This is a genomic window from Pseudomonas pohangensis, from assembly GCF_900105995.1.
Taxonomy (GTDB): domain Bacteria; phylum Pseudomonadota; class Gammaproteobacteria; order Pseudomonadales; family Pseudomonadaceae; genus Aquipseudomonas; species Aquipseudomonas pohangensis.
On record NZ_LT629785.1, the window covers coordinates 1,477,272 to 1,592,614 of the forward strand.

The following is a 115,343-nucleotide window of genomic DNA, read 5'->3' on the forward strand; positions in this document are numbered from 1 at the left end:
CTTGCTGCTGATCGCCGGACTGGTCTGGGGGCTGGCCTTCGCGCCGCCGGACTACCAGCAGGGCAACAGTTTTCGCATCATCTATATCCACGTGCCGGCAGCCATTCTGGCGCAGTCCTGCTATCTGATGCTGGCGGTTGCCGGCGCAGTCGGCTTGATCTGGAAGATGAAGCTGGCCGATGTGGCTCTGCAGCAGGCCGCGCCGATCGGCGCCTGGATGACCGTAATTGCCCTGGTGACCGGCTCCCTGTGGGGCAAGCCGACCTGGGGTACCTACTGGATCTGGGATGCGCGCCTGACCTCGATGCTGATTCTGCTGTTTCTCTACTTCGGGGTGATCGCCCTGGGCCAGGCCATCAGCAACCGTGACAGCGCAGCCAAGGCCTGCGCAGTGCTGGCGCTGGTCGGTGCGGTAAATATCCCGATCATCAAGTATTCGGTGGATTGGTGGAACACCCTGCACCAGCCGGCCACCTTCAAGATTACCGGCAAGGCCAGCATGGCCATGGAAATGTGGTTGCCGCTGCTGATCATGATCATCGGTTTCTACTGCTTTTTTGCTGCCGTACTGCTGCTGCGCATGCGTCTGGAAGTGCTGCGACGCGAATCGCGGGCCAGTTGGGTCAAGGCTGAAATCAAGCGACTGCTGGAGAGTAAACAGTGAGTTTTTCAACCTTCAGCGAGTTTCTTGCCATGGGTCATCATGGCCCCTATGTCTGGTCTGCCTACGGCATCAGCCTGCTGGTGCTGGCGCTCAATCTGTGGCTGCCGGTACTGGCCAGGCGCAATTACCTGCAAGACGAGGCGCGTCGTCTGCGTCGTGAGGAGCAAAAGTGAACCCGGTTCGTAAAAAGCGTTTGTACATTGTTCTGGCGATTGTCGCCGGAGTTGGCATAGCCGTGGCACTGGCGCTGTCTGCCCTGCGCGAGAACATCAACCTGTTTTACACGCCCACGCAGATTGCCAATGGTGAAGCCCCGCTGGATACGCGAATTCGCGCCGGTGGCATGGTCGCCGAGGGCTCGCTCAAGCGCACCGGGGATTCCCTGGATGTCGAGTTCGTGGTCACCGACTTCGTCAAAAACGTGACCATTCGTTATCGCGGCATCCTGCCCGATCTGTTCCGCGAGGGGCAGGGCATCGTTGCGTTGGGCAAGCTGAATAACGCTGGCGAACTGATCGCCGATGAAGTGCTGGCCAAGCATGACGAGAACTACATGCCGCCCGAAGTGACCAAGGCACTCAAGGACAGCGGCAATCTGCCGTCTGATCAATCCAAACCGGTGTCGGGAGAGTAACCATGCAGGCAGCCTTGCTGATTCCCGAACTGGGTCATCTGGCGATGATTCTGGCGCTGTGTCTGGCGCTGGTGCAGTCGACTTTGCCGATGGTCGGTGCCTGGCGTGGTGACCGTCTGTGGATGAGCCTGGCGGTGCCGGCGGCGCGTGGCCAGTTCTGCATGCTGTTGTTTGCTTTCGCCTGCCTGACCTGGGCGTTCCTCAACGATGATTTCTCGGTGGCCTATGTCGCCGGCAACTCCAACAGCGCCTTGCCCTGGTATTACAAATTCAGTGCCGTGTGGGGCGCCCATGAAGGTTCATTGTTGCTCTGGGCCCTGATTCTCGGCGGCTGGACCATGGCCGTGTCGATTTTTTCGCGGCAACTACCGGAAGTCATGCTGGCCCGGGTGCTGGCGGTGATGGGCATTATCAGCGTCGGCTTTCTGCTGTTCCTGATCGTTACCTCGAATCCGTTCGAGCGTCTGCTGCCGAATGCGCCCAGCGATGGCCGGGATCTCAATCCGCTGCTGCAGGACTTCGGCCTGATCGTGCACCCGCCGATGCTCTATATGGGCTATGTTGGTTTTTCGGTGGCCTTTGCCTTCGCCATTGCGGCACTGCTCGGCGGGCGGCTGGATGCGGCCTGGGCGCGCTGGTCGCGGCCGTGGACAATCATTGCCTGGGCCTTTCTCGGTATCGGCATCACCCTGGGTTCCTGGTGGGCTTACTACGAACTCGGCTGGGGCGGCTGGTGGTTCTGGGATCCGGTGGAAAATGCCTCCTTCATGCCCTGGCTGGTCGGTACGGCGCTGATCCACTCGCTGGCGGTGACGGAAAAGCGCGGCGTATTCAAAAGCTGGACGGTATTGCTGGCGATTGCCGCGTTCTCGTTGAGCCTGCTGGGTACCTTTCTGGTGCGCTCCGGCGTGTTGACCTCGGTGCATGCGTTTGCCGCCGACCCCGAGCGCGGCGTGTTTATCCTGATCTTCCTGCTGATGGTGGTAGGCAGTTCGCTGACCCTGTTTGCCGTGCGTGCACCGGTGGTGAAAAGCACCGTCGGCTTTACCCTGTGGTCACGCGAGACGCTGTTGCTGGCGAATAATCTGGTGCTGGTAGTGGCGGCCTCGATGATCTTGCTCGGCACGCTGTATCCGCTGGTGCTGGACGCCGTTAGCGGGGCCAAGATGTCGGTCGGGCCGCCGTACTTCAATGCGCTGTTCGTACCGCTGATGGCATTGCTGATGCTGGTGATGGCGATCGGCATGCTGGTGCGCTGGAAAGCCACGCCGCTTGACTGGCTGCTGGGTATGCTCAAGCCGGTGCTGATTGCCAGCATGCTGCTGGCCGGTGTGGCCTGGCTGCTGATGGGCGACTTCAACTGGGCGGTGCTGGCGGTATTCTTCCTCGCTGCCTGGGTGCTGCTGGCCGGTGTCCGCGACCTGCTCGACAAGACCCGGCACAAGGGCCTGCTGCGCGGCAGTCTGGGTCTGGGCCGCAGCTACTGGGCCATGCAACTGGCACATCTGGGGTTTGCCGTGTGTGCCATCGGCGTGGTGCTGGTGAGCAACTACAGTTCCGAGCGCGACTTGCGTCTGGCGCCGGGTGAAGCGCTGGAACTGGGTGGTTACAGCTTCATCTTCGAAGGTGCGAAACACCACGAAGGCCCCAATTACACCTCCGACAAAGCCACTATCCGGGTGTTGCAGGATGGTCAGCAGGTAGCGCTGCTGCATCCGGAAAAACGCCTGTACACCGTGCAGAACATGCCGATGACCGAGGCAGGGATTGATGCAGGCTTCACCCGTGATCTGTATGTGGCACTGGGCGAGCCGCTGGAAGACGGTGCCTGGGCCGTGCGCGTGCATATCAAGCCGTTCGTGCGCTGGCTGTGGCTGGGCGGTCTGATGATGGGGCTGGGTGGCGTACTGGCCGCCTCCGATCGACGTTACCGCACCAGGGTGCGCAGCTCGGTGCGTGAAGCGCTGGGCCTGACTGGAGCCAGGGCATGAAGCGCCTGTTAATGCTGTTGCCGTTGCTGGCCTTCGTCTTGCTGGCGGTTGTGTTGTATTCGGGGATCGGCAAAGACCCTTCCGAGCTGCCTTCGGCGCTGATCGGCAAACCGTTACCGGCCTTCAGCCTGCCATCGGTGGATAAGCCGCAAACTATGCTGACCCAGGCTGATTTCAAGGGTCCGGCGCTGGTGAATGTCTGGGCGACCTGGTGCATCTCCTGCAAGGTTGAGCATCCGGTACTCAATGCACTCAGCCAGCGTGGCGTAACCATCTACGGCATCAACTACAAAGACGAGCAGGTTGCCGCACAGAAGTGGCTGAAGGAATTCCACAATCCTTACCAGCTCGATGTGGATGATGCCCAGGGCTCGCTGGGGCTGGATCTGGGTGTGTATGGTGCTCCGGAAACCTTCATGATCGATGCTCAGGGTGTGATCCGCCACAAGTTCGTCGGCGTGATTGACGAGCGCGTCTGGCAGGAGCAGCTGGCACCACTGTACAACCAGCTGGTCGATGAGGGCGGACAATGAAGCGTCTGTTAAGCAGCGTTCTGCTGAGTCTGCTTCTGGTCGGTGTTGCTCATGCAGCCATTGATACCTACGAGTTCAAGGATGAAGCCGAACGCCAGCAATACCGCCAGCTGACCACCGAACTGCGCTGCCCCAAGTGCCAGAATCAGGATATTGCCGACTCCAACGCGCCGATTGCCGCGGATTTGCGCCGGGAAATTTTCCGCATGCTCGGCGAGGGCAAGGATAACCAGCAGATCGTCGATTTCATGGTGGCGCGCTACGGCGATTTTGTCCGTTACAAACCGGCATTGAATTCACGCACATGGCTGCTCTGGTTTGGTCCGGGCGTGCTGTTGCTCGGCGGTGCCCTGATTCTCGGCCTGATCGTGCTGCGCAAGCGCCGCACATCGACGGGCAGTGCCGGCAGCGGTCTGACCGCACAGGAACAGGCGCGTCTGGACGCACTGCTCAATCATGAACCACAGGACAGACAAGACTGATGCTCGATTTCTGGCTATCTGCCGGCCTGCTGCTGCTCGCCGCTCTGGCATTCATGCTGATTCCGCTGCTGCGTGGTCGACGCGCACAAGCCGTCGAGGATCGCACCGCATTGAACGTGGCCCTGTATCAGGAGCGACTGGCCGAACTGACCGCGCAACAGACTGCCGGCACCCTGAGTGCCGAACAGTTCGAAACCGGCAAGGCAGAAGCTGCCCGCGAACTGCTGGCAGATACCGAAGGCCGGGGAGCGCTGCACAGCAGCAATCTGGGCAAGGTCATTCCGCTGCTGGCTGCCCTGGCGGTGCCGGCACTGGGTTTCGGGCTCTATCTGCACTGGGGTGGCAGCCAGCAAGTGGAGCTGGCCCGGGCCTACGAAAGTACGCCGCGCACCCTTGAGGAAATGACCGAGCGCCTGGAACAAACCGTCAAGGTACAACCGGAGGCTGCCGAAGCCTGGTATTTCCTTGGCCGTGCCTATATGGCCCAGGAGCGCTATGCCGATGCGGCGGCCGCTTTCGGCAAAGCTGCCGATCTGGCCGATCGTCCGGCCGAAGTGCTCGGTCAGTTGGCGCAGGCGCAGTTCTTTGCCGGTAACCGGCAATGGACCCCGGAAATCCAGAGTCTGACCGACGAAGCCTTGCGCGCCGACCCGCAGGAAGGCACCAGCCTGGGCCTGTTGGGGATTGGCGCCTATGAAGCCGGTCGATATGCCGAAGCTATCGGCTACTGGCAGCGCCTGCTGGCGGGGCTGCCGGCCGATGATGCGGCACGGCAACCGATCGAGAGCGGTATCGAGCGGGCCAAGGCCAAGGTGCTTGAAGCCGGCGGCACGTTGCCGGCCGAGCCGGTAATGGCCAGCAATACGCCTGCCTTGAAGGTGCGCGTCGAACTGGCGCCGGCATTGCGTGACCAGGTGCAGCCTGGCGATAGCCTGTTCGTGTTTGCCAAGGCTGCCTCCGGCCCGCCCATGCCGCTGGCGGTCAAGCGCCTGACAGTGGCGGATCTGCCGGTGGAAGTAAGCCTGTCGGATGCCGATGCGATGATGCCGCAACTGAAGATATCCGGCTTTGCGCAAATCCAGCTGACAGCGCGGATTTCCCGTGCCGGTAATGCCACGGCAGGCGAGTGGATGGGCAAGGTACCGCCTGTGGCCAATGACGAAGCGGCTTTGCAGACGATTGTCATCGACAGCCCGGACGCTCACTGAGCCCTTGTCATGCTGATGCCGTGGAGTGCCGGCAGGGCGGGCTTCAGCCCGGCATTGAGCAGTTCAGAGCTGTATCGCTGGGCTTAAAGCCCACCCTGCGAGCCAAACCCGGAGCACTGGGCAGTGCCTGGTCAAACCGCCTCACTCCGGGGCGGTTATTTCAGCTTTGCTGGCATGCGGGTAGAGATTGGAACCACAACGGCAGCAGTAACTGGCTTCGGGTTGATGGCTGCTCTTGTTGCAGTTGGGGCACTCATGTTTGGTGCCATCCAGTCCTGCACCAAACTCCTGGCGCATGGCATTGGCCATTTCCGCAGTGAAAATACCCGTCGGTACGGCAATGATCGAGTAACCGGCGATCATTACCAGGCTGGCAATCGCCTGGCCAAGGGGTGTTTGCGGGGAAATGTCACCGTAACCCACCGTGGTCAGGGTGACGATGGCCCAGTAGATGCCCTTGGGTATGCTGGTGAAACCATGCTCCGGGCCTTCGACGACATACATGATGCCGCCGAAAATGATCACCAGAATCAGGATGCAGGAGAAGAACACGGTGATCTTCTTCTGGCTGCCACGCAGCGCCACCAGCAGGTAATTGGCCTGGGTCAGGTAGGGCGTCAGTTTGAGTATGCGGAATACCCGCAGGACCCGGATCACACGGACCAGAATCAGGTACTGGGCCGAGGCAAAGAACACTACGAGGATGCCCGGCAAGACGGCCAGCAGGTCGATCAGGCCATAAAAGCTGAAGGCATAACGCAAGGGTTTCGGCGAGCAATACAGGCGGGTCAGGTATTCAATGGCAAAAATGCCGGTGAACAGCCATTCGAGGTAATAAAACAGCAATTTATAGTCGTCGTGGATCTCCTGAATGCTGTCGAGCATCACCACCACCAGGCTGGCAATGATCACGATCAGCAGGCATTCATCAAAGATCCGCCCGGCACGCGTGGTGGTGCCGAAAATGACGGTATAGATTCGTTGTCGCAAGGACTGTTCGCTGTTCATGCCGGAGTTCCGCCTATTGCCTTGTGCACAACATAGCAGCCCGTCCGGCGCTCCGGTAAGCCGGCGCTCCGAGAATTTGCGGCAAGTTGCTGATCAACGGCAAAGCTGCCGGCAGAAAAGGCTGTGATAAACTCCGGCGCCGCCTCAAATCAATAAAACTAAGGGAAATCATGACGTTCAAGGCCGCGGACAGCCTGGCTGAGCAGATTGCCGGGGATATTGCCGGACGCATCATCCGTGGCCAGCTCAAGTCCGGTGAGCGGATTCGCGAACTGCATGTGGCGCAGACCCTGAATGTCAGTCGTGGCGCGGTGCGCGAGGCGTTGCTGATTCTCGAGCGGCAGCATCTGGTGGATATCCATGCCAACCGTGGGGCGCAGGTCAGCGAGCTGAGCGCAGAACATGTCAAAGGTCTGTTTGTGCTGCTGCTGGAGCTGTATGTACTGCTGGGTACGGCGGCGACTAACTGGAAAGTTGAAGCGGAGCTCGAACAATACCGCGCCATCCAGCGCGAACTGGCGGTGGCAGCCAAATTTCACGATGTCGGCAAGTTTGTCGTCCAGGGCGTCGAGCTGAGCAAGGCCGGCTACTACTTTGCCAATAACCCGTACCTGCAACAAATTCTCGACAATCTGACACCGGTGGTAAGCCGCATGCACTATCTGATACTTGATCGCCGGGCAGACGAAATGCAGTTCATCCATCAGCTGTTTCGCGGCTTGCAGGATGCACTGGAAATGCGGGACAGGAAGCGCATGCGCGATCTGCTGCAGCGTTATTGCGAACACAGTTGCCAACAGGTACTGGCGGCACTGGCCGGTCAGGGCGGAGCGGCACCATGCGCCTGAAATGTATCCGCCTGGCCGGCTTCAAGTCCTTCGTCGATCCGACCACCGTCAATTTTCCCAGCAACATGGCCGCCGTGGTCGGGCCCAACGGTTGCGGAAAATCGAACATCATCGACGCCGTACGCTGGGTAATGGGCGAGAGTTCGGCGAAGAACCTGCGCGGCGAATCGATGACCGATGTCATCTTCAACGGCTCGAACACCCGCAAGCCGGTGACTCAGGCCTCTATCGAGCTGATTTTCGATAACTCCGACTCGACGCTGATCGGTGAGTACGCAGCTTTCGCGGAAATCTCCATCCGCCGCCGGGTTACCCGTGACGGCCAGAACACCTACTTCCTCAACGGCACCAAATGCCGCCGGCGCGACATCACCGACATTTTCCTCGGCACCGGTCTGGGCCCGCGCAGCTACTCGATCATCGAACAAGGCATGATCTCCAAGCTGATCGAAGCCAAGCCGGAAGACCTGCGCAACTTCATCGAAGAGGCAGCCGGCATCTCCAAGTACAAGGAGCGCCGCCGCGAAACCGAAAACCGTATCCGCCGCACCCACGAGAATCTGGCGCGCCTGTCGGATTTGCGTGAAGAGCTGGAACGTCAGCTCGAACGTTTGCATCGGCAGGCGCAGGCGGCGGAAAAATATCAGGAATACAAGGCCGAAGAGCGTCAGCTGAAAGCCCAGCTGGCTGCCTTGCGCTGGCAGGCACTGAACCTGCAGGTGGGCCAGCGCGAGACGGTGATTGCTGAACAGGAAACCGGTTTCGAGGCGCTGGTGGCCGAGCAGCGCAATGCCGATGCCAGTATCGAACGTTTGCGTGATGGTCATCATGAGTTGTCCGAACGCTTCAATCAGGTGCAGGGGCGTTTCTACTCGGTAGGCGGCGATATCGCGCGTATCGAGCAGAGCATCCAGCATGGTCAGCAACGTCTGCGCCAGTTGCAGGATGACCTGCGGGATGCCGAGGCTTCCCGGCTGGAAACCGAATCCCATCTGGGGCACGACCGCACCTTGCTCGCCACTCTGGGCGAAGAGCTGGAAATGCTGGCGCCGGAACAGCAAAGCAGTGCTGCCGCAGCCGAAGAAACCAGCGCCGAACTGGAAGAAGCTGAAGCGGCCATGCATGGCTGGCAGGAACAATGGGATGGCTTCAACCTGCGCAGTGCCGAACCGCGTCGCCAGGCGGAAGTCCAGCAGTCGCGAATCCAGCAGCTGGAGCAAGGCATCGAGCGGCTGGCCGAGCGCCAGCGGCGCATCCTTGACGAGCGCAATCTGCTGGCGGCCGACCCCGAACAGGCGGTAATTGACGAGCTGGCCGAGCAACTGGCCATCGGCGAATTGCAGCTGGAGGAACAGCAACTGCTGGATACGCAGCAGGCCGAGAGCTTGCAGCGCTTGCGTGAAAACTTGCAGCAGGCCGGTGCGGAACAGCAACTGGCACAGGGTGAGCTGCAACGCCTGAACGGCCGGCTGGCTTCCCTCGAAGCCCTGCAGCAGGCAGCGCTGAATCCGGACAAAGGCGCCGCAGAGTGGCTGCAACAGCAGCAACTGGACAACCGCCCACGGCTCGCCGAAGGCCTGCGCGTGGATGCCGGCTGGGAGCTGGCCGTCGAGACGGTACTGGGCGCCGATCTGCAGGCGATCCTGCTGGATGACGCGCACTTCCAGAATCTCGCCGGGCTCGATCTGCATGATTTCAGCGAAGGCGATCTGCGTCTGCTGCAGAACAGCCCGGGCGGGCAGCAGCCGGCTGGCGGCAGCCTGCTCGACAAGGTCTCGGCCAGCGTGGACCTGTCGCCCTGGCTGGCGCAGGTGCGCCCGGTCGAGTCGCTGGACGAAGCTCTGGCCGGTCGTGCCGCACTGACTGCCAATCAAAGCCTGATCAGCCGTGACGGCTATTGGGTCGGGCGCAACTTTCTGCGCGTCTGCCGTGCCGGCGTAGCCGAGAGTGGCGTACTGGCGCGCGGTCAGGAACTGGAGCGCCTGCAGGCAGATGTAGAGCAGCGCAGCGCCCTGCTGGAACAGCTGGACGAGCGTCTGCAGGCTTTGCGCGGTGAGCAGCAGGAACAGGAAGCTTTGCGTGAAGCGCGACGGCGCAGCGTTCAGGAGCAGGCACGGCAGCTGGGTGAGCTGAAAGCCCAGTTATCGGCGCGGCAGGCGCGGGTCGAACAGCTCGGGCTGCGGCGTGAGGGGCTTGAGCGTGAACTGCGCGATGTCGAGCAACAGCGCGCGCAGGAGCAGGAACAACTGGGCGAGTCCCGGCTGTTGCTGCAGGATGCGCTGGAAAGCATGGCCGCCGATACCGGCCAGCGCGAGCAATTGCTGGCCCAGCGCGATGGTCTGCGCGAGCGTCTCGACCGCATGCGCCAGACGGCCCGGCAACACAAGGATCACGCCCACCAGCTGGCCGTGCGGGTCGGCTCCCTGCGCGCCCAGCACGATTCGACCCGGCAGGCGTTGCAGCGTCTGGAGATGCAGTTCGAGCGTGCCATCGAGCGCCGCGAACAGCTCAATCTCAATCTGGAGGAGGGCGAAGCACCTCTGGAGGAGTTGCGCCTGAAGCTGGAGGAAATGCTCGAGCGGCGCATGGGCGTCGAAGAAGAACTCAAACAGGCACGCCTGGCTCTGGAAGAGGCTGACCGGGAATTGCGTGACGCCGAGCGCCGGCGCAATCAGGCCGAACAGCAGTCACAGGTCCTGCGTACCCAGCTGGAACAGCAGCGCATGGAATGGCAGGCGCTGACGGTACGGCGCAAGGCGCTTACCGATCAGTTGCTGGAAGATGGCTACGACCTGCACGGCGTATTGGCGACATTGCCGGTCGAGGCCAGCGAAAAGGGCTGGGAGGAAGATCTGCTGCGTCTGGACGGGCGCATCCAGCGGCTTGGCCCGATCAATCTGGCGGCGATTGACGAATACCAGCAGCAGTCCGAGCGCAAGCGCTACCTGGATGCCCAGAATGCTGACCTGGAAGAGGCGCTGGAAACCCTGGAAAACGTTATCCGCAAGATCGACAAGGAAACCCGCAACCGCTTCAAGGAAACCTTTGACCAGATCAACAGCGGCTTGCAGGCGCTGTTCCCCAAAGTCTTTGGCGGCGGCCATGCCTATCTGCAGTTGACCGGGGAAGACCTGCTGGACACCGGTGTGGCCATCATGGCGCGCCCGCCCGGCAAGAAAAACAGCACCATTCACCTGCTCTCCGGTGGTGAGAAAGCGCTGACCGCGCTGGCGCTGGTGTTCGCCATCTTCAAACTCAACCCGGCGCCGTTCTGCATGCTCGACGAGGTCGATGCGCCGCTGGATGACGCCAACGTCGGGCGCTATGCGCGGCTGGTCAAGGAGATGTCGGAAAGCGTGCAGTTCATCTATATCACCCACAACAAGATAGCCATGGAAATGGCCGACCAGTTGATGGGCGTGACCATGCACGAGCCCGGCTGTTCGCGGCTGGTAACCGTGGATGTGGAAGAGGCGGTGGCGCTGGTAGCCAGCTGATCAGGCGGTTTTTTCCACTGCAGCAGAAGCCTGCTTTCGGGTTCCGCTCGGCGCTGGGGCATGCTAATTTACTACGCACTTTCGGCTGCATGCAGAAAATGCCGGTTATTTCAGCGAATTGGTCGTGATAACTGCACAGCAGCGAGCACATTTTGATTATTTTTTAACCTATTCGGTACAGAGGATTGCATGGATATCGGTCTGCGTGAGTGGCTGATGGTTATCGGGATTGTGGTCATTGCCGGCATTCTGTTTGATGGCTGGCGCCGCATGAGTGGCAGTAAAAGCAAACTCAAGTTCAAACTTGATCGCACTCTTGCCGATCTGCCCGATGACGAGGAAGACGCCAATCTGTTGGGCCCTGCGCGCGTACTGGATCGTGACCGCGAGCCGCAGATTGATGAAAGCAACCTGCCTTCGATGACCGCAGGAGATTCGGCAGGCAAGCGCAACGAGCCCCAACAGGGTGATCTGAATCTGGATCAACCGGTGCCTACCTTGCTCACGCCGGTGGCCGAAGAGGCTGCAGAACCCGTCGAGAAGCCCAAACCCGCCGCTGCCGAGCAGACTGAAGTACAGGAAGTGCTGGTTATCAGTGTCGTGGCGCGTGAAGCCGATGGTTTCAAGGGCCCGGCGTTGTTGCAGAACATCCTCGAAAGCGGTTTGCGCTTTGGCGACATGGATATTTTCCACCGGCACGAAAGCATGGCCGGCAACGGCGAAATACTGTTTTCCATGGCCAATGCAAAAAAGCCGGGGACCTTCGATCTGGACGACATGGACATGTTCAGTACGCCGGTGGTGAGCTTCTTCCTGCAGTTGCCCGGGCCGCGTCATCCCAAGCAGGCGTTTGACCTGATGATCGCCGCTGCACGCAAGTTGAGTACCGAGCTCAATGGCGACCTGAAAGACGACAAGCGCAGCGTGTTGACCGCACAGACAATCGAGCACTATCGCCAGCGCATTGCCGAATTCGAGCGCAAGCTGCTGAGCCAGAAGCGCTGATTGCAGCGCCGTTGTATCGGGTCCGGCTTGGCTGACCTGAAGACCCACAGAGAAAAGAGCAGCCCAGGCTGCTCTTTTCGTTTCACAGAAGAGCCCGTCATGCCTGACGTCCAGACCGCCGCCCAGCGTATCAGCCAGTTACGCAGCCAGATCGATGCGCACAATCACCGCTACTACGTGCTCGACGAGCCCAGTGTGCCGGATGCCGAATACGACCGCCTGTTTCGCGAGTTGCAGGCGCTGGAGGCGGAGCATCCGCAACTGGTTACGGCACAATCCCCGACCCAGCGCGTCGGCGGTGCGGCCCTGGCGGCTTTTGGTGAAGTGCGCCACGAAGTGCCGATGCTCAGTCTGGGCAATGCCTTTGCCGAAGACGACCTGCTGGATTTCGACCGCCGCGTGCGTGAAGGCCTCGGCGATCTGTTACCGGCTGCCGACCTGTTTGGCGGCGGAGCGCCGGTGGAGTACTGCTGCGAGCCCAAACTGGACGGTCTGGCCGTGAGCCTGTTGTACCGCGACGGTGTGCTGGTGCGTGGCGCCACCCGTGGCGATGGCAGCACCGGCGAAGATATCAGCAGCAACGTGCGCACCCTGCGCAATGTGCCGCTGCAATTGCAGGGCGAAGGCTATCCGGCGGTACTCGAGGTACGTGGAGAAGTGTTCATGTCCAAAGCCGGTTTCGAGGCGCTGAATGCCCGGCAACTGGCCAGTGGCGGCAAACCCTTTGCCAATCCGCGCAACGCCGCCGCCGGCAGCCTGCGCCAGCTGGACCCGAAGATCACTGCCAGCCGGCCGCTGGAGTTCTGCTGCTATGGTATCGGCCAGGTCGAGGGCGAGCTGGCAGCGACCCAGGTGGGCATTCTGCAACAGCTCAAAGGCTGGGGCCTGCCGATCAGTCGCGAGCTGAAAAAAGTCGAAGGTGCCGAGCAGTGTCTGGCTTATTACCGCGATATCGGCGAGCGCCGCAGCAGTCTGGCCTACGAGATCGACGGGGTGGTGTTCAAGGTCAATGACATCGGCTACCAGCGCGAACTGGGCTTTCGCGCCCGCGAACCGCGCTGGGCGATCGCTCACAAGTTTCCTGCCAGTGAGGAGCTGACCGAGCTGCTGGACGTCGAGTTCCAGGTTGGCCGCACCGGTGCAGTCACCCCGGTGGCGCGGCTCAAGCCGGTGCAGGTAGCCGGTGTCACCGTGTCCAACGCCACCTTGCACAATATGGATGAAGTGGCGCGGCTGGGCCTGATGATCGGCGATACGGTGATCATCCGCCGTGCCGGTGATGTGATCCCGCAGGTGGTGCAGGTAGTGACCGAGCGGCGCCCGGCCGATGCGCGGCCGGTGCATATCCCCGAGCAGTGTCCGGTCTGCGGCTCGGCGGTGGAGCGCACGCAACTGGTCAAGCGCAGCAAGGGCCGCGAGACCCTCAGTGAAGGCGCGGTGTATCGCTGCGTAGGCCGTCTGAGCTGCCAGGCTCAACTCAAGCAGGCGATCATTCACTTCGTCTCGCGGCGTGCGCTGGATATCGAAGGGCTGGGTGACAAGATTGTCGAGCAACTGGTGGACGTCGGTCTGGTGGCTTCACCGGCGGACCTGTTCACCCTGACTTATGAGCAGGTGGTGGCGCTGGAGGGTTTTGCCGAACTGTCCACGCGGAACCTGCTGACAGCCATCGACGCCAGCCGCAAACCGACCCTGGCGCGTTTCATCTATGCGCTGGGGATTCCCGATGTCGGTGAGGAAACCGCCAAGCTGCTGGCCCGCGCCCTCGGCTCGCTGGCGCGCATCGAACAGGCGCTGCCGGAAGTGCTGACCTGGTTGCCTGATATCGGCGCCGAAGTGGCCTACGAGATCCACAATTTCTTTGCCGACAGCCATAACCGGCAGGTGCTGCGACAACTGCTGGAGCGCGGCATCCAGTTGCAGGGCGAGGGTGAGTTGCATGCCGAGTTCAGTGCCTGCACCACGCTGGCGGCTTTTATCGACAAACTGCAGATTCCGTTTATCGCCTCCACGGGTGCCGAGAAACTGGCAGCGCAGACCGGCAGCCTGCAGGCACTGATCGAACTCAGTCAGGACTGGCTGTCGTTGAGCGCGCTCAAGGGGCTGAATGAAAAGGCCAGACAGTCCTTGCGTGACTACTTCGCCAACCCGGCCAATGTCGCCAAGGCGTGCCTGGTAGAAGCCCAGTTGCGCGACTTCGGCATGCATTGGCAGAGCCAGAAACAGGTCATCCAGGGCTTGCCGCTGGCCGGCCAGACCTGGGTACTGACCGGCACCCTGGAAGCCATGAGCCGCGATCAGGCCAAGCAGCAGCTGGAAGCGCTGGGGGCCAAGGTGGCCGGCTCGGTATCGGCCAGGACCCACTGCGTGGTGGCGGGCCCCGGAGCCGGATCCAAGCTGGACAAGGCCACCGAACTGGCGTTGCCGGTGCTGGATGAGGCCGCCTTCCTGGAGCGTCTGGCCGAGCTTCAGGCGAACGAATAGATATCCATGCCCAGCGCGCCGAGGGTAAACCCGCTGTGCTCGACGGTCACTGTGCCACCTGCGCCCATGGCGAAAAACAATGGCAGCAGGTGTTCCTCGCTGGGGTGGCTGCGCACAGCGAAGGGGGCCCGGGCACGGTAATCCAGCAGGGCGCCGGTATCGGCAGCCATCAGCCGCGCTACCATCCAGTCGCGGAACGCCTGCGCCCAGGGCGCAATCGTCTGCGGGCCAGCCTGCCAGTCCAGCAGGCCGAGGTTATGCGTGATGCTGCCGGAGCCGATCAACAGCACATCATCTGCACGCAGGCCGGCCAGCGCTTGCCCGACAGCTAGCTGAAAGGCCGCGCCACGCCGGGTCGGCAGGGAAATCTGCAGTATCGGGATATCCGCCGCCGGATACAGCAGCGACAGCGGCACCCAGGCCCCGTGATCGCGCGGGCGCTGGTTGTCCAGGTGCGCCGCCAGGCCGCTGCGCTGCAGCATCCCGACAATCGCGCCAGCCAGTGCCGGATCGCCCGCAGCCGGATATTGCAGTTGATACAACTCAGGCGGAAATCCATGAAAGTCATGCCAGGTCTCCGGCTGGCAGGCAGCGCTGACCAGCAGTTCATCAGTCTCCCAGTGCGCCGACTGCACCAGTACGGCTTGGGGGCGCGGCAAGCGTTCAGCCAGCCGCGCCAACGCCGAACCGGAAGCACCGGGTGAAAGGGCCAGCATGGGTGAACCATGGGAAATGAACAGACTGGGCAGCATGGCAAGGTCCCGTGAGCAGTGTGTTTCATATGTTCACGGTTGGCGGCAGGCATAACCAGCGCAAAGATCGGAGGTTATTGATCGGATCTGCCGAACGGTTGATGGGCAAGGCTGGAGGTTGATCTTTCAGGGCGTCGGCTATTCCGGGCTTGACATTAAAAACGATCGGTCTAATATGTCGGCCATGACCATCGCCAAGCCACCAATTCGTCGCGGCCGTCCGCCAAAAGTCCCGCGTGAGCACGCTGACACGCGCGAGGCGCTGTTGCGTTGCGGTATGGAAGTGCTGACCGAGCAGGGCTTTGCGGTCACCGGGATCGATGCCGTGCTCAAGCGGGTCAACGTGCCCAAGGGTTCGTTCTATCACTACTTCGACAACAAGGAAGCCTTCGGCCAGGCGGTGTTGCGCCGATATGCCGAATACTTCGCGCGCAAACTGGATCGCTGGTTGCTCAATGAAGCAGAGCTTCCCCTGCAGCGTCTGCACAATTTTGTCGAGGACGCCAAGGCGGGGATGACCAGGCACCAGTTCCGCCGCGGCTGTCTGGTCGGCAATCTGGGGCAGGAGGTCGTGGTCCTGCCCGACAGCTTCCGCATGGAACTGGAGCAGGTATTGCTCGACTGGCAGCAGCGCCTGGCTGTGTGTTTGCGCCAGGCGCTCGGTCAGGGGCAGATAGGCGCGGATAGTGACTGCGATGCACTCGCAGCCTATTTCTGGATTGGTTGGGAAGGTGCAGTACTGCGCGCCAGGCTGGTACAGGATGTGCGGCCACTGGATGTATTTATCAAAGGATTTCTAGCCGGGATTACCCGGTAATTTTTTTCGCCGATTAATAGACGATCGGTCTAAACAGGAGATGACTATGTTCAAGGCGATTCTTGTTGATAAAGATGCAGATGTTTACCAGGCAAACCTGACGGAACTGGATGATGCACAGCTTCCCGAAGGCGATGTCACCGTGCGCGTGGCCTACAGCACCCTGAACTACAAGGATGGCCTGGCCATCAGTGGCAGCAGCCCGGTAGTCCGTCGTTTTCCGATGGTCCCCGGCATTGACCTGGCCGGAACGGTGGAAGCCAGCAATCACCCTGCATACAAGGCCGGTGACCGCGTCCTGCTCAATGGCTGGGGCGTCGGTGAAGGGCACTGGGGTGGTCTGGCGCAGAAGGCCCGGCTCAACGGTGACTGGTTGATTCCCCTGCCTGAGGCGCTGAGCGCCCGTCAGGCAATGGCGATCGGAACCGCAGGTTACACCGCCATGCTGTGCCTGATCGCGCTGGAGCGGCACGGCCTGACGCCGGCCAGCGGCGAGGTTCTGGTAACCGGTGCCAATGGCGGGGTAGGCAGCTTTGCCATCGCCCTGCTGGCGCGCAAAGGCTACAGCGTGATCGCCGCCACCGGGCGTCCGGCGGAAGCGGATTACCTGAAACGCCTGGGTGCGACGACGATCATTGACCGTGCCGAGTTGTCCAGCCCGGGCCGTGCACTGGCCAAGGAACGCTGGGCAGCGGCAATCGACTCGGTCGGCAGCCACACCCTTGCCAATGTGTGTGCGGCTACGCGTGCCGACGGTCTGGTTGCCGCCTGCGGCCTGGCCCAGGGCATGGACTTTCCGTCGACGGTAGCGCCGTTCATCCTGCGCGGTGTCAGCCTGCTGGGTATCAACAGCGTCACCCGCCCTTATCAGGAGCGTGTCGAAGCCTGGGATCGCCTCTGCACCGGGCTGGATCTGGCCCAGCTGGATGAAATTACCCGCGAGATCGGCCTCAGTGAAGCCATCCCGGTTGCTCACCAGCTGCTTGCCGGCAAGGTGCGCGGACGCGTGGTGGTGGATGTAAACCGCTAAGCATCCGCTTAATCGGGCTGCCGGGGGCTCCACTCATCTCGAGTGCAGCCCCCGGCGTTTGTCTGTCAGGGCCGGTCCACCTCTTTCAGCTTGCCCTTGGACGCTTTGGCCAGCGCGGCAATATCTTTTGCTGCAAAGGCATCCACGCGGATCAGATCGTAGATGGCGGCCATGGCCTGGCTGGCCTCGTCGCGTTCCTCCTGGGAGATCAGTTCGCGCTTCTGTGCGCAATCGAGCACCTGCTCCCACTCATGGGCGAGTAACAGGTCGGTGTCTTCGGCACATGCGCCATCGGCCTTGTCCAGTGCGTCCTTGATGCGCTCGCGCAGCGCATGGGTGTCGCGGGCCAGTTTCCAGGCGTGCAGTACACGGCCTACCGGGTCGTCCGCTTTGTCGCTGATGAAGATGCCTGCAACCAGATGGTCGCGCGGACGGCCCTGGTTGACGATGCTCAGTGCCAGACGTTGGCCCAGTTCGTCGCCGGGGCGCTGGACGCACTGGCCAAGCGGAAACAGCAGCAGGCGCAATGGCCAGCGCATGGCAGCCAGTGGAAACTGGCTGGCGGCGCGGTAAAGGCTGTCCTGCAGGTGGAACAGACTGGTTTGCAGGCTCCATTCAACCAGATCGCGCAACTCCTCCGGGTAACCTTCATGGTGCCAGTGATTGATCACGGCCGAGGCGTAATACTGGTGGGTGAGGGCATCGGCCATGCGTCCGGAGAAGCGCTGGCGTGCCTTGAGGCTGCCGCCCAGAGTCAGCAGGCCCATGTCGGTGAGCCAGGCAAAGGCTGCCGAGAAGCGGCTCAGCTGGCGGTAATAGGACCGGATGTTGCCGGAGTCGGGGGCAGCGGCAAGGCGGGAACCTGTCAAGCCGAGCAGAAAGGCCCGTGCGGCATTACCGGTGGTGTGCGCCAGATGGCGATAGAACACGCCGTCGAACTGCGCCACCGCGCTGGCCTGATCGTCGTTGCTGGCCGCGGCAATTTCTTCCTGAATGAACGGATGGCAACGAATCGCACCCTGGCCAAAGGTCATCAGGCTGCGGGTGAGGATATTCGCACCTTCCACGGTGATGGCAATCGGCACTGCCTGATACACCGGGGCAAGAAAGTTGCGCGGGCCGACAATCACACCGCGGCCTGCCACTACATCCATGGCGTGGTTGACCACTTCACGCATCAGCCCGGTGTTGTGGTATTTGAGCAGCGCCGAAGGCACCGAAGGGCGATCGCCACGGTCGAGCATCGAGGCGGTGAACTGCCGCGCGCAATCCATCAGGAAGGTATGCCCGGCGATGGATTCCAGCGCTTCCTGCACACCTTCGAACTCGGCGATGGAGCGGCCGAACTGTTCGCGCACGGCGGCATAGGCGCCGACGCTCAGGCAGGCCATCTTGCCGGAACTGGCGGCCAGTGCCGGCAGCGAGATGGAGCGGCCGATGGACAATACCTCCAGCAGCATGACCCAGCCCTTGCCGATCATCGGCGCACCGCCGATGACGAAATCCAGCGGAATGAACACGTCTTCGCCCCAGGTCGGGCCGTTCATGAACACGCTGTCCAGCGGCAGATGACGAACGCCGGAGTGCACGCCGTCGAGGTCGCTGGGGATCATCACGCAGGTTACACCGGGTTCCGCGGACTCGCCCTGCAACAGGCGCTCGGGATCATAGACCTTGATCGCCAGACCGATCAGCGTGGCAACCGGCGCCAGGGTGATGTAGCGCTTGTTCCAGGTGACTTTCATGCCCAGCACGTTTTTGCCCTGCCATTCGCCGTGGCAGATCACCCCGCTGTCGGGAATCGCCCCGGCGTCGGAGCCGGCCACCGGTGACGTGAGGGCAAAGCAGGGGATGTGTTCGCCGCTGGCCAGTTTGGCCAGGTAGGTGTTTTTCTGTTCTTCGGTGCCGTAGCGCAACAGCAACTGGCCGGGGCCGAGGGAGTTGGGCACCATCACGGTGACCGCCGCGTCTATGTTGCGCGAGGCGATTTTCATCACCACTTGCGAGTGGGCCAGCTCGGAAAAGCCCAGGCCGCCGTATTCCTTGGGCAGCATCAGGCCCCAGAAACCGTTCTCGCGGATGAACTGCCAGACTTCTCTGGGCAGATCGTAGTGCTCATGGGTGATCGCCCAGTTGTCGAGCATGGCGCACAGGGTTTCGGTCGGGCCATCGAGAAAGGCCTGTTCTGCTGCACTGAGCCTGGATGGCATCAGCTGATGCAGTTTTTGCCAATCCGGACGACCGGAAAACAGATCGCCTTCCCAGGAGACAGTGCCGGCGTTCAGCGCCTGTTGTTCGGTGGATGACAATCTGGGCAGCTTGCCGCGCACCCATGCCAGCAACGCCTGCGAGACATGCTGTTGGCGCAGGGCATTGGGCAGGGTCAGCAGGAACACCAGCGCCAGCACTGCCAGGGTCAATAGCCAGCCGAAAAGATGCGCGTGACCCAGCAGCAGTCCGAGCAATGTGGCGCCGCTGATGATCGCCAGGCCGACGGTTGCGCTGCTGCCGACAAACAGCACTGCGACTGCGGCCAATACAAGAAATAAAAGTCCCATCAGATTCTCCTTGTTGCGCAATGCTGCGCGGAGTGCCCGGGCGCCGAACAGGTTGAACGCTGTTCGAAGAGGCGTGACAGCGACTAGCCGTGGCCGCCGGAGCAAATGAAGACGCAGGCAAACTGCATGCACCTGTAAGCACAAGTGTAGCTGCTGAGGGCGCGGAGCCCGATTGGCAAGCGGCCGGGGCGCTACCTTGCCCTGTAGCCCTATTGGGACAGCAACAACGGGGGCAAGTTTCAGCCTGTGTGACGCAAGGCGTCAGCTGCTGTGAGAAAGCCAACGCCGGGAAGCGTGGCCAGGCGTTCCCGCGCGGCGCGCGGGAACGCTCATGCTTGTCGCGACGAGGTCGGGAAGTATCAGGCCTGATTGATGGCGTCGGTCAGTGCCTTGGCGGCAACGAACTTGGCAACGTTTTTAGCTGCGATCTCGATAGCTTTGCCGGTTTGTGGATTGCGCCCGGTGCGGGCAGGACGGGCGTTGACTTTCAGCTTGCCGATACCGGGCAGGGTGACTTCGTCATTGTTTTCCAGTGCATCGCTGACGATCTCGCTGAGCTGCTCGAGTACCGCGCGGACATCAGCCTTGCTCAGGTCGGTGGCTTCGGCGATGTCGGCGAGCAGTTGGTCTTTGCTGATGGGCATGTTGAAACTCCATTGGGTTGATTTACCGGGAAAGGATTATGCCCCCGCAAGCGCGCAGCGCTAAGCAATGATTGAAATTTGCCGCTCAGGCACGATCGCGCGTGGCCACCCGGGTGCTTGCCAGTGCAAAATACCCACCTTGAACACCAGGGAGAGCAGTTGATGGATCATGAATTCTGGCATGCGCGCTGGTCGAGCAACGAAATCGGTTTTCATCTTCCGCAGGTGAACCCGCATCTGCTTGAGTTCTGGCCAGCGCTTGGTTTGCCAGCAGGCAGTCGTGTGCTGGTGCCCTTGTGTGGCAAAACCCTGGATATGGCCTGGCTAATGGCACAGGGGCATCGGGTGCTGGGCGTCGAGTTGTCACGTACTGCAGTCGAGGCATTTTTTGCCGAGCAGCGGCTGGAGTATACGGTTGCCGAGCAGGGCGCTTTCCGGCGTTATCGCGCCGCCGGACTGGAAATCTGGAACGGCGATTTTTTTGCCTTGACGGCAGCCGATGTGGGCGACTGTCAGGCGCTCTACGACCGCGCCGCACTGATCGCCTTACCACCAGAGATGCGTGAGCGTTATGTGACGCATTTGACCGCGATTCTTCCGGCGGCTTGCTGTGGCTTGCTGATTGCCCTCGAGTACCCGCAAGAGCAGATGGCCGGGCCACCCTTTTGTGTTGCCGAGGCCGAAGTACGTGCCAGACTGGCGGCGGGCTGGCAGCTGGAACTGCTCAAGCGCTTCGACGCTCTGCAGCACAACGAGCGCTTTCGCGAGCGCGGATTACAGGAGCTGCATGAGGTGATCTACCGCCTGCAGCGGCCTTGAAGTGCTGACGATTTCGCAAGGCGCGAAAACCATGGGTTACTTTCGCTACCTGTTGGTGCCGGCGGTATTGGGCGTTATTGCACTATTCACTGACTGGCTGCCGGCAAAGATGGGCGTACCGCTTGCCTGTGCCCTGATCCTGCTGCTGGCCTGGCGTTCAGATGAATCGGTGGCGCTGGGCCGGGACAGCTTGTGGGTGGTTGCGGCGCTGGTTTTCTCGGCCGCCGGCGATTACTTCCTCTCCAATATGGCCGGGCAGGCCGTATTCTTTGTTATCGGGATCGGCCTGTATCTGCTGGCCCATCTGGGCTACCTGGGTTTTGCCTGGGCCAACGGCCGCCTGAATCGCAAAGTGTTCGCCATCGCCTTGCTGCTGTACCTGCCGTATGGCTTGTTCCTGCTCAGGCCGGCGATTGCCGATGCGCTGCTGTTCTGCGCAGTGCTGGCCTATCTGCTGATTTCCTGTCTGGTGTTTGCCGTTGCCTGTGGCCTGCGCATGGCGCAGCCGGGGAAAGGCCTGTATCAACTGGGCATCGGCCTGATTGTGCTGTCTGACAGCATCATCTCCTTTAGCGAATTCCTGCATTTCCAGTCGCTCGACGGCTTGATCTTGCCGACCTACTACCTGGCGCATCTATGCATTACCACGGCACTGCTGCTGCGCCTGCAAGGCCCGGGCAATAGACGGGTGGCAGCATGACGGACGCACTCAATCAGACAGGACCCGCTTCCATGGCTATGCAGCAAGCGCTTGAACAACTGATAACCCTGATCAGCTCCGGTTGCATGAAACCGGAGGATATTGCACGGATTGCGGCCGAGGCGGCGCAGGCCTATGCAGATCCGCAAGGGTTTCTGCGGGAAAACCCCGATATCAACTACGACGACAGCTTTCCGATTCCCCTGGGTGAGTGGGTGGTGGTCGGCAGTTTGCCGGATACCGTGCTGTTCCAGGCCGACAGTCATGCCGAGTTGTTCCAGCACATTCGCGACTCCTTCGGCCCGCAGGTCAGCTTTGTCCTGCAGCCCAAGCAACTGCAGAAGATCGAGCCGCTGAAGGCGCTAAACCGGATTCAGGTGCAGTTGTCGGCGTTGTACCCGGAAAAGCAGGGCTATGTGCTGGTGGATTTCAGCGAGCCGCTGGACGATGAATTCCAGGCAGTACTGGTCTACGGCTGCGATCTGCAGCAGCTGATGGCGCTGGCGGTAGAGGTCGGCATTTATGCAGCGCCGGCTTACGAGAGCCTGCGCGCGGCTTTGCAGGCTGGCGATCAGGGCTGACGCAACGGATCCAGCAGGGGCTTGAGACCGTTGTGGTCAATCTCCTGCATCAGGGTCAGCAGCCGGCCGATTTCCCCCTTGGGGAAACCGCTGCGGGCAAACCAGTTCAGGTAGTGGCCGGGCAGGTCTGCGATCAGCCGACCTTCGTATTTGCCGAACGGCATGCGTTTGCTGACGAGTAGCAGCAGGTCTTCCGGATTCATGGCTGGCGTATTTAAAAGCGGGGAAGGGCTGATGGAGGCGGCCTGTCATGACGACAGACCGCCTGCTGGCATCAGATGCCCATTTTGTCGCGCAGTGCGTAGTACCAGGCACCGATGGCGGTGAAAGGTACGCGGAACAGGCGGCCACCCGGGAACGGGTAGTGCGGCAGTCCGGCAAAGGCGTCGAAACGCTCGGCCTGACCACGCAGTGCCTCGCCCAGTACCTTGCCGGCCAGATGGGTGTAGGTAACCCCGTGACCGCTGCAGCCTTGCGAGTAGTAGATGTTGTCGCCGATGCGGCCAACTTGCGGCAGGCGTGACAGGGTCAGCAGGAAGTTGCCGGTCCAGGCGTAATCGATCTTGACGTTCTTCAGCTGCGGGAAGGTCTTGAGCATCATCGGGCGGATGATTGCCTCGATGTTGGCCGGATCGCGGGCGCCGTAGACCACGCCACCGCCGTAGATCAGGCGCTTGTCGCCGGTCAGGCGGAAATAGTCGAGCAGGTAGTTGCAGTCTTCCACGCAGTAGTCTTGCGGCAGCAGGCTCTTGGCCAGCTCATCGGATAAAGGCTCGGTGGCGATCACCTGACTGCCGCACGGCATGGTCTTGGCTTCCAGTTCCGGCACCAGATTGCCCAGATAGGCATTGCCGGCAACCACGATGAACTTGGCCTTCACGCGGCCGTTGGGCGTATGCACGACCGGGTTGGCGCCACGCTCGATGCGGGTTGCCGGCGATTGTTCGTAAATCACCCCACCCATCGATTCGACCGCAGCAGCTTCGCCGAGCGCCAGATTCAGCGGATGGATGTGGCCGCCGCTCATGTCGAGCATGCCGCCGATGTAGTTTTCGGTGCCGACCACTTCACGAATGCGCTTGGCATCCATGATCTCCAGCTGGGTGTGGCCGTAGCGTTCCCAGAGTTTCTTCTGCGACTCGAGGTGGCCCATCTGCTTTTTGGTGAAAGCGGCAAAAACGCCACCGTCTTTCAGGTCGCAGTTGATGTTGTATTTGGCGATGCGCTCGCGAATGATGCGGCCGCCTTCAAAAGCCATGTCGCCCATCAGCTTCGCCGGCTTGGGGCCAACGGTGCGCTCGATGACGTCGATATCACGGCTGTAGCTGTTGACGATCTGGCCGCCGTTGCGACCTGACGCACCGAAACCGACCTTGGCCGCTTCGACGATGGCTACCTTGAAGCCGTTTTCCAGCAGCGAGATGGCGGTCGAGAGGCCGGTATAACCGGCGCCGATGATGCAGACGTCCGTTTCAACATCGCCCTGCAATTCAGGGCGTGCCGGCACCGGGTTGGCCGATGCGGCGTAAAAGGATTCGGGATAGGGGGTGTGCGCCATTTTAAAACCTCTGTTCTTTATATTTGACGTTGAGTCGATGCTACCCGACTTGACAGATGGCCGCCAGAGCACGCCAGAAATATATAGCGCAGTAAAAATCGGCCTATTTCAGTAAGTTAGCAGGAAAGCGCTTGACACAAACGGCTCACTCCGTAAAATTCGCGGCCATTGCAGGCACGTAGCTCAGCTGGTTAGAGCACCACCTTGACATGGTGGGGGTCGTTGGTTCGAGTCCAATCGTGCCTACCAAACATTTCCCGCCCTGCACGGGATAGAAAAAGGCCGATCAGTGATGATCGGCCTTTTTGTTTTGCCTGACTTTTGGCAAACGATTTCAACTCGGCCTGCACGCGCTCAAGCTCGCTGCGTTTTGGCGCATGGACGGCCTGATAATGCCCGGCCATTTCCCCGTCAGCGTGCTCCATCAGCGCCTGAATGTACGCCTGCACAAATCCCTGCTGCTCGTACAACCATGATCCGTAGGCGCGCAGTGCGTGGAAGGTCGGCCAGGCCATCGCCGGAAGATCGGCATAAGCGCAGGAAGCGTCCCGCGCCTTGGCAGGCTGAGCAGCCCAGCCTGATTGCCCGGCGCAGCCTAACAGGCGTGCCGGGAAACTCCGGAATGGTTGTTAAGCCTTCCCCGGCATGGCGCTGCCTGACCTTCTGGCCTTAAGCGTGCGTTATCCGGGCAGCATCTTCCTGAATCATATCTGCAGCTTTTTCACCAATCATGATGCTGGGTGCATTGGTATTGCCGCTGACAATCTTTGGCATGATCGAGGCATCTGCAATGCGTAGGCCCTCCAGGCCGTGTACCCGCAAGCGCGCATCGACTACCGCGAGTGGATCGCTGGCCGGGCCCATTTTGCAGGTGCTGGTCGGGTGGTACTGGGTGTCGGCACGGGCGCGAATGTCGGCTTCGATGCTGGCGTCATCGTCCCAGTTCACCAGGTAAATTGGCTTGGGCGCATAGGGCATGAAGTGTTTTGATTCGAGAATTTTGGCCTGCGCTTTAGCGCCCTTGATCAACAGGTCGAGATCCTCGCGTTGATCGAAGAAGTTCGGGTCGATAACCGGCGCGGCGCGCGGGTTGCTACTGGCGAGTGTCACGCTGCCCGTGCTTTTTGGGCGCAGCACGTCGACATGACCGCTAAAGCCGTGGCCCCAATGCAGTTTGCGACCATGATCATCCACCACGGAGATACAGAAGATCAGTTGCAGGTCCGGTAGTTCTTGGTTGCCGCAGCTGCTGATAAAAGCGCCGGATTCGGCAAACGAGCTTGTCATAACCCCTGTGCGCTTGGTTAACCATTGGTAGCTTGCAGCGCCCAGGCGCAGGCCGCCCTTGAATGAACCGCCAAAGCTTTCCACGGCGGCATCGGCTATGTAAGGCACGGTGTAGTCAATGTGGTCTTGCAGGTTTTTGCCGACGCCGGGCAAGTTGTGCACCACTGGAATGCCTAGCGCTTGCAGTTCATCGGCGGGGCCAACACCGGAAAGCAGCAGCGCCTGTGGCGAACCAAAAGCACCCGCGGAGAGAATGACTTCCCGGCGTGCGTGGGCTTCACGGACAATGTCGCCATCGAAATAGCGCACGCCAACGCAGCGCTTGCCTTCAAAGATCAAGCGCTCCATCGGCGCATGAGTGTAAATGCGCAAATTGGTTCGATGTACGTTGGGTGTCAGATAGCCTTTGGCAGCACTGCAGCGCTCACCATCTTTTTGAGTAACCTGGAGGATGAAACTGCCGAGCTGGTTAGCGCCGTTGTAGTCCGGGTTGCTGCTGATGCCCTGATCTTCACAGCCACGCAAAAAAGCATCGTTAAGAATGCTCGGCGAATTGGGGTTGGTCACATTGAGCGGTCCACCTACGCCATGCAGTGGATCGTTGCTGAAGTTTTCGTTGTTTTCGGCTTTTTTGAAGTAGGGGAGTACCTCGTCGTAAGACCAGCCGGGGTTGCCCAGGGCGGCCCAGTTATCGTAGTCCCAACGATTGCCGCGGACATACAGCATGGCGTTGATCGAGCTGGATCCGCCCAGGGTCTTGCCGCGTGGCTGATAACCCTTGCGGCCGTTCAGGCCTGCCTGGGGGATTGTTTCGTAAGCCCAGTTATTGATGCTTGAGCGCATCATTACGACCGTGCCTACGGGGGCATGTATCAACAGGCTTTTATCCGGGCCGCCCGCTTCAATCAGGCACACCTGGGTGCTCGAATCTTCGCTCAGTCGCGAGGCAACCACACAGCCGCCGGAGCCTCCGCCGACTACAACATAATCAAAACTCTCAACGAACATCTGCCAGAACCTCTCAGTCAAACGGATAGTGGTAAGGAGGAGGGCGCGGTGCACAAAAGCTCCTTGCTGGTGTGCCTGGCACCGTTTTTTCAGTAATCCGTGATGCTGAGTCTGCAAAATTGTTTAGTAATGTTTTTTGTTTTATGGGACATTTTTCGATTAAAGGTATTTGCAGAGGCATTGCATGGTGCGTAGCCAGACATTGATTCGGGCGGCGGCATTGAGTGGTTTTTCTGAGTTGGCGGATTCGTTTGGGCTTGCGCCTGAGGTGTTGTTAGGCGAGGCAGGTATTGATCCCGGCTGGTTGGCTGATCCCGACTATCGCATTCCCGTTCGATCGGTTTGCCAGTTGCTGGAACGCTCGGCGCTTCTGGCTGCGGCCCCTGATTTTGGCTTGCGCCTTTCCGAGCACACAAACTTGCAGCGCTTGGGCTGGCTGGGTTTTTTGACGCACGGCAAAGCCACAGTTGGCGAGGCATTTCTTGCGACGACGCGTTACCAGCACCTGCACAACGAGGCCTCCAATATCTGGCTGGATAACACGGCCGGTGGTGCATTGATTCGTGTTGAATTTTTCACCGCCGCGCAGATGTCTATGCGGCAGATGACGGAAATGACCATCGGGGTGATTCTGCTTAATTTCCGGGATCAGATTGATCCGCGCTGGGCGCCCCGGCTGGTGTGCTTTCGCCATGTTGTTCCCGGCCTTACTGAGCGTTATCAGCAGCTGCTTGGCGCTCGAGTGCAGTTTGGCGCGGATTACGACGGGATACTGTTTGATGCCGCCGACTTTGCGCGGCCTAATGTGCTTGCCCGGAAGTCTGACGGTGAGTTTGTCAGGCAGATGCAGGAAGCCGGCACATTGCCTAACGAGCAGAACATCGTCGACCTTACCCAGCAGCTCATTTGTACCTTGTTGCCCAATGAGACCTGCACGAGCAGCGTTGTAGCTGACGCGCTGAGTATAAGTCGGCGTACGCTGCATCGGCAGTTGTTGCAGCACAAGGTTAATTTTTCCTCGCTGCTTGAGGGGGTGCGCAGAGAGTTGGCTACCCGGCATATTGCCCAGGCTAATCGACCACTTGGAGAGGTTGCCTCTTTGCTGGGGTTTCGCTCGCAGTCAGATTTTTCAAACTGGTTTCGTCATCATTTTTCAGTATCCCCCTCGGCGTGGCGCAAGCAGGCCAGAGCAAGTGCCTCAATCGCCTAGCGCGACAATCCCGGCCAGACCCAGCAAGCGCTACCTGGTCGCTGGGTCAGCTGTTTTTCATGCTCAGGAGAGTTTTCTGTAGGCCAGCGGGGTTAGCCCGGTCCACTTCCTGAAGGCGCGGATAAAGGTGCTGGCCTCGGAGAAGCCAAGCAGGAAGGCGATGTCTTCAATGCTCTTGTGCTTGCTGGTGATAAAGAAAATCGCCACATCCCGGCGGGTGTCGTCCTTGAGTTGCTGGAAGGAATAGCCGTCCTTGCTCAAATGCCGGCGCAGGGTTTGTTCGGTCAGTCCAAGATATTCGGCGGCCTGCTCCATCAGGGGGTTGCCATTGCCTTCACGAAATAGATTTTCCATCCACAGGCGTACCCGGATATGCACGGATTTGCTTTGCCTGGGCTGGGTGAGTAGTTGAATGTGTGGCTTGTCCAGCAGCTTTGCCAGATCGGGTTTTGCTCTGTGGCAACCGAGCTCCAGGGTCTGCCGGCTGAAGTGGATTGCATTGCGCGACTGATTAAAGCTGACCGGGGCGCCATAGAAAATCAGGCGGTACTCTTCGCTGAAATCGGGTTCCGGGTATGCCAACTCCACCTTTTCGATGGGCAGAAACTCGTTGGCCAGCCAACATTGCAGGCGGTGTGCGGTACTTAACTGGGTTTCAATAATGTAATGGCTGGTTACCCCGGCACGCTTTTGGCAGTCGATGGCCAGATAGCCCCCTGAATCGGTAAAGCAGGTTTGGGCCTTGAGGCTGTTATCGAGCAGGTTGCAGCAGTCGCGCCACAAGCTCATCGATTCCTGGATGGTGTCACAGGTCATGCATGTACGGGCAAGCAGGCTGAAGCTGCCGAAGGGTTGCGGTTTTGCCAGTAATCCATAGCCCTCATCCGCCAGCAGCTGGGTGATGCTGTAGCAAAGCTCGGCAAAGGCTAATGTCGATATTCGAAGCTTTGGATTGGTTAGGAGGTGGGGGGGCAGGCCTTGTGCTCTGAGGATTTCTATCGGGTCGTAGCCCTTTAAAATAGCGCCCTCCAATAAGCCTTTGACAAAAATAGGGGCAATGGTAACTGCTTGCATGGTGATCAATTGCCTTGAATTTTCGAAGAGACTGGTTTTGTAAATGTAAGTTAATGCCTATTTGTTTGATTGTCTATGCCATGGCTGGATGAGTGCTGCCTTGGCAATCTGTGACTCGTTTGTGCGTCCCGACGGGACTATACAATTACAAGAGAGGCATTCGATGACCCATCACGCTGATATCAACGACGCGGTGCGCAAAACCACAAATCCAAAAAGCCCGCTGCAAATGTTCTATCACTGGGAGTCGACGACCCCCCATCAGGTGTATCTGCGTCAGCCGAAAAACCTGGAATGGACCGAGTACACCTGGTCACAGGTAGGTGATGCCGTGCGGCGACTGGCATCTTTTCTGCGCAGTCTGGAACTGCCAGCAGCCAGTCGTATTGCAATCTGGTCATCCAACAGCAAGGACTGGCCGATTGTCGACCTGGCCATCATGCTTGCCGGACATATCAGCGTGCCGCTTTACCCGGGCCAAGACATTCCTTCGGCCCGTTACATCCTGGAGCACAGCGAAGCAGCGCTGATTTTTGTCGGCGCCTTTGATCTGTATGAGCAGGCGGATCAGGCCATTCCAGCTTCCGTGCCGCGGGTTGCCATGCTCGGCTGCAAGGTGCCTTGTCAGTATTCGGTTGAGGATATTCTGGAAACTTTCCCGCCCTTTACGGAATCACCCGAACCGCTGCCGGGTGACACTCTCACCATCATTTATACCTCCGGTACCACGGGCAACCCTAAGGGTGTCGAGCATGCCCATAGCACGCCCGGCTATACCTTGCCTGACCTGATTGAGGGTGGACGTATGGTGGTCGGCAATACGCGCTTTTTTTCCTTTTTGCCCATGGCGCATGCCGGCGAACGCATCATTGTCGAGATGGCATCGTTGTACTGCAATGGACAGGTTTCATTCAGTGAGGGATTGGCTACCTTTGCCGATGAGCTGCGCTCGGTTCAGCCGCACATATTCTTCTCGGTGCCGCGCCTGTGGATCAAGTTCAAGGAAGGGATTGACGCGAAAATCCCGCCTGCGGCACAGGCCAGCCTGTCGCCGGAGATGAAGGCCGGCATTATTCACAACCTGGGGCTGAGCGAGGCTCGTTGCGTTATCACCGGAGCGGCACCCTGCCCACCGACGGTTCAAAACTGGTTCATTGATCTCGGGGTGATCTTGCGCGATGGTTACGGCATGACCGAGAACTTCATCCACGGCTGCTTCTGGACCCATAACGATCACCCCAAGCCCGGCTGTGTCGGTCGCCAGGGGTCTGAAGTCGAGATGAAACTGTCGGATGCCGGGGAAGTGCTGTTCCGCAGCAAAGGTCTGATGAAGGGTTATTACAAGGAACCGGAAAAGACCGCTGAAGTTATCGTCGATGGTTGGTATCACACCGGCGATTCCGGGCGCATCGACGAAGATGGCTGCTTATGGGTAACCGGACGCATCAGTGAAGTATTCAAGACCAGCAAGGGCAAGTTTGTTCGTCCTACCGACCTGGAAAGCCGCTTTGGACGCTGCCCGCTGTTGTCCCAGTATTGCGTGCTGGGCCACGGCCTGGATCAGCCAGCGGTGCTGGTCAGTTTGTCCGAGTCGGGCCTGAGCCTTGACCGGGAAGCGCTGCAGGAAGAGCTGGGGCGTGTTCTTGATGTAATCAACTCCGAACTGCCGCCATGGGAGCGCATGCCGCAGATGTTTGTCACCAAACAGGAGTGGAGCATCGCCAATGGCCTGCTGACCCCGACGATGAAACTGCGTCGCAAGCAGATCGAAGCGCGCTATCGGCCCTGGATCGAAAGCAACCTGAAGCAGGGGCAGGTGATTTTCGAGTAACTTTGCAGAAGCAATAAGCTCAGGGCAGCGTAATGCTGCTCACTGCAGCGAGCGGCCTTCCGGCCTTCCGGCTATCAGGGTAGCGGGTCTGTATTATCTTCGCTGCCCAGGGTCTTTATGGTCCTGGGCGGTGATCCGAATAAGCCCGCGGATACCCGCCCTCAACTTCGACAATCGTCGTCCGGTTGCCGAGCCTGGTTTGGCCACCCCGATCAACTCAAAGACCTATTGCAACATTCTGCTAGGCCACCTGTTTGATTACGCTCTGTCTAATCAATACCGACAGGTGCTCTCATGCTCGATACCACAGCTCCCAAACTGGCTCTGAATGAAGAGACCTTTCTCTCGCCGCAATGGCTCAGTGCGGCCCTTCGTTCTACCAGGCTCCTGCCGGCTAACAACTCTGTGTCTCAGGTAAGGCCAGAGCGGTTGAGTGGCGGATTGATGGCCAATACTTATATTTTGCACCTGAGCTATCTCGAGCAAGACGATGCGTTACCGGCATCAATTGTCGCCAAATTTCCCTCGTCTAACCCGGATAGCCGCGCTGCCGGCAAGGAGATGTTGGCTTACGAGCGAGAAGTGAAATTCTATAAAGAGATATCAGCTCGGCTGTCCATCAAAGTCCCTGCGCTCTATTACGCCGATATTGATACAGACACGGGAAATTTTGCGCTGCTGATCGAGCATCTGGATCAGGCACGTGTGGTTACATCGGGTGATTGTAATTTCACACAACTCAAGGCATCGATCAGGGAGCTGGCCAAACTGCACGCTGACACTTGGAACCGCAAGGGTCTGCCTGTAGCACCCTGGATACTTGCTTTTGACGATGCAGGCTACCAGCAGCAGTACCTGAGCTGGAGCCGGTTGGGCTTGAACATCATGCTCGGGGCGCAGGGCGTAGATAAACCCGAGTATTTTGAAGCCGTCAGCGAAGGGGTTATCAACTGCCTAAAGGCTTGGCCCGAGTATCTGGCAAGTCACAGCTGCCTGATTCACTGTGATTATCGTCTGTCCAACCTTCTGTATCAGGGTGATTCAGAGTCTGTTGCTGTCGACTGGCAGACACTGCATATCGGCAACCCGGGGTTTGATACCTTTTACTTTATTCACAGCAGCCAGGTGAGTGATGAGGAGGGGCTTGAACTATTGCGTGCTTATTATGATGTTCTCAGTGCGCAACTGGGCGACAGCTACAGTTGGGATGCGTGCCTGGAAGATTATTATCTGGGCGTCATCTACGCCGCTTTTATGGTTATGGTTACCACCTTCGGTGTGGGTGCCAACAGTTTGTCAGAAGTGGCCAAAGCGCAAATATTTTCTATTGTGCCTGTATATTGGGGATTCATTGAGCGCCATAAAATTATTGATCGCTTTATGGCTCTTGAGCTTGAAGGTTGTAGTGCATAAAAAGTTTTAGCGTGGGTATTCATATATTCAAGTGCGCACTCGGTTTCTGTTTGACTAAATAGACTCCGCCTCAATTACAAGGAAAGCATGCTTGCTCGCTGTGCCTGCTGTTTGTAGCGCAGTGTAATTATTGCTTTTCTTGTTGTTGTCAAGTGCAGTCGCCAACAAGATCCGGACACTGGATTAAGTTTTCTCTCAGCAATTGCCGGTGGCTTCCTTTCATTGAATTGATGTGCAGGGGGCCAGTTGTGTCTGCGCGCCAGGCAGTGGCAGCGGCCATGGTTTCAGGCATGGCTGATCTCCCCGGGCCAGAACTGGCCAGGCATCGAAACATCGGACGCAGCAGTCAACAGGCTGCATTCAGTCAGGTTGTTCAATCTGGGCTTGCTTGTTGCCATTGCCCTTGCAGCTTATGCGGAATCAAGGCGTTAACAGCCCCGCGGATGACCGTTTGGCACAAGTTATTGGCCAATTGCAGCATGGGTACTGGTCGGTAAGTTCATTAGATTTACTTCATTACTGGCGACTGAAGTGGATCGCATTGCGTGGCTGATTGCAGTTGACCGGTGCGCCATAGAACAGCAGCCGGTACTCCTCGCTGAAGTCAGGCTTCGGGGGCGTTAGTTCCACCTTGGCGATCGGTAGAACCCGTTGGCCAACCAGAAGTGCATGCGCTGCGCGCTGGTTAAATGGGTTTCTAGATTTTCCAATCTGTGCGCCGTTTTTGAGCGCTGCAGTAAAGATCTGGCAATCGGAATGTTTGTGCTTCAGGGCGAACTAACGGATGCCATTTTGGCCGGCGCAACAGGCCAGCAAAGTTGAACTTGATCCGGTCATGTCGATTGGGTGAAGGCTGTTTGTAAACAACAATAATAAAGGGTCTAAAGTGCTATGAAGAAAACTAACGCTATATACGTCATGCGGCGGGGAGCGCTGGCAACAGCTGTGCTCGCCGCGATCTGGAATGCTCCGCTACAGGCATTTGAACTGGATACCGGTAATCCGGATCTGGTGGTGCGCTTTGATAACACGGTGCGGTTGAATTACGCGCAACGGGTAGAGTCGGCCAACTCGAAACTTGCCGCGTCCTATAACGGCAACGACGGTGACAACAACTTCTCGTCAGGCTCGCCGGTTTCCCAGCGGGCGGACCTGCTCACCGAGTTTGATGTGGTTTATCAGGGCAACAAAGGTTTTCGGGTGTCTACCGCCAGTTGGTACGACGCTGCTTATGAAAATGTCGGCAATAACAGCAGCATTTCATCCAACCAGCTGAAAAACGGCCGTACGACCAATCATGGTCTGAGCAATTATGCCGATCGTTATTACAACGGCCCGTCCGGCGAAATTCTCGATGCCTTCGTATTTGCCGGCACCGAGTTTGATAACAACATGGTTCTCAACGGCAAGTTCGGGCAAACCACCAACTACTGGGGTGAAGCGCTGTTCAATATCACGCAGGGCAACAGTTTTGGTCAGGGCGGTGTGGACTTGGGCAAGGCCTTGGCCGTGCCCGGTACCGAAGCCAAAGAGCTGTTTATTCCTCGCAAGCAGATCTATGGCACCTTGCTGGTCAATCAGGAACTGACTTTCGGTGCGCAATATTTCTTCGGTTGGGACAACTCGCGACTGGCTGCATCCGGTACCTATCTGAGTGCCAACGACCCGGTGCAGGCAGATAACCTGGGGCTGGTGGTTGGAGCCAATCCGCTTGCGGGCAGCGGTGCCCCCTTCTGCGACCCGGTGCTGGATTGTAACTCGTCACTCTGGCTGCGCGACGAACATGTGTTCAAACCGCAGAAATCCGGCGACTACGGCCTGATGGCCAAGTGGAGTCCCGAGTGGCTGGACGGCACGTTGAGCGCGTTCTACCGGGAAACTTCGGATTTGCTGCCCTATCTGGCAATAAATGTCGATGCGGCTGCGTTCGGTAATCCGGCCAATCTCAATAGCGGCAATATTGGCAGCTATAACGAGTACTACGCCGACGATATCAAGTTGTACGGCCTCAGCTTGTCAAAAAACATCGGCAGCGTTTCCGTCGGCTGGGATCTGAACTACCGCACCAACATGCCGCTACGCAGCGTGGCCGCAACTATCGATGCGGCAGCAGCGGCAGCAGGGCTGCCTGGTTATATTGCTGCGGCACCCACCGGCACGGGGGAAATTCCGGGGTCGCGTGGTGACACCATTCACTCGGTGCTCAACGGTCTTCAGCTGTATGGCGATTCTCCGTTATGGGACGCTGCTTCCCTGGCGGTCGAGCTGGGCTACGACCATATCGTTTCGGTCGATAGCAAGAATGAGAATCTCTACAAGGGGTCTTCCTGGTACCGCGGGAAAGACAAGGTCACGCCTAACTACTGGTCGTTCCAGGGTTCCTTCACGCCCACCTGGTACCAGGTTTTCCCCAGCGTCGATCTGTCCATGCCGATGGTCTATGGCGTTGGTCTGGATGGTGTGTCCGCCACCACCACTGGCGGCAGTGAAAATGCCGGCACTTACTCGGTTGGCATCTCGGCCGATGTCTACAACAAATACACCTTTGACCTGAAGTACGTCGATTACTTCGGTCCGTTCGACACCTGCGAGAACGGCCTGACCGACGGGAATGCTCCCGATGCAGCGGCCGGCGGGGCCTACACCTGCACGCCGGGTCAGGTTACCAACTATGCCGACTCCAACCCGGCACTTAAAGACCGCGGCATGCTTACCGCGACCTTCAAGACCTCTTTCTGAACCAAGCCGCGTTGATAACTCAATTTAGAGAACAATAAAATGAAGACTGTACAACGTTTTTTAGCTGCTGCACTGACGGTGACCATGGCCGGTGGAGCACACGCCGGAGTATCGCCGGAACAGGCTGCCCAACTGGGTCAGTCGCTGACCATGCTGGGTGCGGAAAAAGCCGCAAACACGGCAGGTACCATCCCTGAGTTTACCGGTGGTTTACCCATTGATACGGCACCGCCAGGCTACAAGCCGGGTGACGGCATTCGTCCTGATCCGTTTGCTGCGGAAAAGCCGCGCCTGGTGATCGACAGCAAGAACATGGCAGAACACAAGGAACAGCTCACGGCGGTTACCCAAGAGCTGATGTTGCGCTTTCCAGACTTCCGTATAGACGTCTATCCAACCCACCGCTCGGCAACCATTCCCAAGGCATACCTCGACAACACGCTACTCAATGCCACGGGGGCTAGAAGTGTGGACGAGGGGATGGGGCTGGAAAACACCCTGCCAGGTACGCCGTTTCCGATTCCACAAACGGGTGCCGAGGTCATGTGGAACCACCTGCTGCGCTACGCGGGTCAGGCGCAGTTGGCAAAATATGATTCCTGGAACGTTGACTCTTCCGGCACACAAGTGCTGGCAACTACCGGTTTGGCGACATTTCAGTACCCTTTGAACGATCCGGCCCATATCAATACGCCAAGCTCGCCTACCGAGGTGCGGAATATGTTGAAGGTGGAATACACCGCTCCGGTGCGCCGGGTGGGTGAAGCCATCTTGGTGTATGACTCGGTCAACCCGATCAAAGCACCCCGCAAAGCCTGGCAATACCTTCCCGGGCAGCGTCGGGTGAAGTTGGCGCCGGATATCTGCTGTGATGCGCCGAACCCGGGCACGGTGGGTGCCAGTACTTACGATGATGCCTTCGTGTTCAACGGTGCCATGGATCGTTACGACTGGAAACTGCTTGGCAAGAAGGAAATGTACGTTCCGTATAACGACTACAAACTGATCTTTGCGAAAGAGCCGAGCAAAGTTCTGGGGCGCAATTTCCTTGAACCGGAATACGTGCGCTGGGAGTTGCATCGGGTCTGGGTAGTTGAAGCCACGTTGAAGCCGGGCAAGCGTCACATCTATACCCGCCGCACGTTTTATATCGATGAGGACAGCTGGGTGGCTGTTGCATCTGACGAGTACGATGCTAATGGCGGGCTGTTTCGTGGCACATATGCCTACATGGCGCCACTCTGGGATGTGCAGGTGCCCATCGCTAACAGCTACGCGACCTACGACCTGATTGGTGGGGTCTATAACATGTCAGGCCTGTTTGGCCCGTACTTTGGTATCAAGGACATCGGCAGTCTGAGCAGTACGCAGTGGTCGCCGCAGTCGTTGGCTGGTTCGGGAATTCGTTGATCGGCGATTGAGCATGGCATTCACTTGCCGGATTGCAGGCGAAAATCTGTTCCGGCAAGTGAGCTTTAAAGTCGTGGGTTTGTATAGGTTTTGACTGGCCGCAGTGCGTGTTTGCGCAGCTACTCACTGATGGCCCCGCAAGTGCGCAGCGGAGTGAATATTAAAGTTTCGCAGCCAACGTCAGCACCCGGACTTTCTGCGTTTAGTTGAAGTTGGGTTGTTCGGCCAAGACCTGCGAAGCGGGTACCTGCCAGTAATTACTCCGATGCGCATCGGCATCATCCACTTGCAAGAAAATTGGCCCGGCTTGACCGGGCATTTTTTTTGCTACGTTTTCGTAGTCTGTCCAATACGACCTGGCTCAAGTCCAGTCCGGTGACTGAAGGGTTGCCACGAGCACTTACGTCGCAAGTTACTTTCTTAGCCGGCCATCGTCCGCTGACAGAGCGCTTAGCCGGTCTGGCTAATCGGCAAATAGCCCGGTTCATCGGGGGTGAGCAGATCCGGAGTTGAGCAAGAGCTGTTGCACAGCGGGGGCGGCTCCGGTCAGCGGCAATACTCGAGAAGAACACTCGGCAAGCATATTGCCATTGCAGTTGCCTGCCTCGGCTACTGCGGAATCAGTGCCTTAACAGCCTCGCCAGTGACCGTCTGGCACAGATACTTGGCCAACTACAGCATGGGTATTGCTGGGTAAATTCATTAGATTCAATTTTTCACTGACTATCAGACAAGGCAATTCTATGTTGACCGATCACGATGAATTTCTGCATCTGGGCTATCCAAAGGGCAGTCAAGCCCCATGGAAAGAAAACTACTATTTTAATTTTTGTGACCGCAAGGCCAACGCGCTGGGCATAATTCATGCCTCACTGCAGCGTGACAAAGGTGTCCTGACCATACGTACACATCAGGTGCTTGATGGTAAGCAATTCAACTACGTGAATACCCTTGCCTGGCCACCCGGGGTGGGTGCTCGCTCTGAACAGGTGGTGTTGACCGACGGCGCACTCGGCATTGAGGTGCTGGAGCCTTTTAACGCTCATCGCATTCAGCTGACGCATGACGAGCTTTCAATGACGCTTAATTACCGCAAGCGCTTTGAGGCCTTTGATTACCCTGACGCCCATTCTCCTGCGGAGGGTTTGCCAGAGGCCGACAAGGCTATGGACGTCAAGCACTACGAGCAGGGAATGACCGTGGAAGGCACGATTGACTTCAACGGTAAACGGTATGAGATCAACTGCTTGGGTCATAGAGATCACACGTGGGGGTTTCGCGATGAGTCCGGTTTGCGCGGTTGGAACTGGGTGGCCATGCAAGGGGAGAACTCCTCGATCAACCTGACCCAGGTGCGCAGGCGGGATTGGGCCAATACTGAAATGGGTTTTATCTCGTACACCGATAAAGCCCTGGCGGTTACCGCAGTGGAGGTTGCAGATATTCGTTACAACGAACTGCAAGAACCTGTCGTTACGCGCTATGCGGTGACGCTGGAGGACGATAGTCGCTTGCACATTACCGCTACGCGTTTCACCCGGATGTTTTTGGACGACCCCAAAAGAAACGGCGTTATTTTCCACGAGAATTTCTCTGAATTCGTGATCGAGGAAACCGGGGAGAAGGGCGTCGGTGTTGATGAACACATGCTGCTAGTAAAGTAGGTCGCAGGGCTGGTCACTTGGGATAGCGCCCAGGCATTTTTTACACTATTGCGTTGGGGTTGGAATGCTGCTCACCAATAAATTGCTCGCGCGATCACTAAGCCTTGTTTCTCTTATGGTGAAACGGCTACAGGGGCAGGCCTCCACTGCCCAGCTCCTTGCGGGGAGCGACATCAGCGAGCAGATGCTTTGCGACGCCAGCAGCCTGATCAATGCCGAGCAAGAGTGCCAGGTATTCAGCAATGCCCAGCGACATATTGCCGACCCTCTCTGGGGGCTGGAGTTAGGCTGCAAGCTCAATCAGCACCTGTCACAGCTGGGTGTGTATGGTTTCACTCTTTTGAGCGCGCCGACCCTGCGTGATGCCCTGAGCTTTTCCGCTTGGGGAAACCATCTAACCAGCACTATCTACTTTTACACCCTGCACGAAGACGCAGCTTCTGCGCGTCTAACCCTTTCCCCCAAGTATGATCACAGTGATTGCTTACAGCTGCGCGTTGATACTGAAATGTCTTCCGTGGTGCAAACAATGCGAGTGTTGTCTGTAAAACCTATCGCGTTCGATAGAGTGCAGCTAATGCACGGCGGCGTGGAGCACAGGCAAAGATATCAAGATTTTTTTGGCTGCCCAGTGGATTTTAACCAACCCTGCAACAGCTTTACTTTCGACAAGAGAGTGCTCGATCAGGCGTTATTTCATGGTGATCAGGATACCTTTGACGCCTGCAAGCTGCGCAGCCAGCGCAATATCGAGGAGCTGGAGTGCACGCAGCATCCGACCTCCGCGTTTGTTAAAACCCTGGTGCGCCGGAGCAATGACTATGATCTCACTCCGAATGAAGTCGCCTCGCAGCTGAACATTAGCCCGAGAACCTTGAGGCGAAAGTTGCAGCAGGAAGGCAATAGCTTGCAAGGGCTTATCTCGCACGCCCGTATGAGCGACGCCATTGAGCTTCTGATCAACAGCAAGCGATCCGTTGAGGACATCGCCTTGTCTTTGTCCTATTCCGATGCGAGCGCCTTTACCCACGCGTTTAAACGCTGGACAGGTGTGTCGCCCTCCCACTATCGCGACAACACCCCCTGAAGCGCCTAAGCATTAATTTGTTGTGCGTAGAAGTTCCGCGTGCGGCCTTGATCGGTTCAGCGTTCCTGTGGGCGCGGGCAGGCATACCCAACTGCTTGCCGGCGTGGCGTGGTGTTGCCCGTCATTCGTAGAACTCATTCCCGGCGACTTGGGCGTGCGATAGCCGCGTGCCGAAAAGGCCAAATGTCGGTATTCGCAGCACTGGATTAGTCGGAAGCCTGGCTGTTAGATCTTGTGCGCCAAGCTTTGGTTAGGACTGAAACCCCTTTAAACAGGGTGTTTCAGCGGTGTAGTCGCAAGTTCAGGAGAGGTTTTTCAGCGCTTTTGTTGTGGGCGCGCACCTTGGGTTTTTGGCTTGGCTAATTGCGTAAATGTAAGTTAATGCCTGTTTATTTGATTGCCTATGCCATGGTTGGATCAACCCTGGCTTGGCAATCTGTGCCTCGTTCTTGTGTCCCGCCGGGACTTTCAATCACATGAGAGGCATACGATGACCCATCACGCTTATATATATGACGCGGTGCGCACTCCCCGCAGCAAAGGCAAGAAAGACGGCAGCCTCTACGAGGTCAAGCCCATCGATCTGGGGGCTGGTCTGCTCAATGGGCTACAGGCACGGCATGATCTGGATACCTCCTATGTCGATGACGTGGTCATGGGTTGCGTTGGCCCGGTGGGTGAGCAGGGCTCCGATGTGGCCAAGATGATTGTGCAAAATGCCGGCTGGCATGAGTCGGTTGCCGGTGTGCAGCTGGACCGCTTCTGCGCCTCGGGCCTTGAGGCCGTCAATATTGCCGCACAGAAAATCGCTTCGGGTTGGGAAGATCTGGTGGTGGCTGGTGGTATCGAATGCATGTCGCGGGTGCCTATGGGTTCCAACGGCGGCGCCATGGCCGGCGATGCGGCGTTTCAGCTGAAAACCGGTTTTGTACCGCAGGGTATCGGCGCCGATGTTATTGCCAACCTCGATGGCTACAGCCGTGAAGACGTCGATGCATTCGCCTTGGCCTCACAACAGCGTGCAGCTTTTGCCCGCGACAACGGCTACTTCGATCGCTCGGTGCTGCCGGTACTGGACAAGAATGGCCTGACCATCCTTGCCAAGGATGACTTCATCAAGCCGGATACCAGCATGGAAGGCCTGGGCAAGCTCAAGGCGTCTTTCGAGGCTATGGGTGGCTACGGCTTTGACGACATCATCCTGAGAAAATACAACACCCTGGACAAGGTGACCCACGTTCACACCCCGGGCAACTCCTCCGGGATTGTCGATGGTGCTTCTGCCGTGCTGATCGGTAGTGAAAAGGCCGGCAAGGATCTGGGCTTGACCCCGCGCGGTCGTATCGTGTCCACGGCCGTTTTGTCCACTTGCCCGATCATCATGCTGGCCGGGCCGGCTCCCGCCGCCAAAAAGGCGTTGGAAAAAGCTGGTCTGAAGGCTTCCGATATCGACCTGTGGGAAATCAACGAAGCGTTCGCCTCGGTGGCCCTGCGCTACATGAAAGAGCTGGGCATCAGCCACGAAATTACCAACGTCAATGGTGGTTCTATCGCCATGGGGCACCCGTTGGGCGCGACCGGCGGCATGCTGGTCAGCATCATGCTGGATGAGCTGGAACGCCGTGGTTTGAAGCGCGCCATGCTGTCGCTGTGTGTCGGTGGCGGCATGGGCATATCCACCATCATCGAGCGCATCTAATGGTCTCTGCGGCTAGTTCACTTGGTTAGTTTCGGCGTTCGAGACCCTGCTGCGTAGCCACCCCTCGTCGCAGAACCTCGGACATCCGAACACGGGTTAACCAACTAGTCGCACAGTCCATCAAGCGTTACGGCTTCACCCTTACGACCGAATTCAGGAAGTGCATCATGAGTGTATTCAAGTACGAAAAAGACGCCGACGGCATTGTTACCATCACCATGGATATGACCGGCCCGGTCAATGCCATGAACGCAGAGTTCCGTGACGCCATGGGCGCAACGGTTGACCGTCTGGAAGCCGAACAAGGCTTGAGCGGCGTGGTCTTTGCCTCGGCCAAGAAAGTGTTTTTTGCCGGCGGTGACCTCAAAGAGTTGCTGGCTTTCAAGAAGGGCGAAGAAGCTAACTTCATGGGCATGCTCGATACCATGAAGTCGTTTTTCCGCAAGCTGGAAAAACTGCCGGTGCCTGTGGTTTCAGCCATCAATGGTGCTGCTTTGGGCGGCGGCTATGAGCTGTGCCTGGCGACCAATTACCGTTTGGCGTGGAACGACAAGTCGGTACAGATCGGCTTGCCGGAAGTCACCCTTGGATTGCTGCCAGGCGGCGGTGGCGTAGTGCGTTTGGTCAATTTGCTCGGCTTGCAAGCCGCGCTGCCATACCTGCTTGAGGGCAAAAAGGTTACGCCGGAAGCCGCTCTGAAAGCCGGCATGATTGACGAGGTGGTTGATTCGCTGGAGCAGCTGCTGCCGCGTGCCAAGGCTTATATCCTGGCCAACAAAGGCAACCAAGACGCGGCGATACAGCCTTGGGACAAGAAGGACTTCCGTATCCCCGGCGGCAACGCCAGCTCACCTAAACTGGCCCAGGTGCTGATGGGTGCGCCCGCCATGCTCGCGCAAAAAACCCGTGGTTTGCTGCCTGCGCCCGAGCAGATTCTGGATTGCGCGATCGAAGCCGCGCGACTGGACTTTGAAGCCGCACAGCGTATTGAAACTCGTGGCCTGACCTACCTGGTTGGTACGCCCGAAGCCAAGAACCTGATCACCACCTTCTTCTTCCAGATGAACAAGGTAAACAGTGGCGCTTCACGGCCTAAAGATGTTGCTCCGCAGCTGACCAAAAAGGTCGGTGTACTGGGCGCCGGCATGATGGGCCAGGGCATCGCCTACGTGTCGGCCATGGCCGGTATCGAAGTGATCCTCAAGGATATCAGCGTCGAAGCGGCAGAGAAGGGCAAAGCCTATTCCGAGAAGTTGCTGGACAAGGCGATGGCGCGTGGCCGCATGAGCCCCGAGAAAAAAGCCCAGGTGCTGGGACTGATCAAGCCCACCGCCGATAACGCAGACCTGCAAGGCTGCGATCTGATTATCGAGGCCGTGTTCGAAAACATAGCGTTGAAGAACAAGATTACCAGCAGCACCGAGCAGTACCTGTGCGAGGGCGGCATCTGGGGTTCCAACACCTCGACCTTGCCGATCACTCAGCTGGCCGAGGCTGCCAGCAAGCCGGAAAACTTTATCGGCGTGCACTTCTTCTCGCCGGTGGACAAGATGCCGCTGGTTGAACTCATCTGTGGTGAGAAAACCAGTGACATCGCGCTGGCCAAGGCCTTCGACTATGCGCGGCAGATCAAGAAAACCCCGATCGTGGTCAACGACTCGCTGGGCTTCTTCACCTCGCGTACCTTCGGCACCTATTTTGATGAGGGTGCACGCATGGTGGTTGAGGGCGTTGCGCCGATTAAGGTCGACAACCTGGGCAAGGCCATCGGCATGCCGGTTGGGCCACTGACTGTGCATGACGAAGTCAGTCAGGAGTTGAGCCGCAAGGCGATGGAAACCTGGGCTGAAATGGGTGTTACCGACAAGTGGGGCGAGCAGGACGCACTGCGCGAGGTTGTTGATTTCCTCGTCGTGCAGAACGGTCGTGGCGGCCGCCACCACAATGGCGGTTACTTCGATTATCGCGATGGCAACAAGACGCTCTGGGCCGGTGTGGTAGAGAAGTTCTACAAGGCCGATGTCTGCATGCCCGACCAGGACATCAAGGATCGTCTGCTGTTCCGTCAGGTGATTGAAACCCTCAAGTGCCTGCAGACCAACGTGTTGCGCACGGTCGCCGACGGCAACATCGGTTCCATCATGGGTATCGGCGCGCCGATCTGGACCGGTGGCTTCCTGCAGTTCGTCAACACCTATGGTCTGGAGCGCTTCCAGACCCGTTGTGGCGAGCTGGCCGCGCAGTATGGCGAGCGCTTTGCCTGCCCGGAAATCGTTGCGCAGAAGATCGCTGCGGGCGAAACCTTCGTCTAAGGCTGTCTTTTAGTCCCGCCCTTTGCCGGGCGGGCTCTTTGTTCATGCAGGAGTGAGTCGTGAGAAATTTTACTGAAGAGCAGAATATGTTTCGCGATGCCTATCGCAAGTTTCTGGAGGCGGAAATTGCACCGAACATTGAGATGTGGCGCGAGCAAAACATTGTTGATCGCTCTGCGTTCAAGAAGGCCGGTGATCTGGGCTTTCTGATGATCTGGCCGGACGAGCAATACGGCGGGATGGGCGACAAGGACTTCCGCTTTGAACAGATCATCATCGAGGAGACCGTGCGCCAGGGTTGTGCCGAGTGGTTCAACACCCTGCACAGCCGTCTGGTCGGGCCGTACATCCAGCATTTTGGTAATGATGAGCAGAAGCGCCGCTTCCTGCCGGGCTGTGTCAGTGGCGAAAAAATTCTGGCCATTGCCATGACCGAGCCGGATGCCGGCAGCGACCTCGCGGGCATGCGCACCACGCTGAAAGAAGAGGGCGATCATTTCGTTCTGCACGGCTCGAAAACCTATATTTCCAACGGCATCAATGCCGACTACATCATTGTGGCGGGCAAGTCCGATCCGGCGAACAATCCACATGCCATGACCCTGTGTGTGGTCGAGCGCGGCATGCCAGGTTTCGAACGTGGCCGCAACCTCGACAAGATGGGCATGAAAGCCCAGGACACCGCCGAACTGTTTTTCTCGAACGTCAAAATCCCCAAGGAAAACATTCTCGGTGAGCCGGGCAGGGGCTTTATCTACCTGATGCAGGGGCTGGCCGAAGAGCGGTTGATTGCCGCCGTGGGCTCGGTATCCAGTGCGCGTCGGGCGTTCAACCTGACCCGTGACTTCGTGATGGAGCGCAAGGTATTCGGCAAGCCGTTGGCGGCCATGCAGAACACCCAGTTCAAGATGGCCGAAATGGATGCCGAGATCGCGGTGCTGGAGGTCTTTGTCGACCATCTGGTCGCGCTGCACAACGTGGGCCAGCTCAACGTCAATATGGCCGCCAAGGCCAAACTGCAAACCACTGAAGTCGAGTGGAAGATGCTCGACCTGGGTGTGCAGTTGCATGGCGGTGCCGGCTACATGAAGGAATACCCGATCTGCAACATGTTCACCGATGCGCGGGTCAATCGCATTCTTGCGGGCAGTTCGGAAATTATGAAGCTGATCATCAGTCGCGACATTTTCTCCGAGAAATACCGCAGCAACCTGGATTGAGATAAGGATCAAGTAATGGATATCAAAGGTAAAGTTGCCATCGTTACCGGTGGTGCATCAGGCTTGGGCGAAGCAACGGTACGGCGCTACGTTGCCCTTGGCGCCAAGGTTGCCATCTTCGACATGAACGACGAGCGTGGCAACGCCCTGGCTGCCGAACTGGGCGATGCGGTTATCTATCAAGACGTCAATGTAACCAGCGAAGACGCCGTGCAGGCGGCTCTGGATGTGGTGCTTGAGCGCTTTGGTGCGGTACACATTTGCAATAACTTTGCCGGTGTTGGCAGCGCGGTTAAAACCGTGGGCAGGGACGGCGCATTTCCGCTGAATATCTTCAAGACAGTGGTCGATATCAACCTGGTGGGTACCTTCAATGTGCTGCGCCTGGCGGCATTGCAGATGTCCAGGCAGGAGCCGGTTACCGAGGATGGCAGCCGTGGTGTGATCATCAATACGGCCTCCATTGCAGCATATGAGGGGCAGGTTGGTCAGGCCGCCTACAGTGCGTCCAAAGGTGGCGTGGTCGGCATGACCTTGCCCATCGCGCGCGATCTGGCCCAGTACGGTATCCGGGTCAACACCATTGTTCCTGGCTTGATTCACACACCGCTGTTTGATGCCCTGCCAGAAGCTGCCTATGAAAGTCTGTCGCGCAGCCCGTTGTTCCCGCAACGCCTGGGCCGCGCGGAAGAGATCGCGCACTTGTCGCAGTTCATCGTCGAGAACGATTACACCAACGGTGAATGCATCCGTATGGATGCCGGTATCCGGATGCAGCCCAAGTAAGCCAAGCGTATGCGACCGGGCTACGCGTAGCCCGGATATTGCGCCATCAGCTTTTTCATTTATCAAGCAACGAAGGTGAACCCATGGGGCCTCTGGCTGGTATCAAAATCATTGAAATGAAGGGTATTGGCCCAGGCCCCTATGCGGGTCAACTGCTGGCCGATCTGGGCGCTGAGGTGATCGTCGTCGAGCGCGCTTCCAAGCCCAATTCGATTGCGCCGCCATCGGCGCTGGATGTGAACTCGCGCGGCAAGCGCAGCATCGCCCTGGACCTGCGCAAACCGCAGGGCATCGAGGCCTTGATGCAGCTGGTGGAAAGCGCCGATGTGATCTTTGAAGGCAATCGTCCGGGAGTCGCCGAGCGGTTGGGCTTCGGCCCTGATGTATGCCTGCAGCGTAACCCCAGAATTATCTATGGACGGATGACCGGCTGGGGGCAAACCGGGCCGCTCGCGCACGCCGCTGGCCATGACTACAACTACATCTCCCTGACCGGCGTCGCTGCTGCCATCGGCACCAAGGCAGAGCCATTGCCACCGCTGAATCTGGTGGGCGACTTTGCCGGGGGCAGTCTGTTCCTCGTGGTCGGCATTCTTGCTGCGTTGCTGGAAGTGCAGAAGTCCGGACAGGGACAAGTGATCGATACCGCCATTACCGATTGTTCCGCGCACCTGATGAGTTTGTTCTACACCATGAACAAGCTCGGTGCCTGGTCTACCGCCCGTGAAAGCAACATGCTTGATGGTGGTGTGCCGTGGTACGGCGCTTACGCAACGGCCGATGGCAAGCATCTGTCGGTAGGGCCCATCGAGCCACAGTTTTTTGCGCAGATGATTGAGAAGGCCGGTCTGCCCGAGCACTTTGTGCAGGACCAGCACAACCCGAAAAAATGGCCCGAACTGAAAGCGGCTTTTAGCGCAACGTTCAAGTCAAAAACCCGCGCGCAATGGGTCGAGATTTTCGAGGGTAGTGATGCCTGTGTTGCGGGCATTCTCGACTTCAAGGAAGCCATTGAGCATCCGCACAACAAAGCCCGTGGCACCTACGTTGAAATCAACGGCCATTACCAGCCCGCGCCAGCCCCGAAATTCAGCCGTAGCCAGTGTCCAACTCCGGCAGCCCCGTCTGCTGAAGGTGCCGACACGCGAGCGGTCCTGGCTGACTGGGGCTTCGCTGCCAGCCGTATCGATGCGCTGGACAAAGACGGCATATTGAGCTGAGTGCAGCATCCACCGATGCGCTGTTTAGCGCGCATCGACAGCCTGAATTTTACGAGAGACAGAACATGAGTGAGTTCCAGACCATCAAGTACTCGGTTGCCAATCGTGTGGCAACCATCCGTTTGAATCGCCCTGAGGCGATGAATGCGATCAGCCAGAAGATGCGCCTGGAGCTGAAGCAGGCGATTGATACAGCTGAAGCAAGCGACGATGTGCGGGTGGTAATCATCAGTGCCGAAGGTCGTGGCTTTTGTTCGGGTACTGACTTGTCTGAAGGCCTGGCGGGCTTCAAAACCATTGATGCGCAAATTCAACAGGAATACATGCCGGTACTGATGGGCATTCATGATGCCAGCAAGCTGTATATCGCGTCGGTACATGGTGCCTGTGCCGGCATTGGCGCGGCGCTGGCGATGACCTGCGATCTGGCCGTGATGGCCGATGATGCCTTTTTATACCTGGCTTTCGCCGGTCTTAGTCTGGTGCCGGATGGCGGCATGAGCTATCACCTGGTCAATGCCCTGGGTTACAAAAAAGCCATGCAGTTGTTTGCTGAGGCCGGTCGCTTGCCGGCGCTTGAGTGCGAAAAATACGGGCTGGTCAACAAGGTGGTTGCACCGGCTGATCTGGCCAGTGAAACCCGTGCCTGGGCGCAGACCTTGGCCGAGGGGGCGCCGATCGCGCAGAGGTTTGGCAAGCAAATAATGCGCGCGGTGCACGATTCCAGCTATCGCGAAATTGCGGCCAAAGAGTCTGGGTTGCAGAACTCATGCATGATTAGCGAAGACTGCCAAAGTGCGATCAAGGCGTTCTTCCAGAAGCAGAAACCGGTGTTTCGCGGCGTCTGAAGCGGCTGCCCCCGTCACTCGGCTACAAGGCAGTAAGTACTTGGTGTAGAGGGATGCAGCACGGGTAAGCCGCGTGCACTTGTGAGGAGATTGAAACAGTGTGACGCGGGCGTGCGTTGAACCTGCCCTGTAAAGACCGCGCACAGGCTGAGCTTTCATTGACGGCCATGTGCGCAGTCACCGTTATGGCCAGTGATCCGGGTTGTGAAGTTACCCTGGCTCCTGAAGCGTATAAAAGTGACAGCAAAACAGCGCCAAGTAACGGCTATGTGTGGTTCAAAAAATCGACTGGATGTCAAATAAGCGATCGGTAAATTAATTTGTGAGGTCAGGCTATGAGTGTTAATGAAGTTTCTTCAGTAGGCTCGGAAGAGCTCCGGCGTTTATTTGACAATCAACGTGCTGCGCAGATCAAGGAGCCCTATGCCAGCCTGGAACTTCGCACTGATCGCATTAATCGCATGATTGATATGCTGGTGGAGAATGAGCAGTCTCTGATCGATGCGGTAATGGCGGACTTTGAAAATCGCTCGCCAATGATGACGCGCTTTAGCGATATTTTTCCGACGCTGGAAAATCTGAAGCATGTTCGTAAACACCTCAAGCAATGGATGAAACCTGAAAGTCGTAGCAGTAAATTCCCGCTGGGCTTAATGGGTGCCAAATCAAAAGTAGAATATGTACCGCTGGGTGTGGTGGGTAATATTTCTCCGTGGAACTTTCCGATACAACTTGCTCTTTCTCCGTTGGCGGATATTTTTGGTGCAGGTAATCGGGTTCTGTTAAAGCCATCGGAATTAAGTCCGGAAACTTCCAGGTTAATGGCGGCACTGATAGCCAAGCGCTTTGATGAAACGGAGCTTGCTGTGGTCCTGGGCGGGCCAGAGGTTTCTGCGGAGTTTTCCAAACTCAAGTTTGATCATTTGCTGTTTACCGGTTCAACCAATATCGCCCGATTGGTAGCACAGTCTGCGGCGCCCAATTTAGTGCCTCTGACATTGGAGTTGGGAGGAAAGAATCCGGTCATTATCTCTTCTGGAGCGAACATTAAGTTGGCTGCAGACAAGTTGATGTGGGCCAAGTCATTGAATGGCGGACAGATATGCCTGTGCCCGGATACGATATGTGTTCCCGAAAGTAAACTGGAAGAGTTTGTAACTGCTTGCAAGTCAAGCCTGCAAAAGATGTTCCCGAATATTGCAACTGACCCGGAATATACGCACATTATTACGCAGCGCCACGCCGATCGTCTCAGGGATATGTTAAGCGAGGCTAAAGGAGCTGGGGCCAGGGTTGTTAATTTGCACGAGGGTGGCTGTAGCGGTCGCCGTGTATTACCGTCGCTGATTATAAATGCCGGTGTAAATTGCCGTGTCGAGCAGGAAGAAATATTTGGCCCGTTGTTGTCAGTGAAGAGCTACTCCAATCTGCAAGAAGTTATTACTTATATTAACCAGCGGGCCAGGCCGCTGGCTTTGTATTACTTTGGTAGTAACCAGAAAGAAATTGAAAAATTAACACGGGAGACTGTATCGGGTGGCATGGTGGTGAATGATCTCATGGCCCACATACTACAAGATGACTTGCCCTTTGGTGGTGTTGGGGATAGTGGCACGGGGTGTTATCACGGCTTTGATGGTTTTAAAAATTTCAGTCATGCCAAAGCGGTATACAGTCAGTCAACCCTGGATCCTTTCAAATATCTGCGACCACCCTATGGCAAGCTGGTCAAAAAGGTCATAGCCAGCCAGATAAAGAAATAGCCCTTAAAACGATGACCTTTCGCTGCTTTGATACCGTGAGGCTTCTGAAACCAGCACCGAGGTAGCCGAATTGCCCAGCTCCATTGCTTATACTTGTATGCTCGCCCGCCAGCTGCGGCTGGATGAGGCTGGCCAGCAGGAGCTGTTGGCAGGCACCTCTATTACGCTGGAAAGTCTGCGGTCATTGGAGTTGCTTATCAGTGATGAGGACTACGCAGTCGTTATCAGTAATGCGCTGCGACTTTCCGGCAACCCCGCTTTTGGCCTGGAGATGGGCAGTCGCCTGCATATTGCGGCACATGGGCCATTGGGACAGCTGCTCGCCACCGCTCCGAATCTGAATGAGGCTTGGGCGGTACTGGAGCGCTACCATGAGATACGCATACCGGTGACCTATCGACGTAGCTTCGAGGGGGGTGACATGCTCATTCACCTCGACGTGCGTCTCTCACCAGACGAAGTGGCGCGCTGCTTGATTGAAGGCATGGTGATTGCCGTGCAGGACAGTATGGAGCTGATGATGGGGCGCAAAGTGACGGAGGCGCGCTTCCAGTTTGCTTATGCCGCACCTGCCTATGCGGAGCAATATGCACAGTACCTGCATAGTCCTCATTCGTTTGATGCTCAGGAAACCACGGTACTGATTCCTAAAGCGGTGCTGCATAACCCCAACCTGTGTCGCGACAACCTCTCTTTTGAATTGGCTCTGCGTCAGTGCGAGCAGCTGCAGCATGATCAGCGCCAAGGTGAGGCGTGGAAATTTCGGGTTATTCGTGTTTTACAGAATCACGCGGGACAGATCTTGTCCTCCGAGCAGGTTGCTCGTCATTTCAACCTGTCTTCGCGCACGCTGATGCGCTATCTGAAGGCCGAAGGCTGCTCCTATCAGGAGCTTCTGGACGGGGAGCTGGGCCGTCAGGCGAAAGCCTGTCTTGAGTCGCCGCGGCATACGGTGGAGTCGGTGGCGTTGGCCCTGGGCTATCAAGATGAATCGGCCTTTCGCCGCGCCTTCAAGCGCTGGTTCGGCATCACGCCTTCGGAATACAAGATCGCTCACCGCGCGCGCTGAAGGCGTGTAATTCCTGCCAGCCGATAAAGGCATGCCTGGTCTGTCGCTATCTGCACGGAGGCTGTCGGTGTCTGTCCTCGGACTTGTCGTGAGAGGGTGTCAGGATGATGACGTAACAAAGTGGGCAATACGCCACGCCTGGTGTTGCCGTCCGAGTCATTACGACTACTGATTTTGCGCAGGAACCGGAGAACAATAACTAATGGATATTCGTGCCAGGGAACAAGATCTGCCATGGGCTCCTGTGTATCAGGAGTTGGGCATTTCGCTGGACGTTAAGCCGATAGCAGAGAAATCCCTTGCGGACTATGTCGAGTCCCACGCCTATCGTCTCAAGGATCGTCCAGCCATCGAGTACCTTGGTACAACCATCTCCTATGGCCAGTTGGACGCCTACGCCAATCAGTTAGCCCATGTGTTGCGTGAGTTGGGTGTGGGGCCGGGGGATGTCATCGGTAGTCACCTGCCGAATACACCGCAATACCTGATTGCGTTGGTGGCGGCAGCAAAACTTGGTGCAGCCGTTTCAGGTGTTTCACCGCTGCTGACAGCAAGCGAGCTTACCCATCAGGTTAACGATGCGCGGATCAAAGTGCTGATCACGCTGGATCAGTTTTTTAACCAGAACGTTGCAACTGTAGCGGCTAATACCCCTCTGCTGAAGGCTGTGTTGGTCAGTGGTCCCGTCGACTTCCTGCCCGGCTGGAAGCGGAAATTGGCCTATGCCCTGAACAAAGTGCCAAGGATCAAGCTGAACCCTATGGGTACGGTGCGCGTACAAAGGCTCAGGGAGCAAATGGCGCAGGCATCGTCTGCACGTATACATACCGCGATGCATTTCGACGACACTATGTACATTCAATACACGGGTGGCACGACCGGCAAACCGAAAGGCGCGGAACTGACCCTGCGCTCGGTTTTCAGCAGCCTTACGCAAATGGATGATTTTGCGCGTTATGAAGCCGGTCGCGATACGCTCGCCAGCGCTTTTCCCTATTTTCATACGGCTGGGCTCGCGCTCGGCACGCTGGGGCTCCGTCAAGCCGCGCGCATACTGGTTATTCCTGACCCACGCAATACGGCCTTGTTCTGCAAGACGATGCGCGAATTCCCGCCTACCCACCTTGCCAATGTGCCCACGCTATTCCAGATGCTGTTAGATGACCCGGACTTCAAGCACATTGATTTTTCAAGGCTGAAGATGGCTGTATCCGGTGCCGCTCCCTTTGCGCCGGAAATGATTCATCGGCTTGAAGCGGTGATTGGCAAAGGCAAACTGTGTGAAGGTTATGGCATGACCGAAAGCAGCGGCGTGACTGTGCTTAATCCGCCAGGCCGGGCCAAGGTCGGCTCGGTGGGGCTGCCGTTATCAAATACGCGGGTAAAAATCGTCGATGTAGATACCGGCATGCACGAACTGCCCTTTGGCGAGGCCGGCGAAATCATTGTCAATGGCGCGCAGGTGATGGCGCGTTATCTCGATAATCCTGAAGCCACAGCCAAGACCATGCGCGACTTTCAGGGAGAGATCTGGCTCTATACCGGTGATATCGGGAGCATGGATGAGGAGGGCTATATCACCATTTCCGATCGGGCCAAGGACATGCTTATCGTCGGCGGCTACAAGGTTTTTTCGGTCGAGGTGGAAGGCAAGCTGGCCGAGCTTGACTGCATCGAACTGTGCGCGGTGATCGGTACGCCCGATAAAAAACGTCCCGGCAATGACATCGTAAATCTCCATGTGCAGTTATCAGCCGCGCACCAGAAACGAAATCAGGATGATATTCGCACGGAAATTTTAGACTTCTGTCGCGAGCATATGTCGGCCTATAAGGTTCCCAAGCAGATCCATTTCGCCGAGGCGTTGCCGCTGACTGCCGTGGGTAAGCTGGACAAGAAAGCGCTTCGCTAAGGGCTATTTCGCTCGCACTGGCGTATGCACAGACAGCGCTATTGCATTACTGAATACGAACTCCATGACCAGCTTGAGGACAAATGTTATGCCTATCCAGTTTCCTGCGCGTTTGGTTTTAGAAACCGCGCCAACCTTCGGTGCCATGCTCAAGGCTTTTGCGGGTTCGGTTATACCGCTAATCAACTCGCGCAAAGTTCCGCCTCTAGACGAGGTGCGTGAGTTTAAGGTGGCACCGCCATCTGCACATTTGCTCGATAAGTACCTGGCGTGGTCGGGGGCTCCGGCTGATCGCTATGACGGCATTCTGCCGCCGCACTTTTGCAGTCATTGGGCCATGGGGGCGCTGGCGACCCTGGGCGGTCTGGCTCCCTACGATGTACGCAGCATTCTCAATCAAGGCCTGCGTTTACAAATCAAGGCGCCGATCCAGCGCGGTGAAAGCCTGCTTTTGCGTGGCCAGTTGCTGAGCATCAATGAAGAGCCAAGCCGCGTGCGTATCCATACCCGCATCGTCGCCCGCACTGCTGCGCAGGGTGAGGTGATGATCATTGATAATTACACCGCAATTCCTCGTGGCGGAAAAAGCAAGAAAGCAGCGAGCACGCGCCCGGATGAAACTCTCTATAAAACCATTGGCCATTGGTCTGCCGGGCCTAATGAAGGAATTAATTTCGGGCTGTTGACCGGTGATTACAACCCGATCCATACGCTATGGCCGGTGGCGCGGCGTTCGAAATTCGGCGGTTGCATTCTGCAGGGCTTCGGTACGCTGGCACGTAGCTTCGAAGTCATACGCGATGCAGGTTTTGATATTGCCGACATCGAGGTGCGCTTTATCAAGCCGTTGCTCTTGCCCTGCCCGATGCTGGAAGTGCAGCTGGCTGAAGCCCCGGATAGCAAAGGGGCGCAGCATTTTCGCCTGCGTAACCAGGATGGCAGCATTCACCTGGCCGGCAGCTTTTTCGCTCGTTAATCCATAGGACTCCCGTTATGAAAAAATCCTCATCGTTAGTGGCTGACCCAAAACGCCTGCCAGTGATTGTGCGCGGCGCACGCACTCCGTTTCTCGACACGGGCGGTAAATTTTCTTCCTTGATGAGTTATGAGCTGGGCGCCAAGGCTATTGCTGGTGTGATTGAAAAGTCCGGCATTGATGGCGGCTGCGTGGACATGGTCTGCATGGGCACCGTTGTGCATGAGACAGAAACCTCGAACGTGGCGCGCGAGTGCATGCTCAATGCAGGCCTGCCCAGCACCACGCCGGCTTACACGGTGTCGATGGCCGGGCTGTCACCTAATGTCGCGGTGGCCAACCTCTGCGACATGATCTTGCTCGGGCGTATCGAAGTGGCGGTTGCCGGAGGCACCGAGAGCTTTTCTGATATCCCTGTACGCCTTTCTCAGACGTTACGTCGTTCCGTCATGCGGCTGAACCAGGACAGCTCGGCGGCGACGGTATTATCCATATTGAAATCCTTGCGCCCGCGTGACTTGCTGCCAAAAATGCCTACGGGAACCGACTTCACTACGCGCAAGACTATGGGCGCCTTGTGCGAGCGCATGGTGGAGAAATACGGCTCCACTCGCGCGGAAAGTGATGCGTTCGCCGTGCGCAGTCACCAGCTGGCGAGCCAGGCCTGGGAGCAAGGGAATTACGATGCGGATATCGTCCCGGTACATGTCAGCGGGCAAGCGCAGCCGGTAACACGCGACAACAGTGTGCGTGCGGATGCGAGCCTGGAAAAACTTGGCCGCCTTAAACCGGTTTTCAACAAGCGCTCCGGCATCGTCACGGCTGGCAACTCGTCACGCCTGACTGACGGTGCGGCGGCACTGCTGCTCACCAGTCTGGGCGCGGCCGAGCGGATGCAATTGACGCCTCTGGCGGCGGTGCGTGATTACGTCTTGGCAGGTACTGCCGACCTCAATGATGAAATGTTGTTGGGCCCAGCCATGGCGATACCGCGCTTGCTGCGCCGAAATGGCCTGAGCGTTGATGATATTGATGTCTGGGAACTGCATGAGGCCTTTGCCGCGCAGATACTGGTCAATCAGGTCTGCCTGGGCTCGGCAGACTTTGCCAAACAGCGTCACGCAATGGAGCAGGCCGTTGGCGCCATCCCGCTGGAGAAGCTGAATACCTGGGGCGGTTCGTTGGCCTTGGGTAATCCTTTCTCGGCGACCGGCGTTCGCCTGCTGACAACCGCTGCCCATCGCCTGCAACAGGGCAACGGGCGTTACGCGATTATCTCGAGTTGCGCTGGTGGCGGACTGGGCGCGGCAATCTTGTTGGAGCGTATGACAGGTTAGAAGCTCAAGCTTCTAGCCTGACACTGTACGCATATTGCGCTGCCAGTCATTGATGGTGGCGCTACAGGATGCTGAAGGTGCACAGGTTCTTTGCTCTGCTATTTACTTCATTTGCAGGAGTGGCATTACATGAATAACGCAAGCGTTGATACAGCATTACGCAGTCCCAAAGTGGTCATTATCGGTACCGGTGTGACCGGAATACTCATGACCATCAAGTTGCGCGAGGCGGGCATCACCGATTTGGTGGTGCTGGAGAAGAAGGATTGCCTGGGCGGCACCTGGCGCGAGAACACCTATCCGGGCTTGGCCTGCGATATTCCGGCGCACATGTACACCTACTCCTTCGAACTGAATCCCAACTGGTCACATCTTTTCGCCTACGGCGCGGAGATTCGCGAGTACTGCGAAATGGTCGGGCGCAAATACGGCGTGACCGACAAGGTCCAGTTCAATGAAGAAGTGGTCAGCAGCATTTACGATAAGGGCAAGTGGACAGTCACTACCCGCAAGGGCAACACCTATGTTGCCGACTTTGTCATCAACTGCACCGGCATTCTGCATCATCCGGCCCGGCCGCAGATCAAGGGCATCGACACCTTCAAAGGCGCGATGTTTCACACCGCAGAGTGGGATCACAGCGTTGATTTGCAAGGCAAGCGCATCGGGGTAATCGGCACGGGTTCGACGGCCGCGCAGGTTATTCCCGAGGTCGCCAAGCAGGCTGGCAAGCTGTCGGTTTTTCAACGCACCCCGCAGTGGATTTTGCCCTTGGCCAACAAAGAGTTCAGCGAAGCCGACAAGGCCAAGTTTCGCGAACATCCCAACCGCTTGCGGCGCTTGCGTCTGGCTTACGAGTGGGCCATTCAGAACTTGCTGACCAAGGCGGTTACCGGTCATCAGCCACAGAATTTCCTGTTCAGTGCCATGTGCAAGTTGAACCTGCGTTTCAGCGTCAAAGACAAGAAGCTCCGGGAAAAATTGCGCCCGGATTACAAGGTCGGCTGCAAGCGGATTATCATCAACAAAACCTTTTATGACGCCGTGCAGCGCGACAATGTCGAACTGGTCACCGACGGCATAGTCGAAATCACCCCCAAAGGCATCAGGACCAAAGACGGTCGCGAGCACGAACTGGATGTGCTGGTCCTTTCCACCGGTTTCCATAACTTCAATTTCATGCGGCCCATGGATATGCGCGGCAAGGATGGGCTGACCATCGATGAAGCCTGGAGCAAGAAGATCCGCACCTATCGCTCACTGTTTATGCCCAACTTCCCGAACAATTTCCTGATGCTCGGGCCGCATACGCCGATCGGTAATTACTCGGTGATTGCCATGAGTGAAGTGCAGTGCGGTTACATTCTGCAAATCCTGCAGCGCTGGCGCGAGCGGAAGTTTGACGAGATCGACGTGCAGCCAGAGGCACTGGAACGCTTCAGCCGCTACATGAAAGAAGGCATGTCGCAAACCGTATGGGTGGGTGGCTGCCAGAGCTGGTATCTGGATCCGGATGGTGACCCGGTTCTGTGGCCCTATACCTGGCAGCGCTGGGAGAAGGAGATGAAAACTCCGGAAATGCAGGACTTCAAACTGACTACGTTTGCCTGATCTCGGGCTGGCGAGAGTTGTCGCTCGCTAAAGCTGTATGTGACCGCCCGTATCCCTGACTGGAAGGGCGGTTACTGAAATTAGGCAGCTGCAGCATTAAGCGTTGCAAGCGTCTGGGCCGCACAGTCTGCTACAGGGAGCCTTGTGGGCGATGTTCAGATCCACGGGAGTCTGCGCGACATCAAAACCTTCCTCGGTTGCTTCGACTTCAGTGAAGAACCTTTTGGCCTGACCATGCGCTAACGGAGAGCGTCACTATGAATACTTCAGAAAACCGACAGAAGCGCTCCATCGCGCGCAGCTGGCTATGGGTTGGGCTGGTTGTACTGTTGATTGTCGGTGGCATTCTGTGGAGCCAGATGAGCACCGTACGCCTGGCTGCCAAGAGTTACGTGTTTGGTTATCCGTTGGTGATGACCGATCTTACGCGCAACAGTTTCATTCACACGGTTGCTCCGGCCAACCGCCTGGTGAACATGGCCCAGTTTCCCGAGGCTGATTTTCAGGTTTTCGTCAGGCCGAATCTGGACACACTCTATACCCAGGCCTGGCTTGATATGGATGCAGGGCCTTGGGTGTTTGAGGTTCCAGCTAGCTCGCGTTATCTGGTGATGCAGTTTCTTGATGCCTGGACCAACGTGTTTGCCAGTGTTGGTACGCGTACAACAGGTGACAAGGGCGGGCGCTTCTTGCTGGCGGGCCCTGACTGGCATGGCCAGGTTCCGGAAGGCATGACACTGCTGCGTTCATCCACACGCATCAACTGGCTGCTTGGCCGGGTTCAAACCAATGGAAAATCGGACTATCCCGCTGTGCATGCCATACAGGCCGGGATCAGTCTGCGCAGTCTCGACGACTGGCAGCAGGGTACAGTGATCGAGGCGCTGCCGTTCCAGTTGCCCAAGCAACTGCCACCGTCGCCACTGTTCGAGATGCGTAAGCTGGGCCCTCGGGCCTTCTTCGGACAGTTGTCGATGTTGATGGAGGACAATCCGGCCGCCGCGACAGACGTTGCCGCTGTGGCCGAACTGGAGCAGCTTGGCGTGCGGGTTGGGGAGGGCGAGCCGCGATGGAACTGGCTGCAGGAGCATGCCGTGGCAGTGGGCATGTGGCTAGCGGAGCGGGAAATGAACGCGGCCCTGGAAAGTCCGAAAGTGCTCGTCAACGGCTGGAACAAGGCACCCAAGCATATGGCCGCCTTCGGCCAGGACTACGGCCTTCGCGCGGTGGTGGCTATGTACGGTTTCGGAGCCAATCTCGCCGCCGAAGCCTCCTACTTCAACGCCAAAGTCGATGCCCGGGGAGAGGTACTGCAGAGTGGCCAGCGCTACCGCCTGCACTTTGCTGCGGGCGAACTTCCACCTGCCCAAGCCTTCTGGTCGCTTACTGCTTACGACATGAATGGCTATCTAATCCCCAACCCCCTGCATCGCTATGCGTTGGGTGACCGCGACAAGCTGGTCTACAACCCGGATGGCTCGCTGGATCTGCTGTTGCAGAGCGAAGCGCCGGGAGAACAGCAACTCAGTAACTGGCTACCCACTCCCCGCAGTGGTCCCTTCACCTTGACCGTACGCATCTATTTGCCGACCCAGCGCTTGCTCGACGGCCAGTGGCAAATGCCCGGTATCGAGCGCTTCTAAAACACTGATTGACTCTCTGGGAATAGCAATATGGCTTACGACTTGATAGGCAAAGTAGTACTGATTACTGGCGCCGCCGGGGGAATAGGTGCGGCCACCGCACGGGAGCTGTATGGCTTGGGAGCTTTGTTGGTGCTTACGGACATGCAGCAGGAGGCCGTTGACCAGCTCGCTCAGGAGTTCGACGCCGAGCGCGTCCTGCCGCTGGCGCTCGACGTGACCGACGTCGAAGCCTCAAAAAGGGTGGTGCAGCGCGCCGTCGAGCGCTTTGGCCGCCTCGATGTGGCATTCGCCAATGCCGGCATTTCCTGGCACAGCAACCCCAAGACTCTGCGTATCTGCCCCTCGGACGAGTTTCGGCGCATCGTCGAAGTGGATCTGTTCGGTGTGTGGAATACGATCCAGGCGGCCTTGCCGGAGGTCATTCGCAATCAGGGACAGATTCTGGTGACCTCGTCCATCTATGCTTTCTTAAACGGTCTGGTCAACGCGCCTTATGCCGTTTCCAAGGCCGCTGTAGAGGCCTTGACTCGTGCCTTGCTGGTCGAATTAGGCGGCACAGGTGCGACGTCCAGTGTGGTCTATCCGGCCTGGACCGATACGGCTATTGTCAAGATGGCCTTCGGTGGTAATGACCTGGCCACACGCATGAATGAAACCGTGATGCCGAGCTTTATGCGCCAACCGATTCAACCTCAGCAGGTGGCCAGGGCGATTGTGCAAGGTATGCGTTCTCGCCGGGCACGTATTGTTGTTCCGGGAAGATGGGTGCCATTTGCACTGCTGCGTGGCTTGCTCAACCCCCTGATTGATAGCTATCTGCAAAGGCACAAAGCACTGCAGAAGCTTTTACGCGAGCTGGAGTCTGGCCAGGACGGTGGGCGCTAGTACATTGACTGGCCGCTCTGGATCGAAAGTGCCGCTCTCTCGGCCAACCAAGGCTCGCACGCTGCTCCTTGTGGTGAATGTAGTGGCCTAATGAAACCGGGCAGCCAGAAAGCCAAAAGCCCCTGAAAATCAGCAGAAAATTCAAGGGCTTTTGCTGTTTCATTTGGTGGAGCCGGAGGGGCGTTGGTTCGAGTCCAATCGTGCCTGCCAAACACATCCCGCACTGTGCGGGATTAAAAAGCCGATCAGAGATGATCGGCTTTTTTGTGTCTGCGGTTTGCCGCTGCTGCGATACTGGCACGCGCTGTCGCGGTTTTTACGCCGTTCCAGCGCAGGCCTGCAAGCCTTGTATCCTGCCGGCAGCCCGTGCAGGTATGCGGATGCTGCGCTCAGAGCTGCATGGATGGTCGCAAAGCCATGGCAGCGCGCCAGCGCAACAGGTTGGGATGCTGCTCGCCCGGTTTGACCCGTATTACGCGGGCAAAATCCACGGCAATCACGGCGCTGATGTCGGCAATGCTGAAACCGTTGCCGGCAATGTTGTCGCGGCCTTCCAGGTGCGCTTCCAGAACATCGAAGAAACTCTGCACGCGGGCCACGCCGCGCTGCGCCAGCTCCGGAATTTGCGGGTAATTCACCGGGCCGGGCAGGGCGCGGTCAACCATGGCGGGCGAGCTGTTGCGCAGGCCTTCGGCAATCGCCATGAAGCATTCCAGTTCGATGCGCGAGTTCCAGCTGGCGATATCGGCCTTTTCCAGAGGCGTGGTGCCCATCAGGGGCGGCTCGGGGAAGCGTGCTTCGAGATAGGCAGCAATGCCGGCGTTATCCGTAAGGATATGGCCATCTTCCAGGCGCAAGGCCGGTACGGTGCAGCGCGGATTGATGGCACGGAATGCCTCGCCAAGCTGTTCGCGCTTGGACAGGTCGATGTTGACCGTTTCGTGGGCAATACCTTTTTCCGCAAGCAGGATGCGCGCGCGGCGCGGGCTGGGCGCGGTTGCGCAGTCATAGAGAGTGATGGTCATGTTGTCTCCGTAGGGCGCAGAGCATTCGCCCTGTGCTTCGGTTGATGTGATTGACCTGCCGAACATGGCACGCTGCTGCGGTTCGCGCAACAAATGCAGGGCCGGTGCAGCCCCGCTGCGGCACAAGAAATGTCAGGTTATAAGCCGGTGGAATGCCGCTCACCCGGTAGAGCGCTTGTTTCGCCGGCTAGAATGGTTCGGCGGTTGTCAGGCAAACGCCAGGATTCAATTACAACGCCTTGATTCCACTGTGTTATATTCGCCCGCCTTGAAAACGTGCCAAAGGCCGCCAAGGCGGCTTTTGATACCCGGTTTGCTGCCCAGAGTCCCTTTGACAGCAGCAGTTTGATTTACCTCCAGTGATCCTGATTCGTTGCGGTTGGCTTTGCGCCCCTGCCATTGTCTGGCAGACATGACCCGACGTATCACGCTCCTGGCTCATCCCAACCCACGTGGCCTTTGGTAGGGGTCACCACTAGGAGAGGAGGCGCCATGCCCATCATTACCCTTCCTGACGGCAGTCAACGTTCGTTCGATCACCCGGTTAGCGTAGCCGAGGTGGCTTTATCCATTGGTGCCGGTCTGGCCAAGGCGGCACTGGCCGGCAAGGTCAATGGCGAACTGGTCGATACCTCGTATCTGCTCGATAGCGATGTTGCCCTGTCGATCATCACCAGCCGTGACGCCGAAGGTGTCGAGGTGCTGCGGCATTCCTGTGCGCACCTGATGGCGATGGCGGTGCAGCAGCTGTTTCCGGGTACCCAGGTGACTATCGGCCCGGTCATCGATAACGGCTTCTTCTACGACTTCGATTGTGAAAAGCCGTTTACCACGGAAGATCTCGAGAAGATCGAAGCGCGCATGCTCGAAATTGCCAAGTCCGATCTGCCGGTTTCCCGTTCGCTGATGTCGCGCAGTGAGGCTGTGGCCTTCTTCGAGAAGCTGGGCGAGAAGTACAAGGTCGAAATCATTGAATCGATTCCGGGCGATGAAGAGCTGTCGTTCTACAGTCAGGGCGAGTTCATCGACCTGTGCCGCGGCCCGCACGTGCCCTCTACCGGCAAGCTGCAGGCCTTCAAGCTGATGAAAGTGGCCGGCGCCTACTGGCGCGGCGATTCGAAGAACAAGATGCTGCAACGCATCTACGGTACCTGCTGGGGCAGCAAGCAGGACCTCAAGGACTATCTGCATCGTCTGGAAGAAGCGGAGAAGCGCGATCATCGCAAGATCGGCAAGCGTCTGGATCTGTTCCATACCCAGGAAGAAGCGCCGGGCATGGTGTTCTGGCATCCCAATGGCTGGACCCTGTATCAGGTGCTTGAGCAGTACATGCGCAAGGTGCAGCACGACCGTGGCTATCTGGAGATCAAGACACCGCAGGTGGTCGATCGCGCCCTGTGGGAGCGCTCCGGACACTGGGCCAACTACGGTGACATGATGTTCACCACCGAGTCGGAAAGCCGCGACTACGCGGTCAAGCCGATGAACTGCCCCTGTCACATCCAGGTGTTCAATCAGGGTCTGAAGAGCTACCGCGACCTGCCCATGCGGCTGGCCGAGTTCGGTGCCTGCCATCGCAACGAGCCGTCCGGTTCGCTGCACGGCATCATGCGCGTGCGCGCTTTTACCCAGGATGATGCCCACATCTTCTGTACCGAAGAGCAGATGCAGGCGGAGGCCGCCGCGTTCATCAAGATGACGCTGGATGTTTATGCCGATTTCGGTTTCGAGGATATCGAACTGAAACTCTCGACCCGCCCGGAAAAGCGCGTAGGTGCCGACGAGTTGTGGGATCGCGCCGAAGCCGCTCTGGAGGCGGCGCTGGTCAGTGCCGGCTTGCCGTTTGACCTGCAGCCGGGCGAAGGCGCTTTTTATGGCCCGAAGATCGAGTTTTCCCTGAAGGATTGTCTTGGCCGGGTCTGGCAGTGCGGTACTTTACAGCTGGATTTCAACCTGCCGGTACGACTGGGTGCCGAGTACGTCAGCGAAGACAACAGCCGCAAGCATCCGGTGATGTTGCACCGTGCCGTGCTCGGCTCGTTCGAGCGTTTCATCGGTGTTCTCATCGAACATTACGAAGGCGCGTTTCCGGCATGGCTTGCTCCGCTGCAGGCGGTAATTCTGAATATCACCGACAAACAGGCCGATTTCGCCGGGAAAGTTGAGAAAATGCTCAATGAAAGCGGGTTTCGTGCCAAGTCCGACTTGAGAAACGAGAAGATCGGCTTTAAAATCCGCGAGCACACTTTACTCAAGGTCCCATACCTTCTGGTTATAGGGGATCGTGAAGTGGAGACGCAAACCGTCGCCGTGCGCACCCGAGAGGGTGTTGACCTGGGCTCAATGCCCGTCACACAGTTCAAAGATCTGCTTGCGCAGGCGGTTTCCCGGCGTGGTCGCCAAGATTTGGAGTAACGATTATTAAGCGTGATAACAGACAGGACAAGAGAGCAGCACCGAAGCCCCCGATAAACGAGAATATCTCGGCCCGTGAGGTTCGGTTGATTGGCGCTGAAGGCGAGCAGATTGGCATTGTTTCGATTGATGAGGCGATGCGCGTAGCTGAAGAGGCCAAGCTTGATCTGGTGGAGATTTCTGCAGATGCAGTACCGCCGGTTTGCCGCATCATGGATTACGGCAAACATCTGTTTGAGAAGAAAAAACTGGCTGCTATTGCGAAGAAGAACCAGCATCAGCAGCAGATCAAAGAAATCAAGTTTCGACCAGGGACGGAAGATGGGGACTATCAGGTAAAACTACGCAACCTGATACGTTTCCTTACAGAAGGGGACAAGGCCAAGGTATCGTTGAGATTCCGCGGTCGTGAGATGGCCCACCAGGAGCTGGGAATGGAGTTGTTGAAGCGGGTCGAAGCTGACCTCGCGGAATACGGCGCCGTTGAACAGCATCCGAAGATGGAAGGACGCCAACTAATGATGGTCATCGCCCCCAAAAAGCGAAAGTAACCTCCAGGGCACAGGCAGGCCTTCTGGTTATCGGTAATCACTTCAATGCGGAGTAACAAACATGCCAAAGATGAAAACTAAAAGTGGCGCTGCAAAGCGCTTCTTGAAAACTGCAAACGGCTTCAAGCACAAGCACGCTTTCAAGAGCCACATCCTGACCAAAATGTCTACCAAGCGTAAGCGTCAACTGCGCGGCAGCACCATGGTGCATCCGTCTGACGTGGCAAAAGTAGATCGCATGATGCGCGTACGTTAATTTAGGTCAAGACTAGAGGAAATTACTCATGGCTCGTGTAAAGCGTGGCGTTATCGCTCGTGCCCGTCACAAGAAAATTATGAAACTCGCCAAAGGCTACTACGGCGCACGTTCGCGTGTATTCCGTGTTGCCAAGCAGGCTGTAATCAAGGCAGGCCAGTACGCCTACCGTGACCGCCGCCAGCGGAAGCGTCAGTTCCGTGCTCTGTGGATTGCCCGTATCAATGCGGGTGCGCGTGTAAATGGTCTGTCTTACAGCCGTTTGATCGCTGGCCTGAAAAAGGCATCTGTGGAAATCGACCGTAAAGTTCTGGCCGATCTGGCAGTGAACGAAAAAGCGGCGTTTGCTGCGATTGTCGAGAAAGCGAAAGCCGAACTGGCTTAAGTCCCCGACAATCACCGGGTTTGCGCCCGGTGCTGAACGTCATTAACAGGGGAAGAGCCTTCAAGCTCTTCCCCTGTTTTCGTATCTGGAGTCTGTAAATGGAAAACCTGGCTGCATTGGTCTCGCAAGCGCTTGAGGCTGTGCATAAAACCGACGATATCAATGTCCTTGAGCAACTCCGCGTTCAGTACCTTGGCAAGAAAGGTGAACTGACCCAGGTCATGAAAACCCTGGGCAACCTGCCTGCCGAGGAGCGCCCCAAGGTTGGCGCGCTGATCAACGAAGCCAAAGAGCAGGTACAGACCGCTCTCAATGCGCGCAAGGAGTCCCTTGAAGGGGCTGCTCTTGACGCCAAGCTGGCTGCCGAACAGATCGATGTGACCTTGCCCGGCCGTGGCCAGGCCTCGGGCGGCCTGCACCCGGTAACCCGTACGCTGGAACGCGTGGAGCAGTTCTTCACGCATATCGGCTACAACGTGGCCGAAGGCCCGGAAGTCGAAGACGACTACCATAATTTCGAAGCACTCAACATTCCCGGCCACCACCCGGCGCGGGCCATGCATGACACCTTTTACTTCAATGCCAACATGTTGCTGCGCACCCATACCTCGCCGGTGCAGGTGCGCACCATGGAAAGCCAGAAGCCGCCGATCCGCATCGTTTGTCCGGGTCGGGTTTACCGCTGTGACTCGGATATCACCCATTCGCCGATGTTTCATCAGGTCGAAGGGCTGCTGGTTGACGAAGACATCAGTTTTGCCGATCTCAAAGGCACCATCGAAGAGTTCCTGCGGGTGTTTTTCGAGAAACCGCTGGGCGTGCGTTTCCGCCCGTCATTTTTCCCCTTCACCGAGCCGTCCGCCGAAGTCGACATGCAGTGCGTGATGTGCAGTGGCAAGGGCTGTCGCGTGTGCAAACAGACCGGCTGGCTGGAAGTCATGGGCTGCGGCATGGTGCATCCGAACGTGTTGCGCATGTCCAATATCGATCCGGAAAAATACCAGGGCTTCGCCTTCGGCATGGGCGTCGAGCGCCTGGCAATGCTGCGTTACGGCGTGAATGACCTGCGCTTGTTCTTCGACAACGATCTGCGGTTTCTGGCGCAATTTCGCTAGTCCTCCAGTCAGTACGTTATCGAATCGTTCAGGAAAACAGACAAAATGAAATTCAGTGAACAATGGCTGCGCAGTTGGGTTAATCCGCAGGTTTCAAGCGAAGAGCTGGTCGCGCGCCTTTCCATGGCCGGGCTGGAAGTCGATAGCGTCACGCCGGTGGCAGGCGCTTTCAGTGGTGTGGTGGTCGGAGAAGTGATTTCCACCGAACTGCATCCGGATGCCGACAAGCTGCGTGTCTGCCAGGTCAGCAACGGGGCCGAGACATTCCAGGTGGTCTGCGGTGCGCCGAATGTGCGTCCGGGCCTGAAAATCCCATTCGCCATGCTTGGTGCCGAACTGCCGGGCGACTTCAAGATCAAGAAGGCCAAGCTGCGCGGTGTTGAATCCAACGGCATGCTCTGTTCGGCGGCCGAGCTGAAACTCAGCGAAGACCACGATGGCCTGATGGAGCTGGCTGCCGATGCCCCGGTCGGCAAGTGCGTTCGCGAGTATCTCTCGCTGAACGATGTCAGCATCGAAGTGGACCTCACGCCCAACCGTGGCGACTGCCTGTCACTGGCCGGTCTGGCCCGTGAAGTCGGTGCCCTGTACGGCGCGCCGGTAACCCGTCCGGATATCGCTGCTGTACCGGCACAGCACGATGACGTGCGGCCGGTCGAAGTGCTGGCCAGCAAGGCCTGCCCGCGTTATCTGGGCCGTGTGGTGCGCAATGTCGATCTGTCACAGCCCACGCCATTGTGGATGGTCGAGCGCCTGCGGCGTGCCGACATCCGCAGTATCGATGCGGCAGTCGATGTAACCAACTACGTCATGCTTGAGCTGGGCCAGCCGATGCACGCCTTCGACTTGGCCGAAATCCACGGCGGCATTCGTGTGCGCATGGCAGAAGAGGGCGAGAAGCTCGTCCTGCTCGATGGCCAGGAAGCCACGCTGCGCGCCGATACGCTGGTTATCGCCGATCACACCCGCGCCCTGGCGATTGCCGGCGTGATGGGTGGCGAGCACAGCGGCGTCAGCGCCAAGACCCGTGACCTGTTTCTCGAAAGTGCCTTTTTCGACACCATCGCCCTGGCTGGCAAGGCCCGCTCCTACGGCTTGCACACGGATTCTTCGCACCGCTTCGAGCGTGGCGTCGATTTCAAACTGGCGCGCGAAGCCATGGAGCGGGCCACCGCCTTGCTGCTGGACATCGTTGGCGGCGAACCTGGCCCGGTCATCGAAACGGTCAGCGAAGCAGACTTGCCGGTCATCCAGCCAATAACGCTGCGTGTCGAGCGCATCAGCCAGATGCTTGGCCTGCAGATGCGGGCTGCTGATATCGAACAGTTGCTCTCCGGGCTTGGCCTGGGCGTTACGCCTCACGGTGATGGCCAATGGCAGGTTGCAGTGCCCAGCCACCGGTTTGATATCAGCCTGGAAGTCGATCTGATCGAAGAGCTGGGCCGCCTGTATGGCTACAACCGCCTGCCAGTGCGCTATCCACAGGCCCGCCTGGCGCCACAATCGCGTGCTGAAGCGCGTGCCGATCTGTCGGCCATTCGCCGTTTGCTGGTCGCCCGCGGCTATCAGGAAGCCATTACCTACAGCTTTATTGATCCCAGGATGTTCGAGCTGTTCAGCCCGGGCGTAAAACCTCTGCAACTGGCCAACCCGATCTCGGCCGATATGTCCGCCATGCGCAATTCGCTGTGGCCTGGCCTGATCAAGGCCGTACAGCACAACCTGAATCGCCAGCAGACGCGTATCCGCCTGTTTGAAAGCGGTTTGCGCTTTGTCGGTCAGCTGGACGGCCTCAAACAGGAGCCGATGCTGGCCGGTGTGGTCACTGGTAATCGTCTGCTGGAAGGCTGGGCCAACGGCAAGGATGCGGTCGATTTCTATGACGCCAAGGCCGATGTTGAAGCACTGCTCGGCCTCGGCGGCGCAGCTTCAGCTTTCAGCTTCGTGCCGGGTGAGCATCCGGCGCTGCATCCGGGCCAGACTGCGCGCATCGAGCGCGAAGGCCGTCTGGTCGGTTATGTCGGCGCCTTGCATCCGGAACTGGCCAGGACGCTGGATATCACCCAGCCGACGTTCCTCTTCGAACTGCTGCTGGCTGAAGTTGAAGAAGGGCGGATGCCGAAATTCAGCGAATTGTCGCGTTTCCCCGAAGTGCGGCGTGACCTGGCCTTGCTGGTGGACCGTGCGGCACCTGCCGAAGCGATCCTCGCTTGCATGCGCGAGGCTGCTGGCGAGCACCTGACAGACCTCAGGTTGTTTGACGTATATGTCGGTAAAGGTATTGATCCGCAAAGAAAAAGTCTCGCCATCGGCTTGACCTGGCAGCATTCATCGCGCACTCTTAATGACGATGAGGTGAATGCTATAACCACGAACATCCTCACCTTGCTGGAACAAAGGTTCAACGCCACGTTAAGGAACTAGCGTATGGGGGCCCTGACCAAAGCTGAAATGGCTGATCGCCTGTTCGAAGAGTTGGGCTTGAACAAGCGTGAAGCCAAAGAGTTGGTTGAACTGTTTTTTGAAGAAATCCGTAACGCGTTGCAGCAGAACGAGCAGGTCAAACTCTCCGGTTTCGGCAACTTTGATCTGCGCGACAAGCGCCAGCGCCCCGGACGCAATCCGAAAACCGGTGAAGAGATACCCATCACGGCGCGCCGTGTTGTGACTTTTCGCCCAGGGCAAAAACTAAAAGCCAGAGTTGAAGCATATGCTGGAACCCAGCCATAACGACGAACTCCCGGCCATTCCGGGCAAGCGCTACTTCACCATCGGTGAGGTCAGTGAGCTCTGCGCGGTAAAACCCCACGTCCTGCGCTACTGGGAGCAGGAGTTCCCGCAACTCAATCCGGTCAAGCGTCGCGGCAACCGTCGGTATTACCAGCGCCAGGATGTGCTGATGATCCGCCAGATCCGTGCACTGCTGTACGACCAGGGCTTCACCATCGGCGGCGCGCGCCTGCGCCTGACCGGCGACGAAGCCAAGGATGACAGCACCCAGTACAAGCAGATGATCAAGCAGATGATCGCCGAGCTTGAAGACCTTCTGGTTGTGCTGAAAAAGTAACGAATCGCAGTTAAACCTTTGACATTTCAGAGGCTTATTGTATAGTTCGACCCGCTTTCGGCTTGCCGTAAGCAGCTGTACCCGTCGGGGCGTAGCGCAGCCCGGTAGCGCACTTGCATGGGGTGCAAGGGGTCGAGTGTTCGAATCACTCCGTCCCGACCAAATAACCCTAGAAAATCCAGTCACTTAGCGGTCACTGGATTTTTTTATGCCTGCTCAAAACACCTTTGGCCTTGTTTCGGCTGTTCTGGTAGTAGATTGGTAGTAGATTGAGCGCAGCTAGGGCAGGGAAGGCGCACAAAAAAGCCGCCTCTATGGGCGGCCATCTCTCACAGCACCAGCACCACGGCAGCCCCCCCGTCTTGGGTCCTTCCGGGGGGTATGGCCCTTGCGGGTCATTCTAGGCCCGGTGCTGGACTACATACGGCCAGCCTTGGGGTGTGGTTGTTGTTTAATTGTTCGGCGTCTGGTCGCGCTGTCAGTGCGCTGGCGCTGGTCGATACAGCAACCGGGAGGGGGTGCCAAAAACTAACAGGCAATCCAAAACCCGAACGAAGTAGGCCGCCACTTTTACGTTTCCGCAAAATAACGACTTTGGTTTGCTGGTCGTTTCCGCTTGCCTTGGGTTTCGCTCGCCATTGCTGGCGTGGCTTTCGGGTCATACCGGAACCGGAAGCGGGGCAGCCAGGAACAGGCCATACATAGAAAAAGGCCGGGCCTCGAATTACCCGCAAAGGGGGTGGGGTCTGGGAGTACCTTTGCCGGGGTGGGTATCAGCAGGCCAAAGCCGGTATTTTGGAGACGCAAGAAAAAGGCTCTCGCATTCGTTCCGGCAATGGCTGCCCGTTGAGTTTTTCTATCCCCCTCCCGTCATGCGTTGCGCTACAACCTGGGCGGCTAAGGTTTGCGCGTTGCGGTGTTCACATTGTTATTTAGCAGGGGAACCAAGGGAACCGGGGGAACTGTCAGTAATGGCGCGGCCTGTAGCGGTTCCCTCAGTGTTTCCAGCCGGGGGAACTGGGGGAACTGGTAGCGGTCTGGTTCCCTCGGTTCCCTTTGCTAATTTGACCGGGGGAACCGCTGGAATGCCCGTGGCACTAGGCGGTTCCCTTGGTTCCCTCGGTTCCCTTGCATAAATACAAGATGCAATCACGTTTCAGGCTCCAGCCTTGCCGGGTCTATCCAGTACAGGCGCGGCTTGCTGCCATCCGGTAGGCATTTCTTGTGCTGGTGTTTGCCTGCTTCACGCTTGGCAATCGCTCCGACTGAGTCAAGCGCCAACACTACCCGGCTCAGGTCATACCCTTTGGCGGCTTCCTCCAGCCCCGTACGGTGGAACAGATACAGGCGGCCAGCCGGTAGGGTTTCCCAATACCCGGCGCGGTCGCGCGCTTCGCCGTGCGGATCGTCTGCGGCTGAAAAGCGGGTGTCACTGTGCCGGGCGATAAAGTCAGCAATGCTTTTTAGAATCTGCCTGTCCTCGCTCGGGCCTTCACCACGGGCGGCGCTCCAGCCTTTAAGCAAATCAATCATGGCTTCCCGGACGGCTCCGACTGGTAATGACAGCAGCCCCCACTTAATCGCCAGTTCTCCGGCCAGCGCCACCAGGGCGAAGCGTTCAGCGGCTCGGCCTTCCTGCCCGCTGGTGCTGGGAAACTTTGCAGCCATTGCCGCCAGCCATTCGGGCAGCTTGTCAGCATCTCCAGACGTTAGCAGCAAGCGCACAAATTCAGGCCCGGCATGGCCGTAATCGGTCACGCTGGCGCGCTGTAGTGCGTCTGAAAACTCCCGGCCTCCCGCCATGCCGTGCAAGTTATCCCATGCGCCATAGGTGCGGCGAACTGGAATATCCAGCAGCCGTATTTCCTGTCCGGCTCGGCTACGCTTGCCGCCTTCATTCATGCAAGCGGATAGCCCAAGCTCACCAGATGACAGCACCATGACGCGCCAGCGTTTGGCCTGCCTTGCTGCTCCGGTTCGGCTTGCTCTGGCCTTGCCGGTGCCGTTGGCCAAGCTGTAAACAACAGCGCCAATCTCCCTCGGGTCAGCTTCCCCGATTTCATCCAGCGCCAGCAATGTGTCATTGCGTTGGGCTGCGATACCTTCCAGCCCGTTGCCAGTGGCGCGCCATGTGCGCTTGTAGTTTTCACCGTGGCCCCATACAGAAGCGGCAGCCAGAATGGCGGAACTCTTGCCGGTGCTGGAATCTCCGACAATGTGAAAGCCTCCCCCTTGCCCTTGAACGTGGAACAGCAGCGCACCAGCCAGCGAAGCGCAAACACTCAACAGCAACAGCGGGTTGCCTTCACACTTTGCACCGATGGTTGATTGCCAGCCTTCCAGCGTGCCGCCTTTTCGGTAGTCATCCAGGTTGGCGGTTTCACTTTGGAACATGGCGTCACCCTTGCCGATGTTCTGCCTTGGCATGATGAACAGCTCGGGCGTATGCCAGCCGGTGGCCGTGGCCGCTATAACTCTATCCTTCGGGTATTGGCAGGCGATGAACTGGCACACTTGATTCCGGCGCTTGTAGTCAACATCCAGCCCCATGCCCAGCAGCACAGCCAGAATTGCGTCAGGCCGTCCGGCTAGCAGTTCGTTAGGCATAGCCCATTTAAGCCAGCGGTTGTCAGCATTACGAAAGCGCAACAGCCGCCCGTAGTCGCTGTCCTGTCCTTCGCTGCGGGTCACGGCGTCGATATGCAAAGGCGAGCAAAGCCATTCGTCATATGGAATTTCTGCGCCTGTTTTATCGTCGATCTTGTGGCCGTGATACCAGACGCCAGCGCGGTATGGCTTCTGGTCTATGGTGGTCTTGATGTCATAGACGCGCCACGCTGGCCTGATGATTTCGGCGTGTTCTGCTTCTGGTATCAGCGGGGTTACGGTTGCGGCTGTCATTGGTTAGCCCTCCACTGGCGCAGGTCGTTAAAGTCGGTCAGGTTCAGCGGGGCGTCATCCGGGAAGGGTGGCAGCACCAGCCCACAACCAAGCGCAGCAGCGGCCTTGATTGCAGCCGTCTTGCCTGGGTTGCCTTCGGTCTGGCGGTCATCATCTCCAGCAATTATCAAAACGGCGTCGGGGTGCTCCCGTCTTAGCTGCCTGCCCACTTCCAGCAGGTTGCCGCAATTCATAGCGCAGGCTACGGCGTGGCCGGTTTCCTCGTGGATAGTCGCGCCGGTTGCCCAGCCTTCGCAGGTGTAAAGCGGCTGTCCTGGCTCAGCTGTGCCGATTAGCGAGTAACAGCCCTTCACCATGCCGCCCTTGAAGAATCGCTTATCCCCGTTCGGCCAGATGCGTTGAAGGTTTACCAGCTCGCCGTTGTGTATCAGCGGCACCAGCAATGCGCGGCGGTCGAAGCCTTCATAAACGAAGCCAGACAAGCGCAGGTTGTGCGGTTGCACTCCTTTGGCTATCAGGTATGGATGGTCAGCAGGCGCGGCGCTGGCAAAGCGCCATGTTGATAACGCGCTATCGGCGGCGGCCATGTTGCGCTTTATCTGCTCAGCCCTCAGCAGTCGCGCGGCGGTTTCCCTTCCTTCTGCAACTGCGGCGGCCTCTCTATGGTCGCGTGGCTCTCGGCTGCTCCAGTTGTATAGGCCACCATCCTTCCAGCTTCCAAACGTGGCGTAGGCAATGCCAGTGCTGCGGAACTCCCTTAGAACGTACCAGCCGTTTCTACTGCCCGGCTTGTCAGCAGGTACACGGAAGCGGTGAATTTTCCCGTCCGGCACTATCGGAAAATCACACGGTCCGTAATGGGCTGCCATAGCCTGTTCAAAATCCGTGGGGTAACTCATGGGCGCACCTCCTTTGGCGGTTCAAACCGTGCGAGCGCAGAACTAAGCCGGGTATTGATTTTGCGTAGCTCTACGGCGCGTTGGCTGTCCTGCTCACCAGTGCGAAAGCGGATCAAGTCGGACTGAATTGCCAACAGCAGGCAATGGCTATAAGCGTCGATATGCGGCGGCGTGTTCTTGTGTTGGTAGATGGCTGGGCAGATATGCTTAGTCATTCGTGGTTGCTCCCTGCTTGCGGCGTGTTGTGCGCTTGTTCAGCATCAGCAGCACGATGTAAGCGCGGCGGCGCTCACTCTCTGGCAGGCCGTATCGGATAACGTCGCAAGGTATGCCCCAGCGGTTCGGCACTTTCTCGGGGGTTCGGCTAAAGGTCAGGCCGTAACTATTCGCAAGCGTGCTTATGGTGCTGTTTAGACAGTGGTCGCCAATCCGCTCAGCCTCGAATCGGTTTAGTGTTTTGCCGTTTAGCAGGTGCCCTAGAACCCGCGCAATCTTGCTAGGCGGGTTGCTGGTGTCGGTGGTATTGTTGCCGTGCGACTGGCTGCTTTGTTCTTCGGAATGGGTGGCCTTTTTCATGTCCGGCCCTCCAGACGATCAGCAACCCACTGTTCGATTTCTTGGCTATCCCAGCCGACAGCACGCGAACCGATGTGCCTGGCCTTCGGGAACTTGCCTTCTTTCATCAGGTTGTAGATGTGGGCGCGGCCAAAGCCGGAACGGTGCTTAACTTCCGGCAGGCGCATGATGTGGCGGGGTGGGGTGGTTGCGGTCATTGCCATATCTCCTTTGCGCTCAGTGGCGCGTTGTGGATTTACGGCTAGATTTTCTGCGGGTGGCGGAGGGGAAAAATCCGCCTATATGCCTACGATATCCGCCCCCGGCTTTTGCGGTAGGTCAGTTGTGAATGTGGCCCTTTGTCCAGGGTTCTTTCTGCCTCGCGTCTCAACCGATCGCCTTTTGATATATCGTCCCCACCCCAATTGCGCGGCACAAGGTCAGGCCGGAGCTTGACCGCTTCGTGACACGCTGTCCCCTTTTTGTAATAGCTGGACCACCGTATGCCGGGGTTCTCTACATAGATGCGGCATGCCAAGGCGTAAAGCTCGATGACATTCTGGCGATGTACTGTCCGCTTGCCTGGCTTCCCTTTAGGCATGGTGTCGGTTTTAAAACTGTGTGCAAAAAAGTCTTTGAAGCTGGGCACGTCGAAAACTTCTTTCCGAATTTTACGCGCCTCATCAAAGGTTAAATTTCCGGCTTTAATTTCACGCTCAAACTCTTCGGCTTGCTTGTGGTTTAGCCAGTCGCTAAAGGCGCGTAGAAGCGTAGCGGCGTCACTGCTATTTAGTCCGTATATGGCGGCTCGTGTTGTGCCTTCTAGTTCGCATGTGTCGGCAATAAAATGATCGAAGTGATCCGGCGCGTAGATTATTTTTGGTGATGGTTGTCCGTCATCGATTGCTAGCACGAACTGAAAGCCTTTTTCGATAACGCTCACTTCGATAGCGTCGAATGGCCGTTGCAGTCTCTGTTCGTCATCATTACAAATACGACTTGCAAGCGTGAACGGTAAGCCCAGTATTATTTCGTGGCCTTCCTTGATCCTGATAATTATTCCGCGCGGTTCCATCCTCTCGCCTCCCACGGCGTACCCATTGAGTAGATCGGCTGGCCGGGCAGGTGGGTGCCTGCTTTTCGGGAGCTACCCTAGACCAGCCAAAGCGGCTAGATGTGTTGCGCGGCGGTCTTACCTGCTGTTTCTTGCTCTGTGTTATGCCCGTGGTCTACCAGTTTGCCAATTACTGCAAGCTCACCTCTAACCGCCCATAGTGCGTTTGCAATGACATGGTCAGCCAGTCGCCCATCATCGGCGTCGAACTGGCCTTCGATCAGTAGAAGCATTGCATCAGCTCTTGCAATGGCGCAGCTGATAGCGTCCACGGGGTAGCCCGCTGGCATGTTCTCCGGCACTGTCAAAACGTCTTCCGGTGTCGTAAAGAAACGCTGGTGGATGCTGGGGTCTGTCTTGGCGGTTGCGGTGCTACTGTTAGAATTGCTCTGTTGCATGGTGATCTCCTTTCGATCTCCGTGTGATAGCCGGGTCACTGTTTGCGCAGTGGCTCGGCACCTTCGGCTTGTGCCGAGTCTTGGTGCTGCTGCGTTGTTAGTCAGGCGCGTTTAATGCTCACCACGTTTGCGGCTTCGGGGTTGGTCAGTATCTCCAGGCGGGTGCCTAGCCGCTGCCATGCCTCGGCCATTTCTGCGGCGTAGCTGTGCCGCTGATAGGTTCGCTTGATTCTGTTTTCTTCGGTGTGATTTAAGCACCGTTCGGCTACTTCGGGCAGGACGCCTAGCGCGGTCATCATGGTGGCCCCAGTGCGGCGCAAGTCGTGCGGTGTCCATTTGCCCCCCGGCAGCAGCAGTGCTTGAGCGTGTGCGCTGCGGCGGCTCATGGTGCCCTTGCTTGGCTGGCGCTGGCGGTCGCCTAACTGTTTGGTCACGGTCTTGGGGCATACCGGCCCGGTGTTGTCCGTGTTCGGATAGCACCACGTCGACTTCCCGGTGATAGCTTCCACGCGCTTGAATTGAGCGGCGGCGAATGTCGACAGGGTGACGGTGTGCGGCTTGCCGTTCTTGCTGTGCTCGGCTGGTATCAGCCAAGTGCCTTGCTCAAGGTCTACATGCTCCCAGCGTGCGGCCATTAGTTCGCCAATACGGCAGCAGGTCGACAGTGCCAACCATGCGGCGGCTTCGGTGGTAATCAGCAGCCGGGCATCTGGCATTTGCTTAAACAACTGGCGGATTTCAGCCTCGGACAACACGCGGTCGCGCTCTACGTCCTTGCCGCCAATCTTGGCTTTGCGAATGCTGGCGCTTGGGTCGGCGTCGATCAGGTCACGGTCGACAGCAAAGCGGAACATTTGCCGCACTAGACTAAATACCTGCTTGGCTGTGCGATTAACGCCACGCGATAGCAGGGCGTCGGTCACTTCGGTGATATGGCCTTTCTTAACGTCAGCCACGGCCAGATTGCCGATGATGGGTAGCACGTTCCTTTCAAACATACGGCGAACAGCAGCGCCACCGTCCTTGTGCTTGGCTAGGTCTACCTTTGCCCAATGCTCGAATAGTTGCGTCACGCTCTTACGCGCTTCTTGGCGGCGCTGTTCGGCTTCGGCTTCGGCCTTGTCTGCGGCTAGTCGTGCCTGCTCGGCTTCACGCGCTGCTATGCGGTCGGCTTCGATGGCTTCCAGATGTTCGCGAACATTCTTTATTCCGGACTTGTGAATGCTTGCCAGCTCCATTGCTCGCTGTCTTGCATCTGACAGGGTCATGGTGCCGTCATCATCAGCGGAACCATAGGTTCCAATGGGCAGTGCGTAACGCTTGCCAGACTCGTTTACATACTCGAAATAGAACAGCCGCCCTCCGGTTGGTGTGATCCTGGCAACAAGGGTGCCGTGCCCCCATATGGCCGTTTCTCTCAACCATTTGTGTGCTGCTCCGGGCTTGGCTTTCATTTCCTTGTCAGTGATGTTTGCCATGCCTTTCGCCTCTCTGGTAGTAGATTGGTAGTAGATTGAGACTAGCTAAGAGTGGATATTAGCGGAAGTCAGCAGACAAGGCAAAACAGATAAAGCCAGTATTTACGGGGCTTGCAGGCGTTTTAGTGGATTTTTCTAGATGGCTTTGGAGGTCAAGTTACGGGTATGGGGTGCAAGGGGTCGAGTGTTCGAATCACTCCGTCCCGACCAAATAACCCTAGAAAATCCAGTCACTTAACGGTGACTGGATTTTTTTATGCCTGATGGTTTCTCTCCCCGCCCAGAAATCTGCGTTTTGGTCACCGTTGGGTCACCGTTAGCCCTAATCTGATTTCTCCAGATTGGCCTCGTCACCGTTTCGGCCATCTTGAGGCTCTGCTAAGCCGGAGCGCCACTCAGCTAACTCTCCCAAAGCTCAGTACGGAAAATCTCTCGGCAGGCTGGGCAATGTTGCCCCCGATCGCCCGATCTGATCGTGAGTGCCAGCATTCTGCTGGGCTGCATCTATTGATATAGCTATTAACTATCTAATCTACCTATCCAATAGCAACCATCACCACTGACTACCACGAGAGGGAAAGAGGACCAGTAAAAAGAAACAGATCACGTACCTGGTATGCACCATCAACCAACTAGGTACTCAGCCATGAACAACCGCAAGCACAACACCCACCTCTCCCAGTCCGACATAGCCCTGCAGATCGAATCACTCGTCCAGGCTATCGAGCACAGCGATACACCCGTATTCCGGATCACGCACAAACGGTCAGGCTATGAGCGTGTCGAGCAGACCAGACTGTCCCGATACTTCATCCACGTCCAGCAGATGCACAACCTTTTCGATGATCGAGTGCCATACGACTACAGCGAGCACCTGTTAGCGTTCCGGGAAGCCTGTGACGACATCGGCCTTCAGCGTTCACCCAATGGTCCTGTCTGCTTGAGTGAGACGGGCACCTACTGGCTCAGTCATGAACAGAGCATGAACGTTCTTACCGATCGGATCCGTCAGTTGACTCGTCAGCGGTGGTATCAGCGCAAAGCTGGGGATCGAGCCTATGAGGCACGCAAGCAGTCGAAGGAGATCACAGCCTACTCGGATGCATTGAGGAGCCTTTACTCACGCACTACGATCGTCAGACTGGACCTGTACTACCGCCCTGAAGCTCAGGTCAGGTTACGAGTCGAGCAGGTATTCGATCACCTAGACGATCTGATCTATGAGCACGAGCGTCACCGGACTTTCGAGCACCTGATTGGCTACACCTATTCAGTCGAGCAAGGAGATCGCAATGACGGGAGTGGCTACCACATCCACGCGGCCTACTACTTCAATGGCAACCAGGTCTGCCGTGATGTCTGGAAGGCGATTGAGATCAGCGAGCTATGGGGGGAGGTCACGCGTGGTCAGGGATATGCCCATAGCTGCAACCATGACAAGGAACGGTATGGTGACGAGTGCGGCATCGGCCTGATCCAGCGGGAGGATCAGTCGAAGCGGCCCCATGTCCACAAGGCGATGAAGTATTTGGTCAAGGACGATCAGCACCTGCGCGTGAAGCCTGCAGGGGCGCGCTGTCTGCGTAAAGGTACTCTGGGTCGGTTCCGCCGGTCTGCATAGATTTTTCCGAGTTTCCTCCCTGAACTTCTGTTGATGGTTTAGGCTCCGGCCAGGAATCAAATGCTGACGAGAGCGCTGCGGGATGACGGAAAATGGAGAGCGCTGCCGACGGCACTATCAGTCGGTATACGAACGGAATCAGCCAGAGATCAGCAAGGGCCGTGCCCTTGATGAAAGCCTGCATCATTTCCTCGACCAGCGCCCGGCGGGTAAGAACCAGTCAGCTTTTGAGCGTGCGCAAGGCCTGGCAGCGGCATTGTTTTGGTTTGATGCGGGTGCGGTTGCTCAATCCGAACTCGCTAGCCTGGCACTCAGCAGGGTGCTGCATTTCGATAATGCAGTCAGCATCGATCTGCTGTTGCACCTTGCCAGCCATAACCCGGAAACCCTCAGATGGGCGATTCGCTACTCGAAGCTGTTTGAGCGTATCGAGTCGCCGCTTTTGCTTGCCCTGCGTGCGGCGCTCCCAGGGGATGACTGGCAAGTATTCTTCGGTGTTTGTGATCGATTGCTTGATCAGCTCAAGCCCTTTGATGAGCTGATTGCTCACGCCGAAAAACAGCTAAAGCACTTGTCGCTGCTGGAGCTGTTTTCCTACCTCAGTGTTCTGGCCTACCAGGCATTTACCGAAGACGGTTCCGATGATCCTTCCGGTCAGCAGTGGAAGGTCTACAACCGCATTATTTTGAACAAGCTTCGCGTTTGCTCGGAAGAGGATTTCCGCCTTAGCGAGTCACGGCTTGGGCAATCGCTGAAACGGCACCTGTCACCGATTATCTTTCCCGGATCCAGCAATTCTGACGGGGTGAGATGTCGTCAAAATCTCGAATCTTTGGCCCTACTGATTGACGCCACTCAAGAGCGGATCGACTACGAAGGCTCCATCGACTGGTTCTGCTTCGATCCCGAATGCCGTTATCAGCTAAAACCGGGCGAGTCGGTTATCTACAACCAGTCGAAGACGGGAACAGAGCGCTGGCAACGAACCGGGCGCAAGAGTGATCTGCTTTGGCACTACTGGATGAATCGTGCGGTGCACGAATTCGCCCTCTCCGGTATGGCTGAACAAATCATCGGCTCACCTGAGAATCATGAGCTAAACCAGCTGGCCTTTATCAAGGCGGTTCGCAGCCAGCTGCAGTTGCAGCAGATTTACGGTTTGGAAGATCGCGTCTCGCTCAAAGATGGTTCCCAGGTGCAGCTACATCACTTGCTGCTGGCAAGCGAGCTGACCTCGGTTTTCTTTCAGAAAGAGTTTATCCAGCCATTCCAGAGTCACTTGCGCGAGTCGGGCGTGCTTACACAGGCACTAGGGCGCTTAGCCATGAACGGCATGCTTTCCGGTGAAAACCGGTTCCCCATTACCTGGTCCGAAGAGCAAGAAAAGATCCGCAAGATCACAAGCTGGACTGTTTGCGACGAACACCCGAAAGGCAGCGCAGATTCAGCCAAGGCCATCCTTACGTTTTGGACAAGCGACTTCAAAGCGCTATCCCAGCAATTGAAGCAGCAACCCCGTATGCCTGCGCCGCGCCTGTACGAGCAGCCCTTTTACAAAATCGGACGCTATAGCTTTCAGTTCCCTTGGGTTGGTGCGCAGCAAAACAACCTGACGGCAGCCATCAATAACCTGCGGCGCGTTAACGCCCGCAGAGCGGATGCGCAGGCAGAAACGCAACGAGTGGAGCTGGCGTTGGCCGAGAGTCTCCGGCAACGAGGCTTTGCCGTTGAGGTGGGGTATCGGCCGGCTGTGACAGACGCTGATGATGCCGGCGAGGTGGATCTGATCTGTCACCTTGATGGCGTAGTGCTGCTCTTGGAAGTCAAGTCGGGGTATATCCGCTCGACCAGGCATGAGGTCTGGGTGCATCTCACCAACACGTTGCGCAAGGCTGCCTGGCAGTTACGCCGCAAGCAGGTAGCGGTGCTTAGTGCGCTGATGGCCGATCAAGAGCTGCGCGCCAGGCTGGGCTATAACGGTCATGAGCCGGGGGCAGCTTTGCGCGCCTGGATCGTCGATACCTCTATTGAGCTCGATGGGCAGTTAGTTGATGGTTTCAGGGTTGTGTCTCGTGAAGCTCTTGAAGTCATTCTGCGTGATGAGAGGCAGCTCCTTAGGCCAATAGATCAGCTTGACGAGGAAAGTCGTGATTCATTGTTTCCTGGGGGGTTCAAAGTCGACCGATTCATCGCCGTTGTTGAGTCGGATGAGCTGTGGCGAGACCTTTGCTAGAGCCTGAATATCGGCGACTTTGGTTCATCCGAATGAAGAGTTCAGTTGAGCCGGCCACGTAGGCGCAAGGTAATGAGGTACCCGGCCCAGGATGGTCGGCGTGCGCCTGCACTCGAAGCTTGAAGGGCGGACGATCGGGTTTTTCGCCCGTTGAGATAGAACCTTCACATGAGCATGGTTTGTGCCTCATTTGCAGACGCTCAGTCAAAGCCAACTCTGAAGCGAATCAAACGGAGTGTGGCTTGTCATGAAAGTATTACGCTTGAATTCTGTCGTCTTGGCCACGGGACTTGCCAGGTCAACGATCTACAAACTAATTGGCTCAGGTGAATTTCCGCGGCCTGTACCCCTGACCGCGCGAAGTGTTGGTTGGATTGAGGGCGAGGTGATTGCTTGGATCCAGTCGAAAATTGAAGAGCGCGAAAGGGAGTGAGTGTTTAAGCAAATCTGAGGTGGTGGGGGGGGGCATTATTGCGCCTTGGCCACCATTAATTCAGACCAGCGGGTGGTGTATGCAGGGGAGAGCAATTCTCTTCGCATAGCCCACTCGACTGGTTTGGCGATGCGCCCTGGCTGCAGCGTACCTCGACCCCAGCGGTTGTTGATCGCGTCCAGGGTGCTCATCAGTCGCTCGGTTTTCACTGGCTGTTCAGGGGCGAACAGATCCGGGGTGTACTCATTCTTGCGACACATTCCGAACTCTATAAAAATCAATGAGTTACGCTATAGATTGGCGCACTTATTGTCATGATTGAACAGCAATAAGTGTCATTTTCCGGCGAAATCACCGCTATTAATGTCATTTCCCGCACGCCCCTGAAACGAGCGGCTCACGGCACTACATTTCACCTTTGCCACCGAGCCCCGAGAACACCCCTCACGCTGTGGCTGCGTTGACACATTGTCAACGAACATCAGATTACTGCGATTTCGCCCAGCTTGAAATAGCTCGGCAAGGGCTACGACGAGTGGAGCATTTGGTTCATAACTGAGGCCTTTTAGCCCTGTGCCAGTAGCTCCATTGAACTGGAAGAATCAGCGACTCGATAGCCCATAGCCTTGTAACCAGCTTGTCGCTTGCTCCACATCCGGAGCAAAGCAGGATGCCCTGTATCGATGAAATCGAGGATGCGCACATCGGCCTTGCTCACGTGCTCCCTATGCAAGCGCCCCGCATACTGCTGCAAAGTACCCTTCCAGGAAACGGGCATGGCCAGAACCAAGGTATCCAGTGCCGGGTGATCGAAACCCTCGCCGACCAGTTTCCCTGTTGCAAGAATCACCCTTGGTGCATCAGGTGGTAGTTCTGACAACGCTCCAATTTGTGCAGCGCGCTGTTTCTTGGACAGCCGCCCATGCAAGATGCATAGATTCTCGACCCGCCCTACCAGTTGCTCCTCAATGGCGTGGAGGTGATCTGTTCGATCAGTCAGCACTAGGATCTTTCTACCCTGAGTTGAGGCTTCTTTTACTTCAGCAATAATTTTGGCCGTTCGTTCCGTATCACTGCAAACCTGTAAGAAGACATCTTGAATACCTGAGCCTTCAGGCATGACTATCTGTCGAGACAGCCACTGCGGCATCACAACCAGATCCGCTGGAGCACTTTCGGGCCGAGCCGCTGTATATCGAATAGGCCCACACTGCATGAAAATAATCGGTTGCTGGCCATCTCGACGTATTGGTGTAGCGGTCAGACCCAGCACATATTTAGCACCAGCAGCCTTGAGCAGAGCCTCGAAGGAAATGGCCGACAGGTGATGGCATTCATCCACGATGATTTGCCCGTACTTTTGCACCTGCTCACTGACTTCGCCCTGCCGCGACAATGACTGCATAACTGCCACATCGATTATTCCTGTTGGCTTGGACTTACCGCCGCCTATGCTCCCGAACGTCGACCTATCCACCTCCAGAAAAGCCTGCAAACGCTCCCTCCATTGCTGAAGTAGCTCTGTGCGGTGAACCAATATCAGTGTGTTTACACTTCGCCGGGCAATCAGAGCAGCCGCCGTTACGGTTTTGCCAAAAGCGGTAGGTGCACAGAGGATCCCTGTGTCGTGCTCTAGCATGCCTACGAGCGCAGCCTCTTGATCTGGACGTAACTTGCCCGCAAAACGAACATCGATGGGCTCTCCTGCAAAACGCTCATCGTGCAACACCAACTTAATCGCGTTTTCTTGCAGCAGCGTTTGAACGTCATCCAGGCAGCCACGAGGTAAGCCAATATGCTGCGGAAAGTTTTCGGCACAACCGATGATTCTCGGCGTATTCCACACGGACATGCGCATAGCCTGTGCTTTATAAAACTCAGGGTTCTGAAAAGCAGCCAACCGGATGAGTTTGTTGACTAATGGCTGGGGTAATTCAGATTTATTGAAATAGATCTGGTTAGCCAAAGTCACATTCACTGATTCAGGTAGCACGCACACCAACTTTTGCGTCTTTGCCGGTGTTCGATGCCATGGCTTCAGCTCATCTTCATCCGCTATTGCGGTGACATCCAAAGGATCCCGGCCCCCGCTAGCACGCAATGTCGTCGGCGCAATGTCCTGTCCGGACATCGGCTTAATGCTGGCCAAAAATGCCCACTGATCGGAATAGGGTGTCAGCGTCTCATCAACAAAAACACTGCCGTTGTGCGCGCGGGCCCGTTTTTGCAGGGGCAGAGCAATCAAGTTGCCAAAGCCACCTTTCGGCATGTTGTCCTGGTTTGGGAAAAGCCGGTCATATGACTCCAGCTTCAGCTGCCTCGTGCGCTCGCAGGTATGGCTGATGATCGCGGAGCCGAGCAATCGAGCTTCATACGCTGGGACGTTGCGATCAAAGAAAATCCAAGCATGCGCCCCATTGCCTGAGCGGGAGATTTCTATCGCTACAGGCACGTCTAGCTCACGGCATGACTGGACGAAAGCCGTTACGTCCTCGCGCCAGTCGGCCTCGTCAAAATCCACCGCCAAGAAATAGCAGGTGTTATCCACCAGCAAAGGGTAAACGCCGATTACCGTCTCTCCGGCTAAGTGCTTGTAGAGCACCTGCTCGGTCAGCGGCAAAAATTTTCGGTGTGAACACTCCCCGCACTTGATGCGGGGTTTCTCACACACACCCGCACGCCATTCATTGGCACAAGCTGGCGAATAGCCTGACTTACCGGTCTTATTTTCCCACCTAGCGGGAAACACATCTTCTCGGCCTCGGAACAATCTCCTGAACAGCGCCAGTTTGCCTGTTGTGTCGAGACTCGAACCTATAAGAGGAGATGAGCTTGCCGATTCAACTTGCGGCGTTGAGTCAGGCAAGCGCCACTCAACACCATGCGACTCCAATAGCGCGATCAAGCGCGCATTCTCGGCCCGCAAATGTCCAAGCAAATCAGCATCACTCATCACATTGAAGCCACTCTCTGTTCCACAGAAGTAAAAGGTCTGCGACTAGGCGGCTATTTCAGACGATCGTCAGCCTTGCGATAGACCTGTTCACGCTCACGTCGATCAACCGCGACGACAAACACTACGACTTCGTCGTCGAGCACCTGATAAACCAATCGATAGCCACTGCTGCGCAGCTTAATCTTGTAGCAGTCGGGTAGCGTGTGCAGGCGATTAGCCTCGATGCGAGGGTTGAGCAATATCGCAGCAAGTTTTTTCTTGAGCTGCTGGCGAACGGTGTCGCCCAGCTTGTGCCATTCCTTCAGTGCCCGCGCATCGAATTCGAGGCTATAAGTCATCCAGCGCAACCTTCACGCGCTGAGGGGACGACAGTCGCTCGCGAACGGTAGCGATCAATGCCTCATCTTCTTCTGTCATCAAGACAGGGCGGAAAGGCAACTGTCCACGCTCAGCCACATACTGCAAAGCTTGGCGCATGAGCTCAGAGGGTGTGACACCCAGACGATCAAGCTCGCTGTAAGCGCGAGCTTTTAGGTCATCGTCGATGCGTATATTAATAGAAGCCATCACAGCGGCCCTCAGGTAATGACAATTGTCATTACAATGGCAGTATCGCGCAACTATTGCAACTAGATAGCTCGCGCAAATTTAAGCAGTGATAACCGAACGCCAGTTTTTGAAGCGGCACTAACCGCACGAAACTACTCAGTGGGGGAGTGCAAAGTATCTCGAGAAACGCATTTCAAACTGAGCACGATAGCAATGTGTAAATTTTGCACATTGCTAGACATCACGCCTGATGAACTCTACCGGTACGGCTCCCCCGTGACTCAGGGGTGAGCCGGCTCAGCCAGGATGCCCCTAGCTAACTTATCGACATGCTTATCAAAGCTGCGTGAGCATCGGGAGATCCTGATGTGTTTTCGCAGAAGCCGATAAATAATGAACAATATAGGAATTGCGATACTAGCCCCGATCACTACGTCCTGCCTGCCTGATGGCCTCATCGCAACATCTTGCATTGTCCACGAATAAAACGAGGGTTGAGGTCAGCCACTGTGCATTTGCAGTCGCCAGACCCGGATCAACAGACCGTGAAATATGCTTTTCCTATCCGGTTAAGTCGGTGTCTTTGAAGAGGCGAGGTGCGCTACCTGCGGAGGTAACCGGGTCTGCCGGACCAGTCAGCAACCCTGAGGAGTTCTACTGGTTGTTCGAGCTGGGTAATGGTGTGAGATTGCCAGCGCCTGTCATCAAGCACGGACTGCGCGGGCATTACGTGAAACTTACTGATATATCTGCACTTTCCCGCCCCGGTCTCTGGTGCGACTTGCCTGATCGCTATTCATTTCTTTTTGAAGCATGACCGACATCATCGGCAGGCCAACCCGCTCCCGCATGATGTCAGGTATTCGAGGACTTGACACACGGCCGGGAATTGCCAGGCGAGCAAAACAGGGTGCCGAAGCCAGTTAAGGCTTAAATCACCTACGGCCTATACATCCTGAACAACCCTCCCGCATCAATCCGGAAGTAATCCGCCGCACCGCCTCCGCGCAATACCGGTTCTGCGGCGGCGGTGTCGTAGATGCCGTCTTTCAGTAGCGTGCGGGCGATGTGGACGGCTACCACTTCACCGAGGATCAGCCAGCTGGGGATCAGTGACTGGTCGGCAGCTTGCAGCTGGATGATCTGCGTGAGCTTGCATTCAAACGACACCGGGCTTTCCAGTACCCGTGGCACGGCGATCTGCCGGGAGGCTGCGGGGGTCAGGCCGCTGAGTTGGAATTCATCTACCTCCGGAGCTACTGCGGCGCTGCTCTGGTTCATGGCTGCGGCCAGGGTGCGGGTCACCAGGTTCCAGCTGAACTCGCCGGTCTGTTCAATGTTGTTCAGGCTGTCCTTGCGGCCGACGCTGGAGAAGCCAATGATTGGCGGCACGTAATTGAACGCATTGAAGAAGCTGTAGGGCGCCAGATTCAGCCGGCCCTGCGCATCCTGCGAGCCAATCCAGCCAATCGGGCGCGGGCCGATGATGGCGTTGAACGGGTCATGGGGCAGGCCGTGACCGTGGGCGGGTTCGTAGTAATGCATGTCGGCGGGCATTGACGGGCGCTCCTGTGTTGTGACGGATTCTGCCTGCATTCGTAGGTGCAGGCTAATCCCTGCATGGTAAGTGCTCGTCAGGCATGACGGGCAGGTTGAGGGGGCCGTTTCCGGCCTTGCTGGTCTATGTCCGGCCCCGACACGCCCGGCTAGGTTGCGGCTATCTGCCAAAGCCCGTTGAACTGTGTGGTAAACGCCGGGCTCAGCAATTGCTGGCGCATGCGCCATTCGGGGGCGGGCTGGAGTCTGGCGGGGTGCAGGGTGCCGCGGCCCCATTTGCCATTGATCTGGTCCAGCACGCCCATCAGCCGGTCGACCCGTGCGGGTTGCTCGGGGGCGAACAGGTCGGTGGTGTATTCGTCGCGCTGGCACAGGCCGAGCAGCAGCACCTGGGCCTTGGCGTAGGCGAAGCCGGGACGGTAGAGGCTGGTCAGGCATTGCTGGGCGGCCTGGCTGATCAGGCGAGTGTCGTCCGTGGGGTAGGGCAGCTGGCACAGGGCGCCGTTGGCGTAGCGCGCTTCCTCCGGGTTGAACATGCCGGTGCGCAGGCTGACGCGGATTTGCCGGCACACCGAGTGTTGCTGGCGCAGCTTTTCCGCGGCACGGGTGGCGAAGCTGGCAACCGCTTCCTGGATCGGCGGCAGCTCGCGCAGGCGCTTGCCGAAGGAGCGGCTGCAGCAGATTTCCTGCCGCGGCGGGGTGCAGTCTTCCAGTGCCAGGCAGGAGGTGCCGTTGAGCTCACGCACGGTTTTTTCGAGGGTCACGCTGAAGCGCTGGCGCAGTGTGGCGGCATCGGCCCGGGCGAGGTCCCGGGCGGTGTTGATCTGCATGGCCTGCAGCTGATCCTTCAGGCGCCGGCCGATGCCCCAGACTTCTTCCACCGGCATGGCTTTGAGCAGCTTGTCGCGGCGCAGCGGGTCGCGCAGGTCGACCACGCCGCCGGTCTGTTTCTGCCAGCGCTTGGCCGCGTGATTGGCCAGCTTGGCCAGGGTCTTGGTGGGGGCGATGCCGATGCCGACCGGGATGCCGGTTTTCTGCAGCACTTCGGCACGTACCGAGCGCCCCAGCGCTTCGAGCGGTTCCGGCAGGCCGCTGACGTCGGCAAAGGCTTCGTCGATGCTGTAGACCTCGACAACCGGGAAGCGGCCTTCGAGGATGCGCATGACCCGTTCGCTCATGTCGCCGTACAGCGCATAGTTGCTGCTGAACACGACGATGCCCTGACGTTTCAGGTCATGGCGGATTTCATGAAACAGCGCGCCCATTTTTACCAGCGGTTTGGCTTCGGCCGAGCGGGCGATCACGCAGCCGTCGTTATTGCTCAGCACGACGATGGGCGTGCGCAGCAGGTCGGGGCGGAACACGCGCTCGCAACTGGCGTAGAAGCTGTTGCAGTCGATCAGGGCGAAGGCCGGTTCAGGCATGCTGGCGGTGCCCGTGCAGGCTGTGGGTGACCACGCCCCAGACCAGCAGTTCATCGCCCTCGAGGATGTAGCGCGGCGCATAGCGCGGGTTTTCTGCACGCAGGATGATCTGGCCGTTCTCGTGGCACAGGCGTTTGACGAATACTTCGCCGTTGATGCTGGCCACGACCACGTCGCCATGGCGGGCAGTCAGGGCACGGCTGACGATCAGCAGGTCCTCGTCAAAAATCCCGGCCTCCTGCATGCTCTCGCCGCTGACGCGCACGATGTAGGTGTGTGGGGCCTGGATGTCGAGCAGCTCGTCGAGCGAGAGCATCTGCTCCATGTGGTCCAGCGCCGGGCTGGGAAAGCCGGCCGGTACCTTGGCGTCGAACAGGGGCAGTAATGCGCTGGAAGGCTCGATGGCGCCCAGCAGGGTGGCGTTGCTCATGAAGGTTGAACTCGAATGCTGTGTATATATACAGTATTCTTGCCGGCTGACGAGTTCAAGCTTGCTGTGCAGGTACGCCCGGGGTGCGCCGGGTACAGATAGCGTGCCGTTGGCTGCAAACTGCAGCAGCACAGGTTAGGCTGTTAATCTGTTTGCCGGCCGTTCTGGCCGGTGTTTTTTGACGCAAACGACAGGAATCTTGCATGACCAGCAGTTCAGGTGCAGCGCCGCGTATCGGCATCATTGGCACAGGCGCCATCGGCGGCTTTTACGGGGTGATGCTGGCCAGGGCCGGGCTGGATGTGCATTTCCTGCTGCGCAGCGAATATGCGGCGGTCAGGGCGCAGGGGCTGCATGTCGACAGTGCTGTGTTCGGGCAGCTGGATCTGCAGCCGGTGCAGGCCTATCAGTCGGTGGCTGAAATGCCGCCCTGCGACTGGCTGCTGGTGGGTGCCAAAACCTCAAGCAATGCCGCGCTGGCGCCGTTGATCAATCAGGCTGCGGCACCGGGTGCGCGGGTGGTGTTGCTGCAGAACGGGCTGGGTGTGGAAGACGAATTGCGGCCGTTGCTGGATGATTCACTGCATTTGCTCGGCGGCCTCTGCGTTACCTGTGTGCACCGCGCGGCGCCGGGGAAGGTGGTGCACCAGTCGCAGGGCATGATCAACCTGGGTTATCACTCCGGCCCGGCGCAGGAGACGGCTGCGCAACAAGCCATTGCCGGGGAGGGCGCTGAATTGTTCCGCCGTACGGGGCTGGAGTCCGCGGCGCTGGACAACCTGTCGCAGGCGCGCTGGCAGAAGCTGGTGTGGAATGTGCCGTATAACGGCCTTTCCGTGCTGCTCAACGCCGACACCAGTGCGCTGATGGCCAGCCAGGACGCACGTGCCCTGATCCGCGAGCTGATGCTGGAAGTGATAGCGGCTGCCGCCGCTTGCGGTTATGCGCTACCCGATGCGTATGAGGAGCGCTTGCTGAAAATCACCGACCGTATGCCCGATTACCTGCCGAGCATGTATCACGACTTCGCCGGCCAGCGCCCGATGGAGCTGCAAGCCATCTATGCTGCGCCGATAGCGGCCGCACAGGCCGCCGGCTGTGCGGTGCCGCGTATGCAGATGCTGTTGCAGGCGCTGGGTTTTCTGCAGCAGCGCAACGCGCAAAGGAGCGCCTGATGGGCAATCATCTGGGCAACAAACTGGTACTGGCGATTTCCTCCAGAGCCTTGCTGGATCTGAGCGAGAGCCACCGGGTGTATGAAAGTGAAGGCGTGGAAGCCTATCGCCAGTACCAGATCGAACATGAAGAAGAGATTCTCGCCCAGGGTGATGCCTATCCGCTGGTGGAAAAGCTCCTGTCGCTGAACGGCGCGCTTGGTCAGCAGCGGGTCGAGGTAATTCTGGTGTCGCGCAACAGTGCCGACACCGGCTTGCGCGTGTTCAACTCGATACAGCACTACGGCCTGCCGATCTCGCGCGCTGCCTTTGTCGGTGGCCGCAGCCCCTATCCCTATCTGTCTGCGTTCGGCTGTCACCTGTTTCTGTCTACCCACGCCGAAGACGTGCGCAGCGCGCTGGATGCCGGTTTTGCGGCGGCGACGATCCTTTCCGGTGGCCAGCGCCGGGCGGACAGCAACGAGTTGCGTATCGCCTTCGATGGGGATGCGGTGCTGTTTTCCGACGATTCCGAGCGGGTCTTCCAGAGCGGCGGGCTGGAAGCCTTTCAGGCCCACGAGCGCGAAGCGGCGCGGCAGCCCCTGGGCGGCGGGCCGTTCAAGCCGTTTCTGGCGGCACTCAACCTGTTGCAGCGCGAGTTTCCGGAAGAGCAGTGCCCGATTCGCACGGCGCTGGTTACCGCCCGTTCGGCACCGGCCCACGAGCGGGTCATCCGTACCTTGCGCGAGTGGAACATTCGTCTGGATGAGTCGCTGTTTCTCGGCGGGCTGGACAAGTCGGCATTTCTTGAAGCCTTTGCCGCCGATGTGTTCTTCGATGACCAGGCCGGCCATTGCGAGAAAACCCGCGAGGTGGTGGCCACCGGGCATGTGCCCCATGGTGTGAGTAATGAACCGGCTGCTTGAATGCCGCGAATTTTCCCCGGGCATCTCGCTGATCGGTTTAACAGCTTCTAAGCTCAGTGCTTGTGCCGTTGTGGCGAGTGAGGAAGTTGCGTGATCCGTTCGATCCTGTATGCCACCGATCTGGGGCTGTATTCATCCTATGTGCTGCAGCATGCGCTGGCGCTGACCCGGGCCTTCGATGCCAGGCTGCATGTGGTTCATGCGGTAGAGCCTTTCGGGCTGTTTGCCGAGTCGGTCATGCACAGCTATCTGGATGACGAGGCCCTGCAGCAACTGCATGAAAAGGGCCTGGTAACCGTCATGGAGAGCATCAAGCAGCGTGTCTATGAAGGTTTTCGCGATGATCTGGGCGACTCCCATAACGATCTGAAGCTGATCCGCTCGGTGAATGTGGTGCAGGGCGATCCGCCCCAGGTGGTGCTGGATGAAAGCTGGCGCCTGCGCGTCGATCTGCTGGTGATCGGCAGCCACAGTCACGGTACTTCGCTCAAATCCCCGTTGGGGCGAACCGCCGCGCGACTGATCCAGTTGTCCGAGGTGCCGGTGCACCTGATCCCGATGCTGCCGCACCGTGGTGCCCAGGATAATTGATCAATAAACGGGCAAAACGCGATAAAACGACTAGATTGAACTTGCGGAACCATACATCTGGTTATAAAACCACGCCGCCACCAGATGCCGTGGCTATTCACTGTGAGGGGATTCTATGAAGCTTCAGCAACTGCGCTACATCTGGGAGGTGGCGCACCATGATTTGAATGTTTCAGCCACGGCACAAAGCCTCTACACCTCGCAACCGGGCATCAGCAAACAGATTCGCCTGCTCGAAGACGAGCTCGGCGTTGAAGTGTTCTCCCGCAGCGGCAAGCACCTGACACGCATCACCCCGGCCGGCGAGCAGATCATCGAGACTGCCGGTGAAATCCTGCGCAAGGTCGACAGCATCAAGCAGATTGCCCAGGAGTTCTCCAACGAGAAGAAGGGCACGCTGACCATCGCCACCACCCACACGCAGGCCCGTTATGCCTTGCCCGGGGTGATCAGCAACTTCATCAAGCAGTACCCGGATGTCTCGCTGCACATGCATCAGGGCACGCCGATGCAGATTGCCGAAATGGCCGCTGACGGCAGCGTGGATTTTGCCATCGCCACCGAAGCGCTGGAGCTGTTCAGCGACCTGATCATGATGCCTTGCTATCGCTGGAATCGTTGCGTGGTGGTGCCCAAGGGGCATCCGCTGAGCAAGCTGCCCAAGCTCACGCTGGAGGCGCTGGCGGAATACCCGATAGTCACTTACGTGTTCGGTTTTACCGGCCGTTCCAAACTCGACGAAGCCTTCAGCCATCGCGGCCTGACGCCCAAGGTGGTGTTCACGGCAGCAGATGCCGACGTGATCAAGACCTATGTGCGGCTTGGCCTGGGCGTGGGCATCGTGGCGCGCATGGCGGTGGATGAAACCCTGGACAGCGATCTGGTGGCACTGGATGCCAGCGGCCTGTTCGAATCCAGCGTGACCAAGATCGGCTTCCGCCGCGGCACCTTCCTGCGCGGCTACATGTGCGACTTCATCGGCAAGTTCGCACCGCATCTGGACCGCGAGATGCTCGGCAAAGCCATGCAATGTCACAACAAGTCGGAGATCGACGAGTTGTTCAAGGACACGGTGCTGCCTACGTACTAGGACCTGGCAGCTGTAGGAGCGGGCTTGCCCGCGAAAGTCTTTTCGCGGGCAAGCCCGCTCCTACAAGAGCATTTAGCCGTCCAGCAAAATCAGCTCTTGGCAATCAGGTTGCCGGCGTGCAGCCCGCATTCTTTCTGCGTGGCTTCTTCCCACCACCAGCGGCCTTCGCGCTCGTGCTGGTTGGGCAGTACCGGGCGCGTGCAGGGCTCGCAACCGATGCTGATAAAGCCGCGTTCATGCAGGCTGTTGTAGGGCAACTCCAGCATGCGGATATAGGCCCAGATCTCTTCGCTGCTCATCTGCGCCAGCGGGTTGAACTTGTACAGCGGCTGCTGGGGTGTGGAAAAGGCGCTGTCCAGTTCCAGCACGGCGACTTCACTGCGCGTGCCCGGGCTCTGGTCACGGCGCTGGCCGCTGGCCCAGGCCTTGACGCTGGCCAGCTTGCGCTTGAGCGGCGCGATCTTGCGAATCCCGCAGCACTCGCCGTGGCCGTCCTGATAGAAGCTGAACAGGCCTTTGTCCCTGACCAGCGGCTCCAGTTCGGCAGGATCCGGGGAGAGCAGTTCGATGGCAATGCCGTAATGCGTGCGCACCTGCTCGATGAAGCGGTAGGTTTCCGGATGCAGGCGGCCGGTATCCAGACTGAATACCTTGACCTGCTTGTTCAGCTTCCAGGCCATATCCACCAGCACCACGTCTTCGGCGCCGCTGAAGGAAATCCACAGGTCATCGCCGAAGTGCTCGAAAGCCAGTTTGAGAATGTCTTGCGCGGATTTGTTGGCGTAACTGGCGGCCAGGGCAGTGACATCGAACGGTTGATTCATCAGGCAGGTTTTCCCGGTACAGGGACGCAGGGCGTCAAATGGACGGCGATGGTAGCAAATCAACGCGCTGGCGCTAAAGAACCATGGGTTTTGACGCCCTGTCATCGAGATATAAGCGCGCCGATTGCACCGCTGGGGGCAAGCCGCTAGAGTGCCGCCTTCATTCAAACAACCGAGGAAGCTCTCGTGGAAATCGCCTGTCTTGACCTGGAAGGGGTGCTGGTTCCGGAAATCTGGATCGCTTTTGCTGAAAAAACCGGCATCGAATCGCTCAAGGCGACCACCCGGGATATTCCCGACTACGACGTGCTGATGAAGCAGCGTCTGCGCATCCTCGACGAGAATGGCCTGAAGCTGTCGGATATCCAGTCGGTAATTGCCACGCTGCAGCCGCTGGAAGGCGCTGCCGAGTTCGTCAACTGGCTGCGCGAGCGCTTCCAGGTGATCATCCTCTCGGACACCTTCTACGAGTTCTCCCAGCCGCTGATGCGCCAGCTGGGTTTCCCTACGCTGCTTTGCCATCGCTTGATTACCGATGAAAACGACCGTGTGGTGAGCTACCAGCTGCGCCAGAAAGACCCCAAGCGTCAATCGGTGGTGGCGCTGAAGAGCCTGTACTACCGCGTGATTGCCGCCGGTGACTCGTACAACGACACCACCATGCTCGGCGAAGCCCATGCCGGCATCCTGTTCCACGCCCCGGAAAACGTGATCCGCGAGTTCCCGCAATTTCCTGCCGTGCACAGCTTCGAGGATCTCAAGCGCGAGTTCATCAAGGCCTCGAACCGCGAACTCAGCCTGTAATCGCGACAAGAAAAAGCCCCGTTATGCCGAATGGCGTAACGGGGCTTTTTTATGGCTATGAAGCCGTTATGTGTTTCGTAAGGGTGGGCTTCAGCCCACCGCAGGCCGGCGTACATGCCCCGGTGGGCTGAAGCCCACCCTAAGCGCTTTGCTCAAAGTGCTTCCAGCGTATCGAGCAGCACCTTGACCTTGGTGATCGACTCGCGGTACTCGGCCTGCCAGCTGGAGTCGGCGACGATGCCGCCACCACCCCAGCAGCTGACGGTGCCGTCCTTGATCAGCAGACTGCGGATGGCGATCGAGCTGTCCATTTCGCCGCGCACGTCCAGATAGACAATCGAGCCGCAGTAGATCGAGCGGCGCGTCGGCTCCAGTTCCTCGATCACCTGCATGGCGCGGATTTTCGGTGCGCCGGTGATCGAGCCGCCGGGAAAGCAGCCGGCCAGCAGGTCCAGCGGATCCTTGTCGGCCGCCAGCTGGCCGGTCACGCTGCTGACCAGGTGATGCACGTTGGGGTAGCTTTCCAGGGCAAACAGCTGCGGCACCCTGACCGAGCCGGTGGCACAGCTGCGCCCCAGATCATTGCGCAGCAGATCGACAATCATCAGGTTCTCGGCGCGCTCTTTCGGGCTGTTGAGCAGTTCCTCGGCCAGCCGCTGATCCTCGCTGGCGGATGCGCCGCGGGAGCGGGTGCCCTTGATCGGGCGTGTCTCGACCTGACGCTGGCTGACCTTGAGAAAGCGCTCGGGAGACAGGCTCAGAATGGCACCACCGCCGGGCAGGCCAAGGTAGGCGGCAAACGGGGTAGGGCAGGCACGGCGCAAGGCACGGTAGGCTGACAACGGGTCACCGCTGCAAGTGGCCTGAAAGCGCTGGGTGAAGTTCACCTGATAGCAATCGCCAGCCGTGATGTATCGGCTGATCTTGTCGAACGCCTGCGCATAGTCCTGCTGACTCAGGTTGGCCTGGAAGTTACTGGTAAGGTGAAAACTCTCAGGAATCCCGGACTCGTTAGTGCCGAACAGGGCTGTCAGCCAGACACGGCGAGCGTCAGGCAGGGCCGGATGAAACAGCAGCTGGCTGGTCTGTGTCTGATGGTCACTGATCAGCGCCCAGGCATACAGCCCGAAGCGCGCATCGGGCAGCCCGAGATCATCGACAGCCGTTTCGGCGATCTGCTCCAGGCGGCGGCCGAAGTCGTAGGACAGGTAGCCCATCAGGCCGCCGGCAAACGGCAGCTCGAGGCCATCGGGCAGGCTGGCTTCACCCAGGGCCGCCAGTTGCTGGCGCAGGCGCTGCAGGTAGTCCCCGGCCGTTTCGCTGGCGGTCGCTTGCAGTTCCTGCTCCGGCCAGGCGCTGATGATGTCGTAACGTCCGCGTGCGGCCATTGGCCTGCCGGCATCCAGCAGCACGGCGCCCGGCGCATGGCGAACCCGTGCAAAAAACGCTGCAGGATCAGCAGAGTAAGGCAGGGGATGGATTGAGCAGATCGGCATGAGCGGCGGTCAGCAAGGGGCAGGGCACGATTGTCGGCAGCAGCTGAAACAAAACCCGGCCAGTGGGCCGGGTTTGCAAGGTGTCTGCTTAGTCGGTCTTCTTCGGTACGTGGCCAAACTGTTTCTGGGCAAACTTCACGCGCTCTTCCGGGGACTCGATGATGTCATCTTTTTCCAGCTCGGCCAGCCGGTCCTCGACCGCATGGCAGCGGTGGAACAATCCGCAGTCATTGGCGATCTGGATGTTCAGGCCGGGGCGTGCGTTGAGTTCGAGGATCAGTGGCCCCTTGTCCTGGTCAAGCACCATGTCCACGCCGATATAGCCCAGTCCGCACAGCTCGTAACAACCGGCAGCCAGCTTCATGAAACCGTCCCAGTCCGGCAGTTGCACGCCGTCGACTGCGTTGGTGGTATCCGGATGCTTGCTGATCTTGTTGTTCAGCCAGGTACCCTTGAGCGTGATACCGGTAGCCAGATCGACACCGACGCCAATCGCACCCTGGTGCAGGTTGGCCTTGCCGCCCGACTGGCGGGTCGGCAGGCGCAGCATGGCCATCACCGGGTAGCCTTTGAGCACGATGATGCGGATGTCCGGCACACCTTCGTAACTGATGCTCTTGAAGATCTGGTCCGGTGAAACCCGGTACTCGATCAGGGCGCGGTCGCGATGACCGCCAAGCGAATAGAGGCCGGTGAGGATGCTGGAAAGCAGATATTCGATGTCTTCGTGGCTGACGATCTTGCCGGAGACCGTCTTGAAGTTGCCCTCGAAGCGGTCGGCAATCACCATGATGCCGTCACCGCCGGCACCCTGTGCCGGCTTGATCACGAAGTCGTTGCGGTCACCGATGATCTCGTCGAGTTTCTCGATCTGCTTCTCGGTCTCGATGATGCCGTACATCTCCGGCACATGGATGCCGGCTTCAATGGCGCGCAGCTTGGTGATGATCTTGTCATCGACAATCGGGTACAGACTGCGCTTGTTGTACTTGAGTACGTAGTCTGCATTGCGCCGGTTGATCCCCATGATCCCTTTGGCGTGCAGTTCCTTCCAGGTCTTAATCAAACCGATCATGGCCTAGTCCTTGAGAAAGGCTTTGAAGCGGAACAGCTCAGTCAGGCGATAACCGCGATAACGGCCCATCGCCAGCATGAAGCCGACCAGAATCATCAATACTGCCGGGAAGGTGAAGATGAAGTAGGCCAGTTCCGGCACGCTCATCAGCAGGTAAGCCAGCGAAGCGGCGAACAGGGTGCCGATGGCCACCTTCATGGCATGGCTGCCGCCGCGTTCTTCCCAGGTGATCGACATGCGCTCGATGGTCATGGTCAGGATCACCATGGGGAACAGGGCTACCGACAGCCCGCGCTCCAGGCCCAGCTTGTGACTGAACAGGCTGATGGCTGCAATCAGTACCACCACGAAGGTCAGTACCACCGACAGGCGCGGCAACATCTGCAGTTTGAGGTGCTCCAGATAGGAGCGCAGCGACAGGCCGAGCGTGGTGATGATGGTAAACAGCACGATGCCGAAGCCCAGCTGGGTTTCGCGGAAGGCCAGGGAAATCAGTACCGGGGTAAAGGTCCCGAGTGTCTGCACACCGATCAGGTTACGCAGCACAAGGATCACCAGCACGCCAATCGGAATCAGCAGGATGATCTGGAAAGCCTGCTGGGTAGCTAATGGCAGGCTGTACAGCGAGTACTCGAGAAAACCGGTGTTGGCATTGTCGTCGGTTAGCTTGGCCAGGCGAATGGCATTCATTTCGCTGTTGCTCATGCTGAAACTGACCCTGGCTTTTTTCGCGCCTTCGACCTTGAGCAATTCGCCATTGCCGGTCCACCAGATCAGGCGATCACCGGGCAGCCCTATTTCGCCGTTATCCGGGTTGAAGTACAGCCACTCCTTGCCGTTGAAGCTGCGCAGCCACAATTCGGGAGACTGGGTGCCGGAGTCGTTGCTCAGGCGTACGGTGTGCACGCGCTCCATCGGCACATGGGCGATGGAGAGCAGTAACTCGATGACGGTGGCTTTCTTTTCGGCTGAAGCGTCGCCAGCAAGCAGGGTCTTGGCGTTGTCGTCGTTGCTGTTGACGCGTTTGATGGTTTCGGTAATGAAGGTTTCGACGTCTGCCGAGTGCTGGCGAATCGGCGCCAGCAGGGCGTCGGCAGCAATTTTCTCGGGGCCTTCAACGACAATGCTTTCGCGGAAAATGGGGCCTTTGGCGACGGGCTTGTCATCACTGAAGCGCTTGGTCAGAACCAGCCGGTAATACAGGGTCTGGTTGCCGCTGGCGCGGCGGGCCGACCAGGTGGCTCGGCGGTTGCCGTCGTCGCGGTTGATGCTCACCCCGTAGTTATTGCTGATGAAGCTCTCGTTGAGACTGACGTATTCCTTGTTCAGCGGCGGAATGTACATCTTGATCTTCACCGGATCCTTGGAACTCGCCTGAAACTCGATTTTGGTATCGATGTTCCACAAGTTGTCAGTCTCGGCTTCGCTGACCGGGATGCCCAGATAGAGAATCTGATAAGCAGTTATCGCCACCCCCAGTGAGACGAGTACGAAAATAAGGATTTTCAGATGCAGATTGATGGCGCGCATAGGGTCTACTCGACGATGTTGGCGGCAATGTTGCAGTCAGGCTTGCCTGCTGCAAATTTGAGACTGGGGTCAACCAGTGCGGAATATTTTTTCAGGGCTTCGGAGCCGATCAGCAAGGGGTATTGAAAAGCGCTGCGATCGGTAAGGTTGACCTCGATGCTTTGCAGTGTCTTGCCCATGCACAGGTCCAGTTCGATCACAGGCCGTGCAGTATAGGATTTGCTTTCATCCGGGTCGACATCGCCCGAGCGACGCTTGATCTTGCTGATTCGCGAAAGCGGTTTTTCGATGGGGTGCTGGTGGGCATCATCAATGGCCAGGTAAAAACGCACCCAGGGCTCGCCGTCGCGCTTGAAGCGCTCAATATCGCGGGCGCTCAGCGATGCGGTTTTTGCTCCGGTATCCAGTTTGGCTGCCACCTCTATATTGATATCCACTACCAGTGCGTACTCATTCAACCCATAAACGGTTTTTTCGCTCGCCTGCAGCATGGCCGGCAGGCAAGTAAGGAATAGCACAAGCATTGCGTGCCTGACGGGAATGAATATCGTTGTCATGAGGCTGTCATTGAAACAATTGAATGATCTGCATGGGCTGGGGGAACTTCGCTGTCAACAGGGCCGCTGGTCGCGGCTGGAAACAAGTGTACGCATCAGCGTGGCAGTCTAGCATGTGAAACTCCAGTCAAGACAGGCAGTTATGAGCGGAGTCTAAATCCGGGTCGAGATTGCGGGTGCGAGTCACGCGCCAAACTGTCGACAATAATCGTTCAAATTGTTGACAATACGCCTTTATATGCTTAAATCTTCAGCACTAAATCCAATGGTGTCGACAATATGTCAGATGCACATGCCCCGGTTGTAGCCTTTGCGGAGGATTCCGGAACCCTCTCCGAACATGTCTTTCGTGCCATTCAGGCGGCGATCGTCAAGGGCGAGATTGCTCCGGGCAGCAAGATTTCCGAGCCTGAGCTGGCGCGCACCTATGGCATCAGCCGCGGGCCGTTACGCGAAGCCATTCATCGACTTGAAGGCCAGCGCCTGCTGGTGCGCATCCCGCATGTCGGAGCCCGCGTGGTATCGCTGGATCATGCCGAGCTGATCGAACTCTATGAAATCCGTGAATCGCTGGAAGGCATGGCCTGCCGGCTGGCCGCCGAGCGCATGAGCAAGGCTGAAATCGATGAATTGCGCCGCGTACTGGACCTGCATGAGCAGGACGACGCATTCAAGGCAGGTCGGGGCTATTATCAGCAGGAAGGCGATTTCGACTTTCATTACCGGATCATTCAGGGCAGTGGCAACAAGACCCTGACCCAGATGCTCTGCGGTGACATGTATCAACTGGTACGCATGTATCGACTACAGTTTTCTTCCATACCCAGCAGACCGCGCCAGGCTTTCAACGAGCATCACCGGATCCTTGATGCAATTGCCGATCGCGACGGTGAACTGGCCGAATTGCTGATGCGCCGTCATATCGGCGCTTCCCGACGCAATATCGAGCGACACCATTCAGATAACACGCAAAAGCAAACCAGATCAGTCAAAACACCAACAACACGAGGTGAGTCATGAGCCAAGTTACCCCCGGACAACTTTTCCGCGATGCGGTTGCCAGCGAGCACCCGCTCCAGGTAGTCGGTGCCATCAATGCCAACCATGCGCTGCTGGCCAAGCGTGCCGGTTTCAAGGCCATCTACCTCTCGGGTGGCGGCGTGGCCGCTGGCTCGCTGGGTTTGCCGGATCTGGGCATTACCGGTCTGGATGATGTGTTGACCGACGTGCGCCGGATTACCGATGTGTGTGATCTGCCGCTGCTGGTGGACGTGGATACCGGTTTCGGTTCCTCGGCCTTCAACGTGGCACGTACCGTCAAGTCGATGATCAAGTTCGGCGCTGCGGCGATCCATATCGAAGACCAGGTCGGCGCCAAGCGTTGCGGCCATCGTCCGAACAAGGAAATCGTCACTCAGCAGGAAATGGTTGATCGGATCAAGGCGGCGGTTGATGCGCGCACCGACGACAGCTTCGTGATCATGGCACGTACCGATGCGCTGGCAGTTGAAGGTCTCAACTCCGCGCTGGACCGTGCTGCGGCCTGTATCGAAGCCGGTGCCGACATGATCTTCCCGGAAGCGATTACCGAACTGTCCATGTACAAGACCTTCGCCGACCGCATCAAGGCGCCGATCCTGGCCAATATCACCGAGTTCGGTGCCACGCCGCTGTACACCACCGAAGAACTCGCCAGCGTTGATGTATCGCTGGTGCTTTACCCGCTGTCGGCCTTCCGTGCCATGAACAAGGCGGCCGAGAACGTGTATGTGCAATTGCGCCGCGACGGTACCCAGAAGAATGTGATCGATACCATGCAGACTCGCATGGAGCTCTACGATCGCATCAACTATCACGCCTTCGAGCAGCACCTCGATGCGTTGTTCGCCGCCAAGAAATAACCGGCTGGCAGATGGCCCGCACCGGGCTGTCTGCCGCAACAGTATTACTCCCCGGATTCGCCAAGGAGATCAGCGATGAGCGCTACCCCTGAAACCCCAGCAGCAACCTTCAAGCCTAAAAAATCAGTCGCCCTGAGCGGCACTGCCGCCGGCAATACGGCGCTGTGCACGGTCGGCCGTAGCGGCAACGACCTGCATTACCGTGGCTATGACATCCTCGATGTCGCCACTGCCTGCGAATTTGAAGAAATTGCCCACTTGCTGGTGCACGGCAAATTGCCGAATCAGGCTGAACTGACAGCCTACAAGACCAAGCTGAAAGCCTTGCGCGGTCTGCCTAGTGGTCTGAAAAAGGCACTGGAACAACTGCCACCGTCGGCACACCCGATGGATGTAATGCGCACCGGTGTTTCGGTACTCGGTTGCCTGTCGCCGGAGAAGGACGATCACAACCATCCCGGCGCCCGTGACATTGCCGACAAGCTGATGGCTTCGCTGGGTTCGATGTTGCTGTACTGGTATCACTTCAGCCACAACGGCAAGCGGATCGAAGTGGAAACCGATGACGATTCCATCGGCGGTCACTTCCTGCATCTGCTGCATGGCAAGGCGCCGAGCCAGAGCTGGGTGCAGGCCATGCACACCTCGCTGGTGCTGTATGCCGAGCATGAGTTCAATGCCTCTACCTTTACCTCGCGGGTAATCGCCGGTACCGGTTCGGACATGTATTCGGCCATTGCTGGCGGCATTGGCGCGTTGCGTGGGCCCAAGCACGGCGGTGCCAACGAAGTGGCTTTCGAGATCCAGAAGCGCTACGACAACCCGGATGAAGCCGAGGCGGACATCCGCGCCCGTGTTGAAAAGAAAGAAGTGGTAATTGGCTTCGGTCACCCGGTGTATACGGTTTCCGATCCGCGCAACAAGGTGATCAAGGAAGTGGCGCGCCAGCTCAGCAACGAGCAGTCGAACACCAAGATGTTCGATATTGCCGAGCGCCTGGAAAGCACCATGTGGGAAATCAAGAAGATGTTCCCCAATCTGGACTGGTTCAGTGCGGTCAGCTACCACATGATGGGCGTGCCCACCGCCATGTTCACGCCGCTGTTCGTCATCGCACGTACTTCCGGCTGGTCGTCCCACGTTATCGAGCAACGCATCGACGGCAAGATCATTCGCCCGAGCGCCAACTATGTGGGCCCGGAAGATCTGACCTTCGTGCCGCTCAAGGACCGCCCCTAAATCATGGAGAGCGTGATGAACACTCAATATCGTAAGAACCTGCCCGGCACACCGCTGGACTATTTTGATACCCGCGAAGCGGTGGATGCCATCCAGCCCGGTGCTTACGCCAATCTGCCGTACACCTCACGGGTACTGGCCGAACAACTGGTGCGTCGCTGTGATCCGGCCATGCTCACGGATTCGCTCAAGCAGCTGATCGAGCGCAAGCAGGATCTGGATTTCCCCTGGTACCCGGCGCGCGTGGTCTGCCATGACATCCTCGGGCAGACCGCTCTGGTCGATCTGGCCGGCTTGCGTGACGCCATCGCCGACCAGGGCGGTGATCCGTCCAAGGTCAATCCGGTAGTGCCGACCCAGCTGATCGTCGACCATTCGCTGGCGGTGGAGTGTGGTGGTTTCGATCCGGATGCGTTCGCCAAGAACCGCGCCATCGAAGACCGTCGCAACGAAGACCGCTTCCACTTTATCGAGTGGACCAAGACCGCGTTCAAGAACGTCGATGTGATCCCGGCCGGTAACGGCATCATGCACCAGATCAATCTGGAGAAGATGTCGCCGGTAATCCAGGCGCGTGACGGTGTGGCCTTCCCGGATACCTGTGTCGGTACCGACAGCCATACCCCGCATGTCGATGCGCTGGGTGTGATTGCCGTAGGTGTCGGCGGTCTGGAAGCCGAGACTGTGATGCTTGGTCGTGCCTCGATGATGCGCCTGCCGGACATCATTGGTGTCAAGCTGACCGGCAAGCGTCAGCCGGGCATCACCGCTACCGATATCGTGCTGGAACTGACCGCATTCCTGCGCAAGCAGCGCGTGGTCGGTGCCTGGCTGGAGTTCTTCGGCGAGGGTGCCGCCAGCCTGACCATCGGCGACCGCGCCACCATCTCCAACATGACGCCCGAGTACGGCGCTACCGCCGGCCTGTTCTATATCGATGAACAGACCATCGATTATCTCAAGCTGACCGGCCGTGAAGCACAGCAGGTGGCTCTGGTGGAAAACTACGCCAGGACCACCGGTCTGTGGGCAGACACGCTGAAAGAGGCCGAGTACGAGCGCGTGCTGAGCTTTGACCTGTCCAGCGTCGGTCGTAACATGGCTGGCCCGTCCAATCCCCATGCACTGCTGTCGACCAGGGATCTGGCCAGCAAAGGCATTTCCGGCGCCTGGACCGAAACTCCCGGGGAAATGCCCGATGGCGCGGTAATCATCGCCGCCATCACCAGCTGCACCAACACCAGTAACCCGCGCAACGTGGTCGCGGCCGGTCTGGTGGCGCGCAACGCCAATAAACTGGGTCTGCTGCGCAAGCCGTGGGTCAAAACCTCCTTCGCGCCCGGCTCGAAAGTGGCCGAGCTGTATCTGAAAGATGCCGGCCTGTTGCCCGAGCTGGAAAAACTCGGCTTCGGCATCGTCGGCTTTGCCTGCACTACCTGTAACGGCATGAGCGGTGCACTGGATCCGAAGATCCAGAAAGAAATCATCGATCGTGACCTGTACGCCACCGCCGTGCTGTCGGGTAACCGCAACTTCGACGGGCGTATCCATCCGTATGCCAAGCAGGCCTTCCTCGCTTCGCCGCCGCTGGTGGTGGCCTATGCGATTGCCGGCACCATCCGTTTCGACATCGAGCAGGACGTGCTGGGCGTGGTCAACGGCAAGGAAATCCGCCTGAAGGATATCTGGCCGAGCGACGAAGAAATCGACGCCATCGTCAAGGAAAGCGTCAAGCCCGAGCAGTTCCGCGAGATCTACATTCCGATGTTCGATCTGGGCGCCATTGAAGAGTCCGCAAGCCCGCTGTACGACTGGCGCGAGATGAGTACCTACATCCGCCGTCCGCCGTACTGGGAAGGTGCTCTGGCCGGTGAGCGTACGCTCAAGGGCATGCGACCGCTAGCGGTACTGCCGGACAACATCACCACCGATCACCTGTCACCGTCCAACGCCATCATGATGGACAGCGCGGCCGGTGAGTACCTGCACAAAATGGGCTTGCCGGAAGAGGACTTCAACTCCTACGCCACCCACCGCGGTGATCACCTCACCGCACAGCGCGCGACCTTCGCCAACCCCAAGCTGATCAACGAGATGGCGGTGGTGGATGGCAAGGTCAAGCAGGGTTCGCTGGCGCGCATCGAGCCGGAAGGCAAGGTCACGCGCATGTGGGAAGCCATTGAAACCTACATGGAGCGCAAGCAGCCGCTGATCATCGTCGCCGGTGCCGACTACGGTCAGGGCTCGTCCCGTGACTGGGCAGCCAAGGGCGTGCGTCTGGCAGGTGTCGAGGCGATTGCCGCGGAAGGTTTCGAGCGCATTCACCGTACCAACCTGATTGGTATGGGCGTATTGCCGCTGGAATTCCAGCCGGGCACCACGCGCAAGACCCTGGGTATCGACGGCACTGAAACCTATGACGTGATTGGCGAGCGCACCCCGCGCGCGACCATGACACTGGTCATCACCCGCAAGAACGGTGAGCGCGTCGAAGTGCCGATGACCTGCCGTCTGGACAGTGATGAAGAAGTGCTGATCTACGAAGCCGGCGGTGTATTGCAGCGCTTCGCCCAGGACTTCCTCGAGTCCAGCGCCAGCGCGTGAAGGCTGCAGGGCGGGTAACCGTGTTACCCGCCATTATTTTGCGGGCCAGGCAATTGCCTGGCCCGCGTCAGAAACCGCCCAAAGCGAACCGAAAATGAACATTGTGGAGAGCAGGTCATGGCTCACGTAGCACAGGTCAAAATTCCCGCCACCTATATGCGCGGCGGCACCAGTAAAGGTGTGTTCTTCAGGTTGCAGGATCTGCCCGAGGCCTGCCAGGTACCGGGTGCCGCGCGCGACAAGCTGTTCATGCGCGTGATCGGCAGCCCGGACCCGTACTCCGCGCACATTGACGGTATGGGCGGCGCCACTTCCAGCACCAGCAAGTGCGTGATTTTGAGCAAAAGCACGCAGCCTGATCATGACGTGGACTATCTCTACGGCCAGGTATCCATCGACAAGGCCTTTGTCGACTGGAGCGGCAACTGCGGCAACCTGTCCACCGGCGCCGGCGCTTTTGCCCTGCATGCCGGTCTGGTTGATCCGGCGCGCATCCCGCAGAACGGCACCTGTGTGGTGCGCATCTGGCAGGCCAATATCCAGAAGACCATCATCGCCCATGTACCGGTGACCAATGGTCAGGTGCAGGAAACCGGCGACTTCGAACTGGATGGCGTGACCTTTCCGGCTGCCGAAATCGTACTGGAGTTCCTCGACCCGTCCGATGATGGCGAGGAGGGCGGTTCGATGTTCCCCACCGGCAATCTGGTTGATGACCTGGAAGTTCCCGGTATCGGTACGCTGAAGGCGACCATGATCACTGCCGGCATCCCTACAGTGTTTGTGAATGCCAGCGAAATTGGTTACACCGGCACCGAGTTGCGTGAGCAGATCAATGGCGACCCCGCAGCACTGGCCAGATTCGAAGCCATCCGTGTTGCCGGCGCCTTGCGCATGGGTCTGATCAAGACCCCGGAAGAGGCGGCCACCCGCCAGCACACGCCGAAAATTGCCTTCGTGGCAGCACCAGTCGACTACACCGCCTCCAGTGGCAAAACCATCCAGGCCAGCGAGATTGATCTGCTGGTGCGGGCACTGTCCATGGGCAAGCTGCACCACGCCATGATGGGCACCGCAGCGGTGGCGATCGGCACCGCTGCTGCGATTCCCGGCACGCTGGTGAACCTGGCGGCCGGGGGTGGCGAGCGCACGGCGGTGCGTTTCGGGCATCCGTCCGGTACGCTGCGTGTGGGTGCCGAAGCGGTTCAGGTTGAAGGTAACTGGACGGTGACCAAAGCGATCATGAGTCGTAGTGCGCGGGTGTTGATGGAAGGCTGGGTGCGTGTGCCCGGAGATACGTTCTGATCCCGGTTGTTGAGTGGGCTTTAGCCCACCGTCAAGGTATTGGTGGGTAAAGCCCACCCAACTCAAAAGCCCGCCGGCCCAGTGCTTTGGCGGGTTTTTTCTTAAGGGATACTCTGGAGCCGGCAATGCAAATCAACGCGCATGAACTGAACACCCGCTCACAAGGCAAAGGGCCTTTGTTCGTCTGGGGTCATGGCCTGACAGGCAGCATGGGCAGTGAAGATGCGCTGGGGCTGTTTGAGTGGAAGAAATTTCCCCGGGATATCCGCTTGTTGCGCTATGACGCGCGTGGCCATGGTGAGAGTGAAGCCAGCGCAACGCCTGCCGGTTATCACTGGGCCGAGTTGGGCAGTGACATGACCGCGCTGGCGCACAAGCACGCCCGGGGTAGTGGTTATGTACTCGGTGGCCAGTCGATGGGTTGTGCCACCGCTCTCTATGCAGCCTTGCAATGCCCGGAGGAAGTGCGCGGTCTGGTGCTGGTCAATCCTCCGACCGCCTGGCAAACCCGCGCGGCGCAAGGCGCCTTTTACCGCAAGAGCGCCTGGGTGAGTGGCCTGCTGGGTGGCAAATTGCTGGCCAAAGTCATGAGCAAGGATTTGAGCCGGTTGCTACCGTTCTGGATGCTCGAGGCGCGTGCGGAGAAGGTGCCTGGTGCGTTTGAGGGATTGAGCCGCATGCGCCGTTGCACGCTGTTCAACCTGTTTCGCGGGGCCGCCCTGACTGACCTGCCGGCAGAGTCGGCACTGGCTACCCTGGAAGTGCCAACACTGATTCTGGCCTGGAGCGATGATCCAACCCACCCGCTAAGTACCGCAGAAACCCTGGCGCAACTGCTGCCCAGAGCGCAATTGCACATCGCACACAGCAATGACGAGGTTTTGCGCTGGCCAGCGCTGATGCGGGAATTTGTCAGCCAGGTCAGCGCGAAGGCAGACGCCTGACGCCTGCCGTGAATGCTTACTTCAGGCGCCGGTCCACACCTTTTTCAACCAGGATCTTCGCGGATATTTCTTCCACGGAAAAATGCGTTGAATTGATGTTGGCGATGTTTTCCTTGCGGAACAGTTGCTCGACCGCACGTACTTCGAACTCGCACTGGGCAAAGCTGGAATAGCGGCTGTTCGGTTTGCGCTCGTTGCGGATTGCGCTCAGCCGGTCCGGATCGATGGTCAGCCCGAACAGCTTGTCCTTGTAGGGCTTGAGGGCATTGGGCAACTGCAGGTGCTCCATGTCCTCTTCGGTCAACGGGTAGTTGGCGGCGCGGATACCGAACTGCATGGCCATGTACAGGCAGGTCGGAGTTTTGCCGCAGCGCGACACGCCAACCATGATCAGGTCGGCCTTGTCGTAATAGTGGGTGCGCGCGCCATCGTCGTTATCGAGGGCAAAATTCACCGCATTGATGCGCTCCATGTAATTGGAGTCTTTGCCTATCGAGTGGGATTTGCCCACGGTGTAGGACGACTGGGACACCAGTTCTTTCTCCAGCGGGGCCAGAAAGGTCGAAAAGATATCGATCATGAAGCCCTTGGAGGTGGCGATTACCTCGCGGATTTGCTGATTGACCACGGTATCAAAGATGATCGGGCGGAAGCCGTCAGCCTGCTCGGCGGCGTTTATCTGCTGGACGATCAGCTGTGCCTTTTCGATGCTGTCGACATAAGGCCTCGTCAGTTTGGTGAAGTCGAATGTCTCGAACTGGGCAAGCAGGCTCTGGCCCAGAGCTTCCGCAGTAATACCGGTTCCGTCGGAGATGAAAAAGGCAGTTCGTTTCATTTCTGCTAAAGGCCTTAAGCTGGAGACCGTTCTCGGCTATGATGTGCCGGCTTTTTGGTCGGGAATTGGCCGGCATTGTCCTCTAATTTCGTCAGGCCGGCCACCGCGCAGCAAACCCTCTGACACAGGCCGCATGGTCTGTCCTGGGCACCTAACAGAATATTGGAGAGTTCACCTTGGTTGAGTATGTAGTTTCCCTCGATAAGCTTGGCGCCCACGATGTCGAGCGCGTGGGGGGCAAAAATGCTTCCCTGGGCGAGATGATCAGCAACCTGGCGGGTGCCGGTGTATCGGTTCCTGGCGGTTTTGCCACTACCGCACAAGCCTACCGTGACTTCCTTGAATTGAGTGGTCTGAATGACGAGATCCATGAAGCGCTGGATGCGCTGGACGTGGATGACGTCAACGCCCTGGCCAAAACCGGAGCCAAGATTCGCCAGTCGATCATGGATGCCGAGTTTCCCGAGCAGCTGAATGCCGACATTCGCAGCGCATTTGCCGAAATGTCCGCCGGCAACGAGCACATGGCGGTTGCCGTGCGCTCCTCGGCTACAGCCGAAGACCTGCCGGATGCGTCCTTTGCCGGCCAGCAGGAAACCTTTCTGAATATTCGCGGTGTGGAAAACGTGATTCGCGCGGCCAAGGAAGTTTTTGCCTCGCTGTTCAACGACCGCGCCATTGCCTATCGCGTGCATCAGGGCTTCGATCACCGCCAGGTGGCCTTGTCCGCCGGCATCCAGCGCATGGTGCGCTCGGAAACCGGCACTGCCGGCGTACTCTTCACCCTGGATACCGAATCCGGTTTCCGCGACGTGGTGTTTATCACCGGTGCCTACGGGCTGGGTGAGACCGTGGTGCAGGGCGCAGTCAACCCGGATGAGTTCTACGTCCACAAGCACACCCTGGAAGCCGGGCGTCCGGCCATCCTGCGGCGCAATCTGGGCAGCAAGGCGATCAAGATGATCTACGGCGATGAAGCCAAGGCCGGTCGCTCGGTACAGACCGTCGAAGTGGATCGCGCCGATCGCGCACGTTTCTGCCTGACGGATGCCGAAGTGACCGAGCTGGCCACCCAGGCACTGATTATCGAGAAGCACTACCAGCGTCCGATGGACATCGAGTGGGCCAAAGACGGCGATGACGGCAAGCTGTATATCGTCCAGGCACGCCCGGAAACGGTGAAAAGCCGTGGTACGGCGAATGTCATGGAGCGTTATCTGCTCAAGGAAAAAGGCAAGGTACTGGTGGAGGGCCGGGCCATCGGCCAGCGCATCGGCGCCGGGCCAGTGAAGATCATTCATAACGTGTCGGAGATGGACAAGGTCCAGCCCGGTGATGTGCTGGTGTCGGACATGACCGACCCGGACTGGGAACCGGTAATGAAGCGCGCCAGCGCCATTGTCACCAACCGTGGCGGGCGCACCTGCCATGCGGCGATCATTGCCCGCGAACTGGGTATTCCCGCGGTAGTTGGCTGTGGCAATGCAACGACACTGCTGGAGGACGGGCAGCGCGTCACCGTGTCTTGTGCAGAAGGCGATACCGGCCTGATTTTCGAGGGCCAACTGGGCTTCGATATCCGCAAGAACACCGTGGATGCCATGCCGCAACTGCCGTTCAAGATCATGATGAACGTCGGCAATCCGGATCGCGCCTTTGATTTCGCGCAATTGCCCAACGAGGGTGTCGGTCTGGCACGCCTGGAGTTCATCATCAACCGCATGATCGGTGTGCATCCCAAGGCCTTGCTGAACTTTGCCAGCCTGCCGGAAGAACTCAAGGCCAGCGTGGAAAAGCGCATTGCCGGCTACCACGATCCGGTCAACTTCTATGTCGAGAAGCTGGTCGAGGGCATCAGCACACTGGCAGCGGCCTTCTGGCCGAAGAAGGTCATCGTGCGGCTGTCCGACTTCAAATCCAACGAATACGCCAACCTGATCGGCGGCAAACTCTACGAGCCGGAAGAAGAGAACCCGATGCTCGGCTTCCGTGGCGCATCGCGCTACATCAGCGAGTCTTTCCGTGATTGCTTCGAGCTCGAGTGCCGGGCGATGAAGAAAGTGCGCAACGAGATGGGTTTGACCAACGTCGAAATCATGGTGCCGTTTGTACGCACTGTGGGTGAAGCCAGTCAGGTCATCGATCTGCTTGCCAGTAACGGCCTGAAGCGTGGCGAGAATGGTTTGCGCGTGATCATGATGTGCGAACTGCCATCCAATGCGCTGATGGCCGAGGAGTTTCTTGAATTCTTCGACGGTTTCTCCATCGGTTCGAATGACCTTACCCAGTTGACCCTGGGGCTGGATCGCGACTCCGGCATCGTTGCCCATCTGTTTGACGAGCGTAATCCGGCGGTGAAGAAGCTGCTGTCAAATGCCATCCAGGCCTGCATCAAGGCAGACAAGTACATCGGCATCTGCGGTCAGGGCCCTTCGGATCACCCGGATCTGGCACGCTGGCTGATGGAGCAGGGGATCGAGAGCGTTTCCCTCAACCCCGACTCGGTTCTGGATACCTGGTTCTTCCTGGCAGAAGCACAGGCCTGACCGCGTCAGAAATAACAGCTCGAAAGGGTGGGCTGATGCTCACCCTTTTTTATGCAAGACAAGATCCCGTATATGCAAAGCAGCAGCAAGTTATTCCCCGTGGCACTGCTCAGTGCAGAGTTGCGCGGTGATCTCACCGAGGATATTTACCGCCTCAAACCGGGCAACAGTCCGGATCCCAGCGTTGAGCTGGCGCTGACCCGGCTTGGACAGGCAGGCGCAACGGAAACTGCGCGAATCCCGGTGATTTTGCTGCATGGCAGCTTTTCCAATCGACGCTTCTGGTATTCAACCAAAGGAATCGGTCTGGGTGCGTATCTGGCACGCGCAGGCTTTGATGTGTGGCTGGCGGAAATTCGCGGCCACGGCCTTTCCCCGCGCAATAAACGCTACCGTTTCAATACGGTGGCCGACTATGCCCGCTATGACCTGCCGGCTATCGCCGATTTTGTTGCTGAAAAGTCGGGACAGATCCCGCACTGGATCGGCCACTCGATGGGCGGCATTACCCTGGCAGCCGCAGTCGGCGGGAAATACCTGACGGCGCAACAGGTGTCATCACTGGCACTGTTCGGCAGTCAGGTCAGCCGTACCTACTGGCCGCTCAAGGTGCCGCCGCTGGCGTGGACGGGCAAGGCACTGCTCAAGCGTTTTGAGGTGATCTCCGGTCCGCGGCTGGAGCGCGGCCCGGAAGACGAGCCTATCGGCGTGGGGATTGAAGGGCTGCGCTGGCATGGCCTGTTCGGGCGCTTTGGCGACCAGCAATCCGACTGGTGGGCGGGACTGGCCGAGGCGCAGATGCCCCTGCTGGCGGTGAGTGCGCGGGCGGACAAGGATGATCCAGCCTGGGCCTGTCGCAAACTGTTCGAACAGTTTGGTGCGGCTGAGAAAACCTTCGTGCTATTGGGTCGTCAGGAAGGCTATAGCGATGATTACGGCCATATCGAGATGCTGGTGAGCAAGGCAGCGATGGCGGAAGTGTGGCCGATGGTTGCCAGCTGGCTGCATGGTCAACAGCTTGATGTGCCGGTTGTACAACGTCAGGCAGTTTGACGCTGGCGCGTTTTGGGTAACAATCGGGCAGCCGTCGATCGTCGGCAAGGCTGCAGGTCGAGCGCAGGCCCAGGCTTGGGCAAAGTATCAAAAGTCTTTTATAACATTATGAAAGTTAAGGAAAAACAAATGGAATACGTTACCCCGGATTTGTGTGATGCCTACCCGGACCTGGTTCAGGTAGTTGAACCGATGTTCAGCAACTTTGGTGGCCGTGATTCCTTTGGCGGGGAGATAGTCACCATCAAGTGCCACGAAGACAACTCGCTGGTCAAATCCCAGGCGGATCAGCCAGGTCAGGGCAAGGTGCTGGTGGTGGATGGTGGCGGCTCGCTGCGCCGCGCACTGCTGGGCGACATGATTGCCGAGAAAGCCGCGAAAAATGGCTGGGAAGGCATGCTTATCTATGGCTGTGTGCGCGATGTGGATGTGCTGGCGCAGACCGACCTTGGCGTACAGGCACTGGCCAGTCATCCGATGAAAACCGACAAGCGCGGCATTGGTGACCTCAATGTGGCGGTGACCTTTGGGGGCGTAACTTTCCAGCCAGGGCACTTCGTATATGCAGATAACAACGGTGTAGTAGTTTCTCCGAAAGCTCTTGAAATGCCTTGAATAGCATGGAGTTGTAGATGGACTTTGCAGCGGAGCATGAAGACTCGAAACAGCACGGGCTGGCTGAAGCGCTGTTGCTTGACGGGCAAGGATCAGCCCGCAGAGTGTCGCGCGAAGAGATCGATAGGCTGCAGCTGCAGCCCGCTGAAACGCTCTGGTTGCACTGGGACAGGACACATCCGGATGCCCAGGCATGGCTGCGCGATCATAGTGGTCTGAGTGAATTTGCCTGCAATCTGTTGCTGGAGGAAGGCACCCGGCCGCGTGTCGTGCAACCGCAATCGCAACAATTGCTGCTGTTCCTGCGCGGGGTCAACCTGAACCCCGGCGCAGAACCGGAAGACATGATTTCCCTGCGTATTTTTGCCGAGCCGAACCGGGTTATTTCCTTGCGGATGCGGCACTTGCAGGCACGTTCGGAGCTATCCGCCGAATTGGCTGCCGGCAAAGGACCGACCTCGGCGCAAGGCCTGGTCTTGCGCCTGGCGGACCTGATGACAGACAAGGTCGAGCCGCTGGTTGCCGATCTTTCCGATCTGGTTGACAGTGAGGATGAGCAGATTGAGCAGGACGAGCGTTATGTGCCCAATCACAACAAGATGGTTTCGGCCAAGCGGCGCTCGGCCAGCCTGCGGCGCTTTCTGGCACCGCAACGGGACATCTTTTTCGAGATGAGCAAGGAGAAGCTGGGCTGGTTTGTGGGTGATCAGGCGAAAGACTGGAATGAGCTGGGCAACAGCCTTACGCGCCACCTGGAAGAGCTCGAGCTTATCCGTGAGCGGGTAGGGCTGGTGCTGGAGTCCGAACACCAGCGCATGGCCGGACGGATGAACCGGGTCATGTACCTGTTTGCCATTGTCACCGGGTTTTTCCTGCCGCTGTCATTTTTCACCGGCTTGCTGGGAATCAATGTAGGCGGCATCCCCGGCAGTGAATACCCCCATGGTTTCGTGGTGGTGTGCCTGCTGATGCTGGGCTTCGGCCTGTTCCAGTGGTGGCTTTTCCGCCGTTTGCGCCTGATGGTTTGATGTGACGCTAGCCAACAGAAACTCGTCTAGGCCTGACAGTCCTATCAGAGGTGAGCATGCAGGATCCATTTGAAGAGTCCTTGCGCAATATGCTGCGCTCGTCTGCGGGCGAACATGACGATGAACGCACGCTGGATCGCGTTCTGCGCACGGCAAACCGCCAGGTAGGGGTCAGCGACCTGTTCAGCCTGGTCGGCCACTGGTTTGAAGCCCTGATGCTTGCGCTGGACAGCGCATCCGACCACATTGCACCCGTATCGAAAAAAACCACGCCCCGAAATCCAGCTGACAAGGTTGATTGACTATGGAATACGATCCCTGGACCCAGAGTCTGGTTAATGCCATGAGCACCATGTGGAGCTCTGTCGGCGTGTTCATTCCGCGCTTGTTTGGTGCGCTGATAGTGGTTTTGCTGGGGTTTGTGGTGGCCAAGCTGCTCGATACCCTGCTGTCAAAGCTGCTGGCCAAATTCGGACTGGATCGACTCATGGCGGGTGCCGGCCTGACCAAGCTGCTTTCGCGTGTCGGTATCCAGGTCCCGGTCTCGACCCTGATAGGCAAAATCGTTTACTGGTTCGTTTTGCTGGTTTTCCTGGTATCCGCCGCCGAATCGCTGGGTCTTGAGCGGGTTTCGGCAACCCTGGACGTGTTCGCGCTGTACTTGCCGAAGGTTTTTGCTGCCGGTCTGGTACTGCTGGCGGGCGTTCTGCTGGCGCAGTTGGCCGCCGGCCTGCTGCGTAGTGCCGCCGAAGGCGTAGGGCTGGATTACGCCAACAGCCTCGGTCGCATCGCCCAGGCCATGGTGATCATCATCAGTATCTCGGTGGCGATCGGCCAGCTGGAAATCAAGACCGATCTGCTGAATAACGTTATCGCGATCATCCTGATCTCCATCGGGCTGGCCATAGCACTGGCCATGGGACTGGGCAGTCGCGAGATTGCCGGGCAGATCATTTCCGGCATCTACGTGCGTGAACTCTTCGAGGTCGGGCAAACTGTACGGATCGGCGAGATTGAAGGTCAGATAGAAGAAATTGGCACGGTCAAGACCGTGCTGCTGACGGATAGCGGAGAGCTGGTATCCGTGGCCAATCGTCAACTGCTTGAGCAGTCGGTTTCTTCCCGCTAGCACTCCTGTCCAACTGCTAATGTTGTGATTGAAGGCATTTACCGGATCTGATTAATCCCGCACAGACTGTCGGCCCAATATCTTTTGAAACAGCCACAAACCCTGCCTGTCCGCTACAACCCGAGCGAACTTTCTGATGAAGAGTTGGTTGAGCGCGCGCGCGTCGAGCTTTTCCATGTAACCAGGGCTTATGAAGAGCTGATGCGCCGTTATCAGCGCACATTGTTCAATGTCTGTTCGCGTTATCTGGGTAACGAGCGGGATGCGGATGATGTCTGCCAGGAAGTCATGCTCAAGGTGTTATACGGGCTGAAGAATTTCGAGGGTAAATCCAAGTTCAAGACCTGGCTTTACAGCATTACCTTCAACGAGTGCACCACGCAGTACCGCAAGGATCGACGCAAGCGCCGGCTTGCCGATGCTCTGGCGCAGGAGCCGCTGGATGAGGCCTCGGAAGAGTTCGCGCCAAAAAGTGAAGAGCAGGGAGGTCTTGATCGCTGGCTGGTACATGTCAACCCGATCGATCGGGAAATTCTGGTACTGCGCTTTGTTGCCGAACTCGAGTTTCAGGAAATTGCCGGCATCATGAACATGGGCCTGAGTGCCACCAAAATGCGCTACAAACGCGCACTGGACCGGCTACGTAGCAACTTCGCCACGGAGGATGATAGTCCTTGATGGCAGTGATAGCCTGTTGCTAGTATTCATCGGTTTGATGCGCGGTTCACCACGAACAGTCAGCGATTCACTATTACGGGAAGTCTGCAATGCAATTTAAAAACTCCGCAAGCATGGTTATCGGTACCTTGGTGGTAGCTGTTTCCATTGGTGCTCATGCGCAAGGCAAGGGTGCCGTGGAAGTGAGCGGTTTTGGCAAATACTATGTGCCAGACAGTTCCCGCGATATCGGCTCCAACGGCACCTTGTTGGGTGGCGCCGTAAGTTACTACCTGACGGATGATGTCACCTTGGGCCTGAACTATGGCACCTATGACAATATCGACGGGCAGAACAGCCATAAGGATATACATGGCGAACTGGGCGGCCTTGATGCTACCTATCACTTCGGTACTCTGGGTGACAGCCTGCGGCCGTACATTTCTTCCGGTGTGGCGCATCAGAGCATCGGCCAGGATAACCGTGGTGGCCGCGACAAGAGCAGCTACATCAATATCGGTACCGGCCTGAAGTACTACTTCACGGAAAACCTGTTTGCCGATGCTGGCGTGACCGGCATGTACAACATGGATCGTGGCGACACTGAATACATGGCTGGCCTGGCGGTTGGCGTCAATTTCGGTGGCGCAGGCAAGAAAGTTGAGCCAGCACCCGCTCCAGCAGTATGTAACGACGACGATAATGACGGTGTCTGTGACAACGCCGACCAGTGCCCGGATACCGAAGCCAACGTGACGGTGGATGCCGATGGTTGCCCTGCCGCTGCCGAAGCTGTGCGCGTCGAGCTGGACGTCAAGTTCGACTTCGACAAGTCAGCGGTCAAGCAGGACAGCTACGCGGAAATCAAGACGGTTGCCGATTTCATGAATCAGTACCCGCAAACCACTACCACGGTTGAAGGTTACACCGACTCCGTCGGCAGCGAAGCCTACAACCAGCAGCTATCGCAGCGGCGTGCCGATGCAGTGCGGCAAGTGATGGTTGATGAGTACGGTGTTGCGGCCGATCGCGTCAGCGCAGTTGGTGAAGGCGAAAGCGATCCGGTTGCCAGCAACGACACGGCCGAAGGCCGCGCGCTGAACCGCCGCGTTGAAGCCAGCGTCGAAGCACAGAGCAAGTAATATCCCCTGAGCAGTCGACCGCAGTGATGCGGTTCGACTGCTCAATAAAAAGCCCCAGCTGGTCCGGGGCTTTTTGCTATCTGCGTTTCTTTTATGGGCCGCAGGGTGGACTTCAGCCCACCCTTGTCAGCACAGGGCAAGCCTTAAACCAGCACACCCTGACTGCGCAGATAGTCGTCGTAGGTGCCGCTGAAGTCGGTCACGCCGTTGTTGCTGAGTTCAATGATGCGGGTGGCCAGCGAGCCGACGAACTCACGGTCGTGGCTGACGAAGATCAGCGTGCCCGGATAGTTCTCCAGCGCCAGGTTGAGTGCCTCGATGGATTCCATATCCAGGTGATTGGTCGGCTCATCCATGACCAGCACATTGGGCTTTTGCAGGATCAGTTTGCCGAACAGCATGCGGCCCTGTTCACCACCGGAGATCACCTTGACCGATTTGAGGATTTCATCGTTGGAGAACAGCATGCGCCCGAGGGTGCCGCGCACCAGTTGCTCGCCACCCTGGGTCCAGCGGCCCATCCATTCGAACAGCGTGGCCTCGTCTTCGAACTCATCCGCATGGTCCTGGGCGTAGTAACCGACTTCCGCGCTCTCGGTCCATTTCACCGAGCCACTGTCAGGAAACAGTTCGCCGACCAGCGTGCGCAACAGGGTGGTCTTGCCGATGCCGTTGGGGCCGATGATGGCCACGCGCTCACCGGCTTCCACGGTAAAACTGAAGTTCTGGAATAGCGTCTTGCCATCAAAGCCTTTGGACATCCGCTCGATGGTCACGGCCTGGCGGTGCAACTTCTTGGTTTGCTCGAAGCGGATGAACGGGCTGATGCGGCTGGACGGTTTGACTTCGGCCAGCTGGATCTTGTCGATCTGTTTGGCGCGCGAGGTGGCCTGTTTGGCCTTGGAGGCGTTGGCCGAGAAGCGGCTGACAAAGCTTTGCAGCTCGGAAATCTGTGCTTTCTTCTTGGCGTTGTCCGACAGCAGTTGCTCGCGTGACTGGGTGGCCGCGGTCATGTACTCGTCGTAATTGCCGGGGAACAGGCGCAGCTCGCAATAATCCAGATCCGCCATGTGTGTGCACACGCTGTTGAGGAAGTGGCGGTCGTGGGAAATGATCACCATGGTGCTGTTGCGCTGGGTGAGGATGTTTTCCAGCCAGCGGATGGTGTTGATGTCCAGGTGGTTGGTCGGCTCATCGAGCAGCAGCACATCCGGATCGGAGAACAGCGCCTGGGCCAGCAGCACGCGCAGCTTCCAGCCGGGGGAGACTTCGCTCATCGGGCCGAAGTGTTGTTCGACGCCAATGCCCAGACCCAGCAGCAATTCGCCGGCACGTGATTCGGCGGTGTAGCCGTCCATTTCAGCGAACTCGGTTTCCAGTTCGGCCACGGCCATGCCGTCGGCTTCGCTCATTTCCGGCAAGGAATAGATGCGGTCACGCTCGGCCTTGACCTTCCACAACGCCTCGTGGCCCATGATCACGGTGTCGATCACGTTGAAGTCTTCGTAGGCAAACTGGTCCTGACGCAGCTTGCCCAGACGGACGTTGGGCTCAAGCATGACCTGACCGCCGGAGGGCTCCAGATCGCCACCCAGGATTTTCATGAAAGTCGACTTGCCGCAACCATTGGCACCGATCAGGCCGTAACGGTTGCCGTTATTGAACTTGACGGAAACGTTCTCGAATAACGGTTTGGCACCGAACTGCATGGTTATGTTGGCTGTTGAAATCACAATCTGGATCCTGAAAAACGGGGCGCGGCTGCGCAAAGGGGCGCGATTGTAGCCGTTTGCAGCCTTCAGGGCATCCGCGAGATGACTATTGGTGCTGATCTTCGTCGAGCAACAGGCCAATCCGCCGTATTTTCGGCAGGCGCTGCACCACCAGCTGATGGGAGCGGCGCAGCAGTTGCTGCAGTTCGTCAGCACTGGCCTGATAGGGCGGCGTCAGGCTGATCCAGTGCGCGCGGGCCAGATAGGGGGCAGGGCGCATGCCCGGCCTGTCGCAATAGCCAAGAAACAGGTCGTCATCCACCTTGAACGCCAGATTGCCGCTGCCGTGCAGGTCGAGCAGGGCAAACATCTTGTTGCCGGCGATGGAAAACACCTGCACGCCGCCCCATTTGAAGTCGCTGCGCGCTCCGGGCAGGCTCAGGCAATAGGCTGCAAGCTGCGCTGCGCTGGCCATGCGTTGTGGCTCACTCACGGAAAAACACCTGGATCAGGTGATAACCAAACTGCGACTTGACCGGCCCGTGCACCTCACGCAGCGGCTTTTTGAAAATCACCTGATCCACGGCGCGCACCATCTGCCCGGGGCGTACCTCGCCCAGATCACCGCCACGCTTGCCGGAGGGACAGCTCGAGTACTTGCGCGCCAGCAGGTCAAACGCTTCGCCGGCGGCAATCCGCTTCTTCAGGGCGCTGGCCTCGGCCTCAGTCTTGACCAGGATATGGCGGGCCATTGCCTTGGCCATCAGTCATTCTCCGCTACAGGTTGTTCAGCAGGGCTTGGAACTACTGTTCAGCATTGTGCCAGCTACCCCGTTAACGCTGCATGTATTGCAAGCATCCATGTGGGAACGCCGACCCGGCGCGACCTTCTGGCATTTTCGCGTTGAGTCGCCGCCCCAGGCACAGTTGCTTCACTACCGGTTGATCGGGCAACCGGTCGCTGCTTGCAGTTCATCGAAACTGACGCCATCAGCCAGTTCCACCAGTTGCAGCCCCTTGGCAGTCACATCCAGCACGGCCAGGTCGGTGATGATGCGGCTGACGACTTTCACGCCGGTCAGCGGCAGGTCGCAGTTGCGCAGAATCTTGTGTGCGCCACCTTTGGCCGTGTGCTCCATCAGCACCACCACGCGCTTGACCCCGGCTACCAGATCCATGGCGCCGCCCATGCCCTTGACCATCTTGCCGGGGATCATCCAGTTGGCCAGGTCGCCCTGTTCCGACACCTGCATGGCGCCGAGGATCGACAGGTTGATATGCCCGCCGCGGATCATGGCGAAGGAGTCGGCACTGTTGAAAAAGCTGCTGCCGGGCAGGGTGGTGATGGTCTGCTTGCCGGCGTTGATCAGGTCGGCGTCGACTTCCTCTTCACGGGGGAAGGGG

General features: G+C 58.0%; 101 protein-coding genes and 2 tRNA genes (2 of these 103 cut by a window edge). 69 read left to right on the plus strand and 34 right to left on the minus strand.

Annotated elements, in window-relative coordinates:
* The 7 genes in view from BLT89_RS06905 to ccmI are tightly spaced (at most 17 nt apart) and all read left to right on the plus strand, a layout consistent with a single transcriptional unit that may run on beyond the window.
* Positions 1-664 carry the 3' portion of a heme ABC transporter permease gene (locus BLT89_RS06905; RefSeq protein ID WP_090193734.1) on the plus strand. 92 nt of this gene lie to the left of the window's left edge, so 664 of the gene's 756 nt are visible here — the last part of the coding sequence; the start codon falls outside the window, past its left edge; it ends in the stop codon at positions 662-664.
* Positions 661-837 (plus strand): heme exporter protein CcmD, encoded by a 177-nt coding sequence (gene ccmD / locus BLT89_RS06910; protein WP_090193735.1) that lies wholly within the window; start codon positions 661-663, stop codon positions 835-837. The genes BLT89_RS06905 and ccmD overlap by 4 nt, the downstream gene beginning before the upstream one ends.
* A complete protein-coding gene (ccmE, locus tag BLT89_RS06915; protein ID WP_090193736.1) occupies positions 834-1,298 on the plus strand; it encodes a cytochrome c maturation protein CcmE in 465 nt (154 codons plus the stop codon). The genes ccmD and ccmE overlap by 4 nt, the downstream gene beginning before the upstream one ends.
* 17 nt (positions 1,299-1,315) lie before the next feature.
* Complete coding sequence (locus BLT89_RS06920) at positions 1,316-3,289, plus strand: heme lyase CcmF/NrfE family subunit (protein ID WP_172829155.1); 1,974 nt, start codon at positions 1,316-1,318, stop codon at positions 3,287-3,289.
* Positions 3,286-3,822 (plus strand): DsbE family thiol:disulfide interchange protein, encoded by a 537-nt coding sequence (locus BLT89_RS06925; protein WP_090193738.1) that lies wholly within the window; start codon positions 3,286-3,288, stop codon positions 3,820-3,822. The genes BLT89_RS06920 and BLT89_RS06925 overlap by 4 nt, the downstream gene beginning before the upstream one ends.
* Positions 3,819-4,304: a cytochrome c-type biogenesis protein gene (locus BLT89_RS06930; RefSeq protein WP_090193739.1), complete on the plus strand. Its 486-nt coding sequence runs from the start codon at positions 3,819-3,821 to the stop codon at positions 4,302-4,304. The genes BLT89_RS06925 and BLT89_RS06930 overlap by 4 nt, the downstream gene beginning before the upstream one ends.
* Positions 4,304-5,512: a c-type cytochrome biogenesis protein CcmI gene (gene ccmI, locus BLT89_RS06935; protein WP_090193740.1), complete on the plus strand. Its 1,209-nt coding sequence runs from the start codon at positions 4,304-4,306 to the stop codon at positions 5,510-5,512. The genes BLT89_RS06930 and ccmI overlap by 1 nt, the downstream gene beginning before the upstream one ends.
* A gap of 141 nt (positions 5,513-5,653) precedes the next feature.
* On the opposite strand, the gene BLT89_RS06940 is transcribed toward ccmI, so the two are convergent.
* Complete coding sequence (locus tag BLT89_RS06940) at positions 5,654-6,520, minus strand: ion transporter (RefSeq protein ID WP_090193741.1); 867 nt, start codon at positions 6,518-6,520, stop codon at positions 5,654-5,656.
* A 170-nt stretch (positions 6,521-6,690) separates the two neighbouring features.
* Between BLT89_RS06940 and BLT89_RS06945 the strand changes: the two genes are divergently transcribed.
* The 4 genes from BLT89_RS06945 to ligA all read left to right on the plus strand — a co-directional run bounded on the left by BLT89_RS06945 (position 6,691) and on the right by ligA (position 14,354).
* A complete protein-coding gene (locus BLT89_RS06945; protein WP_090193742.1) occupies positions 6,691-7,368 on the plus strand; it encodes a GntR family transcriptional regulator in 678 nt (225 codons plus the stop codon).
* Positions 7,359-10,865 carry a chromosome segregation protein SMC gene (gene smc / locus BLT89_RS06950; protein ID WP_090193743.1) on the plus strand — a complete coding sequence of 1,169 codons (3,507 nt, stop codon included), beginning with the start codon at positions 7,359-7,361 and terminating at the stop codon, positions 10,863-10,865. Before BLT89_RS06945 ends, smc begins: the two co-directional genes overlap by 10 nt.
* Positions 10,866-11,054: 189 nt before the next feature.
* Positions 11,055-11,870 carry a cell division protein ZipA gene (zipA, locus tag BLT89_RS06955; protein WP_090193744.1) on the plus strand — a complete coding sequence of 272 codons (816 nt, stop codon included), beginning with the start codon at positions 11,055-11,057 and terminating at the stop codon, positions 11,868-11,870.
* A 99-nt stretch (positions 11,871-11,969) separates the two neighbouring features.
* Entirely contained in the window at positions 11,970-14,354 is a 2,385-nt protein-coding gene (ligA, locus tag BLT89_RS06960; RefSeq protein WP_090193745.1) for an NAD-dependent DNA ligase LigA, read from the plus strand.
* Here ligA and BLT89_RS06965 read toward each other — a convergent pair.
* Positions 14,339-15,106 carry a DODA-type extradiol aromatic ring-opening family dioxygenase gene (locus tag BLT89_RS06965; protein ID WP_090193746.1) on the minus strand — a complete coding sequence of 256 codons (768 nt, stop codon included), beginning with the start codon at positions 15,104-15,106 and terminating at the stop codon, positions 14,339-14,341. The two genes, ligA and BLT89_RS06965, sit on opposite strands and share 16 nt — an antisense overlap.
* A gap of 184 nt (positions 15,107-15,290) precedes the next feature.
* Between BLT89_RS06965 and acuR the strand changes: the two genes are divergently transcribed.
* Both acuR and acuI read left to right on the plus strand, forming a co-directional pair.
* Positions 15,291-15,923, plus strand: a complete 633-nt coding sequence (gene acuR, locus BLT89_RS06970; RefSeq protein WP_172829156.1) for an acrylate utilization transcriptional regulator AcuR — start codon at positions 15,291-15,293, stop codon at positions 15,921-15,923.
* A 46-nt stretch (positions 15,924-15,969) separates the two neighbouring features.
* Positions 15,970-16,953: an acrylyl-CoA reductase (NADPH) gene (gene acuI, locus BLT89_RS06975; protein ID WP_090193747.1), complete on the plus strand. Its 984-nt coding sequence runs from the start codon at positions 15,970-15,972 to the stop codon at positions 16,951-16,953.
* 65 nt (positions 16,954-17,018) lie between these two features.
* Here the strand turns inward: acuI and BLT89_RS06980 are convergent, their stop codons facing one another.
* Positions 17,019-19,511: an acyl-CoA dehydrogenase gene (locus BLT89_RS06980; protein ID WP_090193748.1), complete on the minus strand. Its 2,493-nt coding sequence runs from the start codon at positions 19,509-19,511 to the stop codon at positions 17,019-17,021.
* Between the two features lie 359 nt (positions 19,512-19,870).
* Entirely contained in the window at positions 19,871-20,155 is a 285-nt protein-coding gene (locus tag BLT89_RS06985; protein ID WP_090193749.1) for an HU family DNA-binding protein, read from the minus strand.
* A gap of 162 nt (positions 20,156-20,317) precedes the next feature.
* Between BLT89_RS06985 and BLT89_RS06990 the strand changes: the two genes are divergently transcribed.
* From BLT89_RS06990 to BLT89_RS07000, 3 genes are read left to right on the plus strand one after another with little or no spacing between them, the layout of a single operon-like run.
* The gene (locus BLT89_RS06990) at positions 20,318-20,974 is read left to right on the plus strand and encodes a thiopurine S-methyltransferase (protein WP_090193750.1); all 657 of its coding nucleotides are present in this window, start codon (positions 20,318-20,320) and stop codon (positions 20,972-20,974) included.
* A 31-nt stretch (positions 20,975-21,005) separates the two neighbouring features.
* On the plus strand, positions 21,006-21,674 hold the full coding sequence (locus tag BLT89_RS06995) for a lysoplasmalogenase family protein (protein WP_157718813.1): 669 nt from the start codon (positions 21,006-21,008) through the stop codon (positions 21,672-21,674).
* 38 nt (positions 21,675-21,712) lie between these two features.
* A complete protein-coding gene (locus BLT89_RS07000) occupies positions 21,713-22,255 on the plus strand; it encodes a hypothetical protein (protein ID WP_090198792.1) in 543 nt (180 codons plus the stop codon).
* Here the strand turns inward: BLT89_RS07000 and BLT89_RS07005 are convergent.
* Together BLT89_RS07005 and BLT89_RS07010 are read right to left on the minus strand one after the other, a co-directional pair.
* On the minus strand, positions 22,246-22,458 hold the full coding sequence (locus BLT89_RS07005; protein WP_090193752.1) for a DUF3820 family protein: 213 nt from the start codon (positions 22,456-22,458) through the stop codon (positions 22,246-22,248). The two genes, BLT89_RS07000 and BLT89_RS07005, sit on opposite strands and share 10 nt — an antisense overlap.
* Before the next feature lie 71 nt (positions 22,459-22,529).
* Positions 22,530-23,813: an NAD(P)/FAD-dependent oxidoreductase gene (locus BLT89_RS07010; RefSeq protein WP_090193753.1), complete on the minus strand. Its 1,284-nt coding sequence runs from the start codon at positions 23,811-23,813 to the stop codon at positions 22,530-22,532.
* 172 nt (positions 23,814-23,985) lie between these two features.
* Here BLT89_RS07010 and BLT89_RS07015 point away from each other — a divergent pair.
* Positions 23,986-24,062, plus strand: a tRNA-Val gene (locus tag BLT89_RS07015).
* Between the two features lie 420 nt (positions 24,063-24,482).
* Here BLT89_RS07015 and BLT89_RS07025 read toward each other — a convergent pair.
* Positions 24,483-26,108 carry a GMC family oxidoreductase gene (locus tag BLT89_RS07025; RefSeq protein WP_090193754.1) on the minus strand — a complete coding sequence of 542 codons (1,626 nt, stop codon included), beginning with the start codon at positions 26,106-26,108 and terminating at the stop codon, positions 24,483-24,485.
* Between the two features lie 184 nt (positions 26,109-26,292).
* On the opposite strand from BLT89_RS07025, the gene BLT89_RS07030 reads away from it, so the two are divergent.
* On the plus strand, positions 26,293-27,318 hold the full coding sequence (locus tag BLT89_RS07030) for an AraC family transcriptional regulator (RefSeq protein ID WP_090193755.1): 1,026 nt from the start codon (positions 26,293-26,295) through the stop codon (positions 27,316-27,318).
* A 63-nt stretch (positions 27,319-27,381) separates the two neighbouring features.
* Here BLT89_RS07030 and BLT89_RS07035 read toward each other — a convergent pair whose 3' ends face one another.
* Entirely contained in the window at positions 27,382-28,392 is a 1,011-nt protein-coding gene (locus tag BLT89_RS07035) for an AraC family transcriptional regulator (RefSeq protein ID WP_090193756.1), read from the minus strand.
* A 163-nt stretch (positions 28,393-28,555) separates the two neighbouring features.
* Here BLT89_RS07035 and BLT89_RS07040 point away from each other — a divergent pair, with 163 nt between their 5' ends.
* The 20 genes from BLT89_RS07040 to BLT89_RS07135 all read left to right on the plus strand — a co-directional run bounded on the left by BLT89_RS07040 (position 28,556) and on the right by BLT89_RS07135 (position 57,820).
* Positions 28,556-30,223 (plus strand): AMP-binding protein, encoded by a 1,668-nt coding sequence (locus BLT89_RS07040; protein ID WP_090193757.1) that lies wholly within the window; start codon positions 28,556-28,558, stop codon positions 30,221-30,223.
* A gap of 294 nt (positions 30,224-30,517) precedes the next feature.
* On the plus strand, positions 30,518-31,636 hold the full coding sequence (locus BLT89_RS07045) for a phosphotransferase family protein (protein WP_090193758.1): 1,119 nt from the start codon (positions 30,518-30,520) through the stop codon (positions 31,634-31,636).
* 891 nt (positions 31,637-32,527) lie between these two features.
* Complete coding sequence (locus tag BLT89_RS07050; protein ID WP_090193759.1) at positions 32,528-34,375, plus strand: DUF1302 domain-containing protein; 1,848 nt, start codon at positions 32,528-32,530, stop codon at positions 34,373-34,375.
* Between the two features lie 39 nt (positions 34,376-34,414).
* Positions 34,415-35,785: a DUF1329 domain-containing protein gene (locus tag BLT89_RS07055; RefSeq protein WP_090193760.1), complete on the plus strand. Its 1,371-nt coding sequence runs from the start codon at positions 34,415-34,417 to the stop codon at positions 35,783-35,785.
* 743 nt (positions 35,786-36,528) lie between these two features.
* A complete protein-coding gene (locus BLT89_RS07060; protein WP_090193761.1) occupies positions 36,529-37,449 on the plus strand; it encodes a DUF7065 domain-containing protein in 921 nt (306 codons plus the stop codon).
* A gap of 64 nt (positions 37,450-37,513) precedes the next feature.
* Positions 37,514-38,536, plus strand: coding sequence for an AraC family transcriptional regulator (locus tag BLT89_RS07065; RefSeq protein WP_090193763.1), 1,023 nt, complete (start codon positions 37,514-37,516; stop codon positions 38,534-38,536).
* A 490-nt stretch (positions 38,537-39,026) separates the two neighbouring features.
* Positions 39,027-40,235 (plus strand): acetyl-CoA C-acetyltransferase, encoded by a 1,209-nt coding sequence (locus BLT89_RS07070; protein WP_090193764.1) that lies wholly within the window; start codon positions 39,027-39,029, stop codon positions 40,233-40,235.
* Positions 40,236-40,399: 164 nt separating this feature from the next.
* Complete coding sequence (locus tag BLT89_RS07075) at positions 40,400-42,547, plus strand: 3-hydroxyacyl-CoA dehydrogenase NAD-binding domain-containing protein (RefSeq protein ID WP_408003067.1); 2,148 nt, start codon at positions 40,400-40,402, stop codon at positions 42,545-42,547.
* Positions 42,548-42,606: 59 nt separating this feature from the next.
* The gene (locus BLT89_RS07080; RefSeq protein ID WP_090193767.1) at positions 42,607-43,767 is read left to right on the plus strand and encodes an acyl-CoA dehydrogenase family protein; all 1,161 of its coding nucleotides are present in this window, start codon (positions 42,607-42,609) and stop codon (positions 43,765-43,767) included.
* A 15-nt stretch (positions 43,768-43,782) separates the two neighbouring features.
* Positions 43,783-44,553 carry an SDR family NAD(P)-dependent oxidoreductase gene (locus BLT89_RS07085; protein WP_090193768.1) on the plus strand — a complete coding sequence of 257 codons (771 nt, stop codon included), beginning with the start codon at positions 43,783-43,785 and terminating at the stop codon, positions 44,551-44,553.
* Between the two features lie 83 nt (positions 44,554-44,636).
* On the plus strand, positions 44,637-45,773 hold the full coding sequence (locus tag BLT89_RS07090) for a CaiB/BaiF CoA transferase family protein (RefSeq protein WP_090193769.1): 1,137 nt from the start codon (positions 44,637-44,639) through the stop codon (positions 45,771-45,773).
* 65 nt (positions 45,774-45,838) lie between these two features.
* A complete protein-coding gene (locus tag BLT89_RS07095; RefSeq protein WP_090193771.1) occupies positions 45,839-46,621 on the plus strand; it encodes an enoyl-CoA hydratase/isomerase family protein in 783 nt (260 codons plus the stop codon).
* A gap of 335 nt (positions 46,622-46,956) precedes the next feature.
* On the plus strand, positions 46,957-48,384 hold the full coding sequence (locus tag BLT89_RS07100) for a coniferyl aldehyde dehydrogenase (protein WP_090193772.1): 1,428 nt from the start codon (positions 46,957-46,959) through the stop codon (positions 48,382-48,384).
* A gap of 70 nt (positions 48,385-48,454) precedes the next feature.
* A complete protein-coding gene (locus BLT89_RS07105; RefSeq protein WP_157718815.1) occupies positions 48,455-49,453 on the plus strand; it encodes an AraC family transcriptional regulator in 999 nt (332 codons plus the stop codon).
* A gap of 202 nt (positions 49,454-49,655) precedes the next feature.
* Positions 49,656-51,365: a class I adenylate-forming enzyme family protein gene (locus BLT89_RS07110; protein WP_090193776.1), complete on the plus strand. Its 1,710-nt coding sequence runs from the start codon at positions 49,656-49,658 to the stop codon at positions 51,363-51,365.
* An 88-nt stretch (positions 51,366-51,453) separates the two neighbouring features.
* A complete protein-coding gene (locus tag BLT89_RS07115; RefSeq protein ID WP_157718816.1) occupies positions 51,454-52,341 on the plus strand; it encodes a MaoC/PaaZ C-terminal domain-containing protein in 888 nt (295 codons plus the stop codon).
* A gap of 17 nt (positions 52,342-52,358) precedes the next feature.
* On the plus strand, positions 52,359-53,678 hold the full coding sequence (locus BLT89_RS07120) for a thiolase family protein (protein ID WP_090193780.1): 1,320 nt from the start codon (positions 52,359-52,361) through the stop codon (positions 53,676-53,678).
* Positions 53,679-53,807: 129 nt separating this feature from the next.
* Positions 53,808-55,289, plus strand: a complete 1,482-nt coding sequence (locus tag BLT89_RS07125) for a flavin-containing monooxygenase (RefSeq protein WP_090193781.1) — start codon at positions 53,808-53,810, stop codon at positions 55,287-55,289.
* 257 nt (positions 55,290-55,546) lie between these two features.
* Entirely contained in the window at positions 55,547-56,932 is a 1,386-nt protein-coding gene (locus BLT89_RS07130) for a DUF1254 domain-containing protein (RefSeq protein WP_090193783.1), read from the plus strand.
* A gap of 30 nt (positions 56,933-56,962) precedes the next feature.
* The gene (locus BLT89_RS07135; protein WP_090193785.1) at positions 56,963-57,820 is read left to right on the plus strand and encodes an SDR family NAD(P)-dependent oxidoreductase; all 858 of its coding nucleotides are present in this window, start codon (positions 56,963-56,965) and stop codon (positions 57,818-57,820) included.
* A 389-nt stretch (positions 57,821-58,209) separates the two neighbouring features.
* Here BLT89_RS07135 and BLT89_RS07140 read toward each other — a convergent pair whose 3' ends face one another.
* Positions 58,210-58,845 carry a glutathione S-transferase family protein gene (locus BLT89_RS07140; protein ID WP_090193787.1) on the minus strand — a complete coding sequence of 212 codons (636 nt, stop codon included), beginning with the start codon at positions 58,843-58,845 and terminating at the stop codon, positions 58,210-58,212.
* A 492-nt stretch (positions 58,846-59,337) separates the two neighbouring features.
* Here BLT89_RS07140 and thrS point away from each other — a divergent pair, with 492 nt between their 5' ends.
* The 9 genes from thrS (at position 59,338) to BLT89_RS07185 (ending at position 66,796) form a co-directional block, all read left to right on the plus strand.
* Positions 59,338-61,260 carry a threonine--tRNA ligase gene (thrS, locus tag BLT89_RS07145; RefSeq protein ID WP_090193789.1) on the plus strand — a complete coding sequence of 641 codons (1,923 nt, stop codon included), beginning with the start codon at positions 59,338-59,340 and terminating at the stop codon, positions 61,258-61,260.
* 2 nt (positions 61,261-61,262) lie between these two features.
* Positions 61,263-61,811, plus strand: a complete 549-nt coding sequence (gene infC / locus BLT89_RS07150) for a translation initiation factor IF-3 (RefSeq protein ID WP_090193790.1) — start codon at positions 61,263-61,265, stop codon at positions 61,809-61,811.
* 61 nt (positions 61,812-61,872) lie between these two features.
* The gene (gene rpmI / locus BLT89_RS07155; protein ID WP_090193792.1) at positions 61,873-62,067 is read left to right on the plus strand and encodes a 50S ribosomal protein L35; all 195 of its coding nucleotides are present in this window, start codon (positions 61,873-61,875) and stop codon (positions 62,065-62,067) included.
* 28 nt (positions 62,068-62,095) lie between these two features.
* On the plus strand, positions 62,096-62,452 hold the full coding sequence (rplT, locus tag BLT89_RS07160) for a 50S ribosomal protein L20 (protein WP_090193794.1): 357 nt from the start codon (positions 62,096-62,098) through the stop codon (positions 62,450-62,452).
* Between the two features lie 98 nt (positions 62,453-62,550).
* The gene (pheS, locus tag BLT89_RS07165) at positions 62,551-63,567 is read left to right on the plus strand and encodes a phenylalanine--tRNA ligase subunit alpha (RefSeq protein ID WP_090193795.1); all 1,017 of its coding nucleotides are present in this window, start codon (positions 62,551-62,553) and stop codon (positions 63,565-63,567) included.
* Between the two features lie 45 nt (positions 63,568-63,612).
* Positions 63,613-65,991: a phenylalanine--tRNA ligase subunit beta gene (gene pheT / locus BLT89_RS07170; protein ID WP_090193797.1), complete on the plus strand. Its 2,379-nt coding sequence runs from the start codon at positions 63,613-63,615 to the stop codon at positions 65,989-65,991.
* Positions 65,992-65,994: 3 nt separating this feature from the next.
* Positions 65,995-66,297: an integration host factor subunit alpha gene (gene ihfA, locus BLT89_RS07175; RefSeq protein ID WP_090193799.1), complete on the plus strand. Its 303-nt coding sequence runs from the start codon at positions 65,995-65,997 to the stop codon at positions 66,295-66,297.
* Entirely contained in the window at positions 66,278-66,634 is a 357-nt protein-coding gene (locus tag BLT89_RS07180) for a MerR family transcriptional regulator (protein ID WP_090193800.1), read from the plus strand. The genes ihfA and BLT89_RS07180 overlap by 20 nt, the downstream gene beginning before the upstream one ends.
* Before the next feature lie 85 nt (positions 66,635-66,719).
* Positions 66,720-66,796, plus strand: a tRNA-Pro gene (locus BLT89_RS07185).
* Positions 66,797-67,783: 987 nt separating this feature from the next.
* Here BLT89_RS07185 and BLT89_RS07190 read toward each other — a convergent pair.
* The 8 genes from BLT89_RS07190 to BLT89_RS07225 all read right to left on the minus strand — a co-directional run bounded on the left by BLT89_RS07190 (position 67,784) and on the right by BLT89_RS07225 (position 73,979).
* A complete protein-coding gene (locus tag BLT89_RS07190) occupies positions 67,784-69,535 on the minus strand; it encodes a DUF927 domain-containing protein (protein WP_090193801.1) in 1,752 nt (583 codons plus the stop codon).
* Entirely contained in the window at positions 69,532-70,434 is a 903-nt protein-coding gene (locus BLT89_RS07195) for a toprim domain-containing protein (RefSeq protein WP_090193803.1), read from the minus strand. Before BLT89_RS07195 ends, BLT89_RS07190 begins: the two co-directional genes overlap by 4 nt.
* Positions 70,431-70,649 (minus strand): hypothetical protein, encoded by a 219-nt coding sequence (locus BLT89_RS07200; protein ID WP_090193804.1) that lies wholly within the window; start codon positions 70,647-70,649, stop codon positions 70,431-70,433. Before BLT89_RS07200 ends, BLT89_RS07195 begins: the two co-directional genes overlap by 4 nt.
* On the minus strand, positions 70,642-71,010 hold the full coding sequence (locus BLT89_RS07205; protein WP_090193806.1) for a hypothetical protein: 369 nt from the start codon (positions 71,008-71,010) through the stop codon (positions 70,642-70,644). Before BLT89_RS07205 ends, BLT89_RS07200 begins: the two co-directional genes overlap by 8 nt.
* The gene (locus tag BLT89_RS07210) at positions 71,007-71,213 is read right to left on the minus strand and encodes an AlpA family transcriptional regulator (RefSeq protein WP_090193808.1); all 207 of its coding nucleotides are present in this window, start codon (positions 71,211-71,213) and stop codon (positions 71,007-71,009) included. The genes BLT89_RS07205 and BLT89_RS07210 overlap by 4 nt, the downstream gene beginning before the upstream one ends.
* A gap of 83 nt (positions 71,214-71,296) precedes the next feature.
* Positions 71,297-72,064 carry a hypothetical protein gene (locus tag BLT89_RS07215; RefSeq protein ID WP_090193809.1) on the minus strand — a complete coding sequence of 256 codons (768 nt, stop codon included), beginning with the start codon at positions 72,062-72,064 and terminating at the stop codon, positions 71,297-71,299.
* 95 nt (positions 72,065-72,159) lie between these two features.
* The gene (locus BLT89_RS07220; protein ID WP_231975070.1) at positions 72,160-72,501 is read right to left on the minus strand and encodes a hypothetical protein; all 342 of its coding nucleotides are present in this window, start codon (positions 72,499-72,501) and stop codon (positions 72,160-72,162) included.
* Between the two features lie 101 nt (positions 72,502-72,602).
* Positions 72,603-73,979, minus strand: coding sequence for a site-specific integrase (locus BLT89_RS07225; protein WP_090193811.1), 1,377 nt, complete (start codon positions 73,977-73,979; stop codon positions 72,603-72,605).
* A gap of 646 nt (positions 73,980-74,625) precedes the next feature.
* Here BLT89_RS07225 and BLT89_RS07230 point away from each other — a divergent pair.
* The 3 genes from BLT89_RS07230 to BLT89_RS07240 all read left to right on the plus strand — a co-directional run bounded on the left by BLT89_RS07230 (position 74,626) and on the right by BLT89_RS07240 (position 78,266).
* Positions 74,626-75,600 (plus strand): inovirus-type Gp2 protein, encoded by a 975-nt coding sequence (locus BLT89_RS07230; protein ID WP_090193813.1) that lies wholly within the window; start codon positions 74,626-74,628, stop codon positions 75,598-75,600.
* 82 nt (positions 75,601-75,682) lie between these two features.
* Entirely contained in the window at positions 75,683-77,833 is a 2,151-nt protein-coding gene (locus tag BLT89_RS07235) for an NERD domain-containing protein (RefSeq protein WP_231975071.1), read from the plus strand.
* Between the two features lie 247 nt (positions 77,834-78,080).
* Entirely contained in the window at positions 78,081-78,266 is a 186-nt protein-coding gene (locus BLT89_RS07240; protein WP_076583476.1) for a helix-turn-helix transcriptional regulator, read from the plus strand.
* Between the two features lie 35 nt (positions 78,267-78,301).
* Here BLT89_RS07240 and BLT89_RS07245 read toward each other — a convergent pair whose 3' ends face one another.
* From BLT89_RS07245 to BLT89_RS07275, 7 genes are all read right to left on the minus strand, one after another.
* Complete coding sequence (locus BLT89_RS07245; protein WP_090193814.1) at positions 78,302-78,526, minus strand: DUF4113 domain-containing protein; 225 nt, start codon at positions 78,524-78,526, stop codon at positions 78,302-78,304.
* Positions 78,527-78,831: 305 nt separating this feature from the next.
* Positions 78,832-81,219 (minus strand): TOTE conflict system archaeo-eukaryotic primase domain-containing protein, encoded by a 2,388-nt coding sequence (locus BLT89_RS07250; RefSeq protein WP_090193816.1) that lies wholly within the window; start codon positions 81,217-81,219, stop codon positions 78,832-78,834.
* A gap of 53 nt (positions 81,220-81,272) precedes the next feature.
* Positions 81,273-81,560 (minus strand): type II toxin-antitoxin system RelE family toxin, encoded by a 288-nt coding sequence (locus BLT89_RS07255; protein WP_090193818.1) that lies wholly within the window; start codon positions 81,558-81,560, stop codon positions 81,273-81,275.
* Positions 81,550-81,789, minus strand: a complete 240-nt coding sequence (locus tag BLT89_RS07260; protein ID WP_090193820.1) for a type II toxin-antitoxin system RelB/DinJ family antitoxin — start codon at positions 81,787-81,789, stop codon at positions 81,550-81,552. The genes BLT89_RS07255 and BLT89_RS07260 overlap by 11 nt, the downstream gene beginning before the upstream one ends.
* A 921-nt stretch (positions 81,790-82,710) precedes the next feature.
* On the minus strand, positions 82,711-83,328 hold the full coding sequence (locus BLT89_RS07265) for a flavin reductase family protein (protein WP_090193822.1): 618 nt from the start codon (positions 83,326-83,328) through the stop codon (positions 82,711-82,713).
* 149 nt (positions 83,329-83,477) lie between these two features.
* Positions 83,478-84,752, minus strand: coding sequence for a translesion error-prone DNA polymerase V subunit UmuC (gene umuC / locus BLT89_RS07270; RefSeq protein WP_090193823.1), 1,275 nt, complete (start codon positions 84,750-84,752; stop codon positions 83,478-83,480).
* Complete coding sequence (locus BLT89_RS07275; protein WP_090198801.1) at positions 84,745-85,182, minus strand: LexA family protein; 438 nt, start codon at positions 85,180-85,182, stop codon at positions 84,745-84,747. The genes umuC and BLT89_RS07275 overlap by 8 nt, the downstream gene beginning before the upstream one ends.
* A gap of 203 nt (positions 85,183-85,385) precedes the next feature.
* Here BLT89_RS07275 and BLT89_RS07280 point away from each other — a divergent pair, with 203 nt between their 5' ends.
* The 4 genes from BLT89_RS07280 (at position 85,386) to cysB (ending at position 88,943) form a co-directional block, all read left to right on the plus strand.
* Positions 85,386-86,357 (plus strand): putative 2-dehydropantoate 2-reductase, encoded by a 972-nt coding sequence (locus BLT89_RS07280; protein ID WP_090193825.1) that lies wholly within the window; start codon positions 85,386-85,388, stop codon positions 86,355-86,357.
* Positions 86,357-87,262: a 5'-nucleotidase gene (locus BLT89_RS07285; protein ID WP_090193827.1), complete on the plus strand. Its 906-nt coding sequence runs from the start codon at positions 86,357-86,359 to the stop codon at positions 87,260-87,262. Before BLT89_RS07280 ends, BLT89_RS07285 begins: the two co-directional genes overlap by 1 nt.
* 90 nt (positions 87,263-87,352) lie before the next feature.
* A complete protein-coding gene (locus BLT89_RS07290) occupies positions 87,353-87,853 on the plus strand; it encodes a universal stress protein (protein ID WP_090193828.1) in 501 nt (166 codons plus the stop codon).
* 115 nt (positions 87,854-87,968) lie between these two features.
* Positions 87,969-88,943: an HTH-type transcriptional regulator CysB gene (gene cysB, locus BLT89_RS07295; protein WP_090193830.1), complete on the plus strand. Its 975-nt coding sequence runs from the start codon at positions 87,969-87,971 to the stop codon at positions 88,941-88,943.
* A gap of 89 nt (positions 88,944-89,032) precedes the next feature.
* Here the strand turns inward: cysB and BLT89_RS07300 are convergent, their stop codons facing one another.
* On the minus strand, positions 89,033-89,767 hold the full coding sequence (locus BLT89_RS07300) for a phosphoadenylyl-sulfate reductase (RefSeq protein ID WP_090193832.1): 735 nt from the start codon (positions 89,765-89,767) through the stop codon (positions 89,033-89,035).
* A 186-nt stretch (positions 89,768-89,953) separates the two neighbouring features.
* On the opposite strand from BLT89_RS07300, the gene thrH reads away from it, so the two are divergent.
* On the plus strand, positions 89,954-90,571 hold the full coding sequence (gene thrH, locus BLT89_RS07305) for a bifunctional phosphoserine phosphatase/homoserine phosphotransferase ThrH (RefSeq protein ID WP_090193833.1): 618 nt from the start codon (positions 89,954-89,956) through the stop codon (positions 90,569-90,571).
* A 152-nt stretch (positions 90,572-90,723) separates the two neighbouring features.
* On the opposite strand, the gene pabB is transcribed toward thrH, so the two are convergent.
* The 4 genes from pabB to rloA all read right to left on the minus strand — a co-directional run bounded on the left by pabB (position 90,724) and on the right by rloA (position 95,196).
* A complete protein-coding gene (gene pabB, locus BLT89_RS07310) occupies positions 90,724-92,067 on the minus strand; it encodes an aminodeoxychorismate synthase component I (protein WP_090193835.1) in 1,344 nt (447 codons plus the stop codon).
* A gap of 88 nt (positions 92,068-92,155) precedes the next feature.
* Positions 92,156-93,139: an alpha-L-glutamate ligase-like protein gene (locus BLT89_RS07315; protein WP_172829158.1), complete on the minus strand. Its 984-nt coding sequence runs from the start codon at positions 93,137-93,139 to the stop codon at positions 92,156-92,158.
* Positions 93,140-93,145: 6 nt separating this feature from the next.
* Positions 93,146-94,672 (minus strand): osmotic stress tolerance membrane protein RloB, encoded by a 1,527-nt coding sequence (gene rloB / locus BLT89_RS07320; RefSeq protein WP_090193838.1) that lies wholly within the window; start codon positions 94,670-94,672, stop codon positions 93,146-93,148.
* A 5-nt stretch (positions 94,673-94,677) separates the two neighbouring features.
* Positions 94,678-95,196: a retropepsin-like aspartic peptidase RloA gene (gene rloA / locus BLT89_RS07325; RefSeq protein WP_090193840.1), complete on the minus strand. Its 519-nt coding sequence runs from the start codon at positions 95,194-95,196 to the stop codon at positions 94,678-94,680.
* Between the two features lie 312 nt (positions 95,197-95,508).
* On the opposite strand from rloA, the gene BLT89_RS07330 reads away from it, so the two are divergent.
* The 6 genes from BLT89_RS07330 to BLT89_RS07355 all read left to right on the plus strand — a co-directional run bounded on the left by BLT89_RS07330 (position 95,509) and on the right by BLT89_RS07355 (position 103,222).
* A complete protein-coding gene (locus BLT89_RS07330) occupies positions 95,509-96,249 on the plus strand; it encodes a GntR family transcriptional regulator (protein WP_090193841.1) in 741 nt (246 codons plus the stop codon).
* Complete coding sequence (gene prpB, locus BLT89_RS07335) at positions 96,246-97,130, plus strand: methylisocitrate lyase (RefSeq protein WP_090193843.1); 885 nt, start codon at positions 96,246-96,248, stop codon at positions 97,128-97,130. Before BLT89_RS07330 ends, prpB begins: the two co-directional genes overlap by 4 nt.
* A gap of 75 nt (positions 97,131-97,205) precedes the next feature.
* Positions 97,206-98,369 (plus strand): bifunctional 2-methylcitrate synthase/citrate synthase, encoded by a 1,164-nt coding sequence (gene prpC, locus BLT89_RS07340; protein ID WP_090193845.1) that lies wholly within the window; start codon positions 97,206-97,208, stop codon positions 98,367-98,369.
* A gap of 15 nt (positions 98,370-98,384) precedes the next feature.
* Positions 98,385-100,973, plus strand: coding sequence for a Fe/S-dependent 2-methylisocitrate dehydratase AcnD (acnD, locus tag BLT89_RS07345; protein ID WP_090193846.1), 2,589 nt, complete (start codon positions 98,385-98,387; stop codon positions 100,971-100,973).
* Positions 100,974-101,090: 117 nt separating this feature from the next.
* Entirely contained in the window at positions 101,091-102,278 is a 1,188-nt protein-coding gene (prpF, locus tag BLT89_RS07350; protein WP_090193848.1) for a 2-methylaconitate cis-trans isomerase PrpF, read from the plus strand.
* 125 nt (positions 102,279-102,403) lie between these two features.
* Complete coding sequence (locus tag BLT89_RS07355) at positions 102,404-103,222, plus strand: alpha/beta fold hydrolase (RefSeq protein ID WP_090193850.1); 819 nt, start codon at positions 102,404-102,406, stop codon at positions 103,220-103,222.
* 16 nt (positions 103,223-103,238) lie between these two features.
* Here the strand turns inward: BLT89_RS07355 and ppsR are convergent, their stop codons facing one another.
* Positions 103,239-104,057 carry a posphoenolpyruvate synthetase regulatory kinase/phosphorylase PpsR gene (gene ppsR / locus BLT89_RS07360; protein WP_090193851.1) on the minus strand — a complete coding sequence of 273 codons (819 nt, stop codon included), beginning with the start codon at positions 104,055-104,057 and terminating at the stop codon, positions 103,239-103,241.
* Positions 104,058-104,233: 176 nt separating this feature from the next.
* On the opposite strand from ppsR, the gene ppsA reads away from it, so the two are divergent.
* From ppsA to BLT89_RS07400, 8 genes are all read left to right on the plus strand, one after another.
* Positions 104,234-106,603, plus strand: coding sequence for a phosphoenolpyruvate synthase (gene ppsA, locus BLT89_RS07365; RefSeq protein ID WP_090193853.1), 2,370 nt, complete (start codon positions 104,234-104,236; stop codon positions 106,601-106,603).
* 72 nt (positions 106,604-106,675) lie between these two features.
* Positions 106,676-107,656 carry an alpha/beta fold hydrolase gene (locus BLT89_RS07370; protein WP_090193855.1) on the plus strand — a complete coding sequence of 327 codons (981 nt, stop codon included), beginning with the start codon at positions 106,676-106,678 and terminating at the stop codon, positions 107,654-107,656.
* 129 nt (positions 107,657-107,785) lie between these two features.
* The gene (gene rraA / locus BLT89_RS07375; protein ID WP_090193856.1) at positions 107,786-108,271 is read left to right on the plus strand and encodes a ribonuclease E activity regulator RraA; all 486 of its coding nucleotides are present in this window, start codon (positions 107,786-107,788) and stop codon (positions 108,269-108,271) included.
* Between the two features lie 17 nt (positions 108,272-108,288).
* The gene (locus tag BLT89_RS07380; RefSeq protein ID WP_090193858.1) at positions 108,289-109,299 is read left to right on the plus strand and encodes a zinc transporter ZntB; all 1,011 of its coding nucleotides are present in this window, start codon (positions 108,289-108,291) and stop codon (positions 109,297-109,299) included.
* Positions 109,300-109,355: 56 nt separating this feature from the next.
* The gene (locus BLT89_RS07385; RefSeq protein ID WP_090193860.1) at positions 109,356-109,601 is read left to right on the plus strand and encodes a CrfX protein; all 246 of its coding nucleotides are present in this window, start codon (positions 109,356-109,358) and stop codon (positions 109,599-109,601) included.
* A 2-nt stretch (positions 109,602-109,603) separates the two neighbouring features.
* Positions 109,604-110,428 carry a mechanosensitive ion channel family protein gene (locus tag BLT89_RS07390; RefSeq protein WP_090193862.1) on the plus strand — a complete coding sequence of 275 codons (825 nt, stop codon included), beginning with the start codon at positions 109,604-109,606 and terminating at the stop codon, positions 110,426-110,428.
* A gap of 84 nt (positions 110,429-110,512) precedes the next feature.
* Entirely contained in the window at positions 110,513-111,106 is a 594-nt protein-coding gene (gene sigX / locus BLT89_RS07395) for an RNA polymerase sigma factor SigX (protein ID WP_090193863.1), read from the plus strand.
* An 89-nt stretch (positions 111,107-111,195) separates the two neighbouring features.
* Positions 111,196-112,227, plus strand: a complete 1,032-nt coding sequence (locus tag BLT89_RS07400; protein ID WP_090193864.1) for an OmpA family protein — start codon at positions 111,196-111,198, stop codon at positions 112,225-112,227.
* A 143-nt stretch (positions 112,228-112,370) separates the two neighbouring features.
* On the opposite strand, the gene BLT89_RS07405 is transcribed toward BLT89_RS07400, so the two are convergent.
* From BLT89_RS07405 to BLT89_RS07420, 4 genes are all read right to left on the minus strand, one after another.
* Positions 112,371-113,960: an ABC-F family ATPase gene (locus BLT89_RS07405; protein ID WP_090193866.1), complete on the minus strand. Its 1,590-nt coding sequence runs from the start codon at positions 113,958-113,960 to the stop codon at positions 112,371-112,373.
* Between the two features lie 85 nt (positions 113,961-114,045).
* Positions 114,046-114,414: an MmcQ/YjbR family DNA-binding protein gene (locus BLT89_RS07410; RefSeq protein WP_090193868.1), complete on the minus strand. Its 369-nt coding sequence runs from the start codon at positions 114,412-114,414 to the stop codon at positions 114,046-114,048.
* A gap of 10 nt (positions 114,415-114,424) precedes the next feature.
* Positions 114,425-114,703, minus strand: a complete 279-nt coding sequence (locus tag BLT89_RS07415) for a peptidylprolyl isomerase (protein ID WP_090193870.1) — start codon at positions 114,701-114,703, stop codon at positions 114,425-114,427.
* 171 nt (positions 114,704-114,874) lie between these two features.
* Positions 114,875-115,343: the 3' portion of a CoA transferase subunit B gene (locus tag BLT89_RS07420; protein ID WP_090193872.1), read on the minus strand. The gene runs 161 nt beyond the window's last position; 469 of the gene's 630 nt are visible here — the last part of the coding sequence; the start codon falls outside the window, past its right edge; its stop codon occupies positions 114,875-114,877.

Excerpts from the sequence above, each read along its gene's own strand:
- BLT89_RS06925 (WP_090193738.1), top strand. The coding sequence starts at position 3,286 with ATGAAGCGCCTGTTAATGCTGTTGCCGTTGCTGGCCTTCGTCTTGCTG.
- BLT89_RS06930 (WP_090193739.1), top strand. The coding sequence starts at position 3,819 with ATGAAGCGTCTGTTAAGCAGCGTTCTGCTGAGTCTGCTTCTGGTCGGT.
- ccmI (WP_090193740.1), top strand. The coding sequence starts at position 4,304 with ATGCTCGATTTCTGGCTATCTGCCGGCCTGCTGCTGCTCGCCGCTCTG.
- BLT89_RS06940 (WP_090193741.1), bottom strand. The coding sequence starts at position 6,520 with ATGAACAGCGAACAGTCCTTGCGACAACGAATCTATACCGTCATTTTC.
- BLT89_RS06945 (WP_090193742.1), top strand. The coding sequence starts at position 6,691 with ATGACGTTCAAGGCCGCGGACAGCCTGGCTGAGCAGATTGCCGGGGAT.
- smc (WP_090193743.1), top strand. The coding sequence starts at position 7,359 with ATGCGCCTGAAATGTATCCGCCTGGCCGGCTTCAAGTCCTTCGTCGAT.
- zipA (WP_090193744.1), top strand. The coding sequence starts at position 11,055 with ATGGATATCGGTCTGCGTGAGTGGCTGATGGTTATCGGGATTGTGGTC.
- ligA (WP_090193745.1), top strand. The coding sequence starts at position 11,970 with ATGCCTGACGTCCAGACCGCCGCCCAGCGTATCAGCCAGTTACGCAGC.
- BLT89_RS06965 (WP_090193746.1), bottom strand. The coding sequence starts at position 15,106 with ATGCTGCCCAGTCTGTTCATTTCCCATGGTTCACCCATGCTGGCCCTT.
- acuR (WP_172829156.1), top strand. The coding sequence starts at position 15,291 with ATGACCATCGCCAAGCCACCAATTCGTCGCGGCCGTCCGCCAAAAGTC.
- acuI (WP_090193747.1), top strand. The coding sequence starts at position 15,970 with ATGTTCAAGGCGATTCTTGTTGATAAAGATGCAGATGTTTACCAGGCA.
- BLT89_RS06980 (WP_090193748.1), bottom strand. The coding sequence starts at position 19,511 with ATGGGACTTTTATTTCTTGTATTGGCCGCAGTCGCAGTGCTGTTTGTC.
- BLT89_RS06985 (WP_090193749.1), bottom strand. The coding sequence starts at position 20,155 with ATGCCCATCAGCAAAGACCAACTGCTCGCCGACATCGCCGAAGCCACC.
- BLT89_RS06990 (WP_090193750.1), top strand. The coding sequence starts at position 20,318 with ATGGATCATGAATTCTGGCATGCGCGCTGGTCGAGCAACGAAATCGGT.
- BLT89_RS06995 (WP_157718813.1), top strand. The coding sequence starts at position 21,006 with ATGGGTTACTTTCGCTACCTGTTGGTGCCGGCGGTATTGGGCGTTATT.
- BLT89_RS07000 (WP_090198792.1), top strand. The coding sequence starts at position 21,713 with ATGCAGCAAGCGCTTGAACAACTGATAACCCTGATCAGCTCCGGTTGC.
- BLT89_RS07005 (WP_090193752.1), bottom strand. The coding sequence starts at position 22,458 with ATGAATCCGGAAGACCTGCTGCTACTCGTCAGCAAACGCATGCCGTTC.
- BLT89_RS07010 (WP_090193753.1), bottom strand. The coding sequence starts at position 23,813 with ATGGCGCACACCCCCTATCCCGAATCCTTTTACGCCGCATCGGCCAAC.
- BLT89_RS07025 (WP_090193754.1), bottom strand. The coding sequence starts at position 26,108 with ATGTTCGTTGAGAGTTTTGATTATGTTGTAGTCGGCGGAGGCTCCGGC.
- BLT89_RS07030 (WP_090193755.1), top strand. The coding sequence starts at position 26,293 with ATGGTGCGTAGCCAGACATTGATTCGGGCGGCGGCATTGAGTGGTTTT.
- BLT89_RS07035 (WP_090193756.1), bottom strand. The coding sequence starts at position 28,392 with ATGCAAGCAGTTACCATTGCCCCTATTTTTGTCAAAGGCTTATTGGAG.
- BLT89_RS07040 (WP_090193757.1), top strand. The coding sequence starts at position 28,556 with ATGACCCATCACGCTGATATCAACGACGCGGTGCGCAAAACCACAAAT.
- BLT89_RS07045 (WP_090193758.1), top strand. The coding sequence starts at position 30,518 with ATGCTCGATACCACAGCTCCCAAACTGGCTCTGAATGAAGAGACCTTT.
- BLT89_RS07050 (WP_090193759.1), top strand. The coding sequence starts at position 32,528 with ATGAAGAAAACTAACGCTATATACGTCATGCGGCGGGGAGCGCTGGCA.
- BLT89_RS07055 (WP_090193760.1), top strand. The coding sequence starts at position 34,415 with ATGAAGACTGTACAACGTTTTTTAGCTGCTGCACTGACGGTGACCATG.
- BLT89_RS07060 (WP_090193761.1), top strand. The coding sequence starts at position 36,529 with ATGTTGACCGATCACGATGAATTTCTGCATCTGGGCTATCCAAAGGGC.
- BLT89_RS07065 (WP_090193763.1), top strand. The coding sequence starts at position 37,514 with ATGCTGCTCACCAATAAATTGCTCGCGCGATCACTAAGCCTTGTTTCT.
- BLT89_RS07070 (WP_090193764.1), top strand. The coding sequence starts at position 39,027 with ATGACCCATCACGCTTATATATATGACGCGGTGCGCACTCCCCGCAGC.
- BLT89_RS07085 (WP_090193768.1), top strand. The coding sequence starts at position 43,783 with ATGGATATCAAAGGTAAAGTTGCCATCGTTACCGGTGGTGCATCAGGC.
- BLT89_RS07090 (WP_090193769.1), top strand. The coding sequence starts at position 44,637 with ATGGGGCCTCTGGCTGGTATCAAAATCATTGAAATGAAGGGTATTGGC.
- BLT89_RS07095 (WP_090193771.1), top strand. The coding sequence starts at position 45,839 with ATGAGTGAGTTCCAGACCATCAAGTACTCGGTTGCCAATCGTGTGGCA.
- BLT89_RS07100 (WP_090193772.1), top strand. The coding sequence starts at position 46,957 with ATGAGTGTTAATGAAGTTTCTTCAGTAGGCTCGGAAGAGCTCCGGCGT.
- BLT89_RS07110 (WP_090193776.1), top strand. The coding sequence starts at position 49,656 with ATGGATATTCGTGCCAGGGAACAAGATCTGCCATGGGCTCCTGTGTAT.
- BLT89_RS07115 (WP_157718816.1), top strand. The coding sequence starts at position 51,454 with ATGCCTATCCAGTTTCCTGCGCGTTTGGTTTTAGAAACCGCGCCAACC.
- BLT89_RS07120 (WP_090193780.1), top strand. The coding sequence starts at position 52,359 with ATGAAAAAATCCTCATCGTTAGTGGCTGACCCAAAACGCCTGCCAGTG.
- BLT89_RS07125 (WP_090193781.1), top strand. The coding sequence starts at position 53,808 with ATGAATAACGCAAGCGTTGATACAGCATTACGCAGTCCCAAAGTGGTC.
- BLT89_RS07130 (WP_090193783.1), top strand. The coding sequence starts at position 55,547 with ATGAATACTTCAGAAAACCGACAGAAGCGCTCCATCGCGCGCAGCTGG.
- BLT89_RS07135 (WP_090193785.1), top strand. The coding sequence starts at position 56,963 with ATGGCTTACGACTTGATAGGCAAAGTAGTACTGATTACTGGCGCCGCC.
- BLT89_RS07140 (WP_090193787.1), bottom strand. The coding sequence starts at position 58,845 with ATGACCATCACTCTCTATGACTGCGCAACCGCGCCCAGCCCGCGCCGC.
- thrS (WP_090193789.1), top strand. The coding sequence starts at position 59,338 with ATGCCCATCATTACCCTTCCTGACGGCAGTCAACGTTCGTTCGATCAC.
- rpmI (WP_090193792.1), top strand. The coding sequence starts at position 61,873 with ATGCCAAAGATGAAAACTAAAAGTGGCGCTGCAAAGCGCTTCTTGAAA.
- rplT (WP_090193794.1), top strand. The coding sequence starts at position 62,096 with ATGGCTCGTGTAAAGCGTGGCGTTATCGCTCGTGCCCGTCACAAGAAA.
- pheS (WP_090193795.1), top strand. The coding sequence starts at position 62,551 with ATGGAAAACCTGGCTGCATTGGTCTCGCAAGCGCTTGAGGCTGTGCAT.
- pheT (WP_090193797.1), top strand. The coding sequence starts at position 63,613 with ATGAAATTCAGTGAACAATGGCTGCGCAGTTGGGTTAATCCGCAGGTT.
- ihfA (WP_090193799.1), top strand. The coding sequence starts at position 65,995 with ATGGGGGCCCTGACCAAAGCTGAAATGGCTGATCGCCTGTTCGAAGAG.
- BLT89_RS07180 (WP_090193800.1), top strand. The coding sequence starts at position 66,278 with ATGCTGGAACCCAGCCATAACGACGAACTCCCGGCCATTCCGGGCAAG.
- BLT89_RS07190 (WP_090193801.1), bottom strand. The coding sequence starts at position 69,535 with ATGACAGCCGCAACCGTAACCCCGCTGATACCAGAAGCAGAACACGCC.
- BLT89_RS07195 (WP_090193803.1), bottom strand. The coding sequence starts at position 70,434 with ATGAGTTACCCCACGGATTTTGAACAGGCTATGGCAGCCCATTACGGA.
- BLT89_RS07200 (WP_090193804.1), bottom strand. The coding sequence starts at position 70,649 with ATGACTAAGCATATCTGCCCAGCCATCTACCAACACAAGAACACGCCG.
- BLT89_RS07205 (WP_090193806.1), bottom strand. The coding sequence starts at position 71,010 with ATGAAAAAGGCCACCCATTCCGAAGAACAAAGCAGCCAGTCGCACGGC.
- BLT89_RS07210 (WP_090193808.1), bottom strand. The coding sequence starts at position 71,213 with ATGGCAATGACCGCAACCACCCCACCCCGCCACATCATGCGCCTGCCG.
- BLT89_RS07215 (WP_090193809.1), bottom strand. The coding sequence starts at position 72,064 with ATGGAACCGCGCGGAATAATTATCAGGATCAAGGAAGGCCACGAAATA.
- BLT89_RS07220 (WP_231975070.1), bottom strand. The coding sequence starts at position 72,501 with ATGCAACAGAGCAATTCTAACAGTAGCACCGCAACCGCCAAGACAGAC.
- BLT89_RS07225 (WP_090193811.1), bottom strand. The coding sequence starts at position 73,979 with ATGGCAAACATCACTGACAAGGAAATGAAAGCCAAGCCCGGAGCAGCA.
- BLT89_RS07230 (WP_090193813.1), top strand. The coding sequence starts at position 74,626 with ATGAACAACCGCAAGCACAACACCCACCTCTCCCAGTCCGACATAGCC.
- BLT89_RS07235 (WP_231975071.1), top strand. The coding sequence starts at position 75,683 with ATGACGGAAAATGGAGAGCGCTGCCGACGGCACTATCAGTCGGTATAC.
- BLT89_RS07240 (WP_076583476.1), top strand. The coding sequence starts at position 78,081 with ATGAAAGTATTACGCTTGAATTCTGTCGTCTTGGCCACGGGACTTGCC.
- BLT89_RS07245 (WP_090193814.1), bottom strand. The coding sequence starts at position 78,526 with ATGTGTCGCAAGAATGAGTACACCCCGGATCTGTTCGCCCCTGAACAG.
- BLT89_RS07250 (WP_090193816.1), bottom strand. The coding sequence starts at position 81,219 with ATGAGTGATGCTGATTTGCTTGGACATTTGCGGGCCGAGAATGCGCGC.
- BLT89_RS07255 (WP_090193818.1), bottom strand. The coding sequence starts at position 81,560 with ATGACTTATAGCCTCGAATTCGATGCGCGGGCACTGAAGGAATGGCAC.
- BLT89_RS07260 (WP_090193820.1), bottom strand. The coding sequence starts at position 81,789 with ATGGCTTCTATTAATATACGCATCGACGATGACCTAAAAGCTCGCGCT.
- BLT89_RS07265 (WP_090193822.1), bottom strand. The coding sequence starts at position 83,328 with ATGCCCGCCGACATGCATTACTACGAACCCGCCCACGGTCACGGCCTG.
- umuC (WP_090193823.1), bottom strand. The coding sequence starts at position 84,752 with ATGCCTGAACCGGCCTTCGCCCTGATCGACTGCAACAGCTTCTACGCC.
- BLT89_RS07275 (WP_090198801.1), bottom strand. The coding sequence starts at position 85,182 with ATGAGCAACGCCACCCTGCTGGGCGCCATCGAGCCTTCCAGCGCATTA.
- BLT89_RS07280 (WP_090193825.1), top strand. The coding sequence starts at position 85,386 with ATGACCAGCAGTTCAGGTGCAGCGCCGCGTATCGGCATCATTGGCACA.
- BLT89_RS07285 (WP_090193827.1), top strand. The coding sequence starts at position 86,357 with ATGGGCAATCATCTGGGCAACAAACTGGTACTGGCGATTTCCTCCAGA.
- cysB (WP_090193830.1), top strand. The coding sequence starts at position 87,969 with ATGAAGCTTCAGCAACTGCGCTACATCTGGGAGGTGGCGCACCATGAT.
- BLT89_RS07300 (WP_090193832.1), bottom strand. The coding sequence starts at position 89,767 with ATGAATCAACCGTTCGATGTCACTGCCCTGGCCGCCAGTTACGCCAAC.
- pabB (WP_090193835.1), bottom strand. The coding sequence starts at position 92,067 with ATGCCGATCTGCTCAATCCATCCCCTGCCTTACTCTGCTGATCCTGCA.
- rloB (WP_090193838.1), bottom strand. The coding sequence starts at position 94,672 with ATGCGCGCCATCAATCTGCATCTGAAAATCCTTATTTTCGTACTCGTC.
- rloA (WP_090193840.1), bottom strand. The coding sequence starts at position 95,196 with ATGCTTGTGCTATTCCTTACTTGCCTGCCGGCCATGCTGCAGGCGAGC.
- BLT89_RS07330 (WP_090193841.1), top strand. The coding sequence starts at position 95,509 with ATGTCAGATGCACATGCCCCGGTTGTAGCCTTTGCGGAGGATTCCGGA.
- prpB (WP_090193843.1), top strand. The coding sequence starts at position 96,246 with ATGAGCCAAGTTACCCCCGGACAACTTTTCCGCGATGCGGTTGCCAGC.
- prpC (WP_090193845.1), top strand. The coding sequence starts at position 97,206 with ATGAGCGCTACCCCTGAAACCCCAGCAGCAACCTTCAAGCCTAAAAAA.
- acnD (WP_090193846.1), top strand. The coding sequence starts at position 98,385 with ATGAACACTCAATATCGTAAGAACCTGCCCGGCACACCGCTGGACTAT.
- prpF (WP_090193848.1), top strand. The coding sequence starts at position 101,091 with ATGGCTCACGTAGCACAGGTCAAAATTCCCGCCACCTATATGCGCGGC.
- BLT89_RS07355 (WP_090193850.1), top strand. The coding sequence starts at position 102,404 with ATGCAAATCAACGCGCATGAACTGAACACCCGCTCACAAGGCAAAGGG.
- ppsR (WP_090193851.1), bottom strand. The coding sequence starts at position 104,057 with ATGAAACGAACTGCCTTTTTCATCTCCGACGGAACCGGTATTACTGCG.
- BLT89_RS07370 (WP_090193855.1), top strand. The coding sequence starts at position 106,676 with ATGCAAAGCAGCAGCAAGTTATTCCCCGTGGCACTGCTCAGTGCAGAG.
- rraA (WP_090193856.1), top strand. The coding sequence starts at position 107,786 with ATGGAATACGTTACCCCGGATTTGTGTGATGCCTACCCGGACCTGGTT.
- BLT89_RS07380 (WP_090193858.1), top strand. The coding sequence starts at position 108,289 with ATGGACTTTGCAGCGGAGCATGAAGACTCGAAACAGCACGGGCTGGCT.
- BLT89_RS07385 (WP_090193860.1), top strand. The coding sequence starts at position 109,356 with ATGCAGGATCCATTTGAAGAGTCCTTGCGCAATATGCTGCGCTCGTCT.
- BLT89_RS07390 (WP_090193862.1), top strand. The coding sequence starts at position 109,604 with ATGGAATACGATCCCTGGACCCAGAGTCTGGTTAATGCCATGAGCACC.
- BLT89_RS07400 (WP_090193864.1), top strand. The coding sequence starts at position 111,196 with ATGCAATTTAAAAACTCCGCAAGCATGGTTATCGGTACCTTGGTGGTA.
- BLT89_RS07410 (WP_090193868.1), bottom strand. The coding sequence starts at position 114,414 with ATGGCCAGCGCAGCGCAGCTTGCAGCCTATTGCCTGAGCCTGCCCGGA.
- BLT89_RS07415 (WP_090193870.1), bottom strand. The coding sequence starts at position 114,703 with ATGGCCAAGGCAATGGCCCGCCATATCCTGGTCAAGACTGAGGCCGAG.